This window comes from Virgibacillus dokdonensis (genome assembly GCF_900166595.1).
In the GTDB taxonomy this organism is placed as follows: domain Bacteria; phylum Bacillota; class Bacilli; order Bacillales; family Amphibacillaceae; genus Virgibacillus; species Virgibacillus dokdonensis.
In genome coordinates, this window is the sequence record NZ_LT745762.1 from 173,014 (window position 1) to 288,356 (window position 115,343).

The 115,343-nt window shown below is 37.1% G+C and carries 94 protein-coding genes, 2 tRNA genes, 5 pseudogenes, 2 riboswitches and 1 other annotated feature (2 of these 104 only partly in view); of the genes and pseudogenes, 40 read left to right on the forward strand and 61 right to left on the reverse strand.

Translation table 11 applies throughout. The annotated features are described in order from the left end of the window. Window positions 1-340 carry the end of a GMP reductase gene (gene guaC / locus B2C77_RS01210; RefSeq protein WP_077701992.1) on the forward strand. Its footprint begins 647 nt before the window's first position, so the window shows 340 of its 987 coding nt (coding positions 648-987); the start codon falls outside the window, past its left edge; its stop codon occupies window positions 338-340. 329 nt (window positions 341-669) lie between these two features. Further along, window positions 670-1,254, forward strand: a complete 585-nt coding sequence (locus tag B2C77_RS01215) for a DedA family protein (RefSeq protein WP_077701993.1) — start codon at window positions 670-672, stop codon at window positions 1,252-1,254. 2 nt (window positions 1,255-1,256) lie between these two features. Here B2C77_RS01215 and B2C77_RS01220 read toward each other — a convergent pair whose 3' ends face one another. After that, window positions 1,257-2,042: a phosphatidylserine decarboxylase gene (locus B2C77_RS01220; RefSeq protein ID WP_164085395.1), complete on the reverse strand. Its 786-nt coding sequence runs from the start codon at window positions 2,040-2,042 to the stop codon at window positions 1,257-1,259. Between the two features lie 467 nt (window positions 2,043-2,509). On the opposite strand from B2C77_RS01220, the gene pssA reads away from it, so the two are divergent. Both pssA and metA read left to right on the forward strand, forming a co-directional pair. After that, entirely contained in the window at window positions 2,510-3,196 is a 687-nt protein-coding gene (pssA, locus tag B2C77_RS01225) for a CDP-diacylglycerol--serine O-phosphatidyltransferase (RefSeq protein ID WP_073010391.1), read from the forward strand. Between the two features lie 321 nt (window positions 3,197-3,517). Further along, window positions 3,518-4,426: a homoserine O-acetyltransferase MetA gene (gene metA, locus B2C77_RS01230; protein WP_077701995.1), complete on the forward strand. Its 909-nt coding sequence runs from the start codon at window positions 3,518-3,520 to the stop codon at window positions 4,424-4,426. A gap of 172 nt (window positions 4,427-4,598) precedes the next feature. On the opposite strand, the gene B2C77_RS01235 is transcribed toward metA, so the two are convergent. The 4 genes from B2C77_RS01235 to dacB form a co-directional block, all read right to left on the reverse strand. Then, window positions 4,599-4,907 carry a hypothetical protein gene (locus B2C77_RS01235; protein WP_077702143.1) on the reverse strand — a complete coding sequence of 103 codons (309 nt, stop codon included), beginning with the start codon at window positions 4,905-4,907 and terminating at the stop codon, window positions 4,599-4,601. Between the two features lie 1,528 nt (window positions 4,908-6,435). Further along, window positions 6,436-7,215: an AAA family ATPase gene (locus B2C77_RS01240; RefSeq protein ID WP_077701998.1), complete on the reverse strand. Its 780-nt coding sequence runs from the start codon at window positions 7,213-7,215 to the stop codon at window positions 6,436-6,438. Between the two features lie 71 nt (window positions 7,216-7,286). Further along, the gene (locus tag B2C77_RS22445; protein ID WP_367946631.1) at window positions 7,287-7,610 is read right to left on the reverse strand and encodes an alanine-zipper protein; all 324 of its coding nucleotides are present in this window, start codon (window positions 7,608-7,610) and stop codon (window positions 7,287-7,289) included. Window positions 7,611-7,622: 12 nt separating this feature from the next. After that, complete coding sequence (gene dacB / locus B2C77_RS01245; RefSeq protein WP_077702000.1) at window positions 7,623-9,152, reverse strand: D-alanyl-D-alanine carboxypeptidase/D-alanyl-D-alanine endopeptidase; 1,530 nt, start codon at window positions 9,150-9,152, stop codon at window positions 7,623-7,625. Window positions 9,153-9,596: 444 nt separating this feature from the next. On the opposite strand from dacB, the gene B2C77_RS01250 reads away from it, so the two are divergent. Beyond that, window positions 9,597-9,956, forward strand: a complete 360-nt coding sequence (locus tag B2C77_RS01250) for a Lin0512 family protein (protein WP_077702001.1) — start codon at window positions 9,597-9,599, stop codon at window positions 9,954-9,956. Window positions 9,957-10,227: 271 nt separating this feature from the next. On the opposite strand, the gene B2C77_RS01255 is transcribed toward B2C77_RS01250, so the two are convergent. Beyond that, on the reverse strand, window positions 10,228-15,966 hold the full coding sequence (locus B2C77_RS01255) for a SpaA isopeptide-forming pilin-related protein (RefSeq protein WP_176087254.1): 5,739 nt from the start codon (window positions 15,964-15,966) through the stop codon (window positions 10,228-10,230). Between the two features lie 1,414 nt (window positions 15,967-17,380). Here B2C77_RS01255 and B2C77_RS01265 point away from each other — a divergent pair. Further along, entirely contained in the window at window positions 17,381-18,352 is a 972-nt protein-coding gene (locus tag B2C77_RS01265; protein ID WP_077702006.1) for an IS30 family transposase, read from the forward strand. Between the two features lie 287 nt (window positions 18,353-18,639). Here B2C77_RS01265 and B2C77_RS01270 read toward each other — a convergent pair whose 3' ends face one another. Continuing rightward, the gene (locus tag B2C77_RS01270) at window positions 18,640-19,506 is read right to left on the reverse strand and encodes an SDR family oxidoreductase (protein ID WP_077702007.1); all 867 of its coding nucleotides are present in this window, start codon (window positions 19,504-19,506) and stop codon (window positions 18,640-18,642) included. Window positions 19,507-20,045: 539 nt separating this feature from the next. Here B2C77_RS01270 and B2C77_RS01275 point away from each other — a divergent pair. Continuing rightward, window positions 20,046-20,615, forward strand: a complete 570-nt coding sequence (locus B2C77_RS01275) for a histidine phosphatase family protein (RefSeq protein WP_077702010.1) — start codon at window positions 20,046-20,048, stop codon at window positions 20,613-20,615. A 216-nt stretch (window positions 20,616-20,831) separates the two neighbouring features. Next, window positions 20,832-21,107 (forward strand): annotated as a pseudogene (locus B2C77_RS22450) (VOC family protein); the annotation flags it as partial. A 228-nt stretch (window positions 21,108-21,335) separates the two neighbouring features. Here the strand turns inward: B2C77_RS22450 and cysC are convergent. The 13 genes from cysC to B2C77_RS01345 all read right to left on the reverse strand — a co-directional run bounded on the left by cysC (window position 21,336) and on the right by B2C77_RS01345 (window position 34,384). Then, window positions 21,336-21,941: an adenylyl-sulfate kinase gene (cysC, locus tag B2C77_RS01285; protein ID WP_077702015.1), complete on the reverse strand. Its 606-nt coding sequence runs from the start codon at window positions 21,939-21,941 to the stop codon at window positions 21,336-21,338. A gap of 10 nt (window positions 21,942-21,951) precedes the next feature. Then, entirely contained in the window at window positions 21,952-23,730 is a 1,779-nt protein-coding gene (locus B2C77_RS01290; protein WP_077702016.1) for an SLC13 family permease, read from the reverse strand. An 18-nt stretch (window positions 23,731-23,748) separates the two neighbouring features. Then, window positions 23,749-24,921, reverse strand: a complete 1,173-nt coding sequence (sat, locus tag B2C77_RS01295; protein WP_077702018.1) for a sulfate adenylyltransferase — start codon at window positions 24,919-24,921, stop codon at window positions 23,749-23,751. A gap of 162 nt (window positions 24,922-25,083) precedes the next feature. Beyond that, window positions 25,084-25,896, reverse strand: a complete 813-nt coding sequence (locus tag B2C77_RS01300; RefSeq protein ID WP_077702021.1) for a uroporphyrinogen-III synthase — start codon at window positions 25,894-25,896, stop codon at window positions 25,084-25,086. Further along, window positions 25,880-26,521 carry an NAD(P)-binding protein gene (locus B2C77_RS01305; RefSeq protein WP_077702024.1) on the reverse strand — a complete coding sequence of 214 codons (642 nt, stop codon included), beginning with the start codon at window positions 26,519-26,521 and terminating at the stop codon, window positions 25,880-25,882. Before B2C77_RS01305 ends, B2C77_RS01300 begins: the two co-directional genes overlap by 17 nt. A 30-nt stretch (window positions 26,522-26,551) precedes the next feature. Further along, the gene (locus tag B2C77_RS01310; RefSeq protein ID WP_077702026.1) at window positions 26,552-27,283 is read right to left on the reverse strand and encodes a sirohydrochlorin chelatase; all 732 of its coding nucleotides are present in this window, start codon (window positions 27,281-27,283) and stop codon (window positions 26,552-26,554) included. Between the two features lie 17 nt (window positions 27,284-27,300). Next, complete coding sequence (gene cobA / locus B2C77_RS01315) at window positions 27,301-28,080, reverse strand: uroporphyrinogen-III C-methyltransferase (protein ID WP_077702144.1); 780 nt, start codon at window positions 28,078-28,080, stop codon at window positions 27,301-27,303. Between the two features lie 39 nt (window positions 28,081-28,119). Then, window positions 28,120-29,835, reverse strand: coding sequence for an assimilatory sulfite reductase (NADPH) hemoprotein subunit (gene cysI / locus B2C77_RS01320; RefSeq protein WP_077702028.1), 1,716 nt, complete (start codon window positions 29,833-29,835; stop codon window positions 28,120-28,122). Between the two features lie 70 nt (window positions 29,836-29,905). After that, complete coding sequence (locus B2C77_RS01325; protein WP_077702145.1) at window positions 29,906-31,741, reverse strand: assimilatory sulfite reductase (NADPH) flavoprotein subunit; 1,836 nt, start codon at window positions 31,739-31,741, stop codon at window positions 29,906-29,908. Window positions 31,742-31,838: 97 nt separating this feature from the next. Beyond that, window positions 31,839-32,579 (reverse strand): phosphoadenylyl-sulfate reductase, encoded by a 741-nt coding sequence (locus tag B2C77_RS01330; RefSeq protein WP_077702031.1) that lies wholly within the window; start codon window positions 32,577-32,579, stop codon window positions 31,839-31,841. A 389-nt stretch (window positions 32,580-32,968) separates the two neighbouring features. Continuing rightward, complete coding sequence (locus tag B2C77_RS01335) at window positions 32,969-33,283, reverse strand: DMT family transporter (protein WP_073010466.1); 315 nt, start codon at window positions 33,281-33,283, stop codon at window positions 32,969-32,971. Further along, window positions 33,283-33,630, reverse strand: coding sequence for a DMT family transporter (locus B2C77_RS01340; RefSeq protein WP_077702033.1), 348 nt, complete (start codon window positions 33,628-33,630; stop codon window positions 33,283-33,285). The genes B2C77_RS01335 and B2C77_RS01340 overlap by 1 nt, the downstream gene beginning before the upstream one ends. A 181-nt stretch (window positions 33,631-33,811) precedes the next feature. Then, window positions 33,812-34,384, reverse strand: coding sequence for a TetR family transcriptional regulator (locus tag B2C77_RS01345; protein ID WP_077702035.1), 573 nt, complete (start codon window positions 34,382-34,384; stop codon window positions 33,812-33,814). Window positions 34,385-34,564: 180 nt separating this feature from the next. On the opposite strand from B2C77_RS01345, the gene B2C77_RS01350 reads away from it, so the two are divergent. Together B2C77_RS01350 and B2C77_RS01355 are read left to right on the forward strand one after the other, a co-directional pair. Further along, window positions 34,565-35,128: a helix-turn-helix domain-containing protein gene (locus tag B2C77_RS01350; RefSeq protein WP_077701823.1), complete on the forward strand. Its 564-nt coding sequence runs from the start codon at window positions 34,565-34,567 to the stop codon at window positions 35,126-35,128. Next, window positions 35,089-35,955 (forward strand): annotated as a pseudogene (locus B2C77_RS01355) (IS3 family transposase); the annotation flags it as partial. The gene B2C77_RS01350 and the pseudogene B2C77_RS01355, both read left to right, overlap by 40 nt. A gap of 31 nt (window positions 35,956-35,986) precedes the next feature. Here B2C77_RS01355 and B2C77_RS01360 read toward each other — a convergent pair. The 3 genes from B2C77_RS01360 to B2C77_RS01370 all read right to left on the reverse strand — a co-directional run bounded on the left by B2C77_RS01360 (window position 35,987) and on the right by B2C77_RS01370 (window position 40,188). Continuing rightward, complete coding sequence (locus B2C77_RS01360) at window positions 35,987-37,414, reverse strand: MBL fold metallo-hydrolase (RefSeq protein ID WP_077702036.1); 1,428 nt, start codon at window positions 37,412-37,414, stop codon at window positions 35,987-35,989. Window positions 37,415-37,513: 99 nt separating this feature from the next. Then, window positions 37,514-38,176 carry a peroxiredoxin gene (locus B2C77_RS01365; protein ID WP_077702039.1) on the reverse strand — a complete coding sequence of 221 codons (663 nt, stop codon included), beginning with the start codon at window positions 38,174-38,176 and terminating at the stop codon, window positions 37,514-37,516. A gap of 296 nt (window positions 38,177-38,472) precedes the next feature. Beyond that, window positions 38,473-40,188: an ABC transporter ATP-binding protein gene (locus B2C77_RS01370; protein WP_077702041.1), complete on the reverse strand. Its 1,716-nt coding sequence runs from the start codon at window positions 40,186-40,188 to the stop codon at window positions 38,473-38,475. 224 nt (window positions 40,189-40,412) lie between these two features. On the opposite strand from B2C77_RS01370, the gene B2C77_RS01375 reads away from it, so the two are divergent. Then, window positions 40,413-40,787 carry a DoxX family protein gene (locus B2C77_RS01375; protein ID WP_077702042.1) on the forward strand — a complete coding sequence of 125 codons (375 nt, stop codon included), beginning with the start codon at window positions 40,413-40,415 and terminating at the stop codon, window positions 40,785-40,787. 582 nt (window positions 40,788-41,369) lie between these two features. On the opposite strand, the gene B2C77_RS01380 is transcribed toward B2C77_RS01375, so the two are convergent. The 11 genes from B2C77_RS01380 to B2C77_RS01430 form a co-directional block, all read right to left on the reverse strand. Beyond that, on the reverse strand, window positions 41,370-42,587 hold the full coding sequence (locus B2C77_RS01380) for a S1C family serine protease (RefSeq protein ID WP_077702043.1): 1,218 nt from the start codon (window positions 42,585-42,587) through the stop codon (window positions 41,370-41,372). A 171-nt stretch (window positions 42,588-42,758) separates the two neighbouring features. Beyond that, window positions 42,759-43,541: an MBL fold metallo-hydrolase gene (locus B2C77_RS01385; RefSeq protein WP_077702045.1), complete on the reverse strand. Its 783-nt coding sequence runs from the start codon at window positions 43,539-43,541 to the stop codon at window positions 42,759-42,761. Continuing rightward, window positions 43,538-44,482 carry a two-component system regulatory protein YycI gene (locus tag B2C77_RS01390; RefSeq protein WP_077702046.1) on the reverse strand — a complete coding sequence of 315 codons (945 nt, stop codon included), beginning with the start codon at window positions 44,480-44,482 and terminating at the stop codon, window positions 43,538-43,540. The genes B2C77_RS01385 and B2C77_RS01390 overlap by 4 nt, the downstream gene beginning before the upstream one ends. Before the next feature lie 3 nt (window positions 44,483-44,485). Continuing rightward, window positions 44,486-45,802: a YycH family regulatory protein gene (locus tag B2C77_RS01395; RefSeq protein WP_077702048.1), complete on the reverse strand. Its 1,317-nt coding sequence runs from the start codon at window positions 45,800-45,802 to the stop codon at window positions 44,486-44,488. Then, a complete protein-coding gene (walK, locus tag B2C77_RS01400) occupies window positions 45,802-47,634 on the reverse strand; it encodes a cell wall metabolism sensor histidine kinase WalK (protein WP_077702051.1) in 1,833 nt (610 codons plus the stop codon). Before walK ends, B2C77_RS01395 begins: the two co-directional genes overlap by 1 nt. 9 nt (window positions 47,635-47,643) lie before the next feature. Continuing rightward, window positions 47,644-48,348: a response regulator YycF gene (yycF, locus tag B2C77_RS01405; protein WP_077702053.1), complete on the reverse strand. Its 705-nt coding sequence runs from the start codon at window positions 48,346-48,348 to the stop codon at window positions 47,644-47,646. Between the two features lie 610 nt (window positions 48,349-48,958). Continuing rightward, the gene (locus B2C77_RS01410) at window positions 48,959-50,245 is read right to left on the reverse strand and encodes an adenylosuccinate synthase (protein WP_077702056.1); all 1,287 of its coding nucleotides are present in this window, start codon (window positions 50,243-50,245) and stop codon (window positions 48,959-48,961) included. A gap of 535 nt (window positions 50,246-50,780) precedes the next feature. After that, on the reverse strand, window positions 50,781-52,139 hold the full coding sequence (gene dnaB, locus B2C77_RS01415) for a replicative DNA helicase (RefSeq protein WP_077702058.1): 1,359 nt from the start codon (window positions 52,137-52,139) through the stop codon (window positions 50,781-50,783). A 339-nt stretch (window positions 52,140-52,478) separates the two neighbouring features. Further along, the gene (rplI, locus tag B2C77_RS01420; protein WP_077702061.1) at window positions 52,479-52,925 is read right to left on the reverse strand and encodes a 50S ribosomal protein L9; all 447 of its coding nucleotides are present in this window, start codon (window positions 52,923-52,925) and stop codon (window positions 52,479-52,481) included. Beyond that, window positions 52,922-54,892 (reverse strand): DHH family phosphoesterase, encoded by a 1,971-nt coding sequence (locus tag B2C77_RS01425; RefSeq protein WP_077702064.1) that lies wholly within the window; start codon window positions 54,890-54,892, stop codon window positions 52,922-52,924. The genes rplI and B2C77_RS01425 overlap by 4 nt, the downstream gene beginning before the upstream one ends. A 373-nt stretch (window positions 54,893-55,265) precedes the next feature. Then, entirely contained in the window at window positions 55,266-56,207 is a 942-nt protein-coding gene (locus B2C77_RS01430; RefSeq protein WP_176087255.1) for a YybS family protein, read from the reverse strand. 841 nt (window positions 56,208-57,048) lie between these two features. Between B2C77_RS01430 and B2C77_RS01440 the strand changes: the two genes are divergently transcribed. Both B2C77_RS01440 and modA read left to right on the forward strand, forming a co-directional pair. Further along, complete coding sequence (locus B2C77_RS01440) at window positions 57,049-57,438, forward strand: DUF1189 family protein (protein WP_254843917.1); 390 nt, start codon at window positions 57,049-57,051, stop codon at window positions 57,436-57,438. Between the two features lie 75 nt (window positions 57,439-57,513). Beyond that, on the forward strand, window positions 57,514-58,302 hold the full coding sequence (gene modA / locus B2C77_RS01445) for a molybdate ABC transporter substrate-binding protein (protein ID WP_176087256.1): 789 nt from the start codon (window positions 57,514-57,516) through the stop codon (window positions 58,300-58,302). Window positions 58,303-58,413: 111 nt separating this feature from the next. Here modA and rpsR read toward each other — a convergent pair whose 3' ends face one another. From rpsR to B2C77_RS01470, 5 genes are all read right to left on the reverse strand, one after another. Beyond that, window positions 58,414-58,644, reverse strand: a complete 231-nt coding sequence (gene rpsR / locus B2C77_RS01450; protein ID WP_050350602.1) for a 30S ribosomal protein S18 — start codon at window positions 58,642-58,644, stop codon at window positions 58,414-58,416. Between the two features lie 19 nt (window positions 58,645-58,663). After that, on the reverse strand, window positions 58,664-59,164 hold the full coding sequence (gene ssb, locus B2C77_RS01455; protein WP_077702069.1) for a single-stranded DNA-binding protein: 501 nt from the start codon (window positions 59,162-59,164) through the stop codon (window positions 58,664-58,666). A gap of 15 nt (window positions 59,165-59,179) precedes the next feature. After that, window positions 59,180-59,470: a 30S ribosomal protein S6 gene (gene rpsF, locus B2C77_RS01460; protein WP_073010523.1), complete on the reverse strand. Its 291-nt coding sequence runs from the start codon at window positions 59,468-59,470 to the stop codon at window positions 59,180-59,182. 161 nt (window positions 59,471-59,631) lie between these two features. Next, the gene (gene ychF / locus B2C77_RS01465; protein WP_077702070.1) at window positions 59,632-60,732 is read right to left on the reverse strand and encodes a redox-regulated ATPase YchF; all 1,101 of its coding nucleotides are present in this window, start codon (window positions 60,730-60,732) and stop codon (window positions 59,632-59,634) included. A gap of 244 nt (window positions 60,733-60,976) precedes the next feature. Next, complete coding sequence (locus B2C77_RS01470) at window positions 60,977-61,174, reverse strand: DUF951 domain-containing protein (protein WP_077702071.1); 198 nt, start codon at window positions 61,172-61,174, stop codon at window positions 60,977-60,979. A 260-nt stretch (window positions 61,175-61,434) separates the two neighbouring features. Here B2C77_RS01470 and B2C77_RS01475 point away from each other — a divergent pair, with 260 nt between their 5' ends. Next, window positions 61,435-62,550, forward strand: coding sequence for an IS4 family transposase (locus tag B2C77_RS01475; RefSeq protein WP_077702072.1), 1,116 nt, complete (start codon window positions 61,435-61,437; stop codon window positions 62,548-62,550). Window positions 62,551-62,899: 349 nt separating this feature from the next. On the opposite strand, the pseudogene B2C77_RS21925 reads toward B2C77_RS01475, so the two are convergent. The 3 genes and pseudogenes from B2C77_RS21925 to B2C77_RS01490 form a co-directional block, all read right to left on the reverse strand. Continuing rightward, window positions 62,900-63,175 (reverse strand): annotated as a pseudogene (locus tag B2C77_RS21925) (methyltransferase domain-containing protein); the annotation flags it as partial. Between the two features lie 191 nt (window positions 63,176-63,366). Continuing rightward, window positions 63,367-64,395, reverse strand: coding sequence for a mechanosensitive ion channel family protein (locus B2C77_RS01485; protein WP_077702073.1), 1,029 nt, complete (start codon window positions 64,393-64,395; stop codon window positions 63,367-63,369). A gap of 27 nt (window positions 64,396-64,422) precedes the next feature. Then, window positions 64,423-65,448, reverse strand: coding sequence for a YkvI family membrane protein (locus tag B2C77_RS01490; RefSeq protein WP_077702074.1), 1,026 nt, complete (start codon window positions 65,446-65,448; stop codon window positions 64,423-64,425). 88 nt (window positions 65,449-65,536) lie between these two features. Here B2C77_RS01490 and yyaC point away from each other — a divergent pair, with 88 nt between their 5' ends. Beyond that, complete coding sequence (yyaC, locus tag B2C77_RS01495; protein ID WP_077702075.1) at window positions 65,537-66,139, forward strand: spore protease YyaC; 603 nt, start codon at window positions 65,537-65,539, stop codon at window positions 66,137-66,139. A 281-nt stretch (window positions 66,140-66,420) separates the two neighbouring features. Here yyaC and B2C77_RS01500 read toward each other — a convergent pair whose 3' ends face one another. The 11 genes from B2C77_RS01500 to rpmH all read right to left on the reverse strand — a co-directional run bounded on the left by B2C77_RS01500 (window position 66,421) and on the right by rpmH (window position 77,742). Then, window positions 66,421-67,128 (reverse strand): DUF554 domain-containing protein, encoded by a 708-nt coding sequence (locus B2C77_RS01500; protein WP_077702076.1) that lies wholly within the window; start codon window positions 67,126-67,128, stop codon window positions 66,421-66,423. A gap of 353 nt (window positions 67,129-67,481) precedes the next feature. Further along, window positions 67,482-68,321, reverse strand: coding sequence for a ParB/RepB/Spo0J family partition protein (locus B2C77_RS01505; RefSeq protein ID WP_077702077.1), 840 nt, complete (start codon window positions 68,319-68,321; stop codon window positions 67,482-67,484). Beyond that, the gene (locus B2C77_RS01510; RefSeq protein WP_077702078.1) at window positions 68,302-69,075 is read right to left on the reverse strand and encodes a ParA family protein; all 774 of its coding nucleotides are present in this window, start codon (window positions 69,073-69,075) and stop codon (window positions 68,302-68,304) included. The genes B2C77_RS01505 and B2C77_RS01510 overlap by 20 nt, the downstream gene beginning before the upstream one ends. 346 nt (window positions 69,076-69,421) lie before the next feature. Then, window positions 69,422-70,306, reverse strand: coding sequence for a nucleoid occlusion protein (gene noc / locus B2C77_RS01515; protein ID WP_077702079.1), 885 nt, complete (start codon window positions 70,304-70,306; stop codon window positions 69,422-69,424). Window positions 70,307-70,878: 572 nt separating this feature from the next. Then, entirely contained in the window at window positions 70,879-71,595 is a 717-nt protein-coding gene (gene rsmG, locus B2C77_RS01520; RefSeq protein WP_077702080.1) for a 16S rRNA (guanine(527)-N(7))-methyltransferase RsmG, read from the reverse strand. A gap of 65 nt (window positions 71,596-71,660) precedes the next feature. Next, on the reverse strand, window positions 71,661-73,547 hold the full coding sequence (mnmG, locus tag B2C77_RS01525; protein WP_077702081.1) for a tRNA uridine-5-carboxymethylaminomethyl(34) synthesis enzyme MnmG: 1,887 nt from the start codon (window positions 73,545-73,547) through the stop codon (window positions 71,661-71,663). 30 nt (window positions 73,548-73,577) lie between these two features. Then, window positions 73,578-74,954, reverse strand: a complete 1,377-nt coding sequence (gene mnmE / locus B2C77_RS01530; RefSeq protein WP_077702082.1) for a tRNA uridine-5-carboxymethylaminomethyl(34) synthesis GTPase MnmE — start codon at window positions 74,952-74,954, stop codon at window positions 73,578-73,580. 253 nt (window positions 74,955-75,207) lie between these two features. Continuing rightward, on the reverse strand, window positions 75,208-75,822 hold the full coding sequence (gene jag, locus B2C77_RS01535; RefSeq protein ID WP_077702083.1) for an RNA-binding cell elongation regulator Jag/EloR: 615 nt from the start codon (window positions 75,820-75,822) through the stop codon (window positions 75,208-75,210). Then, entirely contained in the window at window positions 75,819-76,586 is a 768-nt protein-coding gene (gene spoIIIJ, locus B2C77_RS01540) for a YidC family membrane integrase SpoIIIJ (protein ID WP_077702084.1), read from the reverse strand. Before spoIIIJ ends, jag begins: the two co-directional genes overlap by 4 nt. Window positions 76,587-76,776: 190 nt before the next feature. Beyond that, window positions 76,777-77,121 (reverse strand): ribonuclease P protein component, encoded by a 345-nt coding sequence (gene rnpA, locus B2C77_RS01545; RefSeq protein ID WP_077702085.1) that lies wholly within the window; start codon window positions 77,119-77,121, stop codon window positions 76,777-76,779. Between the two features lie 486 nt (window positions 77,122-77,607). Then, a complete protein-coding gene (gene rpmH, locus B2C77_RS01550) occupies window positions 77,608-77,742 on the reverse strand; it encodes a 50S ribosomal protein L34 (protein ID WP_050350585.1) in 135 nt (44 codons plus the stop codon). A 1,006-nt stretch (window positions 77,743-78,748) separates the two neighbouring features. Between rpmH and dnaA the strand changes: the two genes are divergently transcribed. From dnaA to B2C77_RS01590, 8 genes are all read left to right on the forward strand, one after another. Next, complete coding sequence (gene dnaA, locus B2C77_RS01555) at window positions 78,749-80,089, forward strand: chromosomal replication initiator protein DnaA (RefSeq protein ID WP_077702086.1); 1,341 nt, start codon at window positions 78,749-78,751, stop codon at window positions 80,087-80,089. A gap of 357 nt (window positions 80,090-80,446) precedes the next feature. Continuing rightward, a complete protein-coding gene (gene dnaN / locus B2C77_RS01560; RefSeq protein WP_077702087.1) occupies window positions 80,447-81,583 on the forward strand; it encodes a DNA polymerase III subunit beta in 1,137 nt (378 codons plus the stop codon). A 505-nt stretch (window positions 81,584-82,088) separates the two neighbouring features. Further along, window positions 82,089-82,292 (forward strand): S4 domain-containing protein YaaA, encoded by a 204-nt coding sequence (yaaA, locus tag B2C77_RS01565; RefSeq protein ID WP_438272953.1) that lies wholly within the window; start codon window positions 82,089-82,091, stop codon window positions 82,290-82,292. A 146-nt stretch (window positions 82,293-82,438) separates the two neighbouring features. Beyond that, on the forward strand, window positions 82,439-83,551 hold the full coding sequence (gene recF / locus B2C77_RS01570; RefSeq protein WP_077702089.1) for a DNA replication/repair protein RecF: 1,113 nt from the start codon (window positions 82,439-82,441) through the stop codon (window positions 83,549-83,551). A 16-nt stretch (window positions 83,552-83,567) separates the two neighbouring features. Then, window positions 83,568-83,867 (forward strand): extracellular matrix regulator RemB, encoded by a 300-nt coding sequence (gene remB / locus B2C77_RS01575; protein ID WP_077702090.1) that lies wholly within the window; start codon window positions 83,568-83,570, stop codon window positions 83,865-83,867. 16 nt (window positions 83,868-83,883) lie between these two features. Further along, on the forward strand, window positions 83,884-85,809 hold the full coding sequence (gene gyrB / locus B2C77_RS01580; protein WP_077702091.1) for a DNA topoisomerase (ATP-hydrolyzing) subunit B: 1,926 nt from the start codon (window positions 83,884-83,886) through the stop codon (window positions 85,807-85,809). Window positions 85,810-85,930: 121 nt separating this feature from the next. Then, window positions 85,931-88,420 carry a DNA gyrase subunit A gene (gene gyrA, locus B2C77_RS01585; RefSeq protein ID WP_077702092.1) on the forward strand — a complete coding sequence of 830 codons (2,490 nt, stop codon included), beginning with the start codon at window positions 85,931-85,933 and terminating at the stop codon, window positions 88,418-88,420. A gap of 143 nt (window positions 88,421-88,563) precedes the next feature. After that, on the forward strand, window positions 88,564-89,631 hold the full coding sequence (locus B2C77_RS01590) for an HD-GYP domain-containing protein (RefSeq protein ID WP_237342810.1): 1,068 nt from the start codon (window positions 88,564-88,566) through the stop codon (window positions 89,629-89,631). 510 nt (window positions 89,632-90,141) lie between these two features. Here B2C77_RS01590 and B2C77_RS01595 read toward each other — a convergent pair. After that, window positions 90,142-91,089, reverse strand: a complete 948-nt coding sequence (locus tag B2C77_RS01595) for a YaaC family protein (protein WP_077702094.1) — start codon at window positions 91,087-91,089, stop codon at window positions 90,142-90,144. Between the two features lie 223 nt (window positions 91,090-91,312). Here B2C77_RS01595 and guaB point away from each other — a divergent pair, with 223 nt between their 5' ends. The 11 genes from guaB (at window position 91,313) to B2C77_RS01650 (ending at window position 103,065) form a co-directional block, all read left to right on the forward strand. Then, window positions 91,313-92,782, forward strand: a complete 1,470-nt coding sequence (gene guaB / locus B2C77_RS01600) for an IMP dehydrogenase (protein WP_077702095.1) — start codon at window positions 91,313-91,315, stop codon at window positions 92,780-92,782. A gap of 268 nt (window positions 92,783-93,050) precedes the next feature. Continuing rightward, a complete protein-coding gene (locus tag B2C77_RS01605; protein WP_077702096.1) occupies window positions 93,051-94,382 on the forward strand; it encodes a serine hydrolase in 1,332 nt (443 codons plus the stop codon). A gap of 74 nt (window positions 94,383-94,456) precedes the next feature. Further along, the gene (pdxS, locus tag B2C77_RS01610) at window positions 94,457-95,341 is read left to right on the forward strand and encodes a pyridoxal 5'-phosphate synthase lyase subunit PdxS (protein WP_077702097.1); all 885 of its coding nucleotides are present in this window, start codon (window positions 94,457-94,459) and stop codon (window positions 95,339-95,341) included. Between the two features lie 17 nt (window positions 95,342-95,358). Next, the gene (gene pdxT, locus B2C77_RS01615) at window positions 95,359-95,937 is read left to right on the forward strand and encodes a pyridoxal 5'-phosphate synthase glutaminase subunit PdxT (protein WP_077702098.1); all 579 of its coding nucleotides are present in this window, start codon (window positions 95,359-95,361) and stop codon (window positions 95,935-95,937) included. A 68-nt stretch (window positions 95,938-96,005) separates the two neighbouring features. Then, window positions 96,006-96,229: a binding site (T-box leader), on the forward strand. Window positions 96,230-96,431: 202 nt separating this feature from the next. Then, window positions 96,432-97,706, forward strand: a complete 1,275-nt coding sequence (gene serS, locus B2C77_RS01620; RefSeq protein WP_077702099.1) for a serine--tRNA ligase — start codon at window positions 96,432-96,434, stop codon at window positions 97,704-97,706. Window positions 97,707-97,977: 271 nt separating this feature from the next. Beyond that, a riboswitch (SAM riboswitch) is annotated at window positions 97,978-98,084 on the forward strand. Window positions 98,085-98,219: 135 nt separating this feature from the next. Beyond that, window positions 98,220-98,323, forward strand: a riboswitch (SAM riboswitch). Window positions 98,324-98,518: 195 nt separating this feature from the next. Next, a complete protein-coding gene (locus tag B2C77_RS01625) occupies window positions 98,519-99,550 on the forward strand; it encodes a methionine ABC transporter ATP-binding protein (protein WP_077702146.1) in 1,032 nt (343 codons plus the stop codon). Continuing rightward, window positions 99,540-100,190: a methionine ABC transporter permease gene (locus tag B2C77_RS01630; RefSeq protein ID WP_077702100.1), complete on the forward strand. Its 651-nt coding sequence runs from the start codon at window positions 99,540-99,542 to the stop codon at window positions 100,188-100,190. Before B2C77_RS01625 ends, B2C77_RS01630 begins: the two co-directional genes overlap by 11 nt. A 109-nt stretch (window positions 100,191-100,299) precedes the next feature. Next, the gene (locus B2C77_RS01635; RefSeq protein ID WP_077702101.1) at window positions 100,300-101,118 is read left to right on the forward strand and encodes a MetQ/NlpA family ABC transporter substrate-binding protein; all 819 of its coding nucleotides are present in this window, start codon (window positions 100,300-100,302) and stop codon (window positions 101,116-101,118) included. Window positions 101,119-101,139: 21 nt separating this feature from the next. After that, on the forward strand, window positions 101,140-102,345 hold the full coding sequence (locus B2C77_RS01640; RefSeq protein ID WP_077702102.1) for a M20 family metallopeptidase: 1,206 nt from the start codon (window positions 101,140-101,142) through the stop codon (window positions 102,343-102,345). Between the two features lie 101 nt (window positions 102,346-102,446). After that, entirely contained in the window at window positions 102,447-102,836 is a 390-nt protein-coding gene (locus tag B2C77_RS01645) for an RDD family protein (protein WP_077702103.1), read from the forward strand. Between the two features lie 136 nt (window positions 102,837-102,972). Further along, window positions 102,973-103,065: transfer RNA gene (locus B2C77_RS01650), tRNA-Ser, on the forward strand. A gap of 270 nt (window positions 103,066-103,335) precedes the next feature. On the opposite strand, the pseudogene B2C77_RS01655 reads toward B2C77_RS01650, so the two are convergent. Further along, window positions 103,336-104,106, reverse strand: a pseudogene (locus B2C77_RS01655) (IS4 family transposase); the annotation flags it as partial. Between the two features lie 5 nt (window positions 104,107-104,111). On the opposite strand from B2C77_RS01655, the pseudogene B2C77_RS01660 reads away from it, so the two are divergent. Next, window positions 104,112-104,354, forward strand: a pseudogene (locus tag B2C77_RS01660) (transposase); the annotation flags it as partial. A gap of 92 nt (window positions 104,355-104,446) precedes the next feature. Continuing rightward, window positions 104,447-105,256 (forward strand): pyrroline-5-carboxylate reductase, encoded by an 810-nt coding sequence (gene proC, locus B2C77_RS01665; RefSeq protein ID WP_077702104.1) that lies wholly within the window; start codon window positions 104,447-104,449, stop codon window positions 105,254-105,256. Window positions 105,257-105,572: 316 nt separating this feature from the next. Here proC and B2C77_RS01670 read toward each other — a convergent pair whose 3' ends face one another. Together B2C77_RS01670 and B2C77_RS01675 are read right to left on the reverse strand one after the other, a co-directional pair. After that, window positions 105,573-106,253, reverse strand: a complete 681-nt coding sequence (locus B2C77_RS01670) for a deoxynucleoside kinase (protein WP_077702105.1) — start codon at window positions 106,251-106,253, stop codon at window positions 105,573-105,575. 33 nt (window positions 106,254-106,286) lie between these two features. Beyond that, entirely contained in the window at window positions 106,287-106,925 is a 639-nt protein-coding gene (locus B2C77_RS01675) for a deoxynucleoside kinase (RefSeq protein ID WP_077702106.1), read from the reverse strand. Between the two features lie 190 nt (window positions 106,926-107,115). Here B2C77_RS01675 and B2C77_RS01680 point away from each other — a divergent pair. Both B2C77_RS01680 and B2C77_RS01685 read left to right on the forward strand, forming a co-directional pair. Beyond that, window positions 107,116-107,188 (forward strand) — tRNA-Arg (locus B2C77_RS01680). A gap of 421 nt (window positions 107,189-107,609) precedes the next feature. After that, window positions 107,610-107,804, forward strand: coding sequence for a hypothetical protein (locus tag B2C77_RS01685; protein ID WP_077702107.1), 195 nt, complete (start codon window positions 107,610-107,612; stop codon window positions 107,802-107,804). Window positions 107,805-108,017: 213 nt separating this feature from the next. On the opposite strand, the gene B2C77_RS01690 is transcribed toward B2C77_RS01685, so the two are convergent. Both B2C77_RS01690 and B2C77_RS01695 read right to left on the reverse strand, forming a co-directional pair. After that, window positions 108,018-108,785 (reverse strand): MurR/RpiR family transcriptional regulator, encoded by a 768-nt coding sequence (locus tag B2C77_RS01690; RefSeq protein ID WP_077702108.1) that lies wholly within the window; start codon window positions 108,783-108,785, stop codon window positions 108,018-108,020. A gap of 263 nt (window positions 108,786-109,048) precedes the next feature. Further along, complete coding sequence (locus B2C77_RS01695; protein ID WP_176087257.1) at window positions 109,049-109,693, reverse strand: pentapeptide repeat-containing protein; 645 nt, start codon at window positions 109,691-109,693, stop codon at window positions 109,049-109,051. Window positions 109,694-110,772: 1,079 nt separating this feature from the next. On the opposite strand from B2C77_RS01695, the gene B2C77_RS01700 reads away from it, so the two are divergent. Beyond that, complete coding sequence (locus B2C77_RS01700; protein WP_077702110.1) at window positions 110,773-112,380, forward strand: alpha-glucoside-specific PTS transporter subunit IIBC; 1,608 nt, start codon at window positions 110,773-110,775, stop codon at window positions 112,378-112,380. A gap of 23 nt (window positions 112,381-112,403) precedes the next feature. Beyond that, window positions 112,404-113,729: a 6-phospho-alpha-glucosidase gene (locus B2C77_RS01705; RefSeq protein WP_077702111.1), complete on the forward strand. Its 1,326-nt coding sequence runs from the start codon at window positions 112,404-112,406 to the stop codon at window positions 113,727-113,729. A 156-nt stretch (window positions 113,730-113,885) separates the two neighbouring features. On the opposite strand, the gene B2C77_RS01710 is transcribed toward B2C77_RS01705, so the two are convergent. Further along, window positions 113,886-114,815, reverse strand: coding sequence for an MBL fold metallo-hydrolase (locus B2C77_RS01710; protein WP_077702112.1), 930 nt, complete (start codon window positions 114,813-114,815; stop codon window positions 113,886-113,888). A 35-nt stretch (window positions 114,816-114,850) separates the two neighbouring features. Continuing rightward, window positions 114,851-115,343, reverse strand: the 3' portion of a protein-coding gene (locus B2C77_RS01715; protein ID WP_077702113.1) for a TetR/AcrR family transcriptional regulator. 92 nt of this gene lie beyond the right edge of the window; only the last 493 of its 585 coding nucleotides appear in the window; its start codon lies beyond the right edge, outside the window; the stop codon is at window positions 114,851-114,853.

Consider the following 115,343-nt stretch of genomic DNA (forward strand, 5'->3'; position numbering starts at 1 on the left):
TGCTAAATCGATCCGCTTTGGTGCAACGATGGTGATGATTGGATCGCTTTTTGCTGGTCATGAAGAGTCTCCAGGGGAAACCATTGAAAAAGATGGCAAGATTTTAAAAGAATATTTTGGTTCTGCTTCCGAGTTCCAAAAAGGCGAGAAGAAAAACGTCGAAGGAAAGAAAATGCTTGTAGAACATAAAGGTTCCTTAAAAGATACACTGCAAGAGATGGAGCAAGACTTACAATCCTCCATTTCCTATGCAGGTGGCAAAAAGCTAGAAGCCATCCGTACCGTCGATTATGTAGTTGTGAAAAACTCCATCTTTAATGGTGATAAGATTATTTACTAAATGAAACTTTACCTTACAAAAACGAAGGCTACCCCCATCAAGAATGGTATGAAGCCTTCGTTTTTATATTTCTAAATTGCAAAATTATATATTCCCTCTATATTTCTCCTATAGCGTAAGAACAAATTATTCGTTGCGGTTTTCTTCCAAAATACTTTCTTTTAATTCAAAAAGCAATACAATTCTCTGGAACCCTTCATACAGCATACAGCTTTGTTAACATAATTTTCTACAACGAAGTTCTATAGCACTTCCCCATTAATAATGGTATACTATTCTTACATTTAAAGGGATTGATACTACTTGGTATCTTGAAGGAATGGAACAACATGACAGATTTAGAAAGCTTTATAGTTCATTATGGATACATCGGAATGTTTATTGTTCTTATATTAGGGATTGTAGGGATGCCTTTCCCAGATGAAGTATTACTTACATATGTTGGCTATCATGTATCTTTAGGAAATATGTCTCTCAATCTAGCTATATTCATTGCCATCTTGGGTTCAATAAGCGGGATCTCAATAAGCTATTTATTGGGGCAGTGGTTAGGTGTCCCATTTATAAAACGTTTTGGTCCTAAATTACGCATAAAAGAAAAACAGATAGACTGGGTTCGGAACAATTTTAATAAGTATGGAGCCACATTTCTCATTTTTGGTTATTTCATCCCCGGGATTAGACATGTCACTGCTTATGTAGCAGGATTTAGCAAATATCATTATTTTCGTTTTGCTGTTTTCGCTTATATAGGCGCTATTTTTTGGGCATCCACATTTATTATTTTGGGGAATATTTTAGGTGATCAATGGGAATATATTACAACCTTTTTCTCGCAAGCATCAAAAATAATGTGGTTAATCATTCTTACTGGCGTCCTATTTATCATTCTAAGAAAAATCAAACGAAATTAAAATCAAGCATTGGAAAAAACACCGACGCTCTTTCCAAACGAAATATCATTGTTTCCTGCTATATCTGGTGAAAATTGAAAAGTTGCTCTTTCGATAAATAATACAACTGTAGAACCAAATGAAAAATAAGCCAGCTCTTCACCACGACCTAATTTATCCGAACGAGCAGTAAGATGGACACTATTGACATTTAAGGCGCCTACTTTAACAACAGCAATATTTCCTAATTCACTTTGGATTTCTGTTATTCTACGATAATTAGTTGATAGAGGGCTATTCCCATATTTTAAACCAATAGAATTAACAGGATAAGATTTTTCGCCAAGCACCCAGCTTTCTTTGATTATCCCATCTACAGGACTATGTATTCTATGATAATGACGCGGTGATAAGTACAAAATAATATATTTTCCATTTCGATATACATCCGCCTTTTCTTTACTACCTAGCATCTCTTCTAACCTAATTTGTTTGTTTTTTATTGAGTATTTTTCAACATCCTGAACAAATCCAAAATCGCTTATCACGCCATCTACTGGGCTAACCAAACAATTAGGCTGTGATTCTATAGATCTGCAACCGAATTTTAATTTTCTAGTAAAGAGTTGGTGTAAGCTTTGATATTCTGACAACGATTTTTCCATTTCTTCTTGGTTAATACGGTATATTTTAGCAAAGATTGGGACAAGCATGCGACTCCAAGTAGAACTTGTAAAACGAACGAGCAATTGAGATACATAATTATTTCCGGTTAATTCAACAAATAATTTCAACCAAGCTTTTAACAAATTATCACTCCTATATATGAACTTACAGAATGAAACTATAATCGAGGGTTTGCTTTCGCTCACTCTATAAACAAATTATTATATCGTTGCTTCCCTGCTATTAATTTTATAATTATTCTTGTATAAAATAAAGATTTATACGTTTCCAACAATTGCTGTTTACCATTTAGTCTATTTTAGCAGTAAAATAAGTAAGAATGGTGAAATGATTAATAATATGTAAAGTGCTGTTTTAATTTAGCAAGACTTGTTCAGCTTGCATCTCAAATTCTTGAAATAATTCATACAGCACCTTATATCGGAGTAAACCTAAAAATTTTATCTCGATAGCAGAAAAGATTTAACAGCTCTTGATAAAGTTCATTAATTCACATAATGTGATATTACTACATTCACATTTTATAAAGTCATCTAAACTTATATGTAGATAAATGTAACATTACAAGTAATAAAATCAGGAGGAAATAATGAATTTTAAAAAACAAATACCTAACCTTTTTACATTGGGAAACTTATACTGTGGCTACTTATCCATCGGTTATACGGCATCTAATCATTATAAAAACGCAGCTATTTTTATTCTTATCGGAATGTTACTTGATAGTATAGATGGAAGAATAGCCAGATTATTACATGTTGAAAGCCCTTTGGGAAAGGAGTTAGATTCTTTAGCTGACATCATTACTTTTGGTGTCGCACCAAGCTTTTTAATGTACTATACAATGTTGTTTGATCTTGGGTGGATTGGTCTAGCAATATCAGGACTATTTCCTTTGTTTGGGGCTTATCGATTAGCTAGATATAATATTACAGCAAAAGAAGAATCATTATATCATTTTACTGGAATACCCATTACTATAGCGGGGGGAATTCTTGCTACCCTCATTTTATTTAGAGAAGACATTCCGAGTACATTTACTATGGTTATTTTTATTTTGCTTTGTTTTTTAATGGTTAGTACCATACAAATACCGAGCCTAAAAAAAGTACGCTTGCCAAGAAACGAAACCATTGTCACTATCCTTATAGGAATGATGTTATTTATGAATCATGCTAGATCTTGGAGAGTATTTACTTCTCTTCTTTATATAGTTATCCCGCTATACCTTATTTATATGACGTATCGTTTTATCAAAATAAAAGCAAGTAGATAAATAGCTTGTTGGTAAAACATAGAGCGGAACATCTATCAGTGAGAATCCTTGCTCCACGGAATAGAGTAGCCCTTGAAAATTACCCAAAAAATTCAAAGTCAATTTTCATCGCTCTGACAGTACGGAGGAACGACCTAAAACCTCCTAAATTTGTAATCAGGGCTGTGCCTAGTACGTTTTCCAGCTCGTCGTTACGCCAAGGTTTACAGAATTTTAGATACGAGATATATTTTAGACCATCTTCTTTTTCAAAACAGAACGATAGAACTTTCTGTCAATTACCTATATAATAGGGAAAATACGAAAAAGGAGGGTTCCTAGTTGCCGATTACAATTCCTAAGCAACTGCCAGCACACGCTACTTTGGAAAAAGAAAATATTTTCATTATGGATACGGTACGAGCAACGACCCAAGATATTCGACCATTAAACATTGTGATCGTTAATTTAATGCCGGAAAAAGAGCGCACGGAAACACAGCTTCTCCGGCTATTAGGTAATTCTCCCTTGCAAGTGCTAGTGACATTTCTGCATACAGCAACACACGATTCAAAAACCGTCAGTAAATCACATCTGAACCAGTTTTATCAAACGTTTCATTCCATCAAGCATAAACGGTTTGACGGAATGATTATTACCGGTGCACCTGTGGAAATGCTCGCTTTTGAAGAGGTGAATTATTGGGAAGAGCTGAAAATGATTATGGAATGGTCGAAAACCCATGTAACTTCTGTATTACATATTTGCTGGGCAGCTCAAGCAGCACTATATTACCACTATGGAATAGGAAAATATGCGCTCCCAGCCAAATGCACAGGAGTGTTTTCTCATACGATTTCACATTCTACCGTCGAGCTTATTCGTGGGTTCGATGATGAATTTCTAGCGCCACATTCCCGTTATACGGGAACATCACTAGCAGACGTTCAAGCTGATAGTCGTTTAATGGTGCTCGCTGCAACAACGGACGACGATCCGTTTATTATGATTTCCAAAGACGAGAAGCACATTATGCTTACAGGGCATTTTGAATATGATTTTGATACCTTAGCAGAAGAGTACGATCGAGATAGAAAAAAGGGGCTTAACCCAGCAATACCGAAAAATTATTTCCCTGATAATAACCCTAAAAAGACGCCACTCCATCGTTGGCGCTCCCATGCACACCTGCTATTCTCTAACTGGTTAAATTATTATGTCTATCAGGAAACACCATACGAATGGAAATAGTTGATTTGCTAAGCATCCATTTTAGCTTCTGTTAGGTGAAATTGAAATGTCATTAAATCTGAATCTCTGTTAGCATTTAGCTTTATTACTTATGAAATAAATGCGCAAGCCCCTTAGCATCTGTGGGACTTGCGTTTTTATTATAAATGGGAGGGGATTACATTTGCAGAAGCTAATAGCCATAATAAGGAGGATAAGCTCCATAGCCTTGATAATATGGAGGGGCGAAAGCATTTACTAACGATCCAGCTAATAAACCACCAGCTAATCCTCCGACAAAGGGAGCTACTCCAAAACCAAATCCAGGAAAAAATCCAGGACCGCCAAATCCGAAGCCTGGTCCAAAGAATGACCTAGGCCCAAAAAATGGTCTCGGACCGAAAAATGGTCTAGGTCCAAAGAACGGTCTTCCAAAACCAATTGGACGACGCATCCAGTCTTGTTCTTCGTAATATGCAGGATCATTCCATTCATAACTCATTTCTACTTCCCTCATTTCCATTTTTTTCTCTACGATAAGATATGAAAAAGATTGGGTGTTTGTGCGAGAAACTATTGTGTTTGAACAATCATAAAGCGAGGTTGATTTTAAAGATTGAGGGACTTAGCTTGCAAAATCGGCTTTATCTGATATCTTTAACCACTTGTTTTCATCTATATGATGACAACATAAACCTTCACAAGCACTTCATATGTTAAAGATACAGTTCATTAAATGAATAATAAGGTTTAAACCTCTCGTGGAGGTTCTTTGCAATAGAGCATACTTGTGATTTGATGGCATACACCAAATGCAACGGTTTCTCTTTATTTACTAAGCTATTCTTCGTAATGTTGAGTTTATTTCAGCGAAACGCGTTACCCTGGTTCGTTTCCACATTAAGGTTTTTTGAATAGTGTGATATAATTAAATTTAGGTAGTTGTATATGCAGGGTGGTATGTGGCACTCGCCTTCCGAAGTTATTTCTTTGGGAAAGGGGGTGATCACATGATTATTACTACAGACCATTTGCTCGTAATTTGTGCATTCGGTACTTTAATTGTAGCGATAATCAACTCCAACACAAAAAAGTAATCCACCCTGCTCAGCCAAGTAGGAAGTAGATTACTTTTTTACTTTATTGCGCCACCGCTGTCTTGCGGTATAGCTACCTTCTAGACGTTAGTGTTAGTAACACTAGCACTAGCGTCTTTTATTATTATATGTTTTATATATTCATTATATACAACATGCATTTTGTATGCAATCAAAAACGTTTTGAAGCTTTTTACACGTTATAATTCTAATTATGGTTCTTAGTGTTTTTTGGTTCGCTTATCCTCGTTTCATTCCTATTCATGAAACTTTCTATACGTTTTAACGCTTCATGTACTCTTTAAGTAGCAAACTCAGTAAGTTTAGTTATTTTACTATTAAATAGTATATTTAGCCTCTCCCTCTGCTCTTATGCTATATTATTATGTAGTAAATAAACGTCTGTTTGCAGTTATTCAGTTCGATGAGGGAAATGCCGCCCATTGTTGGTACTGCAAAGTAATAAAAACGCTCACAAACAAAGAAATTAGTTCTAATATACAGCACACAACAATCATTGAAGTGGTGTCTTATTAATACTTCAAATTCGAAATAAGGTAGAAAAAAACGAGGGGATATCATGCTTAGAAGGAAGAAATGCATTTGCTGGAATTGCAATAAAAGTACACCATACAAAAGATTATGGTATCGTGGACTTGCAACTAGAACAGTAACATGTCCATACTGCCACGCAGAAAACGACTTAAGTCTCAAGCAACTTTCACTTCAATTTGTCATATTTTTCATTGGAATGATTTTTTTCTCGTTGGTGGGTTATTTTTCGATTTTAAGAGTTTTTATTTCGCTATCGGAATTTTGTTATATGCGATAACCATGGCGCTTGAATTATATATTACCTATGAGCATCAAGCGAAAAGCTAAGGATGGCGATTAATTTATCGCCACCTTAGCAATCGCTTTTTAGCCTTTACATTATTCAAACAAGTGGTGGAGCATGCGCTGCTTATTTTCAAAAAACTGTGCCATCACCTTGTAATGACTCGTTTGCTCCAATTCTGTTTCCTGCATACCATCTTCCGTTAGCTCCAAAATACTCGCACTCGGATAAGCCATCAATATCGGTGAATGCGTAGAAATAACAAATTGCGAACCATCCTCCACAAGATCATGAATCCGTCTTAACATTGATAGTTGCCGTAACGGCGACAACGCCGATTCAGGCTCATCTAAAATATATAACCCATTCCCTTGAAAACGGTGCATAAACGTCGCAAAGAAAGCCTCCCCATGAGACTGCTCGTGCAAAGATGTTCCACCAAAGGAATCAATAATCCTCGGTCCTCCTGATGCAAATTCATCTAATTCTTCTATGTTAGTAGCTACATTATAAAAGGACTCCGCCCGAAAGAAAAAGTAATCTTGCGGCTGATACGCTCCGCGCGCAATCTTAATATATTGATCCAATGACGAATGAGAATCATAGCTGGAAAAATTAAAATTTTTCGACCCGCCTTCAGGGTTAAACCCTAACGCAATCGCAATTGCTTCCAATAAAGTAGATTTTCCCAATCCATTTTCACCAATCATATATGTCACATTCGGATGAAAATAAATCCCAGGAAAATCCTTTATCACTGGCAAATGAAATGGAAATGCATCAGCATTTGCAGGTAACCGATCTTTTTTTAAATGAACGGTTTTTAAAAATGCTGTATCTGACGTTAGTTTTGGCACACCTATCACCTCAATCATAACCGTTGCTTTTTATTTTAGCATGAAGCTATGGTTTGGGATAGATGTATTAACAAGCAGAGCAAGTAGCTTTATCGCGAGGGAGCGTTTTCCGAGCAAAAGCGAGCGACTTCCCACGGGGGGCGAGCGTTTTTCGCGCGGGGGCGAGCGTTTTCCGCACGAGGGTGAGCGTTTTCTGCGCGGGAACGAGCGTTTTTCGCACGAGGGTGAGCGTTTTCCGCGCGGGGGTGAGCGTTTTTCGCACGAGGGTGAGCGTTTTCCGCGCGGGGGTGAGCGTTTTTCGCACGAGGGTGAGCGTTTTTCGCACGAAGGCGAGCGTTTTTCGCACGAAGGCGAGCGTTTTCCGCGCGGGGGTGAGCGTTTTCCGCGCGGGGGTGAGGGCGGGCAATTTTTATATTTTATACCTCTTACTCCAGCTCATGAGCTGCTAAAGTGGAGGCGATTTGATCTTCAATTGCCGTTATTTCCTCGCTTGATCCAATATAGTTATTAATCATAATTGAAAAAATGAGTGGTTGTTGATCCTTTGTAGTGACGTATCCAGATAGTGTTGACATTCCTTTAAGAGAGCCTGTTTTTGCGATGACATTTCCTTTTGCGGGTGCTTCCTGCATTCGATGCCGTAATGTTCCACCGACTAGTCTATCTTCCACGCCAGCTACTGGTAAGGAATTTTTAAACAGTGGAAACCATTCCTGCTCTTGTACATGGTACAATACTTGCAAAAGTTCGCTAGCAGGAATCATATTTTTGTGTGACATACCAGATCCATCGCGTAGTAGCATCGTGTCGGTGCTTGCACCAAACTGCTCCATTACTTGTTCCATTACTGCAAGCCCTTTTTTCCAGCTTCCTTCTCCATGAACAACTTTTCCCATTTCTTTGGTTAACACTTCGCCATGCCCATTATTGCTTAGTTTCATAAAAGGGATGAGCAAATCTTTAAGGGGCATTGACTCTTTCTCTGTTAATATAGTGCTGTTAACTGGAGCTGCTTTCATGAATGCCTCAGTTTTACCAATAAAGTCAATACCTTCCTCGTGTAGTGTTTTCTGGAATACGTCTAGCGTATACATTGTCGGCTCCCAAACGGCAACCCATGACCTCACTTGTGTAGCTTTTTTTGGCATAGTTCCCTCTACAATGATTCTGTTCGTCCCGTGTTCTCTCTCTATAGCAATATCTTTCGGCTTATCTGCATCTACAATCTGTGTGCGATTTACAATTTTAATGTAATCTGTTTTAGGCGTTACTTCGATGATTGCTTTTCCACTTTCGGTGGCCTGTGGTAAAACATGGACAATTACAGTGCCTGCATCATAATCTTGATTCGGAGAAAGCGTTAAAGCAGACACTTGCGCACCTGTATAAAATGACTCGTCAGACCAATTTAAATCTTGGGAAAGCCGTTCATCATCATACCAAGTATCATCTGCAATAATATTTCCTTTCACTTTACGAATTCCTTGTTCCTTCATATCTACCGCCATCTGCTTCATATCACTTTTTAATAACGTCGGGTCACCTTTTCCTTGTAAAAATAAGTCACCGTGCAACACTTTTCCTTTCACTTTCCCGTTCGTTCGCACTTGTGTGGTGAATTGGTAATTTTCTCCCAATATTTCTAATGCGGCAACCGATGTTAAGAGTTTCATGTTTGATGCAGGGTGCAAACGTCTGTCGCTGTTTTCGGAAAATAGAATATCTCCTGTATTAGCATGCATGACGCTTACAGATGTTGTTGTACCATCTAACCGTTTATTTGTTAATATTTTGGAGAGTTTCTCCTCCAAGGAATTTGCTTGCACTTCTGCATTCTCTGTTGCGTTAGACACCTTTGTAAATACAAATTCATCTTGAATAGCAATTGGAATAATAGCTAGTACGATAATAGCTAGGATAAGTAGCGTGCTTTTTTTACAAATTTTCCATCCCATAAAAGACCATCTCCTTTTTAGAAAAATATCAAAGTCTTTATGTCGATAAAACGCCGTCGTTTTGCTTTAATTTTATTCTTGTGCAAAAAATCTAGGTTGCAATTCACAGCTAATCCAATTCATTTGGTATTTACAACTAGCCAATTACATATTACTAGTAAGGAATTGAGGTAAAAGCTTGGACATACAGCATATGTCATTTAAGCCTTTTTAATACATTTTAATCAAACCAAATCGAGACATCGATGTGTCATGCTTAGTCGGCTTTGTAAAATCTACTTAAAGCTATGCCTTAAAAAGTGCTATTATGTTGTGTACCATCATATGAAGATATGCATCAAAGACAATTAGTATGAGGGTAATGTTTAAAAGGCATTTTCACTGGGAACGTTGAAAAGAATATTACATGATGCGGAAATAATTTAATCAAAAAGGAGTTTTATCATGAATCAAATTCTATTTATTCAAACTGGCATGGGGATTGATGTGCATGGGCAAAATATTACAAAAGCTGCTGTAAGAGCCGTAGAAAATGCTATCTGGTTCAATTCTATGCCTGGCATTGAATACAGCCTTCCTGAACAAAAGCTTGAAAATATGAAAGTAAATGTAAGATTAGCTGTTCCATTAGATCGTAACTTGCTTGATACAGAAAAAGTAAAAGCTGTCGTTCCTTATGGATCCGTTACGGTGGATGTAACCGATGGCGGTATGGCCACCTCAAGTGGGGTTATTTTGAAAGATAAAAATGACGAAAATGACTTAATGTATATGGTAAATGCTGCTGTTGAAGTAGGGTATTAAAAAGAATATGCGATACAATTTGCTGATTCACCTTCTACAATGAGATGCACTTTAGCATATCCAATCCGGCTAACACTAAGTTTTTACCACCATAAATAACATTTTATTCTAGCTTGTATTTATACGGCAAATCTAAAGATTGGTACAAAAAATCCGAACTTAATATAAAATTCTACAGGAAGAATTTGAATAAGTTCGGATTTTCTAATTCAGTAGATACATAGAATGACGTTCATTCTTATTCTAATACATCATCGGGAGTATCTATTATTTATGCCTTTCGACGTCTTGAAATGATTAGGAACCCACCAACGATAAATAGCGAAACCCCTAAAATCATCATGTAACGTAGCCATTCTTCTCCAGTTTGAGGAAGTTTTCCTCCTATTTTCTCTCCTGCTTTACTCGGATCATCCTTACTACTTTCAGTATTTTTCTGTGGTGGCTCATTGTCATTATTTCCTGAATCCGTTACAGGCTCTTCTGGATTGATTGTATTTTCTACTTTCAATTGTAAAGAATTTTCCTGGCTAAATGCAATTGTAAACGGAATTGGCGTCGCATCTAGCTTGTAATGCTCTGGCGCTTGCGTTTCTATAAATTGATACTTGCCTGGTTTTAAGTTCTCTACAACGATTTTACCTGCTTTATCCGTTGTGAGATCTTCTTGTAACGTTTCTCCTGCTTCATTTTGTAGTTCGAACACTGCTCCTGCCAATGTTTTATCCTCGTCATCTGCATCTACTTTGACAAGTTCAACAGATCCTCGGATAAGCTCATTTGTTGCTTTTACCGCAGCTACTTTGACATCAGCTTCCGTTTTACTTTTTTCAATTGTAAACGGAATTGGCGTCGCATCTAGCTCGTAATGCTCTGGCGCTTTGGTTTCCACAAACTGATAGTTGCCTGGTTTTAAGTTCTCTACAACGATCTTTCCTTCTTTATCCGTTGTTAAGTCTTTTTTAACCGTTTCCCCTCCTTCATTCTGCAACTCAAATACCGCTCCTGCCAAGGCTTTTTCCTCGTCATCTTCATCTACTTTTACAAGTTCAACAGATCCTCGGATAAGCTCATTTGTTGCTTTTACCGCAGCTACCTTGACATCGGCTTTCGTTTTACTCTTTTCAATTGTAAACGGAATTGGTGTCGTATCTAGCTTGTAGTACTCTGGCGCTTTGGTTTCCACAAACTGATAGTTACCTGGTTTCAAGTTCTCTACAACGATTTTACCTGCTTTATCCGTTGTGAGATCTTCTTGTAACGTCTTGCCTGCTTCATTTTGTAGTTCGAACACCGCTCCTGCTAACGGTGCATGATTGTTATCTTGATCTGCCTTTGTTAACTCAGCCTTACCAGTAATTAGCTTATTCTTTGCGGTAATGCGCAGTTGCTCTTTTTGGCTCTTTTCAATCTCAAATGCAATTGGATCAGCATCTAACTCGTAATAAGCTGGAGCTTTTGTTTCTACAAATTGATACGTACCTGGACGCAAATTTTCTACAACGATTTTTCCATTTTCATCCGTTGTTATGTCTTTTTTAACCGTATCTCCTGCTTCATTTTGTAGCTCGAATACCGCTCCTGCCAAGGTTTTATCCTCATCATCTTCATCTACTTTGACAAGTTCAACAGATCCTGGGATAAGCTCATTTGTTGCTTTTACCGCAGCTACTTTGACATCGGCTTCCATTTTACTTTTTTCAATGGTAAACGGAATTGGTGTCGTATCTAGCTTGTAGTGCTCTGGCGCTTTTGTTTCTACAAACTGATACTTACCTGGCTTCAAGTTTTCTACAACAAGCTTTCCTTCTTTATTCGTTGTGAGATCTTCTTGTAACGTCTTGCCTGCTTCATTTTGTAGTTCAAATACAGCGCCATCGAGTTTCATTGCTTTGTCATCCTTATCAACCTTTGTCAGCTCCACCTTACCACGAATAAGCTCATTATTCGCCGTTACGGTTACTGTACTCGAATCGCCAGCTTTTATAGTAAACGATACTGGTTCTTCGTTAAGCTGATAATATGTTGGCGCTTTGGTTTCCACAAATTGGTACGTGCCTGGTTGTAAATTCGTAACAAAAATTCTCCCGTCTTCGTCTGTTCGTAACAACGGCTCGACAACAGAACCATCTTCGCGCTCTAATTTAAACGCAGCACCTTCTAAACGATTTCCATTTTCTTTTGCAAGCTTCGTTAATTCCACAGAAGCAAGTTTTTTATTCTTTGCTGTTAAGGTCCGAATTTCCGTTTGTTTTTCACCAATAGTAAAGGGAATTGGTTCCGTATTTAGCTCATACCCATTCGGTGCTTTCGTTTCGACAAATTGATATTCACCAGGTTCTAAATCACCTTTGTAAATTATTCCCGCTGGATTTGTTGTTAGACGATCAATGACTTTATAAGCGTCACCTACTTTTTGCTGTAGAGCAAACGTCGCTCCTGATAAACTCGCTCCTGTTTCTTCATCAATTTTATTTAACTGTACATTGCGAATGATTTTAGCGTTCGTTACCGTGAGCTGATTTCCTACTTCTACTTCACTACCCTCTACATAGGATTCATCAATCACGATTCCACGTTGCTTCTGCTCAATGAGATAACCATCTGGGGCGCCTTCTTCAATCAATGTGTACGTTCCATAAAGCAATCGATCAAAAACAACTTTACCATCTTCATCGGTTGTTTTCGTACCAACCGTAATGCCACTTTCTTGATCTTTCAGCGTAAACGTCGCTCCAGGGAGTGAGTCGCCAGTATCACGATTGGTTTTATGAACAGTTAGTCTGCCGATTTCTCCAGTACCTTCGCCCATACCATTCGTTCGCTCCACTTTTACTGTATCTTGAGACTCATTGATAACCTCATCAATGTTTTCTCCATTAAAAGATATATTGTTACTTACCGTCTTTCCTGGTTTCTCCAAAATCATGGATTGATATTCTAATATATACGGCTCATTAATTTCTTCTGTAAACTTTAGTGTAAACGTTTCAGGATTTTGCTCTAAATCCAAGGTGTAATCCTTGTTAAGCTCTAATAACTCTCCCTTGGTAACTTTACCTGCTTCATCTACAGATGTTGCGTATAGATGGAAAGAATCTTCCAGTAACGCTTGATTATTACTTGGTTTGTCATCAATGGTAGCATTGCTTACTTGAGACTGGCCAAAGTTTATATTAACCTTCCAATCGATCATTTTTCCGTTCTGATTTCCTGATTTTTCTGTATACTTTCCGCCATACGGAATGGATACAGAAGCATCTAGTTCCGTTTCTTGTTGATTTCCATTGTAAAGGTTCGCTGTATTATGGTAGTTTTTTGCAACTAAATCTAAATCATTTAGACTTGTTTTGTACTCTATCAAATACGGTTGGTTGATCTCTTTTACAAAATTAATCTGAAATCCTGGCTCACCTTGTTCATTTTCCATAAATTCTATGGAGTAATCCTCACCTGGTACGGCTTCTTTTTTCTTTGTTCCATTTTTCCCACCAGTAAGCTCCATTAAATGTACGGTTATGGAGTCTTGCAATAGTTGCTGATTACCTTGAATAAAATCTTTAACAACCGCATTATCTAGCGTTTTTAAATTATAATTGACACCTATGTTCCAAGTGATTTCCTTTGTTACTGCATTATAGGAACCATTTTTAAAGCCGTTCTGCTTTGTGTACTCATCCGGTGTAAATTTATTCTTAGCACTTTTATCTTTAGGTTCTCCATTCGCATCATCCCAAGACAGATTAGCTTGGTTAATAAAGTCCTCACTCTTATTTGCAAGTTGGTCATAATCAAATGTTGTCGTATAGTTGATCCAATGTGGTTCCGTTATTGTATTCTTAAATTGAATTACAAATTGATCCGCTTCATTTTTAGAAATAATATAATCTGTTCCTTCTTCTAATGCCCCGCCTTCTTTTTGAATCCTGAAAAAGTTACCAGATTCTTCATCCTTTAATAAAGTTAGACCTTTATTGGTAAAAACATCTTCTAGAACAACGTTGCTCATCTTTTGACTATCATGATTAAAGGAAATTTGCCACTCCACCGTTTTATCCTTATAATTTGGATTACTATGGTTTTTGAATAAGATCATCTGACCAATTTGTTGCTTACCTTCATCCGTATGCTCTCCACTATTTACCGTATTAATTATTTCCTCGCCATCAAACACGCGCTCAGAAGCTTTCGTTTTGTAAACAATTTTATAGGCAGAAGAAATATCTTCGTTAAACTGTAAATGGAAACCATTTTTTCCATCTTGTTGCCTCGGGGTTACTGTATAGTTAGTAACAAATTTCCCTTTACCTACTTCTTTTCCATTCTCGTTCAGCGTGATTTCTCTCACTTCAAACGAGTCTTCCACCAACTCTTGGCTGCCATTAAAAAAGTCTTTTAACAGTGCAGCTTTTTGAGCAATGTTTTTCTGATTATAGTTATAGCGAATTTCCCAAGTGATTTCTTGGTTATCACGATCATAATCTACAGCTTTTTTTTCTAAAGCTTTACCTCTGCCAACCTTTACAGTTGCATCGGCACGTACATCATCAAAACTTTCCCCTGTTAACGTGGCTTTGTTTTTGAAGGTATCATCATCTTCATTTGTAATTTCTGTTACATATACGAGACGATAAGCGGAACGAATATCATCCTTAAATGCAATCGCAAAGTCTTTCCCACCAGCTGTTTTTCCTATGGTATAAGAGTTAGGATCAACTTCTTCGCCTTGAGTCACTTCGCCATTAAGCTTTGTCTCTAAATGATATAGTTTGATCGATCCTTCTTTAAGCGCTTGCCCTTCTTCAATCGGATCGATTAACTTCGCATTACGAATCGTCTCTAGCGTTTTGTTGAAATCAACCGTCCATTCAATTTCTTCCGCATTATAGGAACGATTCGGGATCCCTTTTTTCTCCACAGCTGAACCGCCTGGGTTAAAATCGATTGGAATGGTCATGGATTCTTTGCCTTCAATTGGTGTAATCACTAATTCTTTGTCTTTGTTAATAACGGTTTCTTCGCTTAACTCTGTCCAAATCTCAAAGTTTCCACTAATTTTGGAATATTCTTCAATGAACTTGGTAAACTCTATCGTCGCTGTTCCATCTTTTGTGACAGATAGATAGCCAATTGTTTTTCCATCGAATTTCATTTCTGCATGATCAACCTTACTATAAACGTCTAACTCTGATGGTACTTGAAAACTGTACGTATCGCCCTCTTTATATCCATGTCGATTCGGTAATTCCCACCAATATTTTATAGCAATGATCGAACCTAGACCTGGTTTTTCTATGGGCTCACCTGTTTCAGCAGTTTCATAGGTTACCTCATAGCGAGTTAATATATCCTCTTCAATCGCCTTTAACGGAGCAACTTTTTCTGAAGCTTGTTCTGCTGTCTTCTGCTGTTCTTCCTCAACAGGCTCCTCTACTTCTGCTTCCGAATTTGCCTTTTCATCACTGTTTTCTTTTTCCTTGGCATCTGTAGCATTTTCCGCTGTTTGTTCTTCGTCAGAACCTGTTTCATCTTGATTCACTGCTGAATCGCCTGCCTGCTGTTGTTCATCAGCTTCTGTATCTTCTGCCGTCTTCGCTATTTTAACAGCAAACGTTCCGCTCGCTTCAGGGAGTTGATGAATTTCCTTATTAAAACGAATGGTTAACGTATTATCTTTATCTACAACATAACTACCCACTTCCGTTTCTGCTACCAATAGCTTCTCTTCCTGCTTTTCATCAATTTTTATAGCAGTAGGGAGTTGATCGGTATAATCCTTATTTGGTTCGGCAGCTATACCTTGAACGGACCAATCTACTTTTAAATGTGTTGCTTGTTGTATATCTTCTAATGGAACAATTTTCCCTGATGTATCCATTAATTCCATATTATTAATTAATCCATCATTGCTTATGCCTTGCGCGTTAATTTGCATGGGAAAGGCTAGGCTACTGGAAATTGTTTGTAATAAAAGAAATACAATAAAAAGCACACTTAACTGTTTCTTCAAAATGCTACCCCTTTCCATATCTTCGTTCGTCGTTTTCCACAAGTGTTAAAACGAGCGATCATTCCTTTAACATCGTACTTTCACTAAACTTACTCCCACACCTATATACCCATATAGGTATGAAAATCCTTGTCATACTTAAATAGAACCTACTCTTTACATTAAATAGGTTCAGACGAGACCACTTTTTTACGGCGTCTATATTTCATCGATGATTGCTTTCTTGTTTGTTGAAAGAACCTTTGTAAAACTGATACACAAATATAGAACGCGAGATCTGTTTTTTGTTCTCAATCCCTCCTTATTTTTCTTCCTTGTTCTCTGCATTTACTGAAGTAATACTAGTTCATGAGGTTTTGTATCTTTTCATTTGCTTCCGTATTACCAAATTAGACACAAATCTTCATTTCACCCGTACCCCCATATGATTTATGCCTTTTACATGTCACACATATAGTCTGTGTCACACAAGTTATTCTCTCTATGTCTATAACTTTTCCGCTAAATTATACTAAATCAAACTATACAAAAACTATACAAAATAAGCCGTTAACAACAAGTGAAAGACTAATATAAAAAATTATAGCGCTTTCGTTTAAATACACTTGAAGTATAGAATGAATTCAGCTTCGTTCTTAATAAAGAAACATATGGGCAATTCTCTTAGTGGATGTATCTCATTTGAATTATGTATAAAAACATTCTGTAAGCGATCCTTAATAGGTGGTAAAAATTCATACAAGCCATATCCGTTTCTTATGGAGAAAGATTCATTCTTTTCGAAGAACGAACAAAGAGGGTATTTTGCAGAATATGGTAGAATGATAATACTACACGCTTCATTTACAACGAGGGATTTGGAGAAAAGCTACATGTTTGATTCGTTAGAAAAACTTGGCTTGTCGCCAAGTCCTTATGGCGTAGTTTTTCTTATACTATAAACCTTTAAACTTTTATACTTTCCTATAGTGGAACAAAGGCTCGAGGGCCCGTTTAGCAACGTAGACTGGAACGAATCAACTGAGATAAAGGAATCACGGTGAGGAACAAACCGATGATGACTTATCTTAGGGCAATGGAGTGAAGTCGCCTAGTTGTTGGGCGCTGGAGCCGGACGGGGCTATTTCGTTGAATCCGCATGCCAAAGCAACAAATTTTATACTAAAATAAGCACATATTTTAACAGAAAGCAGATAAAAAACGGTGCCAGCTATTCAAGAATGAACGTAACAAGCGTGCTTGTTAGAAAAACTTGACTGATATCATATCCAAAGATGTTTTTTCTTAAACTAAAATCCCCAAATTTGATATTTTTTTATCTTCCTAGATTGTAAAATTAAGCGAGACACCAAAAAAGACATGTCATGATATACTCAACGAATAACCAACCAAAGTTAAGGAGAGTGTATCTGACATGTCCTACACCCATCTTACCAAAACAGAACTGGTATTCATAGAGGAATATCATGAATTCGGCCTTTCTGGTCGAAAAATTGCCAATAAATTAAAGCGTGGCCATGAAGCTGTTTATCGTGTTATTAGACAACTGAAAGAAGGACTTACTGCGATAGACGTTTATCTACAATATCAAGCGAATAAAGCGACATGTGGTCGTAAAAAGATTCAATTAACACCTAACGAAAAAGCCTATATTCATGAAAAAGTCCGCGATGGCTGGACGCCTGATGTAATAATCGGACGAAACGAAAAGACTATCTCCTGCAGCATGCGCACGCTTTATCGAAAGTTTTCATCAGGCGAATTTAACCAAAATGATTTACCTATGCAAGGCAAACGCAAACCAAATGGTCACCAGGAAAGAAGAGGAAAACAAAAATTTCGCCGCACCATCCTTGATCGTGATCACGATCACCCAAATTACAAGAAAGAATTTGGTCATCTAGAAGGAGATACCATTGTGGGACGTCATCACAAGAGCGCTGTTATCACGCTTGTTGAGCGTTTAACAAAATGCATCATCGCAATTAAACCAGCTGGTAGACAGGCAACCAATATTGAAACATCGCTCAATCAATGGTTTGAGCGATTACCAAAACACTTATTTAAGTCCATTATCTTTGACTGCGGGAAAGAGTTTTCCAATTGGAAATCCATCAGCAATGAACAAGATGTTGATATTTATTTTGCAGATCCTGGAACGCCATCCCAAAGGGGGCTAAATGAGCATTCCAACGGTCTTCTGAGAAAGAATGGGCTACCAAAAGAAATGGACTTTAATCCTGTGTCACAAGAGTATATTTCTGAGGTTGCACTCCGACGGAATAACATACCAAGGAAATCATTGAAATACAAAACACCAATGGAGTGTTTCATAGATTATGTCGGTCAGGATTTTGATAAAAGCATGTTGTCTCGCTTAATTTGACAAATCAAACTTGTAAAAAAGATAGGTAACCTTCTAGCGTGGTTTATCAGGTCTTTATACAAAAGCCGAACAATCAAATAATAATTGCTCGGCTTTTATCGCTATCTTAACATCGTTCACTTTCCGCTAATACAACATCTACTTCTTCGGAAAACAAAAGTCGTTTTCTTATGGCATCTGCAACTCGTGCTCATCCTGCAATCTTGACTTCACTAAACGTATACCAATGAGCTATTTATTATTCGTTTTTAATGGACTGTTTTTGTTTTGTCCATATACTAGCCTCATTAAGAGGACGTCCACGTTCCGCCATTAATATGAATAGCTTGTCCTGTCATATAGGAAGCCTCATCTGAAGCTAACATCACATATGGCCATGCATGTTCTGACGGCTGACCAGGTCGATTCATTAGGGTATCTTGACCAAAATTTTCTACACCATCTTCATCAAAAGAGGATGGTATAAGTGGTGTCCAAACTGGACCAGGGGCAACGGAATTAGCACGAATTCCTTTTTTAGCTAAGCTTTGTGCAATACTACGTGTGAATGCAGTAATTGCTCCCTTCGTTGCCGAATAATCCATTAAAATTGGATTTCCTCTATAGGCATTTATGGACGACGTATTAATAATGGAGTCTCCAACATGCATATGGCGAACTGCTGCTTTCGTTAAATAAAATTGAGAGAAGAAGTTAACTCGAAATACATCCTCCATTTGTTCATCGGATATATCTAATATGTCCTCGTGTATAAATTGAATCGCAGCATTGTTAACTAAAATATTAATTTTCCCAAACGCTTCTACCGTCTTTTCCACAAGATTCTGGCAATGGGTAGCACTCTTAATATCACCAGGAAGTAGCATACATTTACCTCCTTCAGCTTCAACGAGTTCTTTTGTTTTTTCTGCATCTTCGTGTTCATCCAAATAAGAGATAGCTACATGAGCACCTTCTTTTGCATATAGAATGGCAACTGCACGCCCAATGCCACTATCTCCTCCAGTTATTAACGCGACTTTGCCTGCTAATTTCTCGGAACCTTTATACTCTAGCGGCTGATGCGGTAATGGATGCATCTCTGATTCCAACCCTGGCTGCCGACTTTGACGTTGGCGTGGTGTGCTACCTTTTTGCATGTTTTCTGGTTTCATATTCTGTCTACCTCCTTCAAATCTTTTTACCATCACGGATAGTGTTCCATTCCACGTGAAATCATCACCCAAACATCATTTGTACCATTTTTAGCATGTAGCAAAGGAAATATACGAAATTATTCAACCTTAGAAGCAAATACTCCATGAAGGGATGTTTCTTTTTGTATGATAGCCTTTAGAAACCATTGGCTTATTGCGAAATCTTTTTTACAGCAAAACTTGTACTTTTGCTTTGTATGTGTAAAATATTTCTCGCGGAAGGTATTAGAGCTAATTTCTAGTCAATAAAGAGAAAGGAGCTCCATTATAGAATAACCAGTTAGTGTAGTGTTTTTCCCAGCGGTCACTAGTTACAGTTTGCTTATGCATTTATAAACAATTGTTAAAAAAGTGTACATAAATAGAGTGATGGAAATATTTGGATTGTAACTATGTAGAGAAAAACTTGACACATACCAATCACATATGCCTTTGTTCGTATCAAGCTTTATTTGCTATAATAAGCGTGAGTGCTATAGATAAGGGAGAGAAGAACCATTACAACGATTTGTTTTATTCGTCACGGACAAACGAATTGGAATAAACAAGGCAAGCTGCAAGGGAAAACAGATATTCCACTAAATGACACTGGGCGAGAGCAAGCACAGGCATGTGGGGAATATTTACATGCTCATGATTATGATATTCTAATCTGTAGTCCTTTACTTCGCGCAAAAGAGACTGCTGACATTATAAATCAGCACTTACATTTGCCAATAATAAAGATGGATGATTTTAAGGAACGCTCTTTCGGTGATGCAGAAGGACTAACGATGGAAGAAAGAAAACATAGATATCCAAGTGGGCATTTCGCTAACCAGGAAGAACGGGTAGATTTTAATCAACGCGTAATGGCTGGAGTTGAGAAGGTAAACGAACAATATCCGCAGCAGCGTGTGTTATTAGTTGCTCATGGCGCTGTTATCAACGCTATTTTAGCTGAAGTTTCTAATGGGGAAATTGGCTCAGGGAAAACATCGCTGATGAATGGTTGTATGAGCAATATCCATTTGAAAGAACAAACTTGGCATATAAAAGATTATAACCAAGTTGATCATTTGCAATAGTGCTATTTTTACTGAGCATGAGACAGGCTGGGGCCTATCGCAATCTATTTGGCGACAAGCCATTGCTTTTCCTTATACGATAAACGGTAAAAATCAAATACTTTCCTATCGTGTGAAAAAAAGTATTTCGTCAGGGGCTTTTTAATGCTATTTCAACGAATCGACACGGTTTTTGTGCTCGTTCCTCATTTAGAAACAGCTTAAAATTGGTATACCAAAGTACTGGAGCTACCAGTTCTATTCGAAGACGTTACAAACAATCGTATCGTTCTAAAGGTAGGAGAGACACCGCTTACTTTATGGAAAGCAGATACAACCTATGAAAGCAATCGTCCACCGCATTTTAACTTTTTCTCAGAAGATATAGAAACAGCGCACAGCCATTTGCGAAATAAGGGCGTTACGGTAGAAGCAATCGAAACATATGATAGTATGAGCTCTTTTGTTTTCTACGATCCTTTCGGCAACAAACTGGAAGTCTGTTCGTTTTAGTAACAAAAAACTATTCTTGGGAGTATGATAAATTCACTGTAAGACCAAAGTACAATTACCCTCCAAGTATCGAACTCCGCTGAAATGACATGTTTTACGAATAGGAAGCCCTATTACGAAGCGTTGGAGCCAGACCTAGAATCACTCTCCAACGCTTTTTCAGTGAGTTTTCGTGTATACGTAGTACTAGCCTCTTCTAATTAAACGGTCATTATTTTCACAATAGACTTATACTGTTAAATATTCCTTTTCCAACAAGTAGTGAATAACCCGTTGCGCTGCTTCTTCCACAGATAATTTCTCTGTATCAATGGTTAACTCAGGAGAAATCGGCGCCTCGTAAGGTGCATCAATACCAGTAAAGCCTGCAATTTCACCAGCTCGTGCTTTTTTATACAACCCCTTTGGATCGCGTTCTTCACATACTTCTAAACGGCATTTCACGTATATTTCAATAAATTCATTACTTGGTAACAGCGCTCTTACCAAATTTCGATCATCTCGATACGGAGAAATAAAAGCAGTTAATGCAAGCACCCCTGCATCAATAAACAGTTTTGATACTTCGCCAATTCTTCGTATATTTTCTGATCGTTCCTCTGCGGTAAACCCAAGATTCTTATTTAACCCATGGCGAATATTATCGCCATCTAACCGATACGTGTGAATACCTAGTTGATAAAGTTTTCTTTCTAACTCTACGGTGATCGTTGATTTTCCAGATCCAGATAACCCTGTAAACCAAAGTACAGCACTTTTATGCTTGTTTCGCTTTTGTCTCATTTCCTTTGTTACTAGAGAACCATGCCAAGAAATATGCTTTGATTTACTCATTTTCTCCCTCCTAAAACCACCAAAAGTATACAATAATTACCGTAATGAACATAACGAGGATACTTAATGGTGTCCCTATTTTCACATAGTCTTTAAATGTGTAACCACCAGGACCATATACAATGAGATTTGTTTGATAACCAATTGGGGTAATAAAACTAGCAGATGCGGCAATCGTCACCGTTACTGCAAAACCCATTGGATCTAAACCCAGTGTTTCCGCCATCTCAAAGGCAATTGGAATCATCAAAATAGCCGCCGCGCTGTTCGTAATGATTTCTGTAAATACATTCGTTACGATATAAATAAGTAACAGTAAGGTAAATAAACCCAGCGGCTTTCCTACAGTTACTATCCCATCAGCAATCCAAGGGGCAAGACCAGACTTCATCGTCGCTATCCCAATACCAAAGGAACAGGCAATAAGCACCAAGACATCAAAATGAATATATTTTTTTATTTCTTCCATCGTAACTACCTTCATTGCTAGCATAACAGCAACGACGATGGTCATTGCTTTAAACATACTTAGCACGCCGATGGTGATGAGTATAATCATGATTAAAAATATAAGGATGGTTAGCCAGCCTTTAAAGGAAGGCCGATGAACCATATGCATGCAATGAAATGGCATAATGACATAAAAATCTTCCGACTGCTGATACTTGTCAATGAAATCAGCTCCTGCTAGCAATAATAAATGATCCCCTGGCTTTAACAAGATATCGCCTATCTTGGATTGGAGCTGTTCATTATTTCGATGAACTGCGATAACTCCAGCATCATATAAAGATCGAAACTTCGCTTGCTTAATGGATTGATAAAGTAAAGAAGATTGGTGCGACACTACAGCTTCTACAATGGTTGAGTGAGCCTTTTTTAATTCATCAACATCCATAGGCTTTCCCATGCTTAATGTTAGCCCTTTCGTTACTTGCACCCCGGTTAATGCCGTAATCAAACCGGTGAAAATAAGACGATCTCCTGCTTGAATTCTGGTTGTCGAGCGAACCGGGAATACGCGTTCTTTATCACGGACAATCCCTAATAAATAAATCCCCTTTAACTCTTTTAATCGTGCCTCTTTTACCGTCTGATTTATCCCTGGAAATGAATTCTCTACGATTAATTCTGCCATATACTCCTTAGAACCTTTTCTTACCTGCTGTTGAAACCCTTTCTGATTAGGCAAGAAATATCTCCCTATGACAATCAAATAAGTAAGCCCGACAACGGTAATGGGAATACCAATAACTGCTAACTGAAAGAGGGAAAATCCATCATACCCGTAATCTATTAGCATGCCATGCACAACGAGATTCGTCGACGTTCCCATCAATGTAATTGTTCCGCCTAAAATAGTTGCATAGGAAAGGGGAATTAAGAATTTAGATGGTGCAATTTGATGCTCCTCACACCAATTTTTAAGCATAGGTGTGAAGGTAACAACAATCGGTGTGTTATTAAAAAAGGCAGAAAGGGCAGATGTCGGTATAAGCACACGAATCATAGCACCTATAAAACGATTACTTTTATTGAGCCAACCTTTCATGATAACCTCAATCATACCGCTTTTCTGCATCGCACCCGCTATTACAAATAAAAGAGCAATGGTAAGCATTCCTTCATTTGAAAAACCAGCCAATGCATCCTCTGGCTTCAAAATACCTGTTACTAACAAGATGGTTAACGCAGTAAACACAATAATGACTGGACGAGCAATATCCATAATAAGCGTACCAATCATGCCACATACTACAACAGCAACAACGATCATTTCATACGACATACGTAATCTTTCCTTTATTTAACGTTGTCTTAAGCCTTCTATTAAAACTTTTGCTACTTCTGGTCGCGAGAACTCCTTTGGCAAATGCTCACCATTACGTAGCTTTTCACGTACTTTCGTTCCACTTAAATGCACGTGGTAAGTTTTATCATGCGGACATGTTTTTTTTGTTGCCATATTTTCGCATGTCGTGCAGTAAAAGGCATGTTCAAAAGCAAATATTTGTATTCCCAGCTCTGCTTCGTATTGACGAATCAACTCCTGTGCTTCATAAGTGCCATAAAAATCGCCAACACCTGCATGGTCTCGCCCAACGATAAAATGTGTGCAACCATAATTTTTTCGGACAATCGCATGTAATATTGCTTCCCTTGGACCAGCATAACGCATCGCTGCGGGATAGATAACTAGTCTTGTTCGATCTGGGGGAAAATATTTATCTAAAATCACCTCATAGCTTTTCATTCGAATCGCAGGTGAAATATCATCCGATTTTGTTTCTCCTACTAAGGGATTAAGTAGTAGACCGTCAACCGATTCTAATGCGCATTTTTGAATATATTCATGGGCACGATGGACTGGATTTCTCGTTTGGAAGCCAACAATCGTTTTCCAGCCTAAATCTTTAAATAATTGCCTTGTTTCCACAGGATCGAGCTGATAATTAGCAAATGGATTATTTGATTTCTTTTGTAGGAGCCGAATAGGTCCAGCTACATATACTTCCCCTTTTTCATAAACTTTTCTCACGCCTGGATGTTCAGGATCGGTGGTGCCATACACTAATTTTGCTTCCTTTTCCTTTTCGTAGTGAAACTTTTCAGTAAGATCTAAGACACCATAAACCTCATTGTCCTCCCCTACAAGAGCAATTTGCTCACCTATCTCTAATGTTTCTGCTTGCGTTTGTTCTACATCTAGCGTGATAGGGATGCTCCAAATCGTTCCATCCTCCAGACGCATTTCTTCTACCACCCTCGTATAATCAGACTTGCCCATGAAACCAATCAGAGGACTAAATCCTCCATTTGCTATCAATTCCAAATCAGATACATGCCAACGATTTAATGTGATTGTTTTTAAGTTCCCTATGATTTGTAAAAACATATCCCGTTCTTCACAATTCACTTGCCTTTGAATTAATTTTCCCCCATGTGGAATGTTACTCACATCTTCCGTTGTTGATCGCAATGAAACTCCCTCCTATTCCTATTTATCAGATTAAGATCTGTAAAACGAGCTGGATCATTGATGACAACAAACAACCAGTACCTAAAAGCCCAATCACTCAGATACTTCGCTCAACCCCTTGTTTAATGGGAAAGACAGAAAACCCTATGAAAAAAACTCTATTTACGAAACAACGTGCTGTTCGTAATAACGGTTCATTTCTATGACCATTCGACCCATTTTTGGTTTTGTTGGATAAAAAACGTTTTGAATATGATAATTTTTTAATTCCTGTGCGGTTACCTTCCCAACTGCTGCAGCTAAGACAAGCTTATGAAATGCAGCTACCACCTGCTTTTGTTCTTCATTAGAGAGAGATTGGAACAGATTCTGAACCTGTTTTTTACTCGTAAAAATGACTGCATCAAGTGATTGATCTATAATCGCAGCTTTTAAAGCAGTTAAGATCTCTGCTTCTGGTTGCCGATAATAATAAGGTTTTGCCAAATAAACGCTGTAGCCTAAATGCTCTAATGCGGCTTGTAACCACGCATCGTCTTGATTATACGCTTGGATATATACACGTTTCCCCTGCTCGTCAGCATGAGCAAGTGTCGATATTAAGTCTTCCATGGTACCATCTTGTGATATAAACGTAGGGGAAATCGCATGCTTTTTTAACCAATGAAGTGTTTTACTACCGCGAACGGCTAGTGTTGTGCGCCCTAGCTTCTGAATAAAATCGGCATCGCAATTTTGACTTTGGGCAACCCTTTCTAAGCTTTCTACGCCTATCCCAGTTGTCAAAATAATAAGATCAAACGGCTCTGATAATAAACAGGAAATATTTTCCACGCATATAGCCTCATCCAATACTTGCTCGCCTTGGATAGAAAAAATCGCAGGGATAGCGTTATTTTTTTGTACTAATGTAGCTATCTGTTCTGCTCTTCGTGTAGCAGCTATACCTATTTTTTTATTACATAACCCTTTCACTAGCATCCACTCCCTCTACGATCTGCTTCAGCGACTGGAGTGCTTGAAGCTGTTTATCTTTACAAAGAAATTCATCAGAAACAAGCGCTTGTAATTGTTTTTTCTGTTGTTGCTTCTCCAATGTGGATTGTTTCAGTAGCTGTCTACTTTGGTATAAAAATTCTACATAGTCTTCATAGTCTTTGTTATAGATAGATTCAAGCTCTTGCTTCATTTTTGCTGCTAGCATTGGACTCGCTTCATTCGTTGAAATGCTAATAGATAATCTTCCTTGCCTGAAATGAGCAGGGAAATGAACAGGGCTTCCTACTGCATCCGAAGCATTATTTACGAGACAACCCGTCGGTGCCGACTCACATACGAATTGGTTCACAGATGGATCATTTGTAGCTGCAATAACGAGCATAGCCTGTGGAATATCCGTAGCCTCGAATGTCTTTTGTCGCCATATAAGAAGGTCTGCTTCCCAATCCGCTCGAATTGCTTGATTAATCGTAGGACTAATAACTGTAATTGGAGCATTACTTTCCTTGATTGTATTTATTCGTCTTGCCGCTATGGTGCCTCCACCAACAATGACGACTTGCTTCTCTTTTAAATCAATCATTAAAGGAATACGCGCCATTTGTATCACATCCTTTTTGTGCTGTTCGTTTTACGATATTGCCTCTATAACACGATCCTTCAATGCTTCTTGCATCACAGGATGCTGGCCTAGCTGCTGACAAACAACGATTTCATTGTCATTAAGCTCCATATCTGCAACCTTTTGATGAATATGTCGCATTAGAAATCCGGTGAACCAGATATATGGGATAATGACGATTTGCGAATTTTTCTCTGTAACAACGGCTTGCAGTTTTTTATCAAAAGACGGTTCACATGCCGCTAAATAACAGGCTTCGATGTGGTTTAGTTTTGTTATTCTTTTCAGCTTTCGTACAATCGTTTCTATATCTATGACCGTTTGTGGATTGCTACTACCTCTGCCTACTAGCAGTACCTTCATATCTGGTCTCTGTTCTGCAATTGCTTGCTCCATGCGCTCAGCTAATAGGTGAATGATTCGATCCTGTACACCGAGAGGCTGACCATAAGAAAATGCAATAGCTGGATATAATCCCCTTTGTTGTGCAATCGCCTGTGGAATATCCTGATAATAATGACCTGCCTGTAATAATAGGACAGGTATAATAGCGATGCTGGTCGCCCCTTGAGCTACCAAATTAGCTATTCCTTGCTTCATATTAGGAGAAGCCAATTCGAGAAAACAGACTTCTTGTAAAGGGACATTTATTTGTTCTTTTATTACTTCTAGAAATGCCACTGCCTCTTCCTTAGCATCAGCATAACGACTTCCATGACTTACATAAAGTACGCCTTGCATAAGATATCCCCCTTTTTTCACGAACTGATTACAGCACCGAGCGGCTCGCTTTCTTCACTTGCCATTTCTTCAAACCACTGTATGTGCTCACGCAACCGAACAACTTCGCCAATAATAAGCATCGCAGGGTTTTTGATCTGTTCTGCTTTCAATGCAATTGTTTCTAACGTACCCGTGACCGTTTGTTGTACTTGTGTTGTTCCATAGTAGATAGCGGCAATTGGTGTCATCGCATCTCTACCATAACGAATTAAATACTTACAAATGTCGGAGAGGTTTTTAACCCCCATATAGATACATAAAGTATCTGTGCCCTTCGCAAGATGTTCCCAATATGCTTCACTATCCTCTTCCGCCCTAGTTACACCCGATACAAAAGCCACAGAGGAACTAATTTGACGGTGGGTTAAAGGGATTCCCGCATAAGCTGGCGCAGCTGATCCAGACGTGATTCCTGGTACAATTTCAAACGGAATTTGATATTTTCTTAACGCTAAAACTTCCTCTCCTCCTCTGCCAAATATAAAAGGATCTCCCCCTTTTAATCTCGTAACTACCTTTCCTTGACTTGCATAATGACAAAGTAATTGGTTAATTTGTTCCTGTTTTAATGCATGATGATCTGGACGCTTCCCACAATAAATACGTGTTGTCTGTTCTGGTGCGTAAGCTAATAATTGTTCATTTACCAAACGATCATATAAAATAACATCTGATTGACTGATGATTTTGACACCCTTGATCGTAATTAAATCAGGATCCCCTGGCCCTGCCCCTACCAAATATACCTTTCCGATAACTCCCTCCACCTCTTTCACCATCACCTACAACCCCCATTATTTATGAAAATCCAATCCAGAATATACGGCTTCTACATAATTTGTTCGAATAACAAAGTCTCCAAAATGCTCCCCGTCTAACCTTTCCTTTGCATACTGCGTTATAATTGGTTTTAGTGTGTCTAAAATCTCTTTTTCTCCTATATTTTCCCTGTAGAGCTTGCTTAATCGTTCCCCAGTAAAACTTCCGCCCAGATATAGATTGTACTTGCCAGGTCCCTTACCTATAAACGCTATCTCAGCTAAAACTGGTCGTGAACAACCATTTGGGCATCCTGACATACGGATCACAATTTCTTCTTGATGGAGACCTGCTTCTTGAAGAATTGCTTCTATTTTGTCAATGAAGGAAGGTAGATATCTTTCTGACTCTGCCATTGCCAAAGCACATGTCGGTAAAGCTACACAAGCCATCGAATTACGCCGCAAACCACTAAGTTGACCGCCATTTATTAGTTTATACGTTTGAATAAGTTGCTCCATCTGATCCTTCTTCTGTTTCGTAACATTGGCAATAATTAGATTTTGATTAGGGGTCAAACGCAAGTCTCCCGTATGAATCTTAGCAATTTCTCTTAGCCCTGTTCGGAGTTGATAATCCCTTGTATCTTTGACACGCCCATTTTCAATGAATAATGTAAAATGCAACATATCATTTGCTTCCTTCCACCCATAGCTATCGCCATTACTTTTAAACTGATAATCTTTTGGCTCTTCCAATTCCCAACCTAAGCGTTCGTATAGTGTCTGTTGTAGCCAATCTATTCCCCTTGCATCAATGGTGTATTTAAATCTAGCATTCTTTCGGTCAGAGCGATTTCCGTAGTCCCGCTGAATTGTAACAATTTGTTCTGCTACAGCAATCACTTGATCAGGAGAACAGAAGCCTATCACCCGCCCTAATTGGGGATACGTATTGGTATTTCCATGTGTCATTCCCATACCACCACCAACGGAAACATTAAAACCTATTAGCTTATTGGCTTCTTGAATAGCAATAAAACCAAGATCTTGCGAGAATACATCAATATCATTTGATGGGGGGATTGCAATCCCAATTTTGAATTTCCTCGGTAAATAAGTTGATCCATAAATGGGTTCTATTTCCATTTCGTCTCGTGAGTCAACCACTTTTTCTTTATCTAGCCAAATCTCATGATATGCTCCCGTTCTTGGTGAGAGATGGTCACTGATTGCTTGCGCCCATTTCTGCACTTCCTGATGGATTGCTGATGGATACGAATTGGTACTGCACATCACATTTCGATTGACATCGCCACAAGCGGCTAATGTATCCATAAGTGTATGATTAATCTCTTTTATTGTGTTTTTTAAATCCCATTTCAAAATGCCATGCAGTTGAAATGCTTGCCTTGTCGTTAAACGAATGGACCCGTTTGCATATTTATCAGCAAGTTCATCCATCACCAGCCATTGTTCCGGTGTAGCAATCCCTCCCGGCACACGTACCCGAATCATAAATTGATAGGCAGGCTCTAATTTTTGGCGTCTTCGTTCATCTCGTAAATCACGGTCATCTTGCTGGTAACTGCCGTGAAACTTTAATAATTTATTATCATCATCCGAAATTGCCCCCGTGATTGGATCTACAAGTCCTTCCATTATCGTTCCCCGTAGAAAATTACTGCGCTTCTTTATTCGCTCCATATCATCTAAAGATCTCTCATGCAGATCATCTTTTTCTTTTGACATTGCGTTGAACTCCCTCCATTCACTCATACCTTTTTTAACCAACACATCACTCTGAATCGCAACGAATCAATTAATACACATCTCGCTGATAACGTTTTTCTAGACGCATTTGCTGCAAATAGGATTCGGCTTTTTCTTCGCTCATGTCACCCTCTTGCTTTAATATAGTCACCAGCGTTTGATGCACATCCTTCGCCATATGCTTCTCATCGCCACATACATAAACAGCCGCACCAGCTTTTAACCAATTATAAAATTCGTTGCTTTTTTCAAGCATCTTGTGTTGGACATATACTTTTTGGTCGGTATCTCTTGAGAATGCGACATCCATCCTCGAAAGCACGCCTGCTTTTAGCCACTTTTGCCAATCTACTTGATAGAGGAAATCACATAAAAAATGCTGTTCGCCAAAGAAAAGCCATGTTCTTTGCTTCTCTTTCGTTTCCTCCAGCTCTTCCAAATAAGAACGAAAGGGCGCCACTCCCGTACCAGGCCCAATCATAATGACTGGCGTTTGCGGATCATTAGGAAATTGAAAATTAGGATTTTTTTGTATATATATGGGCAACTTATCGCCTATTTCCACTCTTGTGGAAACTTGCCCCGAACAAACTCCAAACCGCTCACGTCCATGGGTAACATAATGGACCTTTCCAATCGTTAAATGAACTTCATCTGGATTTGCTTTGTAACTACTGGCGATAGAATAAAGTCGGGCTGGAAGCTTCCGCAATATGCTCACAAACTCCTCTGGCTCCAGCTTCTCAGGTGGAAAATCAGTCACTAAATCTAGAACATCTCTTCCCTTTATATAAGCGGTTAATGTTTCTTTATTGCCTGCTTTTATAAAATCGCTTAATGCGCTGTTTGCAAACAGTCTCTCTGCCTTTTCTAACATTGGTATTGTTAAAACGGTTATTTCAAAATGAGATAGCAATGCTTCACGTAATGATCTTATTTCTCCTTGCTTATTCACAGCTAGGCTTTGGTCCGCGTCCCATGTGAGCTCCGTTAAGAGTTGCTCTACTAATTTCGGGTCATTTTTTGGATAAATTCCTATACTATCTCCTGGCTTGAAGGTGAAATCTGAGCCTTTAAGAGATAGTTCTAGATGGTGCGTTTGTTTTTGAGAGCCACGTCCACTTAACGTTATATTCTCTACAACCTCTGCCATAAATGGATTTGTTCTTGAAAAAACAGCTTGCTCGGAAACGACCATTCCGTCCTTTTTCTGATCTAAAAGCGCGTGATGGTCAACAACATCCGATGAATGCTTTAAAACATCTAGAACACCATCCATCCACAAGTTTGCTTGTTCATCAAAGTCTAAATCACAATCTACTCGCTCATATAATCTCTCTCCACCTAATTCCTCTAGACGTTTATCCAAATCCTTTCCAGTCTGACAGAAGAATTCATACGACGTATCACCAAGTGACAGCACAGAAAAACGCAATTGTTCCAATTTAGGTGCCTTTCTACTATGAAGAAATTCATAAAAAGATATCGCATTATTTGGCGGATCACCTTCCCCATGGGTTGCCGTTATAATTAATAAATCCTCCATCTTTTTTAATTTACTTGTTTTGAAGTCATCAAGAGCTAACAAGGTCACCATAAAATTAGCTACATCTAGTTTTTCAGCCATCATTTCACTTAATAAGCGAGCTGTTCCTGTTTCTGAACCGTATAGTACCGTTACTTTTCTTGTGGATGTACTAGCAGGCATTGGCTTACTATCTACTTGCGGGGGTGAACTACTAGTATGCTGTACTTCTTTAGACATCACTCCTGAAAGGTAGCCGCTTAGCCAAACCTTTTGGTTATCCGTTAAAGTTGGTAATAAACGACTTAATTGCTCAACTTGTTTTTGATTAAATGGACTATTTATCACATTCAACGACAACATGCTCACCTCCTTAATTTCTATATGCACATTAAATGCTTAGTATACCAATTAAAATACTAGGAATTAGGTGAAATAAAAAAGACGCTTTATCAAATCATCTCAAATTCCTGTCGTCATTATTTGTATGCAGACCACATTCTGTTTTCGTTTGCCCCGTCCATCTTCCTGCACGCAAATCATCGGATTCTGTTACTTGTGATGTACAAGGGATACACCCAATACTCGGAAAATTATTATCATGCAGTTCATTATACGGCAATTCTCGTTGTAAAATGTAATTCCAGACATCACCCCAAGTCCAATGTATCAATGGGCATACTTTAATACTTTTAAATCTTTCATCTTTATTCACAAAGTCTGTTTTACTCCGACTTAATGACTGCTCTCTGCGAAGTCCAGAAATCCAAGCAGGCACATTGTCAAGCACCTCTTCAAGCGGTTTGATCTTACGAATAAAACAACATTGATCTGGCTTCCGCTTCCATAACGCTGAGCCATACTTTGCGGCCTGTTCGTCAACGGTCAAATCAGGTTGCTTTAGATGAATTCGCAAATCAGGGTATCTGTTCTTTACTTCATCAATAAGATCGTACGTTTCTTGAAAATGTAACCCTGTATCTAGAAAGACAATCTTCGCATTTGACTTCACCTTAGATAGTAAATCGATGAGTACCATACTTTCTGCACCAAAGCTGCATGCATATACAATGGAATCTCCATACAGATCATACGCCCAACGTAAAATCGTGAAAGCACCCTTTGTATCATCAGTAGGGCTGAAATCTTGAAAAGGGTCGACAGTAAAATTTTGATACGAAAGTATTTGTCGTGTCAAAAACTATCCCTCCTACATGTATTCTTAACGATACTGAAGGTTAAATCACCTTCATGTTGCACTGAAATGAAAAAGAATTACGCTCTTTTTTCAAATGGTAAGAAGAGCAATGTTCCATTTTATCTTATGCCCCTCTTACCTATCAGATGACTAGTTAGACAAAGCATTCTAAAAATCTGTTTCCAAGATAATATAGAATTACCAAGTCTCGCTGAAAATAATCTTTGCATATATTGCTTGATATATTATATCTTTTTCCAAGAAAAGTCAACGCCTTTTTTAAAACATAAGAAAAATTTGATATTATTTTATATTCTAGAATAAATTAAGTGTGACTATAATTTGGAAGGATCGTAGAAAAAGCGTATACCGCATTGTGATGTTTCACTTTACGATATTGCTTTTAACCCAACGACGCCAATGATGATTAAGCCTAAGCTAAACACACGTAGCTTGTTTGTTGATTCCCCAAAGAAAATCATATTCATCAATACAGCTCCAGCTGTCCCAACTCCCATAAATACGGAATAAGCAACACTGACAAGCAAATGAGAAAAAGAGGCATAGAGAAAAGCAAACGATGCGCCTAATCCTCCAAGATACAACAGCCCATTCGCGACGGTCTTATTTTGACTATATAACCGCAAGCCTAAAACGCCGATGATTTCAAACACAGAAGCACATGCTACTAGAAGCCAACCCATTATGAACGCACCTCCTGCTTCGTTGTTTGCTCTGGTGCATCAAATAATTTCAAACCAATGACACCTAAAACTAACAAGAACATAAAGAAAATTTTCCCCATATTTAAGCTTCCTCCAAATATATAAACATCCATTAACGCCGTTCCTACTGTTCCAGCTGCCGCAAAGATAGCGTATACCGTTCCAGTTGGAATCCCTTCACACGCTTTGGATAAGAAATGTAAGTCTAGTAAAATAGCACCCATAATTAATACCCAATGCCACCACGTAGATGCCGTGTTAAAGCCATAAATCCAAATTAATTCAAATACACTTGTCAATACAACATAGATCCATGATTTATTCATTTCAATACTCCTTCTCCCTCGTGACTGACTATCAGTCATTATAGTGCAAGAAAAACTTGGCTAACACCAAGCTGTATATTCAAAACTGGGAATACCACCAATTTCATATGGCGATAGGCCTCGTTTTGCTTATACGTCATTCTAAAGTACAGAAAGTTCTTTCTATACCTATTTTGCCAAACTATTGACATAATGCATGTTTAGCAAAATCCAATACTTCTTTCTTTTTCTGATTTGCTTTTTCTTCATCATGTTTATCAAACAAGTAAGATTGTTCAGCTGCTGCTTCAATTAATCCAATTAATAATTTTGCTGTTGCCTCTACATTGATTGATTCACGCAACATAGCGGTAGCTTTAGGTTGATTTAAAAACTCCTGCATCCAAGCATAATAAGGTTCATAAATTTTCTCCCACTCACTTAAATATTGACTGGAAGCCAACCCAGCAAACATAAGCGCATAAATTTCTCGATAATCGTTTGTTATTTTAAAGGCAACATGAACGACCTGTTCCAATTGTGTAATAAATGCTTGCTCAACGTTTACCTCTTCCTTCATCGCCTCTACAATCTTTTGCACCATCACTTCAGCGATGGAAGGCATGACTGCTAATTTGGATGGGAAATATAAATAAAAGGTTCCTTGAGCCACACCTGCACCTTTCACAATATCGGATACCTTTGTTTTTTCAATGCCCTTCTCTTGAAAAACATGAATGGCAGACTGAACAATCTTCTGTTTTTTATTATCCATCCCCTCACCTCCATACACCTATTTAATGACTGATTATCAGTCATTTTACAGCCCATTTATGCTTTTGTCAACTTCAACTTTTGGCCGTTCTTCATGTCATATATATAATGCAAAAAAGAGGGGGCTTGGTGCCGCACCCCAAAAGTTAGAGTGAAAATCTGACTTTTGGGGTGTTTTTATATGGCTAAATATAGTTATGAATTTAAATTGATGATTGTAAAAGAATATCTTGAAAATTCCTTGGGCTATGGATTGCTAGCGAAAAAACATGGTATTCCAAGCCAATCACCAATTGAGAGGTGGGTTCGTGCTTATAAAGAATTTGGTGAGGACGGGCTACGCAGGAAGCATTCTAAACAAGTTTATCCTGTTCAATTTAAGTTAGATGTATTAAACTTTATGAAAAGGACAGGCGCTTCTTATCAAGATACCGCGATTGTTTTTAAGATGAACAATCCCACATTAATTGCGAACTGGTACAGAATTTTCTGGAATGAAGGTATAGAGGGCCTGCAAGATAAATCGAAAGGACGGCCTCCTATGTCTAAAAATCATAAAGCTAAACCAGCGAAACAAGAAAAAGAGTTATCTCGTGAAGAACTGTTAGAACGCGAAAATGAACTTCTGCGCTTAGAGAATGCCTATTTAAAAAAGTTAAAAGCTTTTCAGGAGAATCCGAACGCCTTCCTCGAAAAGCACAAGCAGCGTTGGCGTTCGAACTCAAAGAAGAAGGATTCAAATTAAAAGATGTGTTAGAAATTGTGGGTATTCCAGAGGCGACTTATCATTACCATATGAAGCAATTACAGAAAGAAGATCCAGATAAAGAGTGGAAAGAAATCATCCTTGAGCTTTTTCAAAAGCACGAGGGTAAATACGGATATCGTCGTATTTATTTAGAGTTAAAAAGCCAAGGTTATGTAATAAATCATAAAAAAGTCCAGCGAATTATGAATGAAATGGGTTTAAGGTGCGTGAAATTCACACGTAAATCTCGCTATAAATCGTATAAAGGTAAGGTTGGAAAAGTGGCTAAAAATCGCTTGAACCGTAGATTTAATACATCCATTCGCCTTCAAAAACTAGTGACAGACGTGACTGAGTTTAAATGTACCGAAGATCAAAAACTGTATTTAAGTCCAATAATGGATTTATATAATGGTGAAATTATATCCTATGGTATTTCTAACAGTCCAACATTAGATTTCGTTATAGCACCGTTAAATCAAGCACTAAAAATTATTAAAAATGAAGCTGAATATCGAACAACGATTCATTCTGATCAAGGTTGGCACTATCAACATAACAAGTGGATGAAAACATTAAAGAAAAACAAAATCTTTCAAAGTATGTCTAGAAAAGCAACATGTGCGGATAATGCGGCAATGGAAAATTTTTTTGGCGTTCTAAAGCAAGAAATGTATTATGGGGAAAAAATAGTGTCTTATGAAGAGCTAAAGCGAAAAATTGAGGATTACATTGATTACTACAATAATGAACGTATAAAGTTAAAATTGGCTGGTTTAAGTCCAGTACAATACCGAACTCAAACCAGCCAAACAGCTGCATAATAAAAACTCTAACTTTGTGGGGTCACCACCCTTAACCCTCTTTTATTTTATCTTTCGTTGTCTCCAGATTTTGTTGCTCCCAGTCTATAAATCCGCCTTCCACGTTAATAACGTCAAATCCTTGATTTATTAACATGCTTGACGCAATCGCTGAACGCTTTCCTGAGCGACAATGGACAGCAACAGGCTTCTTTGGATTTAATTCATCCGCACGTTCTGCTAATTTTGGAAGCGGAATATGCTTGGCGTTTGGAATATGTGCTTCATCCCATTCATCTATATACCTGACATCCAACACTTGAACATCATCACGCTCTCTTTTCTTGTCAACTACAGATGGGGATTGCGTATCATAGGTTAGCTTCTCAGATGCACTATCTATGACAGACGTAGCAAAAAATCCTTTTAAGTTATCCATCCCCATACCAAGCATTATTTTACGTAAAGGGGCAAATTGATGTGGCTCTGCAATAAGGTATATCGTTTTTTCATAATCTGCTAAACGACCGAGCCATTCGGTAAACATATCAGGATAAGGAAGATTAATTGTTCCTGGGATACTTCCAGTAGCAAATGTTTGGATACTCCGTGTATCAATTACCATCGTCTGGTTATCTTGTGCTAATTCGGCTATTTCGTCACCAGTAAGCTGCATTTCTACCGGTGATGGTACTTGCTGAAGTGGTGTCATACCTGTTTTGTTTACTTCCTTCATCTTTGCAAAGTAAGCAGGTGGTTCTGGCTGTCCATCCAATAACAAGTTGATAAAAGCTGTTTCTTCGGTTGGTTGAAAAGCTGGATTAAACAATCGTTCATAGCCCACTGTGCTTGTCGGTACTGCCCCAAGAGCCTTGCCACAAGCACTTCCTGATCCGTGGCCAGGCCATATTTGTACATAGTCCGCATACTTTTTAAACTGCTGAATAGAGCTAAACATCTGTCTTGCTCCCTCTTCGGCAGATCCTACTACGCCTACTGCCTTCTCTAACAGGTCAGGACGGCCAACATCGCCTACAAATACAAAATCACCTGTAAATATACCCATTGGCCGATCAGCAACAGCACCATCGATTAATTCATAAGCCATATGCTCCGGTGTATGTCCAGGGGTGTGGACTGCTCGCAGCTGTACTTTCCCTAATTGGACGGTATCTTGATCACGTAAACCTTTTACAGGCAAGTCGCTACTCCATTCATAGCCCCCATTATCTACACCTTCTATGGAATGGTAAATTTTTGCCCCCGTTCTACGTGCAAGTTCTGTAACTCCCGATACAAAATCAGCATGAATATGTGTTTCCACTGCTGCAACAATTTGAAAACCTTGCTCTCTAGCTGTTTTTAAATACCCCTCTATATTTCTAGCCGGATCAATAACAGCTGCTTCACCAGTAGCTTGGCAAGCTACCATATAAGAGGCTTGAGCTAAAGAAGTTTCATAAAAATAGTTTAGATACATACATAAACCCCTTTCTAATTAAATATATTGCGAATATTCAAATATACAATCCTGAAAAGTGTCCCCAGCTATGCAGCTAGGGAGCTATCCACTGCCTTATTAATTAATTTCTTTCTTACAATAGTACCAATCTACGCAATCATACTCCTGATTATTCATGCGCTCATTGGCTTCTTCTTTTGTTTGCGGTGGTTTAACAATTCCTTTATCACCAGGTTGCCAATTTGCAGGAGTTGAAACTCCATGCTCATCCGTTGTCCGCAATGCTTTCACAAGTCGGACAATTTCTTCCATGTTTCGCCCTGTTGATAATGGATAATAAATTAAGGCACGAATCGTTTGATTATCATCAATGACAAATACCGCTCGTGACGTTTCTGTGCCATCGGATTCGGGCATAATCATCCCATATTTCCTAGCAACTTTCTGATTCAAATCAGCAATAATCGGAAATTCAATGGTTGTATTAAAGTTTTCTTCAATATTTCTCGCCCAAGCAATGTGCGAACTCACACTATCAATACTTAAGCCAATTAATTCTGTATTCATCTCACGTAGTTGGTCATAGACTTCTTGAAAAGCTACAAACTCAGAGGTACATACGGGTGTGAAATCAGCTGGATGCGAAAACAATACAACCCATTTTCCCTTATAATCTATTAAAGAAATGTCACCATGGGTCGTTTTTGCAGTAAAGTCAGGTGCTTTTTCACCAATTCTTGGCAAATTGTATGCCTGTGTCGCTTGGTCCATTTGCTCCATCGTAAATCCCTCTCTACTTTTATTCTTACATAATGCCTATACCTCTAGCCTACTAGAATTAAACTGTATATAGCATAAAAATAGAAATTGTCATCAATTATTAACAATTGAAACAAGCAAACATATGTTGAAAAGCAATTATAACATTCACATGTATCCTTTTTAGAAACCTTTACTTCTCGTCATTTTTTTACGACCAAAGCCATATTTTGCTTACACAATAACCCTTTCATTTTACAGTCTATAGTGTAAAGAAGAACAGAGATTAGCAATGCTCTTTTCCAGAAAGAAATCTATTAACGCATTTGTACCCGATGTAAATGCGCAAAAATACCATCACGCTCCAACAATTGCTCATGACTCCCCTCTTCTTCTATCCCTTCCTTCGTAACAACCATAATTCGGTCTGCATTTTTTATCGTAGCTAATCGGTGCGCAATTACGAGTGTTGTACGATCTTTGGCCAGCTCTGTTAACGCCTTTTGAATAATCATCTCTGTTTCCGTGTCTAGTGCAGACGTAGCTTCATCTAAAATTAAAATAGGTGGGTTTTTTAAAAACATCCTTGCGATTGCAATGCGCTGTTTTTGCCCGCCTGATAGCTTCAATCCCCTTTCACCAACTTGCGTTTCAAACCCTTGTGGCAACTCTTGAATAAACTCTTCCATATGGGCACGACGTGCAGCTAATTCAATTTCCTCATTTGACGCATCAAGCTTTCCATAAGCAATATTTTCTCGTAGTGTCCCTGTGAATAAAAAGACGTCCTGCTGTACAATTCCAATCTGCTGACGCAAACTCTCCTTCGTCATATCACGTATATCCATACCGTCAATCATAATTTTTCCCGCATTCACATCATAAAACCTTGGAATTAAAGAACAGATCGTTGTTTTCCCTGCTCCAGACGGACCAACGAAAGCCACTGTCTCGCCTGCTTGAATGTGAAAACTCAAATCATTTAAAACCGGTTTTTGCGTTTTTTCATATGTAAAAGTAACATGATGAAAGGAAATATTCCCATGTAAATAAGCTACAGATTGTGCATCGTATTTATTTTGCACATCTGGATCCATATCCAACAGCTCTATAAAACGTTTAAAGCCTGCCATCCCTTTTGGATACAATTCCAATAATGCGGTAATTTTTTGAATAGGCGTAAAGAGTACATTGACGAATAAAACAAAGCTAACGAGTTCACCAATCAACAATTCATTCTGAAAGGTTAGCCAAGCGCCAACGACTAACACCAAAAGTGTAATGAGACGCATGAGCATGTATATATTAGAATGTACAATTGCCATAACTTGATATGCTTTTACCTTTGCTTTGCGGAAGCTATGATTATCTTTCGTAAATCGCTCCATTTCATGTGCTTCATTCGTAAATGATTGAACAACACGAGCACCTGAAACTGCGTCCTCTACGCGTGCGTTGACACCTGCAATATCTTCGTACATCTTTGTCCATGCTTTATTCATTTGGATATTGCTAAATGCAATGAGAAAAATCAATATTGGTACTGCAAATAAAATAATGAAAGCAAGTTTTACATTAATGGTAAACATGATGATAAACGCACCGATAAAGGTCATGAACGAAATAAAGAAATCTTCCGGACCGTGATGTGCCAGTTCTCCAATATCAAATAGATCGTTTGTGATGCGACTCATAATATGGCCGGTTTTCGTATTATCAAAAAAGCGAAATGATTGCCGTTGAACATGATGAAACAATTCCTGACGCATATCCGTTTCTATATTAATTCCTAGCTTATGCCCATAGTAAGTAACTACATATTGCAATACAGTACTCAGCAAGTAGACGAGTAGAAGTAGCACACTAACTACGATAATGACATCCCAATCATTACCTGGTAGTAAGTCATCAATGAAATACTGCACAGCAACAGGAAATGCTAACTCTAATAACGCTACAATAACTGCAGAGGTGAAATCTACTGCAAATAAACGTTTATGTGGCTTGTAATAGGAGAAAAATCGTCGTAACATATCCTTTTTGCCCATCCCTTTCTTTATATTAGAAAAACTGTGCTTATTGGTCTTTATGGCGTAAGCTATCGTTTTTCTTATACTATAATTTTGTGCTTTCCTAATAAGTATAAAGGAATTATACGTTGAAGCATAATGCTTGGCAAGTTTGTCCTTCTTCTTGCATATAATGAATTGATCTACATGTAAGCGTCTCTACCTTTAATAAGAAGGGGGGAATATCGATGGAAAAGCAGTTAAGCCAACCGCTATTTACGTGGATATGCTATTGCCTAGCGTTTGTTTTTTTAACATCGGGGATGATGAAACTCGTAGTTAGCGATTTTAAAGTACGTTTTGCCGAATTAGGGCTTCCTTTTCCGGAGTTAGCCTTGTTTATCGTTGCCATTGTAGAAGTTGCTTGCGGAATGTTGATCGCTAGAAGGTTCTATCTCCACTTAGCCGTACCACCACTAATTTTAATTATGCTTGTCGCTTTATATTTAACCAAACTACCCACTTTACTCCATCAAGGGGTACTCCCCTTTCTATTCGAAGCAAGATTAGATATTGTTATGTTCGTTTTATTACTGGTTATTTGGAATAAGAAAAAATTGTAATGCTATTTCTCCTCAACTGTTGATAACTAGTGTATAATTGGGGCATACGCTGTTGAAAAGCTGTGTTCATCCACAAAATTATCCACATATGCACAAATGTTCGCAGCTATTTTGTTTTGTTGTTTTTTTCACATACTATATATTGATTTTCTTCTTAAAAGTTATTCACAAATTGTGCATAATAACGACATGCCTGTGGATAAGTTTAACTATTCCTTGGTCTTGATCGTTGAATGATGAAGGAACTTGAAAAACTTCTCTGGACCTGAGAAGAAATAAAATCTAACTAGTAAAATTGCTATTATAACTATTTTTAAATAAGCTGCTGAACATCGTCATCCCTGTTCATCTGCCTTTTTACGGATAACTATATTAGAAAAGCTTAGTTATACGATATACCGTAAATTGTTCTTCGATATAAAAATGCTAAGACTCTCCCCTTTATACTTTCTTATCGTGTAAAAAAAGAGCACCTAATGCTAGGCGCTCTTTTTTCAATTATTCACCATGTGGATAACTGTTTTGCACTCATAAAACACCAAAAGCAAGGTTATCCACAATGTGGGCAAACCTTGCTTTTGGTTAATTTTGCTCTCCTAGTTGAATCGTTGTCTCGCGTTTTTTGCCATCACGATAATAAGTGACAGCTATTTCGTCTCCTACTTCTTTTTCTTGATAAAGAATCTTTCGAAGATCAATCATATTCATTACTTTCTTGCCATCTAGTTCTGTAATTACATCTAACCGTTTTAGCCCAGCTCGATCAGCAGGTGATAGCGGTTCTACACTCCATACATATACGCCGCCTTTAATATTATCTGGAAGACTTAAAGTACTATCCCATTCTGTTTGTGGTACTTCCTCTAAGGAGTAAATTTCTACGCCTAAATAAGGTCTTGTAACCTTTCCTTCTGTTTCCAGTTCTTCTATAATTGGCAGTGCAGAATCAATTGGTATGGCAAAGCCTAACCCTTCTACTGCTGTTTGGTTAATTTTCATCGAGTTTATTCCGATGAGTTGCCCACGAATATTAATAAGCGCACCACCACTATTACCTGGGTTAATGGCTGCATCGGTTTGAATTACTTCTGCTTGCCAGTCCGCTCGTCCATCCTGGTTAAAATCTTGTGGAATGGTTCTTTCGGTGCCACTAATGACTCCTTGGGTAACCGACCCTGAAAACATAAGCCCAAGTGGATTGCCAATTGCAATAGCAGGTTCACCCGTTTTCACATTTGCCGAAGAGCCAATTTCGATAACTTGTTCTACTTGGTCTCCATCCATTTTTAAAACGGCTAAATCAGAAAAGAGATCTGTTCCCACTAAATCTGCTTTTACATGTGTATCATCAGATAATACAACCTCAACTGTATCCGCACCTTCTACAACATGATGATTCGTGACTACAAATGCACTTCCATCTGTCTTTTTATAAATGACACCAGAACCTTCACCAGCTTGACTATTTTCCTCCTGTTGTTGCCAAAAATCCATTTGACTTTGAATATTAATCACCCCAACAACTGCTGGTGCTACCTGGTTGATGACTTCCGTAATTTGTGATGACACATCTACATTCACCATTTCTTTTGGACCGCTACTCTTATTCCTAGAATCATTTGCACTACTCTGCTCATTCTGTTGTTGCTCTACATTATTTAAAATACCTGTATCTACAAGTGCAGGAAGTGCGACTGTTACAAGCAAAACACCAAGGATTGCACCAAGCAGCAATGGCACAAGCCAGCCGCTCTTTTTCTTTCGTCGTTTCGGTGGATAGTGCTGATCATAATATCCCATATACCTACCCCTTTTTGGGAAAGAGGTTTACTCCTTCCTGAATGATAAATAATTGCTCTTATTATTCCCCGAAAAAGTATGAAAATAACCACATTTACTAGCTACCACTTAAAAATCTCCCTTATCATCAATTCTTTATCGCCATAGCTAGCCCGCCAAATTTATACTTCGTTATACTGCAAAAAGAGGTGTAGACTTATCATGGTACGTATCTAGCAAATCTATCGCTATCCCTCTCTCTTGTAGAACTTGATCTACAGACATTCTAGCTAAATCACGCATATTATTATCTAAACTTAGATGTGCTAAGTAAATGCGTTTCGTATTATTATCAATAATATCTGCTAGAGCCAGACCACAATCTTCATTGGAAATATGGCCAGAATCGCCCAGTATTCTCCGTTTAACATTCCAAGGATACTTCCCCATTCGAAGCATGCCTACATCATGGTTTGCTTCAAATATATACGCATCTGCACCCTCCACTGTTTTCTTAATGCGGTCGGAAACATACCCTAAATCCGTTACTAATGCTACCTTCTTATCTTCATGATGAAATGTATAAAACATAGGTTCTGCTGCATCATGGGATACACCAAAAGAAGCAACATCCATATCACCAAACGTTTTTACTTCATCCTGATGAAAATAAAATTTTTGATCCACCGATATGTTACCAATCGATTTTTCCATCGCTTTCCAAGTCTTTTCATTCGCATAGATAGGTAACTGGTACTTACGAGCAATAATGCCTAATCCTTTTATATGATCGCTATGCTCATGCGTTACTAATATTCCCGATAGCTTTCGGGGATCCGCATCTATTTCTGCAAATAAACGATCCATCTGCTTTCCACTTAACCCAGCATCAACGAGTAATTTCTCTTGTTCCGTTTCAATGTAAAAAGCATTTCCAGTACTGCCTGAAGCTAGTACGCTAAAACGTAAAGTCATTCAAAGTCACTCCGATTATTCTCTATACTATCTTCCGCAATAATTTGATTTACCATAATTAAAAATTCCTTCTTCCACTCTATTTCATTACTCATTTGTTGCATTACACTTTCATAATTCTGCAACGTATCCGAAAGGAACTTTGTATTATCGCCCATGCTTACATATGGTTCTACCGCACCTACAAAGTAATTCCGTTCTTCATTTACCGTTATTTTATATGTTGGTGCAAAAACCTGTGACGCTCCTGTCTCAGAAGCAATTCGAGTATAATACCCATACTCTACGTCTGTAATAGTGTCTTTCGAATATAATTCATTTTGGTCAAATAAAGTACCGATCGCACTCATTGGCTCATACAGCGTACTTGGCTCTCCTTGCTCTTGCGCATCTCCTAACATCGTTTGCGTATAATAAATCATTTCATTATCTTCATTTAGAAAAACAAGTATCAAACCGTAGCGATTATAATAAATGGTTCGATCCTTATTTTTCTGAAATAATAACAATACATTAGCATCTTTATCCCAACCATAATACTTGTACCCATCTGAAGAAGCAATATACTTCTTTAGCAATTGACTAACACTGGCATTATTTGGTTGCTTTGGCATTGGGATCGGCTCATCAAATCTAGAGACAAGTAAAGACCCATTAATCAATTCCGTTTCTTGATTTTTCAATGCTTTTATTTTGTTGTAATCTGTTTCTGTATATTTTTTTGGTGCAATATTCATATACGTATCTTTCTTCACATCTATATGATAATCACGAATCTTAATATTTTCTTGCTTCAACTCTTCTTCCAAGGTTGGTTCATTTGGATTTGTGCGATCATAAGAATCGATGCTACTTTGTTTATCCATAAACTCTACAAACAAATAAATATTAAGAATTAAAAAGCATAATATAAATAAGGTTTTAATTTGACTCCACTGCATATCTTAAACCCCTCCCTGTTGTGAAGCAGGAGTTTCTAAGTCTGGAAACAGTTTTTTCCATATTCCATTTTTTTGCATAAACCAAACTGGATTTAAAATAACCGAGTTATCCGTTTGGTATTGGAAATCATACATTAATTGAATATCTTCTATTTGATCAACCTCGTCGGTTAATTCATTGTTTACATAACGGATTACATCTGCTCCAGAAGGGACATCGATATCTTCTGTCCGCACTTCATTGCTAAGCTTTAATAACGAACGGTTATAACGATAAATATCAAGCCCTTGGTACTGAATTTCCATTAAGGACAAGCCGTATTCGTTATAAACTGGATAACCATTGTAACTCATTCTGTAAATTACTTGATTTGATGAGGTATCTAAATTATATAATTGATAATTCCCAAACCAACCGTCGTGTGAATCTATCGTTGAAATACTCCGACCGATTAATTCTACTGGATCATTTGGACCTGAATCATTATCCGTAGCATAAGGATAATAGTACTCTAATTTTGTCTCATGATGCTGTATTCGCATCTCACGCTCACTATCAGCAAAAAAGAACTCTCCAATGCCTCTTTCCCCTTCATCAGATCGATTTACTCTAGTCGTGTTCGGAAATAAAGCTCTCACAAATCGGTCTGACGGTATCTTATTTACAATAAGCGAACGCTTTTTAAAATCTTTTGTTTTACTAGGGATGAAAATGTCTCTTTCCCCTTCGTTAAATAATAAAAACTCGGTTAAGTCTTCTCGAGAAGCAAATAATTTCTTAAACTGATTATAATTGGTGGAATTATTTACCGAAGCAGTCGCTTGTCTTCTACCATCAACGGAAGGAAACAGCACGGTAATCGTTGATGTATCTTCTTTCAGGCGTAAATACATATGATCAAAGGACCAATCTGCGTCCACTTTATCCGTATTTGTAAACTGAAATAGACTCGTAACAATCTGAATTGGCAACGCATCTGGGAATCTGATTTCTATATCAAAGTCATCTGCGTCCCAATTCGCATCTTTAATACTAAAGTTTGTATACACCCATGTTTGCATGTCTTCAAATAACTGTTGCTGCTCTTGTGGATCTTTATATCCTAAATGCTGCTGCCCTGCATGAAAAATAATGGAACTAGGTAGAATGACATTACTCTCGGCTTCCATTTTGGTTCCACCAACACTGGTGTCACTTACATTTTCCTTATCATCGAGTTCTTCAAATTCAGATTGATAATTCCATAATCCAAACGTTAATAATAAACTAAGTCCAATTAACAATACTAATAAAATAGATTTAAACGTCTCTAGTTTCATTATGCACCTCTCCGCTTCTGATTCATAAGCGGAAGCGTAAAGTAAACGGTTGTTCCTTTACCTTCTTTGCTTGTCGCCCAAATTTGACCATGATGAGCCTCTACAAGTTCCTTAGCAATGGCTAAGCCAAGCCCTGTACCACCAAGCTTTCTTGTTCTTGCTTTATCTGCACGATAAAAGCGTTCAAAGATTTTTTCTAATTTATCATATGCAATACCCATACCTTCATCTTGGATACTGATTAACAATTGATGACGTTTATACTCCGTTTTTAACTTAATCGTGCCACCTTCAGGGGAGTATTTAATAGCATTTGTAATAATGTTATCAAGCACCTGTGTCATCTTATCCTTATCCATCCAAACATAATAGCTACCGTTAGGTAACTCCCGCTGCAAATGAATGCCCTTTGGTGTTTGCATCTCAAAACGATCAATAATTTGATGATAATAACTTACAAATTCAACACGTTCTTTATGAAGAGGATATTCTTTTGCATCCATTTTCGATAGTTGCAGTAAATCATTGACCATACGAATCATCCGCTCCGTCTCATTATGCACGACACCAAGAAACTTAGGGGCAATTTCTTTATCTTCCCATGCGCCATCATTTAAAGCTTCTACATAGCTTCTCATCGTAGTAAGCGGTGTTCTAAGTTCATGCGAAACGTTGGATACAAACTCTCGTCGTTCTGCTTCTACTTTTTCCTGCTCTGTTACATCGCTAATCACCGTAATAAACCCAGTAATTTCTCCTTCTTCATCAAGAACCGTAGAAAAATTAGACCGAATAATAAAATCCTCTTCATTTTCCCCAAAGTCAATAATCATCGAGCCACTATTGTGCAATTCGGTAATATCCACCATTTTATCTTCCAGATGTAATATATCGAGTAAAAATGACCCCATCACATCATCTGGATTATGGCCGATTAATCTTCCAGCAGGCTCATTCATTAAAGTTATTGCTCCCGAACTATCTGTAGCGATAACACCATCCGACATATTTGATAAAACGGAGCTTAGCTTTCTTCGTTCTTCTTCAATCGTTGCATAGGAATGTTTTAGCTGATTATTTAAATCGTTAAATGTTTCAGCCAAATGACCAATTTCATCCCAACCGTATACATTTACTTTTTGGGTGAAATCACCCCTGGCCATTTTTTGAGCTTGGCGACGCATTTCAATAATCGGTTTCGTAATCGTTCGTGCAACTAAAATACCGATAAAAGCAGATACAGTAATAGCTAAGATAGACCCTTGAAAGAATATTTCATTAATACTCATTAATTGATCGTAAACGGGCTCTAAAGACGCTTCTAAATAAATAACACCTAAGACAATATCTCTATTTTTTTCATCTACAATTGGATGAGCTAGTACATAAAAACGGTCATTATCTCTTACATTATTACTATGTTCAGTTGAATTCGTCGTTAGTGTACGCTGAATGATCCCTCTCGTCGTTTTTTTATTAATTTCATCACGCGAATTGTAATCATTTGTTGCCATTACTCGGCTTTGATTATCAACAACTTGTAGACTTGAAATATCTTGCGTATCCACTTCGGAAACAATACTTTGAACTTCTTCTTTTAATGAGGGTTGATCTGGGTTTTCCTCATCGCGTTCTCGGTTAAATGCCTGCTCCAAGTTGTAACTTAACAGCTCTACTCTTGAAGCAATGGAATCTTCAAAGGTAGTTACTAAATTATTTTCTAATTCGGTAGTAAAAAAGGAGCCGATAACTTGAATAGCTACCAGCAATAAAAGAATATATATAATGATAAACTTTAATTGAATAGAACGAAAAAAACCCACTTTTTTCATGTAATAAACCTACTCCTGATCAGGATTTCGTAAATAATAGCCTACTCCTCTACGTGTCACGATCCACATAGGGTTACTAGGAGTCTCTTCAATTTTTTCTCGCAACCTACGCACTGTCACATCTACCGTACGAACATCACCAAAATAATCATAACCCCATACGGTTTCTAATAAATGTTCTCGTGTCATTACTTGTCCCATGTGTCGAGCGAGGTAGTGCAATAATTCAAATTCACGATGTGTTAATTCAATTTGCTCGCCATCCCGTGAGACAACATAAGCATCAGGGTGAATGACGAGCGAACCAATTTGAATGTCTCTAGAGGCTTTTGTTGTATCCTCAGGTACAACTTGTTGCCTACGTAAGTTTGCCTTTACACGAGCAATTAATTCCCGATTGCTGAACGGCTTCGTCACGTAATCATCTGCTCCCAATTCCAATCCGAGTACTTTGTCAATTTCCGAATCTTTTGCCGTCAACATAATAATTGGCATTGTTTGTGTTTTTCGTATTTCCCGACAGACTTCATTCCCATCTTTATTCGGTAACATAATATCCAATAGAACTAAATCCGGGGTTTCTTCTGTTGCTAACTTAATCGCTTCGTCGCCATCATACGCTACAACGACTTCATAGCCTTCTTTTTCTAAATTAAATTTCAATATATCTGCAATTGGCTGTTCATCATCGACAACTAATATTTTTTGACTCATTTTCGCCACATCCTTCTACTCTAATATTTATTTTATCGTACTTTTGTGTGCAGTGAAACTTTCAAACTTCATTGGCTATTTATCAACAGCTTGTGTTTTTTTATTCGAAGTGATAAACGTTTAAATAATCTATACTTTACTATAGTTAAAACTATATTTTTGGTCTTGTTTCCTAAGAAAATCAGATAAAAACCGGTTAGTAAAAATAACAATCCTATTACTACATCAAGTCCCGTCAAGTCGATTTATATATGTGTAAAATCATGTCTTCCACCATGCTTACAGTGGAAGGCATTATCTTATTTGTGGATCAAATGCCTTTTCTATAACTAAATGAAATGGAACTATTCGTATTTCGTGGAGAATCATTGCTGCAGTGATAGGAGGTATGATTGATTCCTATTTTAATGTGATGTGCTGTCTAACACTTCAATTCTATACTAGAAAAAGGACTGATTCAAGAGACTTCCTCTTTTATCAGTCCTTTTTCTTCTTTACCATGTATTGTGACATGGGACGATTAAATCTTAAACCGCACAGTTTCTATGAAAAAGTTTAGCCGCTGTAGTAACGAGATATCAGATCCTCTAAAAGCAATTCTACATGTTGCTTAGCTGTAAACACTTCGAACTACATTTGTTTGCGAGCGATCTGGTCCTACAGAGAATATAGAAAGTGGAATACCTGTTAGTTGAGACACACGCTCTAAGTAGTGCCTTGCATTTGTAGGCAAATCGCCCAAACTTGTTACCCCTGTAATATCTTCCGTCCATCCAGGCATTTCCTCATATACGGGTTCACACGCAGCAAGTTCTGCCAGTGTTGCAGGGAACTCATGTATGATTTCCCCTTGGTATCGATATGCCACACAAATTTTCAACGTTTCGATGCCTGTTAATACGTCAATCGAATTCAAAGATAAATCGGTAATCCCACTCACTCGACGAGCATGACGAACAACAACACTATCAAACCAGCCGACACGGCGAGGACGACCTGTTGTGGTGCCATATTCCCGACCTACTTCTCGAATTTGCTCACCTATCTCACCATGTAATTCTGTAGGAAAAGGTCCATCACCAACACGAGTTGTATATGCTTTAGAAACACCGACGACATGGTCAATTTTGGTTGGCCCAACTCCTGATCCAATAGTTACACCGCCAGCAGTCGGATTGGAAGAGGTCACAAATGGATAGGTACCTTGGTCGATATCGAGCATAACGCCTTGCGCCCCTTCAAATAACACACGACGACCTTGATCCAATGCATCATTCAATACGACAGAAGTATCGCACACATATGGAGCCAATTGCTGACCATAATCATAATAGACATCAACAATGTCTTCCAGGTTCATCGGCTCTACTCCATAAAGTTTTTCAAACAAACGATTTTTTTCTAGTAAATTTTGTTCTAGCTTTTTACGAAATATATCTTTATTCATCAAATCGGCAATACGAATACCGCAACGGGCAGCTTTGTCCATATAAGCTGGCCCAATTCCCTTTTTGGTTGTGCCAATCTTGTTATCGCCTTTTTCTTCTTCTTGTAAAATATCCAGCTTTAAATGATAGGGAAGAATGACATGTGCACGATTGCTAATACGCAGATTATCAGTCGAAACATGACGCTCATGTAAATAAGCTATTTCCTCCACGAAAGCTTTTGGATCAATTACCATTCCGTTTCCTAATACACACGTTTTCTCATTGAAAAATATGCCTGATGGAATTAAATGTAATTTATACGTAACGTTGTCAAATTTTATTGTGTGTCCCGCATTGTTACCACCTTGATAACGTGCAACAACTTCAGCATTTTGCGATAAGAAATCGGTAATTTTTCCTTTTCCTTCATCGCCCCACTGCGTTCCAACTACGACTACTGAGGACATAATGCACCTCCACTTGAGTTATAAGCTCTATTCATTTGCTTTTTCATAATTACTTGCTTATTTTATCAATTATTTTTTACTTAGTCAACGCTAAATGCGAACGTTGATTTTGTTTTTTTGTTATTTGTTCGCTTAAACTACGATGTTACTATTACATATGGCTATTTAAAAATTGCTCCGTAAGGTAACATTTTATACCTTGTTCGTTGCAGAAATACTTTCCTATAGTAGAACAAAAGCTCGGGGTACCCGTTTAGCAACGTAGCGAGTGGAACAAATCAACGAAAGCTTTAGGAATTATGCCACTAAAACAGGAGGTATGCCGACGTCGGGTGGCAAGCCCGTTTTTAGTCGACCTTCCTCTTGGCTATGAATCGATGATGACTTAGCTTAGGGCAATTCGTAAAGTCGCCTAGTTGCAGGACGATGAAGTCAGACGTGGCTAAATAACTTAGTAAGTTTATCCACAGCTGAAAAATTTTTTAATTTCCTAGACCACAAAAAAACAGCCTTCATACGCTAAAGGCTGCTCGCATTATGCTGGAGGAATATCGCTATCGGAATAACGATGATCCAAGTCAACGAATTTATTATATTCTTTTACAAACGCTAAATCGACCGTCCCTACAGGACCATTACGTTGCTTCGAAATGATAATTTCAATAATGTTTTGTTTTTCCGATTCCGAATCATAATAATCATCTCGATATAAAAACCCTACAATATCCGCATCTTGTTCAATACTCCCCGATTCTCGCAAATCAGACATCATAGGGCGTTTGTCCTGTCTCGACTCTACGCCACGAGATAGCTGAGAAAGGGAAATTAATGGTACATTCAATTCTCTTGCTAATCCTTTTAAAGAACGGGATATTTCCGATACCTCTTGTTGCCTATTCTCTTTGGAATTGGCACTTCCTTGGATAAGTTGCAAATAATCGATTAGAATCATTCCTAAACCATGTTCTTGCTTTAATCTTCGACATTTGGATCTTATGTCTGCAACCCGTATGCCTGGCGTATCATCAATATAAATGCCTGCATTGGATAAACTACCCATTGCCATCGTTAATTTACTCCAGTCCTCAGCTTGTAATTGTCCATTACGTAAACGCTGAGCATCTATATTTCCTTCTGCACAGAGCATACGCTGTACTAACTGGTCTGCTCCCATTTCTAAACTAAAAATAGCTACATTCTCATCCGTATTTACAGCCACATTTTGCGCTACGTTTAATGCAAAAGCTGTTTTACCTACGGAAGGTCGTGCCGCAATAATAATTAAATCATTCCGTTGAAAGCCAGAAGTGATTCGATCTAAATCACGGAAACCAGTAGGAATTCCTGTTACATCTCCATTTTGATGATGCAGTTGCTCAATATTATCGTAGACGTCGATTAACACATCTTTAATATTTTTAAACGCTCCAGAGTTCTTTTTCCCAGATACATCAAGAATGGTTTTCTCAGCTTCGTTTAAAACATCCTCTACTTCATCTTGCCTCTCAAAACTTGATGTTACTATATCTGTGGCTGATCGAATTAATCTTCGTAATAACGCTTTTTCTTCAACAATCCGACAATAATATCCTATATTGGCAGATGTAGGTACACTATCTGCTACTTGTGATAAATATTGCACGCCACCTACTTCATTTAACTGGTTCGCATTGTGTAAATAAGCAGTTACGGTTACGACATCAATTGGTTCCCCGCGATCGGATAAAGCCATCATACTGGAAAAAATACGTTGATGTGCTGCTTTATAAAAATCTTCTGGAACTAATATCTCAGAAGCCGTAATAAATGCTTCTGGATCGATAAATATTGCTCCAATAATCGACTGTTCAGCTTCCATATTATGCGGCGGGGTGCGATCTATTTGGGTATTCATGTGTAGTCCCCCTTTAAAACAGATACTATAGATGAAGAAATTGGAACTATGGGATGAAAAAAATTTATACTTTCCTATTGTGCAAGAAATATTGCTACTTCTAAGTCCCATAATTTGCTCCGGAAAAATACTTCACTTTTTCAGCAAACGACAACCCTCTTTTTTAGAAAAAATGGCGCCTTACAGACATGAAGGTAAGGCAAATTTTACTAACTGAACAGAGAAGTTGCAACATGCTTTCAAGCATGAAAGATTCTACGTATTTTCCGGAGCTCATTATAGCCGCTATTCACCTTTAAAGTTGCTACTAACTTATAAAAATATTGCTAAAACGCTCATTTACTTTTCACTCACACGCACTTTAATGGAACCATCTACTTCAGGATGCAATTTTACTGGTACATTTGTATACCCTAAAGATCTAATCGGTGCATCTAACTCTATTTTTCGCTTATCAATTTTATAGCCATAATTCTTTTCTAACGCTTCAGAGATTTGTTTGCTCGTAATGGAGCCAAATAAACGTCCACTGTCCCCTGATTTAGCCGTTAATTCTACAGTTATGTCTGCAAGTTTATCTTTCAATTGAATAGCTGCTTCTTTTTCTTTTTGTTCTAATTGTTTTTGTTTTTTCTTCTTTGCTTCTAAAGCTTTTAAATTACCTGGTGTTGCTTCTTGAGCTAAGTTATTTTTTAATAGATAGTTACGTGCATAACCATCGGATACATTTTTTACTTCACCTTGTTTGCCTTTACCTTTTACGTCTTTAAGAAATATTACTTTCATTCTGATTCGCTCCCCTCATAGTATTCATCTAAAATATCTTTTAACAACTGTTCGACTTCATCAATTGTCGTATCTTCAATCTGTGTGGCGGCATTTGTTAAATGTCCACCACCATTCATTTTTTCCATAATCACTTGCACATTAATAGCCCCCAACGATCGAGCACTAATGCCAACCCTTCCGTCCTTGCGTTCCGAGATAACAAAAGAAGCAGCTATCCCACTCATCGTTAATAAAATATCGGCCGTTTGAGCAATTAATACAGGACCGTGAATTTGTCCTTCCTTCGCTTTTGCGATAGCAATTTGATTACGGTATATTTGCGCTCGTTCGATTAATTTACTTCGCTCCACATATACTTCAATGTCCTCTTTTAACAGTTCCTGAACAAGTACTGTATCGGCACCTTTGGATCGTAAGTAAGAAGCAGCATCAAATGTTCTTGACCCTGTTCGTAACGTGAAACTTTTCGTATCGACAATAATCCCTGCTAATAACGCAGTTGCCTCCAACATACGTAATTTTAATTTTTTCGGTTGATACTCTAACAGTTCCGTTACCAATTCTGCCGTAGAAGATGCATATGGTTCCATGTATACTAAAGTTGGGTTGTCAATAAAATCTTCCCCACGACGATGATGATCAATGACTACTTTGTAATCGGACTTTTGTAAGAGTACTTCACTTGCAACCATTGCTGGTCGATGTGTATCTACGACGACGACTAGGCTACGGTTGTTGATAAGTGAATTTGCTTCATCAGGATCCACAAAGTATTGCCAAAGTACCTCATCTTCCTTAATTTTATCAACTAAACGATAAACACCTGTATCGATATCATTTGGGTCAAACACGATATATCCTTCTACGTCATTAGCAAGCGCAATATTTAAGATACCGATAGCAGCACCGATCGAATCCATGTCTGGTGATTTATGCCCCATAATGATCACATTATCACTAGCTCGAATTAACTCTTTTAACGCATGGGAGATTACCCTTGCTCTTACGCGCGTTCGCTTTTCCATTGGGTTTGTTTTCCCACCGTAAAAGCGAACTTTTCCCGTCTCGTCCTTAATCGCTACTTGATCGCCACCTCGACCTAATGCAAGGTCTAGGCTCGATTGGGCTAATTCCCCAAGTGTAGGCAAGTCAACATTCCCCATGCCGATACCAATACTTAATGTAACCGGGGTATTGCGCTCTCCGCTTAATGCACGTACTTCATCTAAGATTTCAAATTTCGATTTTTCTAGATTTGTTAGGATTTCTTTTGTTCCAACGGCTAAAAAACGTTCCTGAGAAGTTCGTTTTAAATACAGACCGTGATGTTTGGACCATTTATTTAATACCGATGTCACTTGTGAATTTAATCGACTTTTATTTGTATCGTCCATGTTCTGCGTAATTTCTTCATAGTTGTCTAGAAAAATAAAACCAAGGACCGTCTGCTCATTTCGATACTGTATTTGTAATTCCGATTGTTCTGTACGATCAAATAAATAAAGGAGTCGTTCTTCTTTCTTTACAACCGTTTCGAACACATAATCTTGCAACTCAAACCAGATCTTCTCTTTATTTTCTTTAATCATCGGAATTAAATCCTCTGATAATTTATGAAGCGAATCGCCAACCAAACTTCCATCATCAAAACGATTCATATATGGATTTGCCCATTCTATTTTAAAATCATCATTATATAAGATAATTCCAAACGGCATTTCTAATAACGCTTCTTCCCCGACCTTTTTTACACGGTACGACAATGTCGTTATATATTTTTCAGCTTCATCTTGCAGAGCTTGCTCCGAACGCATACTGTAATAGAATGAAACGACTAACAATACTGTCATAATCATTCCCAGCATCCATTGAAAATACCAAATAAATCCTAATAAAATGATGGAAATTGTGTAAATAAACCATACATGGTTTCTCAGTGTCGGCTTTTTTTGCTTATCGGGCATCACATTCAGCTCCTACTATGCAACACTTATTTTATTCCTTTATCGGTAACCTTCTCTGTCACCAATGGATGAACAAAGACTCGGGCCCCTTTTAGCAACGTAGCGAATGGAACGAATCAACAAAAGATTTAGGAATCATGCCACTAAAACAGGGTATGCCGACATCGGGCGGGCAAGCCCGTTTTTAGTCGCCCTTCCTCCTAATGATGATGAACCGATGATGACTTAGCTTAGGACAATTCGTGAAGTAAGTCGCCTAGTTGCTTGGCGCTAGAGCCGGACGTGGCTTATTTGGTTATGTTGTTATACACAAGCCACGAATTTAATACTTTCTTAATTTTTAAAACAGGATAATATCCATTCTTCTAACGTCTTATTTCTTACCCATTCGCTCTCTTAAGTTCATTCCGATATCGAGGATTCCTAAAAATCGAATAATAAACATAAACACCGGCATGAGCAGTACTAAAATGATACTAATAATCGGAAATGCCTTAGACATTTTTTTTTCATGTGCAAAGAAAAATAAAAAGGAAAATCCTTGAATCATTAAAATAAGTTGTGCAATTATTAATAAATTTTGTATAGCCATTGACACTGTTCCACTACCAGCGTCCGCTACCATAAAAGCTGCGAGCAGAACAAAAAGATAAATAAACAGGACGCTTGAAGGAAAACGTAATGAACGGAATGGCGGAAAACGTAATTGACGTTTTTCAATCCGATTCATCAGCTTATAAGCGAGCCATTGACTAATCAGTGCTTGAATAACTGCTATGAATAGAAAATAGAATGGAAGTAGGTTCATTAACCCTTCCGTTACTTGCTCCATTGTTTCCTTAACGACGCCAGCTTGCTCTTGGCTACCAAACTGTTCCATAATACTTGTTGATTTTGCTAACGATTCGTCCATTAGGGATTGGAACTCTGCAACCATATTCACTTGCAAAACAAGCTGTACAAACAAAAATATAAGTAACATTCCAACGATATATCCAAATGTTCCCCTTGCTAACGTTTCATATGCAGTTATTTTTTTATAAATTGCTTCACCAATCATTATACCACCAATAATTGTAGGTACAGCAAGCGGTAATGCAAGAACTGTTCCTAGCAGTATAGATAAAATAATTGCTGCAACAGCCATTACTAAAGCCGGTTTCCAGCTATGTCTTGCTGTATACATTACAAAAGGAATTGGCAATACAAAGATAGCAATTGGTGTTATTACTGGAATAAATAAACCAGCTAACAATATGATAATGAATAGACCGGTAAACAATGCACCGTCTACTTGTTTTTTAGATTGATTCATTTTGCACCTCATCTACCTTAAGTTGTTACTATTCCATTCTAATATGATAACATGTTTTTCACTCCAATAGTTGTCGAAAAGCATAGAAATATTATTTCCCGGGTAATATTATTTAGAAAGACCATTTTGAGATTATAATAATTTCAGTAAAAACGCAATCCGATTAGAAAAATTTGGCTTGTCGCCAAGTCTTATGGTGATTGGCATAGTTTTTCTTATACTATAAACCTTTAAACTTTTATACTTTCCTATAGTGGAACAAAGGCTTAGGGCGCCCGTTTAGCAATGTAGCGAGTGGAACGAATCAACGAAAGTTTTAGGAAGCCTGCCACTAAAACAGGGAAATGCCGACGCACTAAGGCAAGCCCGTTTTTAGTCGGCATGCCTATTTAGCACGAAACGATGGTGACTTAGCTTAGGGCAATGGAGTGAAGTCGCCTAGTTGCTAAAGCAACAAATTTTATACTTTCTTATCTTATTAGAAAAACTTGACTTATCGCCAAATTTTGATAGCAGAAACTGTCGTTTTCTTTTTGTCGAAGAAGTGGTATCGATATTTGCCAATCATCCATTAAATTCGGTTCAACAATTGTTTTCAATTCGTTTACAAGGAATTTATTCTTTATTTCTACTATAATAGAAGTAATTATAAAACTGAACTTCATACTAAGTTTTAAGGAAATAATGCAGTTTTCTTATACTATTACTTTCTTAGAGTGAAATAAAGACAAGGGTGACAATAATGATATTCTTCCATGCGTTTATACATAGTATCAAACTCCCCAAAAAGAACGCAATATTCCAGCTTAATCGTATTGGGATGGATATTGCAGTTATTTATATGTTAATTCTTATCTTACTTGTATCTATTCCTTCATTTCTGCAATATACATTATCAACAGGGGATGGGGTAGCGGCACAGCTAAATGCTTTCTTCAAAATCATTTACTTTTTTATTTTTCATTATTTACCTTTATCTATCATAATATTTATTCTTTTATCTATTATAGCGGGTATTGGAACACTTATAGCAAAATTTATGGATCGAAAATTAAAGTTTTCTATACTATGGAAAATGACTGTTTTTACCACAAGCGTCCCTTTTTTGTTATACACAATTGTAGGAATCTTTTTTCCTCTGCAAGATAATTTCTTATTCCTATTTTGTGCTTATTCATTACTATTTCTCGTTTTGATTATTTCCGTATATCCAAAACGGAGGAAAAAATAGAAAAACCTATTTAAAGCTTCATTCATTTGAATATTAGAACAGTGATAGAATATTATGAGCACTAGGAGGACTTACATGAAGCATATTTTTATCCTTTGCATCAGCATCGTTTTTCTAACAGGGTGCGCTCTGTTTGAGGAAGAACAACTTTTCGAGCAACCTGCTGAACAAAATAAAATACTTGTAGCTGCAGATTCCAGTTTGAAAGATGTACTTCCTAAACTAATTACGCAATTTGAAAAAGAACATCCGACGATAGCAGTAGAAGTAAATTTTGCAAGTTCTGGCCAATTAGCTGGTAATATTCAACAAGGTGCTCCCATTGACCTACTCTTATCTGCAAATAAAGAGTGGACGGATACGTTAAAAAAAGAAGGATTAATTCTAAATGGTTCGCAAAAAAAGTTTGCTCACAATCAACTCGTATTAATATCACATACGGATAAAGAGTTATCAATAGAAGATTTAGGTGATGTAAAACAGGCTCCTTTTAAAGAACTCGTTCTAGGTGATCCCGTGAATGTAACAGCTGGTGATTATGCACAAAAAGCTTTTCAATCAAATGAAGTAAATATATGGGACACCATTAAAAATAAAACTGTCTATGTTAAAGATATAGCAGATATTATGGAAAAGGTGAGAGAGAATACGCAAACACTTGGCGTTGTATATGCTTCCAACACGGTTCAAAACGAGGACGTAAACGTGATCTATGAAATTGACGAGCACCTCCATCCATCCATCGTTTATGAAACGGGAATTACTTCCTATAGTACAAATCATCATGATGCGAAGGTGTTAACCGATTTTATAAATTCTAAAAAGGCAACAGAAACTTTTGCAGCATATGGGTTTGGAGAATAGTTCAAACTCCTACGCGAACTTTACTACCATTTTTTTATGAAGGTTTAAAAACATTCCTATAATGCAAAAAAACCATCTTCTGCAAGGTAGCAAAAGATGGCTTCTATATGATTACTCAGCAACATATGGCAATAAAGCCATTGTACGAGCACGTTTGATTGCTTTCGTTAGTTTACGTTGATATTTTGCAGAAGTTCCAGTTACACGACGAGGAAGAATTTTTCCACGTTCAGAAATAAAACGTCTTAGCAAGTCAACATCTTTATAGTCAATGTGTGTAATTCCGTTCGCTGTAAAATAACACACTTTACGACGTTTTGCACGACCGCGACGAGCTGCCATCAATATGACCTCCTTTTAATTAAAATGGTAAATCATCATCTGATATTTCAATAGGTTCTCCATTATTTTGAAATGGATTTTCCTTGTTATTTTGACTTTGACTTTGACTTTGTTCATATGGGTTGGATTGCGGTTCGAATTGACCTTGGTTTCTGTTTGGTTGAAATCCTGATGCACCTTGTCCCCCGCCCTGAGAAGAACCTTTTGTTTCCAAAAATTGAACACTTTCTGCCACTATTTCAGTAACAAATACTGTTTTTCCATCTTGGCCTTCAAATCGGCGTGTTTGCACTCGTCCATCCACACCAACCATGCTACCTTTATTCATATAATTCGCCAGGTTTTCCGCTGCTCTACGCCAAACGACACAGTTAATAAAATCTGCTTCACGGTTCCCCTGTTGATTGGAAAATGGACGGTTTACCGCAAGTGTGAAATTGGCAACTGCTACGCCACTTGGGGTGTAACGTAAATCAGGATCCTTCGTTAACCTGCCGACAAGTACGACACGATTTAACATCCGAACCACTCCTTATTATTGATCATCTTCTCGAACGACAATATGACGAATAATATCATCAGAAAACTTTGCTAGACGGTCAAACTCATTAATAGCTTGATCATCACTGCTGAAGTTAATGATTACATAATACCCATCACGATAGTCATTGATTTCATAAGCAAGGCGTTTTTTGCCTTTTTCATCAACTTTTTCAATCTCCGCACCATTATCAGTAAGAATACCATTGAAACGCTCTATTAAAGCTGTCTGCGCTTCTTCTTCCATGTCTGGGCGGATGATGTACATGATTTCGTATTTTCTCATCCGTAGCACCTCCTTTTGGACTTAGCGGCTCCCAATATTCGACGGTATATAATGTCGTCATGAGAGCAAGGAGTAATTCATAAAATTTAATTACTCACGATAGTGTATTATACCAAATCATCTTACAAATGACAAGTTTTTCGAGAGATCCTGTTTTACGTTTACACATTAAATCGGAAGTGGATAACATCGCCATCTTGAACGATGTAATCTTTCCCTTCTAACCGTACCTTTCCATTTTCCCGCGCTTTTGTCATAGATCCAGCTGCTACTAAATCATCGTAGGACACCGTTTCAGCACGGATAAAACCACGTTCAAAATCAGTATGAATGATTCCAGCAGCTTGCGGTGCTTTCATCCCTTTACGGAACGTCCAAGCACGAACTTCTTGTTCTCCCGCTGTAAAATATGTCGCCAATCCTAATAAATGATAAGAGGCTTTAATCAGCTTGTCCAGACCCGATTCTGTAATACCTAAATCGTCCAAGAACATGGCTTTTTCTTCTTCATCTAATTCGGAAATCTCTTCTTCTATTTTTGCACAAACGACAATCACTTCTGCATTTTCTTTTTCTGCATATGCTTTTACTTTTTGAACATGCTCATTGGCATCTGTATCTTCTACTTCTTCTTCACTTACATTAGCTACATAAAGCGTTGGCTTACTTGTAAGCAAATGTAGCCCTTTAACAATTTTCCATTGTTCTTCATTAAACTCCATTGCTCTAACTGGTTGTTCTTCTTCTAATCCTGTCTTCAATTTACTTAATACTTCAAATTCTGCAACAGCAGATTTTTCCTTTTGCCTAGCTAATTTCTCCACACGTTGGAATCGTTTGTTCACCGTTTCCAAATCTGCAAGAATTAATTCCAAATTAATAATATCCATATCTTCAACTGGATCGACTTTTCCAGATACATGCGTAATATTCTCATCATCAAAGCAACGGACGACTTGGCAAATAGCATCTACTTGACGAATATGAGATAAAAACTGGTTACCTAATCCCTCCCCTTTACTTGCGCCTTTTACAATACCTGCAATATCTGTAAACTCAAATGTTGTCGGTACTGTCTTTTTTGGTTTTACTAATTCTGTTAATTTATTTAAGCGTTTGTCTGGTACTTCTACAATTCCTACGTTTGGATCTATAGTCGCAAACGGATAGTTTGCTGCTTCTGCTCCAGCTTGGGTAATTGCATTAAATAACGTGGACTTACCGACGTTTGGAAGACCGACAATTCCTGCTGTTAAAGACATGCCTATTTCACTCCTTAAGGATTCCATTCATATGAACACGTTTGTCCTTTTCATTATAGATACAAGCCAATCAAATGACAAGCTAACAAAAAGTAAAAGTAGACAGAAATAGCTGCCTACTTTTACACTTTACCCTATTAATTTTCATTTTCTCTTTATCTTTAATCATAATTATACCATTTTAATACGGTCATCGCTATTTCTTTACACATGAAAAAATTTCTTTTTCCCTTTATGTTCGTACTTATTCTTCTGCTTTTTCCAGTATTTTTTTCATTTTTTTCTCAAATTGTTTACGTGGGATCATGACACTATGATCACAGCCCAAACATTTAATACGGATATCCATTCCCATCCGTATAATTCGCCAACGGTTTTCGCCGCACGGATGTGGCTTTTTCATTTGTACGACATCATGTAGTGCAAATTGTTTTCCTTCCATAGCCATGTTCTCCTTCATTATTTATCTTTGTAAAATGAACTATCTCAACCTTAACATGTTAGAAAGACTTGGCTTGTCCCCAAGTCTTATGGAAAAGCCTTTTTTTCTTATAGTTTAAATCACTAGCATTGCATTAATTAAACCTGATGATTCAAAATACTGAAAATGTTTAATAATTACGTGTTCATGATACAAAAAAATCCTTTACAATGGAAGTACAGGTGGTTCCTGTCCAAATCCAAAAGTAAAGGATAATCCGTATGGACAAGAATACACTAAAATCATCATTTGGTAAATGGGTTTCACCTATAAATACGAAAAAACTATTTGAACAAGTAGAAGAAAATAAACAAGATTACTACACAAAAAAGCTAACAACTGCAGGGTATATAAAGCTCATGTTACTTGCCCAACTGCAAGGATTCGAGAGCTTGGAAGAAATGAGCGATGCCCTAATAGATGATGGACTTCAGAAAGCACTGGGGTTTGAATCGATTAGTACATCTCAGCTATCAAGGAAGAATAATGAAATGAATCCAATGATCCTTTCCCATTTATTCTTGGACCTTGTTTACAAAATAAAAGGTATCCAATCTAAAAACGGGAAATACATGCCATTGAAAATCATTGATTCTAGCACGCTTCCATTAAACTTAACGAATCATAAGTGGGCAAAGTTCCGTAAAACAAAAGCAGGAGTTAAGCTACATTTACGACTTATATTTATGAATAAAGATACCGTCTATCCTGAAAAAGCAGTGATTACAACAGCCAAAGAACATGACAGAAATCAACTGGAAGTTCTCGTAGACGACAAAGAAGCCATGTATGTGTTTGACCGTGGATACGTTGATTATGAACGATTTGATCGAATGACAGATGAAGGCTATTTTTTCGTATCAAGACTGAAGAAAAACGCCATCACTCGTGAAGTAGAATCATTTTCTATACCTAAAGATGCTACGGTTTTATCCGACAAGATGGTTTACATCGGTTCGACGCAAAATCGTACAGAGAATGTATTCCGCCTACTTGAAGTAGTGGATACAAAGGGAAACATTCTACGATTAATTACTAACCGTTTCGATCTAAATTCCGAAGAGATTAGTGAAATTTACCGTCAACGGTGGGCCATAGAGCTATTTTTCAAATGGCTCAAACAGCATGTAGAGATCAAACACTTTTATGGCATGAGCGAAACTGCCATTCAAAATCAAATTTTCCTTGCACTTATTGCTTACTGTTTACATGTACTTATCCAGTTAGAGATGAGGAGTAAGAAGTCCTTACTCCGAATTAGCCGCTGGTTAAATAAAGCGCTGTGGAAACCTGCGTACATCTGGATTCGCAGATTTGACGATAGATCTATTCCGTAAATACATACAGTGTCGCTGTTGCTAATAGTTTAATTGTATAATTTTTCCAAATGGACAGACCACCTTTGTTTAGCCTTTGTCTTTTTGGCAAAAAATCCTGCAAAGATGCTTACTGAATTTTCAAACCATATTTATGCAATGCTAGTGAGTTTAAATTAAAAAATTACATACTTGCCTATAGTGTAAAAGTAAGTTAAATTCTACTTCTTTATAACGGCAAGCAGATGATATTCTGCATTGGCCTCACGATATTCCGTATAGACATTGAATAGTGTATTGCATTCATGTTGAGCCTCCGTAATTATTTTCTTTAGAATCTTTTCACGTGTAGCTCCTTTTAACATACAGTTCACAAACACTTCGCCTTTTTAAGTTCGAATAGTATTTTATTTACAAAAGCGGTCTCTTTTCTTATAACATTTTTATAAAAGTGTAGCATGGAATCTAACAATACAAAATCTGTATCCTCGGGAATCGGAAAGTCAAATACGTTATCGACTATTCCTTTAACGTCTATATTTCTTTTTTCAGCCTCTTTATTAACTTGGTTTATTCCAACTGTTGAATGATCCACTCCAACTACTTTATATCCTAGTTCTCCAAGCAGTAATGAATCTCTTCCTTGCCCACAACCTAAATCAAGTACAGTTCCTTTCGATTGATAATTTGTGAAAAAACGAACGAGAGCTGGATATGGATTTCCAAAATAATATTTTCCTTGTAATAATCATCGTATACTACTTTTTTCATTGCATCATCCCCAACATTAGAAAATCTGTGCCTCCCCATAGTTTTTTCTATTAATGATTATTCTGCTTATTCATCGCCTTCTCTTTGTGGGGACTGTTCACCATGCGATTCAAGATCCGGATATCCTGTTCGATTACTCGAGCTATCATGAAACTGTTTCCTTTGGCTATAATCCAATAATTCTTGCTTCTGATCACGAGAATACATCACGATTCTTGGAGAAGGTATTTCAATTCCTGAGCGATAAAGGTAATGTTGCATATCACGGCGAATATTTCTTTCTGCAGCCCATTGAAAACCAGGTAATGTTTCTGCAATGACACGAATTACAAAATGGGATGCTTCTAAATTTTGTACACCAATAATTTCTGGGGTACCTACAACAAAATCATATTTATCTGGTAGTGTAACGGCAACTTCATTTATTAAGCGCTCTGCGTCGTCGACACTACTTTCATAAGGTACATTAATATCCACGATTGCCAACCCATTATGAACGGAATAATTGATGACTTGGGTGACATTACCATTTGGTAAAATATGCATTTCACCTGTCCAGCTTAATACTTTCGTTGTTCTTAAACCGATTTCTTCCACCGTTCCTTCAATACCTGCGACACCAACATAATCGCCTACGGAAAATTGGTCTTCAAAAATAATGAAAAATCCTGAGATAATGTCTCTGACTAAATTTTGCGCACCAAAACCAATTGCTAAACCAGCGACACCTGCACCAGCGATTAATGCTCCTATTTCCAGACCAAACACACCATCTAAAATCATAAGGAGTGCGATAAAATAAACGACATATGCAATCACATTTTTAATTAATTTTTTTAACGTGTTTTCCCGACGCTCTGTAATTCGAAGGGGGCCTTTATCCCGCTTCTTAAATAACCGGTCCACTACTTTCCGAGAAATACGAATGACCATCAGAGATAATACGAGAATAAGTATAATTTGCAACATACCTTTTCCAACTGAAAACCATAAATCGGCACCTGTTAAATAATCCCATGCATCATTCATCAGTTTATGAAAATTATCTACTTCTTTCTCTACATTTTCTTCTACTGTGCTTTGTGCTAAATTCATCCTAAGCCTCCCTTGCCTTCTCAAAATCTATATTTTTGTTTTTTCCAGTTTATCCCAAAAAGGAAGAAATAATAATCGCGTTAATACGTATAAATTTAATATACCGTAAATGGGGTATAAGTATTGAATTAAGGTTGAAAAACCGAGAGCTGTTAATGGAATCATTGTAACCAAGGTCAAGCAAACAATCAACCATAATGGTTGCTTGACATAGTCTTGTACACGGCTCACAATGCCAAGTATTCCTGAAGCAGCTGTGGTAAAAATAGCAAACCATAATAATATACTCATAAAAACGAGCATTTGTAATGGATAGTTCTTCATAATAGCAAATAATGGAATCTCATATACTAGTACTTCATCAGCAATTTGAATTAAACTATTATTGTAAATAAACGAAATAACTCCAAGTGTAAGCCCACTGCCAATAGAAGCAATCCATATTTCTTGTTTTGATTGTACTTTATGTCCGATTGCTCCCAAGACAGCAATTAGCGGAAGTATATTTAATGCCGTAAAAGGAAATGCGGCCATCCAATTTCGTTGTTCATGCCAATGTGAAAAAAGATCCAATTTTTGATCAATCGTAAACCATAATAGTACAAACACAAGCCCTGTTAATAATATTGGTAGTATAAATTGGTTGATAGATAGGAGGCCATTCACTCCTTTTAAAAATAGTAGTATAAGCGCAACAATTATTATACTTATTCCCCACCAGTAAGGGTAATTAAACGCTTGCGATGTTGCACCACTACCAGCAATCATAATAACAGTAGTTGTAAACAAATAAATAAAAATCATCACGTCATACACTTTTGTTAATTTCACACCTACAATGTCTCGTAAAACTGGTAAGTAGTGGGTAGACTTTCGTGTGTAGCTCACATTCATAATGCCTATACAACAAATAGTAAAAAAACAGGCAAATAAAATAATAGCTAGTCCACTTTCATGACCAAAAAATTGCCATAATTCTCTTCCTGAAGCATACCCTGCCCCAATCGTTGTACCAATAATTAAAAACATCCATTGCATCCCTGCTCGTATCATCTCATTTCCTCCATTTATTTTAATCATCTACGTATAGATTCAGGAAAATATCCGTATACTATACCAATATGTCTTTGGAGGATAAGCTATGATTTTTAAAAACAAATTATTGGATAATCACGATCAATTTCGTATGCACTATACAGATCCGGAATTCCATTTGAATATGCTAGATCGTTTTTTAGCGCTTCTCCCTCAGTCCCCACGGGAATATGTTGTTGTATCCATTGGGACAGACCGTTCTACAGGAGATGCTTTAGGACCGCTTGTTGGGAGTTTGTTTTCTGAGAAGAAACCGAGGCATATCTCTATCTATGGCACGTTGGATAATCCCGTTCATGCTGTCAATTTAGCAGATTATCTACATCAGATTGAGACATCATACCGACATCCTTTTATTATAGCCATTGATGCTTGTTTAGGAAAGCAACATTCTGTAGGAAAAATCATTGCAGGAAGAGGACCTATTAAACCTGGTGCAGCATTAAATAAACCGCTTCCTGCTATAGGAGATGCTCATCTTACTGGTGTTGTTAATGTGAGTGGATTTATGGAATACGCTGTTTTACAAAATACGAGACTGCAGATTGTTATGGCAATGGCCAAATTAATTGCCGACCTTTTAGATGAAGTAGATCAACGTTTAACATATAGAAAAAGAATGCCAGCTGTGGTTTCAACGACCATATAAGAATCATTCTCTTTGTGAAGCCCATGACAAGCGAGCTAATGCAAAAGTCAGAAATTCATTAATTGGACAATTTTTTCTTCCTCCAATTGATGCTCCCCTCTCGTCTCCTATACATATGGACTATAGATGGAACAAAAGGGATAGGTTATGCACACTATTCCTTTTGTTCTCTATAGGAAATCATAAGATTTTTTGGTTTATAGTATTAGAAAAACAAGGTTTTTTCAGCTATAGGAGAGTATAAGCCAAATTTTTCTAACTATGTTACCCTACATGTATAGTTACAAAAATAGTAGATACACAGAGTAAACGAAGCCTACCATTATAACAGCTGGTAATAGATTTCCTATTCTTATAGATGTAATATTTAATAGATTTAGTCCAATTGCTATAATTAATAAGCCGCCTACCCCTGTTACTTCAGTGATGAAACCATCCAAATATGCTTTAGGCACGATACCTTCTATTTGTGTAGCTAATAGAGCAATAGAACCTTGATATAATAGTACAGGAATAACTGATAATATAACACCAAATCCTAACGTTGTCGTCAATACTAAGGAGACAAAGCCATCTAGTATGCCTTTTGTTATTAAAACTTCATGATCTCCCCGCAAACCACTATCTAATGCTCCAATAATGGCCATTGCACCAATTACAAATATTAAAGAGGCTGTAACAAAACCTTGCGAAACTCGTGTATCATCTTCTTTAGAACCTAATTGATTGCCAACCCATTTTCCTAATTGATTTAAACGGTCTTCTAAGCGAAGCCATTCTCCTATAACAGCTCCCATTAGTAAGCTTAGTAAAACCACAATAATTTGTTCCGTAACAAAAGCCATTTGCAAACCAATTAATAAGACAGCTAAACCGATTCCTTGCATGATAGTCTCTTTATACCGCTCTGGAATTTTAGTGAATACTAAACCTAGTAAGCTGCCAATAATAATTAAAACTCCATTTATAATGGTACCATATAATGCTATTTTGTCCGCCTCCCCTATTTAAATATGTCACTGTTTCACGTGAAACAATTGTATGTAACTTACATTTATATGAAAACACGATTGTAGGAAAATTTAATCATAGCTCATGCATATTGATTACGAAAAAACTGTCTTCTCTTATCTAGTGCCTTTCAGCAAAGCAAATAAATTTTAGAAAAACAACGGCTATCACCAAAGTCTTTAGACAATAGCCGTTGTTTTTCTTATACTATAAACCCTGAAATTTCATACTTTCTTACAGTGTAAAACGAAAGACTGACAATATTGTCAGTCTCCCAAGTTCTTATTTCTACTGTTATCCAAGTCACAAATCAACTTCTAAAAACATGGAATCATTCATTTTCAAGCGTATCAATAATACGCTGTAAATCGTTATCGTTATAAAATTCTATCTCAATTTTACCTTTACGTTTGCCACGTTGAATGGTTACAGCAGTTCCAAACCTTTCTCTAAGAAAAGTTTCTCTTTCTTGAATAAATACATCTTTCTTTGGTTTTTCTTTTTGTTTTACAGGCTTTTCGTTCAATTGAACGATCAATTTTTCTACCTGCCTTACATTCAATTTTTCTTTTCGTATTTTTTGTACTAAGGCTTTAACTTTTGTTTTATCCTTCAGACCCAGTATAGCACGCCCATGTCCCATGGAAAGCTCTCCATTATTTATGTAGGCAATAACGGACTCTGGCAAAGAAAGCAATCGTACCATATTAGCGATGTGTGATCTACTTTTTCCTAAGCGTTTAGATAATTCTTCCTGTGTGATGTTTAATTCGTTCATTAAGTTAGCATACGCATGGGCCTCTTCGATAGGAGTTAAATCCTCTCGCTGCAAGTTCTCCAATAATGCCAGTTCCATCATTTTATCATCGGTTAATTCTTTAATAATGACTGGTATCTTATCTAATCCTGCCTCTTTAGCTGCACGATATCTTCTTTCTCCTACGACAATTTCATAGCCTTTAATGCTCGCTCGAACAATCAAAGGCTGAATAATACCGTACTCAAGAATAGATTCTTTTAACTCATCAATAGCGTCTGCGTGAAAAGTTTTTCGAGGCTGATATGGATTTGGACGGCACTCAGAAATAGCAATTTCCTCAATAACATCATCTTGTTTTTCCTCAACCTCTGGAAAGAAAGCATTAATTCCTTTACCTAACCCTTTCGCCATTGGCCATCACTTCCTTCGCTAACTCAAGATATACTTCTGCACCTTTTGACTTTGCATCATAAGTAATAATTGGCAAACCATGACTTGGCGCTTCTCCTAATCTTACATTACGTGGAATTATCGTTTGATAGACTTTGTCTTGAAAATATTTTTTCACTTCTTCAATAACTTGTAAGCCTAAATTGGTTCTAGCATCAAGCATAGTTAATAACACTCCTTCAATCATAAGTGTTTTATTAAGATGCTTTTGTACTAGTCTAATGGTGTTTAGCAACTGACTTAGTCCTTCCAAAGCATAATACTCACATTGTACTGGAATAATGACGGAGTCAGAAGCAGTTAGTGCATTTAAAGTCAATAACCCAAGTGATGGAGGGCAATCAATGATAATGTAATCATAGTCTAGCTTCAGATTCTCTAATGATTTTTTAAGCCGTATTTCTCTAGATATTGTTGGCACCAACTCTATCTCTGCCCCAGCTAATTGGATAGTAGCAGGTATAATATCTAAATTTTCAATCGTTGTAGAAATACATACTTCTTCCGCAGGTAACTCTTCTACAAGGACATTATAAATACAATGTTTTACATCTGCTTTATTTACACCTGTTCCACTTGTAGCGTTACCTTGCGGGTCTACATCTACAAGAAGAACCTTATTTCCTAAATGTGCTAAACAAGCACTTAAATTAACAGATGATGTTGTTTTTCCTACGCCACCTTTCTGGTTAGCGATGGACATTATTTTTCCCATGTTGACACCTACCTAAAACGATATACTATCTATTTTATCATTTTTTCTTCTAAATAGTTGACTAATTTCAATTTTGTTAGCGATTCGTAATTTTAGTAGACATAATTCTTAAGAAATACATGGATTGGCGTAAAAACACCGTCATTTTTCTTATAAGATAAACGTAAATAGTGAAAACACCCACCAGATGGGTATCCTGTAGAAAAACTGGCTTACCACCTTTTTTATGGCGGAGCCAGTTTTCTTATATTATAAATCAAAGGATCTTATCTTTTCCTATAGTACAATAAGTATAATCCTTTTCTTAAACGATATGGTGATTATTAAACTTAAATATATAAATGAATTATTTCTTCTTTGGAATTTTAATCGTGATTTGGTAATAATCTTCTAAATCTTGTTCATCAGACTCAACTTCAACACCTGTATCAGAAACCATGTTAAGGGATTGACGTATCGTATTCATTGCAATACGAATATCCTTATTAAAACCTTTTCGTTTAACTGTATTCCTTTTTGCCGTTTTTTCTTTTCGCTCATTCATTTTTGCTATTTTTTCTTCTGTTTGCTTTACATTTAAATGTTTTTCAATGATTTCTTGTAATAATTTAATTTGTTCCTCTTCATCACTTAATTTAATGAGGGCTCGAGCATGCCTCTCTGTGATATATTTTCCTAGCAATGCTTCCTGAACTGCTTGAGGCAATTTAAGTAATCGTAACTTATTTGCAATGGTTGATTGGTTTTTTCCTAATCGTTGAGCAAGTGCTTCTTGGGTTAAATCATGAATCTCTAATAATTGCGCATACGCTGTTGCCTCTTCGATAACCGTTAGTTCTTCACGTTGTAAATTTTCTATAAGCGCAACGGAAGCAGTCTCTGTATCCGTCATTTCTTTGACAATAGCAGAAATATGTTCCCATCCTAAGGACTCCACTGCTCGCCATCTTCTTTCCCCAGCAATAATTTCATAGTGTTGTTCTGTCTGGTCATTTTCAACCAATTGCCTAACGATAATTGGTTGGATCATACCATGTGTTTGTATCGTTTGAGCAAGTTCTTTTATCTTTTCTTCACTAAAAATTGACCTAGGCTGATAACGATTAGGTTTTATATTTTTAACAGGGATCTGTATCACTTCATTGGAGTGAATATCTATACCTGAATCGGAATCATTTTCCTGTTCAGGTTTATCACCGATTCCAAAAAAACGGTTAAAGGGCTTCACCATAATCCCACACCACCTCTAATATACTATTATAATATGATCTATGTATAAAATATAAAATGTTTCACGTGGAACATTTTATATGGAATAACTATAAATATTATAGCACAGGAAAAGCGCTTATAAAGGGAAACTTGTTTCTCTCTATCTTAAATAGAAGATAGATAAAGAGTAAGCGAAAAAGATATATACCTTACTAAATGAATAAATTGAATATTCAATCTATATAAACTCTCTCGATAATTTACGATACAGAGATATAACCTAAAATAGAACTCCTGTTACAGTTACTTATCTAACTATAAAAGTAGCAGTATAAGAAAAAACGCAGCAGCAAACTGCTAGCGCTATACAAAATTATTACTTAATCACAAACACATACATTGCCTTTATTTTACCATATATATAATAGGAAAAATACTCATTAATCAGTCGGGGTTTTTCATCCCCTTCATGGCTAGAGCAAATTAGATGCTGTTATCCCCCACTTCGACGCTTTCTTTCAATTAATACAGTAGGATCCTTACAGCACCTTCTATCCGGGATAGATCCTAACATTAGACATGTGTTTCACACTATTCAATTGGCTCTTTATTTGGAAGTCCAGCTTTTCGTGGATATTTTTTAGGTGTTTTTCTTGCTTTATATATTTCAATAATGGAGCGTTCACTTTCTTCCTCAGGCAAAGTAAACGTGTACATTTGTTTTAATTCCCCACCTAAAACCTCAATCGCAGGCTTAGCTAATTCTATCTCCTCCCCTGCTTTTGCACCTTTCATAGCCAAAAAAGTCCCTTGTTTTTTTGTTAGTGGCAAACAAAGTTCACTTAATACAGACATACGTGCAACCGCTCTTGCAGTTACTACATCAAAAGTTTCACGAAAAGCTGCATTTTTGCCCATGTTTTCGGCTCTGTCATGATAAAAGGCAACTTTTTCTAACGACAAAGCAGTGGATAATTCATTTAAAAAACCAATTCGTTTTTTTAATGAATCAACAATAGTAACTTCTAGATGTGGAAAGCAAATTTTTAACGGGATACTAGGGAAACCCGCTCCTGCACCAACATCACAAATCGATTGCACATGATTAAAATTAAAGTAAAACGCTGCACTTATTGAATCATAAAAATGCTTTAAATAAACATCGGCCTCCTCCGTTAAACCAGTTAAGTTAATTTTTTCGTTCCACTCCATTAATGTTGTGTAATAAATGGAAAATTGTTCCTTTTGATATGCGGTTAACTTTATTCCCTTTTCCTCTAATACTTGAAAAATTTGTTCTCGTTTCATGGTTCTACTCCTTATTTAGATAAAAGCAGACTTAGCTACTTATAAGCTAAATCTGCTTACTATCATTAATTAGCCAGACGTACTATATTTCCTTGCTCCATATAAACAACTAAAATAGATATATCAGCTGGGTTTACTCCAGAAATACGCGATGCTTGCCCGACAGAGAGTGGACGGACTTTTTTCAGCTTCTCTTTCGCTTCTGTAGCTATACCACTAATTGCATCATAATCAATATCTTCTGGTATTTTCTTTTCTTCCATTTTCAGCATGCGTGCTACTTGATCATTCGCCTTTTTAATATATCCCTCATATTTAATTTGAATACCGACTTGTTCCGTAACATCATGTGGAAGTGACGGATCCGCATGAATAATTGGTGCTAATAAGTCATACGACAGCTCTGGTCGCTTTAAAAGATCATATGCTTTTACAGCTTCCTTCATCTTTGATGCCCCAGCTGTTTCTAAAAATGCATTTACTTCCTCTGTAGGCTTAATGATTAATTTTTGCAATCGTTTCTTTTCTTCTTCTACGAGGCGATATTTTTCCTTAAATGCTGCATAACGCTCTTCCGTAATTAAGCCTAGCTCATAGCCTAGCTCTGTCATACGAAAGTCAGCATTGTCATGTCTTAATAGTAAGCGATACTCTGCACGGGATGTTAATAGTCGATACGGTTCATTTGTCCCTTTTGTCACTAAATCATCTATAAGCACACCAATATAAGCTTGTGATCGATCTAAAATGACTGGATCTCTCCCCAATACTTTTGCAGCGGCATTAATACCAGCCATAATCCCTTGAGCTGCTGCCTCTTCATAACCAGAAGTACCATTAATTTGCCCCGCCGTAAATAAACCGGGGATTTTCTTTGTTTCCAATGTCGGCCATAGCTGTGTTGGCACAATTGCATCATATTCAATCGCATAGCCAGCTCGCATAATTTCTGCATTCTCTAACCCTTCTACACTTCTTACCATGCCATGCTGTACCGATTCAGGTAAAGAAGTCGATAACCCTTGTACATACACTTCTTCTGTATCTCTTCCTTCTGGCTCTAAGAAAATTTGATGGCGAGGCTTGTCGTTAAAACGGACAATTTTATCCTCAATAGACGGACAATATCTCGGACCTGTTCCACGTTTCATTCCAGAATACATAGCAGAAAGAGAGAGGTTCTCATTGATAATTTCATGCGTAAATTCATTCGTATACGTTAACCAGCATGGAATTTGATCTGTAATATATTCTGTTGTTTCATATGAAAAACTGCGGGGTGTCTCATCTCCCGGTTGGATTTCTGTTTTTGAATAATCAATCGTATGGCTATTTACACGTGGAGGTGTACCTGTTTTAAACCGCGTAATTTCAAAACCTAGTTCTTCTAGGTTTTCGGACAATTTAATCGTTGGTCGTTGATTATTTGGGCCACTTTCATATTCCAAATCTCCCATAAGCACTTTCCCTCGCATAAACGTTCCTGTCGTAATAATGACGGTTTCTGCACGATAGAAGGCATTGGTTTCTGTAACAACTCCCTTACAGACACCATCTTCAACTACTAAACGATCTACCATTCCTTGGCGCAATGTAAGATTTTTCTCATTTTCTACAATATTTTTCATTTCCTTAATATACATAGGTTTATCCGCTTGCGCCCGAAGCGCTTGAACGGCAGGCCCTTTTCCTGTATTCAACAAACGCATTTGAATATGCGTTTTATCAATCACTTTACCCATGACACCACCTAGTGCGTCAATTTCCCTTACAACGATCCCTTTTGCTGGTCCTCCAATAGAAGGATTACATGGCATAAATGCGATCATATCTAAATTAAGTGTGAGCATTAATGTTTTTGCTCCCATTTTAGCAGCCGCAAGCCCAGCCTCTACACCTGCATGACCTGCACCGACCACGACTACATCATAATGTCCTGCATCATAAGTCATTGGTCTCATCCTTTCTAAATTAAAGTAACTTTATTTTCCGAGACAAAATTGTGAGAAAAGCTGATCAATAAGGCTGTCACTTGCAGTATCCCCGATGATTTCACCTAGTAATTCCCACGTTCTTGTTACATCTATTTGTACGACATCTAACGGTAGTCCAAGTTCTAAGCCTTCCATCGCATCTTCTAAAGCTTGTTTGGCTTGTTTCAACAGTTGAATATGACGGACGTTCGAAACATATGTGAGGTCGCCCGTATCTATATCACCAGCGAAAAAAGTTTTTGCAATGGCTTCTTCTAAATCATTTACCCCTTCTTCTTGTACCAAGGAAGTAATAACAATTGGTTTTCCGCCAGCCAATTCATAGACACGGTCTAAATCTAACTTTTGCTCTAAATCCGTTTTATTAATAATAACGATATAATCTAAGCCTTCTATTGCTTTAAATAACTTTTCATCTTCTTCTGATAACACGTCATTATAGTTTAGTACAAATAAAATTAAATCTGATTCTTTTAGTACTTGACGAGATCGTTCTACGCCAATTTTTTCAACAATGTCTTCTGTTTCACGAATCCCAGCGGTATCTACTAACCGTAAAGGAACCCCTCTTACACTAACATATTCTTCAATAATATCGCGAGTGGTTCCTGGAACTTCTGTAACAATTGCTTTATTCTCTTGAACAAGTGTATTCATTAGTGACGACTTGCCAACATTTGGTCGTCCTATAATCGCTGTTGCTAAACCTTCTCGTAAAATCTTGCCTTGTTTCGCCACTTGTAGAAGCTCAACAACTTCTTTATACACCTCTTTTGATTTCGTGCGCATCATATCATGGGACATTTCTTCGACGTCATCATATTCTGGATAATCAATGTTAACCTCTACATGTGCCACTGTTTCCAACAAATCTTGGCGTAAACGACGAATAAGCGCAGATAAGCGGCCATCCATCTGCTTTAATGCAACGGACATGGCTTTATCTGTTTTCGCTCGAATAAGATCCATCACTGCTTCTGCTTGCGATAAATCAATTCTCCCATGTAAAAAAGCACGTTTCGTGAATTCACCAGGCTCAGCTAGTCTAGCTCCTTGGCTTAAAATAATTTCCAATACACGGTTAACCGCAACCATTCCCCCGTGACAATTAATTTCTACAACATCTTCACGGGTAAACGTTTTTGGTGCTCGCATAACTGAAACCATAACTTCCTCGGCAACCTCTTTTGTCTCAGGATCGATTATTTTCCCGTACTGTATTGTATGTGAAGCCACATCACCTAAATTTTTTCCTTTAAAAACATTAGCTGTGATGGAAATAGCCTCAGGGCCGCTTAAACGAACAATTGCAATTGCCCCTTCACCTATTGGTGTTGATATAGCTGTAATTGTTTCTGTTTCCATTGCTAATCACCTCCAACCTATACATGAATATCTATATGAAGTGCGTTTTTTTATCGTCACTAACTTAATAGAATATCACAAAACACAGTTATCCACAACCTATTTTTTCTTCTTCGTTTCTTAAAGTTATGCACATGTGGATATCTGACTAAAACTCATCTCCCTTTTTCACAAGTTGCATAAGCATTGGATATACGTGTAAAATAAAAAATCCTATCTAGCTGAAGAACTAGATAGGATCTATAGCGTTGCTTTAGGGTTGAATAACAATATGTCGATGTGGTTCATTACCGTCAGAATAAGTAGTAATAGCCTTATTTTCCTGTAGTACGTTATGAATAATTTTTCTCTCAAAAGCAGGCATAGGCTCTAAAGCTACCTTTTTATTTAAGCGAACTGCTTTATCCGCCATTCTATTCGCCAACGCTTCTAATGTTTCTTTGCGACGTTCACGGTATCCTTCTGCATCCAATGTGACTGTGTAAAATTCAGAAGCATTTTTATTCATCGCCAAATGCAACAAATATTGTAGCGCATTTAACGTCTGACCTCTTTTTCCAATCAATAAAGCAATATCATCGCCTGTTACTTCATACGTAACATGATGGTCTACTACAGTCGTCTGCACCGTTGCAGAAACATTCATTTGTTCGAATATTTGCTGCAAATATTTTTCCGTTTTTTCAATTGGATTTTCAACGATTTTGACTTTAACGTAAGCACGTTTCGTACCAAATACGCCGAACAATCCCTTTTTACCTTCATCAATGACATCAACTTCAACTTGGTCCCTGGTTGTTTTTAACTGCTCTAAAGCTGCCTGGACCGCTTCTTCAACTGTTTGTCCACTAGCAGTTATTTCTCTCACTTTTTGTCTCCTCCATTATTTGCAGCCATCATTGGCTTACGAATAAATAACGTTTGAGCAACCATAAAGATATTCCCTACTACCCAGTATAACGCTAAAGCAGACGGGAAGAAAATAGCAAAGACACCGATCATGATAGGCATAACATAAAGCATAACCATCATTTGCGGATTTTGTGCAGCAGGACTTCCTGCCATCATCAACTTTTGCTGTAGGAATGTCGCCCCACCAGCAATTAATGGTAAAATAAAGAATGGATCTGGTTCCCCTAATTGGAACCATAAAAAGCTATGTGTTTTAATCGTTTCTGTTCGCATAATCGCATGATACATCCCAATTAAAATTGGCATTTGAACGAAAATCGGTAAGCAACCGGCAAGTGGATTTACACCATGCTTTTGGAATAAAGCCATGGTCTCCTGTTGCAACTTTTGCTGGGTATTCGCATCTTTTGAACTATATTTTTGTTGCAGCTCTTTCATCTTTGGCTGAATATCTTGCATCGCCTTCGAGCTTTTTAATTGTTTCACATTTAATGGCAACAGTAATAAACGAACAATAATTGTTACGAGAACGATTGCCAGTCCATAATTCTCATTAAATAATTCTGCAAAATAAGTGATAAGCCATGAAATTGGATATACGAAGTACTGGTTCCAAATTCCTTCACTTTCACTCGTAATCGGCTCGTTTACTTCTGTACAACCAGATAAAATTGCCAGTAAACCAATAAGCACTACTAGCAACCAAAACTTTTTACGCAACACATTTCCTCCTAACTCTATATTAAAAAACTAGACTTATCGCCAATTCTTATAGCGAAAGCTGTCATTTTTCTTATACGATAAACCAAAAATTTTTATACTTTCCTATACTATAGTACTAGTAAAAGACAAGTTTTTCTGTCACCTATCGTTATTTTAACTTAAATAAAGGGAAGATTCTATATTAAATTTATTGATTTTTTAACAATTGTTCTTTATATAACAAATGGGTTAAACTTTTTTTGATTTCCGAAAAGGTCATTTGCTTTGCTGGCTGTCTCGCAATGATAACAATATCATATGGATAAGCAATTTCGTCCTTTAGCTCAAAGAAAGCCTGTCGCAAATATCGCTTAATACGATTTCTTGTTACTGCATTCCCAATTTTTTTACCAACTGATAGCCCCATTCGGAAATGCAACTGTCCCTCTCTCTTCACATAATAAATAACGAGCTGACGGTTTGCAAAGGATTTCCCTGCTTTAAAGGCATATTGAAAATCACTATTTTTCTTAATTCGATATTCTTTCTTCAAATTGATCACCTTTACTACATTAAAAACTACATACACGGATGGAAGATTCATTCATTTTATGTAAAGAAAATCTTCGCCAATGTTACAATTTTGTTTAGAAGAACTTAGCTGCTCACCAGCCCATGGCAGAAAACGCTATCGTTATTTCTGAAAGAAATAAGAAAGTATAAAATTTGTTTGTTGCTTTTGGATACCAATTTAACGGAATAGCCACGTCCGGCTCCAGTGCCCAGCAACGAGGCGACTTCACTCCATTGCCTAAGCTAAGTCACTATCGGTTCGTGCTAAATAGGAAGCCCACTAAAAACGGGCTTACCTTAGTGCGTCAGCATACCCCTGTTGTAGGGCATGGTTCCTAAAACTTTAGTTGATTCGTTCCACTCGCTACGTTGCTAACCGTGCGCCCCGCGCCTTTGTTCTACGATAAACGGTAAAATTTTTATACTTTCCTACTAGTGAAAAAAAGACCACTGATGGTTCAGTGGTCTATGCTGACAAGACTTTTCTACCCTTACGACGACGACGAGCAATTACTTTACGACCATTTTTCGTGCTCATCCGTGTACGGAAGCCGTGTACTTTTTTACGTTTACGATTATTAGGTTGAAACGTTCTTTTCATTTATCTTGCACCTCCCTAAGGGATGAATTATACCATTTCTTAATCCTTCATCAGACAGTCTTTGTAATTATACGTAAAAATAAGGGTATCTGTCAACTTGTTCTTATTAGAAAAACTTGTCCTTCTTACAAAATCTTTATAGATAAAGCCCATCGATTCACTTTCATTTAATAAACTCCCTTACATATCCACGTATGTGCCAAGTTATTTTCGACATAGTTATAACCTCTACATCTCCGGCAATCTATTTATGTACACTTTACTGGGTTCTATAAACAAACAAGTTAAATATAGATAGTAACCGCTACGAAAAAACACTACGCTAGATTCCATGATAAAGGCCTCTTTCAAATGTATTTGCCCCACTAAGCGTCCATTTTATAATAGAGTGCCTTCTCTTTTTTTGCTAAAAACTAGTCTTCAAGTCCTCCCCAGAAATATTTCATATATCCACAGCCTCTGTTGACAGATAAATATCCCCTTTTCTCTATCCACAACAATTATCGACAAATCATTCACAAAATATAGTGGTGTGGATAAATTTTGTCTACAAGCTATGGACTTTGTGGATAAGCGTCGAAAAGCCATTGCACTTCTTACTTTTTTCTGATATTATATTTGTGTTTAACCTGTGAAAATAAAAAAAAGCAACTACACTTATACACAGTTTGTGGATAAGGTGTGGATACTTATAAACATACTTGTTTTTAAGGTTATCAACAACAATGTGGATATCGTTTATAAATCTATCTTTCCCTTTTACTCATCAATTATATTTATCCACAGACAAGAAATTACGATATGGAGATTACCATATGCCTTTCCATCTAGAAAATTGTTCATGGAACATGGACTATAGGATTGAGAGAGGCTTTTTCTGTCATGTATATGCTACTAACATAGAAAGATGACAATATTTCATTCTCTGTCATCAACTTGATTGGTTAACCGTTATATACGGATTAATGAATGATCTATCTACTATTAGAAAGGAGTGAACTCCTGATTGGAAAATATACAAGAAATATGGACTGCAGCGCTTGAAAAGATAGAAGAAAAAATTAGTAAGCCAAGCTTCGATACGTGGTTAAAAAATACCAAAGCAGAAACTTTAGACAAAAATACGCTCATCGTCTCTGCCCCCAATGAATTTGCTAGAGATTGGTTAGAAAATCAATATACGAGGCTTATTTCGGAAATCTTAACAGAAATAACCGGAGCTGAAATAGAAACTAAGTTTATTATTCCTAGTACGACTAAAGATGCAGAAGCTGTTCCTACATCAAATCAAGGGAAAGGAAACGAGCTTAATGATCACTCGAAATCTTTGTTAAACGCAAAATACACATTTGATACGTTTGTCATCGGAGCTGGTAATCGTTTTGCACACGCTGCTTCTTTAGCTGTAGCTGAAGCGCCAGCAAAAGCATATAACCCCCTATTCATCTACGGTGGAGTTGGCTTAGGGAAAACCCATTTGATGCATGCAATCGGTCATTACGTTCAAGATCATAATCCGGAAGCTAAAGTCGTTTATTTGTCTTCAGAAAAATTTACCAATGAATTTATTAACGCCATTATGGATAATAAGACCGTCAATTTTCGCAATAAGTATCGCAATGTAGATATTTTATTAATTGATGATATACAATTTATTGCCGGAAAGGAATCAACACAGGAAGAGTTTTTCCATACATTTAATGCACTGCATGATGACAACAAACAAATTATTATCTCTAGTGACAGACCTCCAAAAGAAATTCCTACACTGGAGGATCGACTTCGATCAAGGTTTGAATGGGGATTGATTACGGATATTACTCCACCTGATTTGGAGACTCGAATTGCTATTCTAACTAAAAAAGCTAAAGCAGAAGGTCTTGATATTCCTAATGAAGTAATGCTCTATATTGCAAACCAAATTGATACAAATATCCGTGAATTAGAAGGGGCACTCATTCGTATCGTTGCCTACTCATCACTGGTTAATCAAGACATCGATGCTTCCCTTGCAGCAGATGCTTTAAAGGATATTATTCCTAGTAATAAACCAAAAGTAGTTACCATTGCTAGTATTCAAGAAATAGTTGGTGAGAGATACAATGTTCGGTTGGAAGATTTTTTAGCTAAAAAACGTACAAAATCCATTGCTTTTCCTCGTCAAATAGCTATGTATTTATCAAGAGAAATGACCGATTCTTCTCTGCCTAAGATTGGAGAGGAATTTGGAGGAAGAGACCATACAACCGTCATTCATGCGCATGAAAAAATATCCAAATTGATCGATAAAGATACACAGCTAGCTAAAGAATTGGAAGAGCTTAAAGAACAAATAAAATCAATGTAAAGCAGCTACTAAATGTCCATTATAGATGCAAATCTATTTCTTTAACATGTGTTTATGCTTATAATAAAAAAACTTTAGGGTAAGCGATCTTCTTAAACCCCCTTTTCAACACTAAAATGGATGGCTACTTTATTTTGGCTTGTTAACAATGTGTATAAGCAGTACTTACTTATGTACAAGTTATCCACATGTGAATAACTTGTACAAGTTGAATGTTTGCTAGTTTTCCACATACTAACAGGCCTTATTATTATTACTATTATTTTTTATTAATAAATATATATATGTATGCAGGAAATAAACGTACAAAAATGTAAACATAAATATATAGGAAACTTCCATTAGGAGGAAAAATATATGAAATTTGTTATACAGCGAGATCAACTAATGACGGCCGTACAAAACGTCATGAAGGCTATTTCATCTCGTCCAGTTGTCGCTATTTTAACGGGAATAAAGTTGGAAGCAAGAAAAGATGGAATAACATTGACAGGAAGTGACTCTGATATATCCATCGAATCTTATATTCCAGCTGAAGAAGAGGGAATTATTCATGTAGATCATATCGAAGAAGGTAGTATTGTACTTCAATCCAAATATTTTCCTGATATTGTTCGCAAACTTCCAGAACAAATTGTGGAAATAGAAGTTGATGAAAGTTTAAAAGTAACGATTCGCTCAGGTAAAGCAGAATTTAATCTAAATGGACAAGATGCAGCAGAATATCCACAACTACCTAAATTACAAACAGATGACAGTTTTGAACTCCCAATTGACCTTTTAAAAAGCTTAATTAAACAAACTGTTTTTGCGGTATCAACCATGGAAACAAGACCTATTTTAACTGGAGTGAATATGAGATTAGCTGATCAAACACTCACTTTCTCAGCGACAGATAGTCATCGCTTAGCTTCACGAACCGTTCCCGTAACAGAAACGACGAATGAATTTTCAAATGTGGTTGTGCCAGGAAAAAGCTTGAATGAATTAAATAAAATCATGGATGATAGCGAAGAAAAAATTCAAATCAGTGTAACGAATAACCAGATTTTATTCCGTACGAAGCATTTGCAATTTTTGTCTAGACTACTTGATGGCAATTACCCTGAAACATCACGTTTAATTCCTGATGCGAGTAAAACGATCTTATATGTAAGTACTAAAGATTTATTACATACAATCGATCGTGCATCTTTATTAGCTAAAGAAGAGCGAAATAATGTTGTTCGTTTAACAACAAAAAATAATAATATGGTAGAAATCGCCAGTAATCATCCAGAAATAGGGAATGTCACTGAAGAAGTTTCCATTTCCTCTATGGAAGGTGAAGATTTAAAAATATCGTTTAGTTCAAAATATATGATTGATGCGTTAAAAGTAATTGATTATGAAGAAGTAAAAATTGCTTTTACAGGTGCTATGCGCCCATTTATTATCCAACCAGTTGAAGATGATTCGATTCTGCAATTGATTTTACCCGTACGCACATATTAAACAGATGAAATAAGAAGCCGAACAATTATAAACAGATTGTTCGGCTCCTTTGCATTAGAAGAGAGAACAAAGGCGTAAGCGCCCGGTTAGCAACGTAGCAACTGGAACGAATTAACTGAGATAAAGGAATTACGGTGAGGCGACGAACCGATGATGAATTATCGCCAAGTCTTATGGCGAAAAAACGCTGTCGTTTTTTATACTATAAAGTTTTAAACTTTTATATTTTCCTATAGTTAAAAAAGCTTTACATGTTATTTTACACCTGAACAAAGCTAAAAACAGCTTTTACAAACAGATTTAAAGCCTTACAGAGACTTTATTTTAGAAAAGAAGTAGGATACCTTTCCTTAAAGGCAAATCTTTAGTAAAATAGGAATATGAGAGATTGAGCGTCATTCTTTTATATCGTTATATATTGAAAAGACTGCTAACATGCAATGGAAGGTTACAAAAAGTATTAATAAGAAAAGAAAATGAGTGATAAACAATGTGTGAAAAAATAATGATTCAAACGGAATATATCCAATTGGGGCAGTTTATAAAATTAATCAATATCTTAGACTCTGGCGGTATGGTGAAAGCATATTTACAAGATGTTGGTGTACTTGTAAATGGCGAGCGTGAACATCGTCGTGGAAGAAAGTTATATGCTGGTGATAAGGTAGAAATAGATGAAGTTGGATGTTTCCAAGTGGACCGAGAATAGATATTTACAAACCAACTGCTGTAGTTCATAGATAGTCGCCACAAACAAAAATGTTTTAGCTTCCACAAAAATGAATCTGCATAATTTTACAAGCTAAGAAGCTGTGAAAACCTAGCGAACTATTTCCTGAATAAAGAGGATGAAACATGCATATACAACAACTCCAATTAAAAAATTATCGCAATTATGAATGCCTAGATATGACTTTTGATCATGCAATTAATGTGATTATAGGTGAAAATGCACAAGGGAAGACAAACTTAATGGAGGCTATTTACCTATTAGCGTTTACGAAGTCCCACCGCACCCCCAGGGAAAAGGAACTAGTTAAATGGGAAGAAGAGTATGCTAAAATAGAAGGTAGAGTAACCAAACGAAATCAGTCTTTTCCGCTTGAAATTGTCATTTCCGCAAAGGGGAAAAAGGCAAAATTAAATCGCATGGAGCAAAAGAAATTAAGTGACTACATTGGAGCCTTTAATGTCGTAATGTTTGCTCCAGAGGATTTAACACTTGTCAAAGGTGCACCACAAGTTCGCAGACGGTTTATGGACATGGAACTAGGTCAAATCCAACCGCGCTATATTTATCATCTAGGCCAGTTTCAAAAGATTCTTAAACAGCGGAATCACGTATTAAAGCAATTACAACGACAATCTACCCAAGATCGAACGATGTTGTACGTTTTAACCGATCAGCTTATTGAACATGCCGCAACTTTATTAGAAAGGCGGTTTGTTTTTTTGACTTTGCTAAGAAAATGGGCTAGTCCAATTCATTATGGTATAAGCCGTCAGTTAGAAACGTTGCATATTGCTTACGATCCGACAATAGACGTATCAGAAGAAGCGAATAAGGGAAAAATAGCAGATATATATAATCGTAAATTTAGCGAAATTGAAGATAAAGAGATAGATCGAGGAACAACGTTAATTGGTCCCCATCGAGATGATTTATTATTTTATGTAAATGATAAAAATGTACAAATTTACGGTTCACAAGGTCAACAACGTACGACAGCTTTAGCGGTTAAATTGGCGGAAATTGAATTAATTTATAACGAAGTCGGGGAATATCCGATCTTACTGCTAGATGACGTCTTAAGCGAATTAGATGATTACCGACAGTCCCATTTATTAGAAACTATTCAAGGAAAGGTGCAAACCTTTGTCTCCACAACAAGTGTAGATGGTATTCAGCATGAAACATTAAACCAAGCAGCCATTTTTCGGGTGAAGGATGGAAAAGTAGAATCTTAAATACGGGGGAATCGTCATGTTTATCCATATTGGAAATGACCATGTGATACGTTCCAATGATGTTATTGCGATCATTGATTACCATCTAATTTCATCATCAACGATAATGGAAGAATATATGGTAGCAGCTGCTACAGAAAAAAAATTAGAAGGTACACAGGAAGAAGCAAAATCCGTCATGATAACAAAAGATTGCATTTATTATAGCTCCTTATCTGTATCTACACTGAAAAAAAGAGCAAGTATGATTTCAACGATTAGTAAGCTTGATGATTTTTCAGATGATATAAAAGAACTGGAATCGGAAGAAGTATAGAAATGGAAGTGAGAACATGTCAATGGATGATAAAGTCATGAAGGAACAGGCGTATGATGCAGACCAGATTCAAGTTTTGGAAGGTTTAGAAGCTGTACGAAAACGACCTGGAATGTACATTGGATCAACAAGTGAAAAGGGATTACATCATCTCGTATGGGAAATTGTAGACAACAGTATTGATGAAGCTTTAGCCGGTTATTGTGATCACATTGAAGTATTTATTGAAAAAGATAATAGCATTACGGTTAAAGATAATGGGCGTGGAATACCTGTTGATATTCAGAAAAAAACAGGTAGACCAGCGTTAGAAGTCATTATGACTGTACTACACGCCGGCGGTAAATTTGGCGGTGGCGGTTATAAGGTTTCTGGAGGACTTCATGGTGTTGGTGCTTCCGTCGTAAACGCCCTTTCCTCAAGTTTAGAAGTTTATGTTCACCGAGACAATAACATTCATTTCTTACGGTTTGAAAAAGGTGTCCCTCAAGGGGAAATAAAGGTTATTGGCGAAACAGATATTACTGGTACCATTGTTCATTTTACGCCAGATCCCACTATTTTCGATGAAACGACAGAATATAATTTTGATACATTAGTACAGCGTCTTCGTGAATTGGCATTTCTAAATAAAGGTTTGACAATAACCATTGAAGATAAACGTACGGATAAGGAGCCTGTTAGCTACTGTTATGAAGGTGGTATTTGTTCTTATGTAGAGTTTATTAATCAAACAAAAGAAGTCTTGCATGAGCCTTTCTACGCAGAAGGAGAAGACCAAGGAATTGCTGTAGAAATAGCACTTCAGTATAATGATGGGTTCGCAAGTAATTTATATTCCTTTGCGAATAATATTCATACGTACGAAGGTGGTACACATGAAGCTGGTTTTAAGACAGGGCTAACCCGCGTCATTAATGACTATGCCAGAAAGAATAATCTATTTAAAGAAAACGATCCGAATTTATCTGGGGAAGATGTCCGTGAAGGTTTGACAGCAATTGTTTCTGTTAAACATCCAAATCCACAATTTGAGGGACAAACGAAAACGAAATTAGGAAATAGTGAAGTTCGAACAGTGACAGATTCTGTTTTTAGTGAACTATTTTCTAAGTTTTTATTTGAAAACCCTACTGTAGCTAAAATTATTGTAGAAAAAGGATTAATGGCTTCTAGAGCACGTGACGCAGCTAAAAAAGCACGAGAATTAACACGTAGAAAAGGCGCTTTAGAAGTATCTAATTTACCTGGGAAATTAGCAGACTGTGCTTCTAAGGATGCGTCCATTAGTGAATTGTACATTGTGGAGGGAGACTCAGCTGGAGGTTCCGCAAAGCAAGGTCGAGATCGGCATTTTCAAGCTATTTTACCTTTAAGAGGAAAGATTTTAAACGTGGAGAAAGCACGTTTAGATAAAATCTTGTCGAACAATGAAGTACGTTCCATTATTACAGCATTAGGAACAGGCATTGGCGAAGATTTCGATATTTCCAAAGCCCGTTATCATAAAATAGTTCTAATGACAGACGCGGATGTAGATGGAGCCCATATTCGTACGCTATTACTTACTTTCTTTTATCGATATATGCGACCGTTAATCGAGCATGGATATATATATATTGCTCAGCCGCCGCTTTATAAAATTCAGCAAGGAAAAGCTGTTCACTATGCATACAATGATAAAGAAATGGAGCAAATCTTAGCAGAATTGCCAAAAGCGCCTAAGCCTGGATTACAGAGATATAAAGGTCTGGGAGAAATGAATGCAACGCAGCTTTGGGAGACGACGATGAGTCCTGATACGCGTACATTACTACAGGTAGAATTATCTGATGCAATCGATGCGGATCAAATTTTTGATGTACTCATGGGTGATAAAGTAGAACCAAGACGTAACTTTATCCAAGAAAATGCACAATATGTAAAAAATCTTGATATATAAAATGTAATGGAAAACTGGAGATAAGATAAGTTTTTCTAACACAATTACCAAATGAATCGGATAAAGACATAATACATTTAATACTGCTTGGTTATATGAGTAAAATGGAGGTAGTCGGATAATGGCGGATCAACAACGTCCAAAAGTACAGGAAATTAATCTCGGAAAAGAGATGCGTACATCATTCCTAGATTATGCTATGAGTGTAATTGTTTCTCGTGCATTGCCTGATGTTCGTGACGGTTTAAAACCTGTACATCGTAGAATATTATATGCAATGAATGATTTAGGTATGCATGCAGATAAAGCGTATAAAAAGTCAGCACGTATTGTAGGAGAAGTAATTGGTAAGTACCACCCACATGGTGACTCAGCTGTTTACGAAGCCATGGTGCGTATGGCACAAGATTTTAGTTATCGAAATATGCTTGTTGATGGGCATGGGAACTTTGGTTCGGTTGATGGCGATTCAGCAGCGGCCATGCGTTACACCGAAGCAAGAATGTCGAAAATTTCTATGGAATTACTAAGAGATATTAATAAAGATACCATTGATTATGCCGATAACTATGATGGATCGGAAAGAGAACCTGTCGTTTTTCCAGCACGTTTTCCGAATTTGTTAGTGAATGGTGCATCTGGTATTGCGGTAGGTATGGCGACAAACATTCCACCACATAATTTAGGAGAAACGATCGATGCGGTACTCGCATTGAGTAAGCATCCAGATATTACGATTGATGAGTTAATGGGAGAGTATATACATGGGCCTGATTTCCCAACTGCTGGGCAAATTCTTGGTCGTAGCGGGATTCGAAAAGCATATGAAACAGGAAAAGGTTCCATTACTGTTCGCGCAAAAGTAACAATTGAAGAGACAGCGAACGGGAAGCCGAGAATTATCGCCACTGAATTACCTTATCAAGTAAATAAAGCAAAATTGATTGAAAAAATTGCGGAGCTTGTTCGAGACAAGCGCATTGATGGTATAACGGATTTGCGTGATGAATCTGATCGTGACGGTTTAAGAGTCGTTATAGAGCTTAGACGTGATGCCAATGCGAATATTGTTTTAAATAATTTGTACAAGCATACCGCATTGCAAACAACATTTGGCATTAATATGTTAGCACTTGTTGATGGACGTCCAAAAGTGTTAACGATTAAACAATGTTTGGAGCATTATTTAGAGCATCAAAAAGTAATTATAAAACGGCGAACAGCATTTGAATTACGCAAAGCAGAAGCAAGGGCACATATTTTAGAAGGATTGCGCATTGCACTTGACCATTTAGATGAAGTGATTACACTAATTCGTAACTCCAAAACGACAGATATTGCCCGTAACGGTTTAATGGAACGTTTTGATTTATCAGAAAAGCAAGCACAAGCCATTCTAGATATGCGTCTGCAACGCTTAACAGGCTTAGAACGCGAAAAAATTGAAGATGAATATAAAGAATTAAAACAGCTCATTGAAGAATTGAAAGCCATTCTTGCTGATGAAGAAAAGGTTTTAGAAATCATTCGTGAGGAGCTTGCTGAAATCAAAGAACGTTTTAATGATGATCGGCGTACAGAAATTGTAATTGGTGGTAGTGATTTCTTTGAGGATGAAGATTTAATCCCTGAAGAAAATATTGTGATTACGTTAACTCACCAAGGTTATATTAAACGCCTTCCTTCTTCCACTTATCGCACGCAAAATCGCGGTGGCCGTGGTATACAAGGTATGGGAACGAACGAGGATGATTTTGTTGAGCATCTTGTCTCTACTTCGACACATGATACGATTTTATTCTTTACGAATAAAGGAAAAGTATACAGAGCGAAAGGGTATGAGATCCCTGAATTTAGTCGAACTGCAAAAGGGATACCAATTATTAATTTGTTGCAAGTAGAAAAAGGCGAGTGGGTCAATGCAGTAATAACTGTTAATGACTATATGGAAAATCAATTTTTATTCTTTACGACGAAGCATGGTATTTCTAAGCGCACTTCGCTAGCGCAATTTGCTAATATACGAAAAGGTGGTTTAATCGCAGTAGGTCTTAGAGAAGACGATGAACTTATATCTGTACGTCTGACAGATGGAATGAAAGATATCATGATCGCGACTAAAAATGGATATCTCATTCGTTTTCCTGAAGACCAAGTTCGTCCAATGGGAAGAAGTGCAGCAGGTGTAAAAGGTATTTCTTTACGAGAAGATGATGAAGTTGTATCGATGGAGATCTTACAAGAAGATGCGAATATTCTCCACGTGACGAATAAAGGTTTTGGAAAACAAACGCCAGAGTCGGAATACCGCACGACGAACCGTGGTGGGAAAGGTATATTCACTTGTAATCTAACAGAAAAAACTGGTCACGTTGTTGCAGTTAAGGCGGTTTCTGGAGAAGAAGATTTGATGTTGATTACCGTAGCTGGTGTGCTTATTCGTATTCCAGTTGAAAGTATTTCGGTCACAGGAAGAAACACAATGGGGGTTCGTTTAATTCGTTTGCATGAAGATGAAGAAGTAGCAACAGTTGCTCGAATCGAACCAGATGAAGAGGAAAATACAGATCAAGAGCAAGAACAAGACGAAGCGGAATCGAGCCACGAATAAATTTCAATGAAACGGATCTACTAGTAGACATGAATGGATAGATGGTAACGGAGGGAGTCCTCCCTCCAGCCACTAACCATGGTGTGGCAGTTTTTAATCATCGTTTTGAAATCGATTACATAAAGGCGAAGGGGGGAATTTACTTGTGGGTTGAAACCAATGCACTTTCACCAGGTTGTGTGTTGCTTCGCGATGTGAAAGGCAAATCACATCGTGCTATCATTCCTAAGCATACAGTGCTTACAGAGGAACATATTACTGTTTTACATAAGTTTCTCATTGAAAAAGTCGATGTTTCCGAAAAACAGGCTGAAGGCCACATACAGAAAGAAGTGCAAACCGAAACGGTAAAAGTGGCTACACATCCTACCACATCTTTTTCTAAGCAATATCAACGTACTGTCCAACAATACAAAAAACTATTTGCTAAATGGCAGAACAGTGCGCGCATTGATATTACAGAAGTTCGTGCTTTAATCATACCATTATTAGATAACATGGAAGAGATAAATAAGTATGTATTTAAATTGCATCATTATGCTAAAAAAGAAGATTACATCTACCATCATCATATAGCCGTGGCGATATTAGCAGCGTATATTGGTTATAAATCTGAATTTCCTAAAGGAGAATGGTTGCAATTAGGGTTAGGAGGATTGTTGAGTGATTGTGGAATGGCAAGGATAAATCCTATCATTATTGAAAAAGAGACTATGCTAACGGAAGCCGAAATGAATGAAATTAAAAACCATCCAACATATTCCTATCAATTCATTAAAAACGTGCCTATTCTAAAGTCAGACATAAAACAAGCCATTTCACAGCATCATGAACGACTTGATGGTAGCGGGTACCCTTCTGGGTTAAAAGAAAGGAAAATCAATCGGTATGCTCGAATCATAGCTATTTGTGACACCTACCATGCAATGACGTGCGAACGTTACTATAAACAAAAGCAGTCTCCGTTTAAAGTTATAGAAGTATTGCAGACCGAAAAGTTTACAAAGTTAGATCCAGAAATTATTCAGTTATTTATACAAATGATGACACAGTTTTCGATTGGTACGAAGGTGAAGCTATCCAATCAAAAAACAGCTGAAATTGTATTTACGGATGAAAAGAAACCAACTCGTCCTATGGTACGGTTAGAAGATAATCAAATTATTGCTTTAGAAAATTATCCTGACTTATTTATTGAAGTATTATTGTAATGGCTTCCTTGGATTGGAGGACAAAAAGCAGTATAGATCTAATAGGGAGAACAAAGGCGCAAGCACCCGTTTAGCAACGTAGCGACTGGAACGAATCAACTAAAGTTTTAGGAATCATGCTCCTGCAACAGGAGTATGCCGGCGCCCTCCGGCAAGCCCGTCTTTAGTCGGACTCCCTATTTAGAACGAACCGATGATGACTTATCGTAGGGCGATTTCGTGAAGTCGCCTAGTTGCTGGGTGCTGGAGCCGGACATGGCTATTTCGTTGAGTCCGTATGCCAAAGCAACAAATTTTATACTTTCTTATCTTTTTAGAAAAACTCGTCTTTTCGCCAATTCTATGGCGGAAGAACACCGCCATTTTACTTATACTATAAACCATAAAAACGCTATACTTTCCTATAGTAGAAAGATAAGGAGACTTCTTTCTACACGTTTTTCAAAGAAGTCTCCCAGATTTTAATTAATCCACTTTAAGGGGTTTTATCCGTAATTACACATTTTGTTTCTAAATTTTACGTTGCTTGTATAATTCATTCATAAGTAAAGCTGGTGTTTTCCAAGCTGCCAATTCTAAAAAATGTGATATATAAGGGAAATCAACATCAGCTTTATGGACAAAAAGGTCGCCCCACCATTCCGTTTCATAGCGACCGAGCATACTTAAATTGTAAAGTACTAAGTAATGAACCATTACCTCATGGATGGGGAAAAAATCTTCCCGATAGATCGGGAAATATAATTCCCTTGAATGTTGTTGCATAAAAAATGGTCCACAAGGCTCTAAAATAGGTTCCTCTACCTCCATTCGAATCTTTTGCTTATCCGTATCTGTATATTTAATAGGAGGTACGTATGCTTGAATTCGCTTTATAAAAGCCGCTTCAGTTAAGTGATAGCTATCTAACAAATGAACTGGAAATTCTAACAGTGGTGATGATATTCTTCCTACAGCTGCCAAATGCGGATTCTGATCTAACTGGAAAACAGGTTGCATTTCGGGAATGAGCGCGAGTAATTTTTGCATACTCCGTTTTTCAAACGGGGTTTCTAGCGCAAATAAATGCTCTGAAAAGTATGGAAAGAGTCCATTATGCTGTACCTTTACTTCATCGTTTAGAAAATGATAATTTTTCTTCTTCTTTTTTCTTGCAGTTACACCATGTGCTAATAAATTTGTTGATTCTGGATAATGAGGACGCTTTGTTAACAAACAAGCTTTAATAAGGTGAACCATGCCGTAAAAATAAAGGATCGGCTGCATAAATGGTTCTGTCTTTCTCCCTTGTTCAAAGAAACGCTTTCCATGATCCATATAATAGAGAAAAGCGTTGCAATTATGATAACTATTCACTTCTGCATCGACTACATTATTTTTTACATAGCAATGGTGTAAGTAGGATTGAGCCGTCTGCTGCGATTGTAAATAAGTTAAAAAAATATCTTCACGAAGCATATACACACCTTCTAACTATGCAAAAATTTTGAATCCATTTACTTTTTATTTCCTTTAAAATCGGGTTGAAAAAGCTAATCCATTGGCGTATTGTATATAAAAATAGATCTTATTTTAGTTTATCTCAGTACGGATTAACCATACATGTAAGTTTGCATATAGCCACAAAATGGTTACAACAGGAATTGCTTTCCATTGCTAAATTAAAAAAGGAGGATAATGAATGCGTGAAGATAAGTTTGTAAAAGAAGGTTTAACTTTTGATGATGTTTTGCTAGTGCCAGCGAAGTCCGAGGTGTTACCGAAGGATGTAGATGTAAGTACAACGTTAACGGATAAAATTACATTAAATACACCATTGATGAGTGCAGGGATGGACACGGTAACAGAAGCAAGTTTAGCAATTGCGATGGCTCGTCAAGGTGGTATTGGAATTATTCATAAAAATATGTCCATCGAAGAACAGGCAGAGCAGGTAGATCGTGTAAAACGTTCAGAAAGTGGCGTAATTACCAATCCATTCTTTTTGACACCAGAGCATCAAGTATATGATGCAGAACATCTTATGGGGAAATTTCGCATTTCTGGCGTACCTATTGTAAATAATGTTGAGGAACAAAAGCTAGTCGGTATTTTAACAAATCGTGATTTGCGCTTTATTCAAGACTATTCCATAGCTATTTCTGATGTGATGACGAAGGAACAGCTCGTAACTGCACCTGTTGGTACAACACTAGAAGAAGCAGAGAAAATATTGCAGCAATATAAAATTGAAAAGCTTCCACTAGTAGATGATAAACAAACTTTAAAAGGGCTTATTACAATTAAAGATATTGAAAAAGTGATCGAATTTCCTAAAGCAGCCAAAGATACTCAAGGAAGGTTACTCGTAGGAGCAGCTGTGGGTGTTACTGGTGATGCGATGAAACGAATTGAAAAGCTTGTAGAAGCCGGTGTAGATGTTATTGTCATTGATACTGCTCATGGCCATTCGAATGGCGTCATTGACCAAGTAAAAGCAGTACGAAAAATTTATCCTGATTTAGATATTGTAGCTGGAAACGTTGCGACGGCGGAAGCAACAAAAGCATTAATAGAAGCAGGTGCTTCCATTGTTAAGGTTGGAATTGGTCCTGGATCGATTTGTACGACTAGAGTAGTTGCAGGGGTTGGCGTTCCACAAATTACAGCTGTATATGATTGTGCAAAAGCTGCTGCACCATATGGCGTACCTGTTATTGCAGATGGTGGTATTAAATTCTCTGGGGATATTGTCAAAGCACTAGCAGCAGGCGCGCATGCTGTTATGCTCGGAAGTATGTTTGCAGGTGTTACGGAAAGCCCAGGAGAAACAGAAATCTACCAAGGTAGACAGTATAAAGTGTATCGAGGCATGGGTTCAGTTGGGGCGATGAAAGCAGGCTCTAAGGATCGTTACTTCCAGGAGGAATCTGAGACGAAGAAGCTTGTGCCAGAAGGAATTGAAGGCCGTGTAGCATATAAGGGTCCTTTAGCAGATACGATTCATCAATTAGTAGGAGGGCTACGTGCTGGCATGGGATATTGCGGTACCGCATCCATTGAAGCATTGCGCCAGGACGGAAAATTTATTCGAATTACGAATGCTGGCTTAAGGGAAAGCCATCCACATGATGTACAAATTACGAAAGAGGCTCCAAATTATATCGTTTAAGATGTAATAGATTAGAAAAATTTGGATATTTCTAAGTCTCGCTTATACTCAATCATTCCTTATAGTACAAAAAGTAGATGTGGGATACATCCCCATCTATTTTTTTATCTTTTTATATGGTAAAATAACTAAGTGCACGAAAAAGGTGTACGTTATTTTTCTATGTATGTTTAAAAAAGAGAAAACTACTGATAAAATTAATGGCTAGCAAACGTTTTGGACATACATAGGAAGGAAAAGGTTAAACTACAGTTGGGGGTACAAGAAAGTGAAACATGTTATGAGAAAAAGTTTCTTTATTTTTCTGGCAGCCGTTATAATGGCATTTTCTATCGCAATACAGCCATTATCTGCGCAAGCTTCAGAAGTAGATCTTGAAGCAGAATCTGCTATCTTGGTAGATGCAAATACAGGGAAAATTTTATTTGCTAAAAATGCGGATAAATTGTTTCCTCCAGCTAGTATGACCAAAATGATGACAGAGTACTTAGTATGGGAAGCTGTTGAAAAAGGTCAAATCAGCTGGGATACAACAACACAGATTAGCGACTACCCATACAGCATTTCCGCAGATTCAACTTTCTCCGGAATCGGATTAAAGCAAGCGAAGGATTATAAGGTAAAAGATCTTTATCATGCAATGGCGATTAATTCGGATAATGCAGCTACCATTGCCCTTGCAGAACTTATTGCCGGTTCAGAAGGAGAATTCGTCAAATTAATGAATAAAAAGGGAGAAGAGATGGGTCTGCCAGATTTTGAATTTGTCAATTCAACTGGAATTGAAAATGAATCATTAGGGGACAACCATCCAAAAGGGACAGATCCCAATGGAGTGAACTATCTCTCTGCGAAGTCTGCAGCTTTATTAGCTTACCATCTTATTCATGATTTTCCAAAGGCTTTAGAAATATCAAGCAAGCCGACCGTGAAATTTGATGGCAAGGAGCTTCGTAATTTAAATTGGATGCTCCAGCATGATAAAACTAATTTTGAAGAATTTTATTATGAAGGTGTTGACGGTTTAAAAACTGGTTTCACCGATTTAGCCGGCTATACCTTTACTGGAACTGCAAAAAAGGGAGATCGCCGTTTAATTTCTGTTGTCATGAAAACGAAAAGCGAAGCAAAGCGTTTTGAGCAAACTGCTAAATTACTAGATTACGGCTTTCAAAAATTTGAGAATACAGAAATTTTCCCTGCCGGGTATCAATTGGAAGATAAATCTAGCATTCCGGTTAATAAAGGAAAGAAAGATGATGTAAGCATATCACTTGCTGAATCTGTATCTTTGCCAATCAAACCAGATGAAAAAGATTTGTATAAAATAACGTATACACTGGATCAAGAAAAGTTAAATAAAGACGGCGAGCTAACAGCACCTATTAAAAAAGGTGAAAAAATAGGGACAGCTCAAATTATGTATAAAGCTGATAATGATTATGGGTATATTACCAAGGATAGTAATAGTACAGTAGATGTTGTAACTGACACTAGTGTGGAGAAATCGAATTGGTTTATGTTAACAATAGGAGCAATAGGTGATTTCTTTGTTGATTTATTTAATACAGTGGTAGACTGGATTAAAGGTTTGTTTTAAGCATAGTCAGCATTGTGTATAGTAATACTTTTATGAAGAATACGAAATAAGAATGAGATTAGGGGGCGGTTGCTTTGTCAAATATAGGTACAGAACGTGTAAAACGAGGTATGGCAGAAATGCAAAAAGGCGGCGTCATTATGGATGTTGTCAATGCAGAACAAGCTAAAATCGCTGAAGAAGCAGGTGCAGTAGCTGTTATGGCACTTGAACGTGTTCCTTCGGATATTCGAGCTGCTGGTGGCGTAGCTCGGATGGCAGATCCGACAATTACAGAAGAAGTACTTGGAGCTGTATCCATTCCAGTGATGGCCAAAGCTCGAATTGGACATATTACAGAAGCACGTGTTTTAGAAGCGATGGGTGTAGACTATATTGATGAAAGTGAAGTCTTAACTCCTGCCGATGATATTTATCATATTAATAAATCTGATTATACGGTACCGTTTGTTTGTGGTTGCCGTAATCTTGGGGAAGCAGCTCGTCGTATAGGCGAAGGCGCTTCGATGCTACGGACAAAAGGAGAGCCTGGTACAGGAAATATCGTTGAAGCTGTGCGTCATATGCGCCAAGTACAATCGGAAATTCGCATGGTGTCTGCTATGTCCCGTGATGAAGTTATGACATATGCGAAAGAGATTGGTGCGCCATTTGAATTATTATTGCAGATTCGTGAAGAGGGTCGCTTGCCTGTAGTTAATTTTGCAGCAGGTGGTATTGCTACGCCAAGCGATGCAGCACTAATGATGGAATTAGGAGCTGATGGTGTATTTGTTGGTTCTGGTATATTTAAATCAGCAAATCCGGCTAAATTCGCCAAAGCTATCGTGGAAGCAACGACACATTATCAAGACTATAAACTAATTGCAGAACTTTCCAAAGATCTTGGCGATGCGATGAAAGGGCTAGATATGGCTACAATTGAAGCTCATGACCGAATGCAAGATCGTAGCGAGTAAGAAAGAAGGCATGTTTTATGACAACAATTGGAGTCCTCGCACTACAGGGGGCGGTACGCGAACATATCCGTGCCATTCATGCATGTGGGGCTAATGCTGTAGAAATAAAAAGAAAAGAACAGCTAGAAGAAATCGATGGGTTAATTTTGCCTGGTGGTGAAAGTACAACTATCAGACGGTTAATGGATAGTTATGGAATTTTTACAGCGATTCAAAATTTCGCAGACAAAGGTAAACCTATTTTCGGTACTTGTGCTGGCTTAATTATCATGGCAAAATCGATTGTAGGACAAGCAGAAGGGCATCTAGGTCTGATTGATATGACTGTCGCTAGAAATGCATTTGGACGTCAAGTGGCCAGTTTTGAGGCAGAATTGGATGTAGCTGGTATTGCAGAAGGTTTTCGTGCAGTGTTTATCCGCGCTCCATACGTAGTGGAAGTCGGAAAGAATGTTGAAATTCTAGCTACGTATGACGAGCATATTGTTGCTGTTCGTCAAGGCCCATTTATTGCTACAGCCTTTCATCCTGAATTAACGGATGACCATAGGTTAATTTCTTACTTTATTCATTTGACAGCTACCAATAAATCATAAATTGTTATGTTGGTTGTAGTTGATTATATATGAAAAATCGGTTATCATAGAAGATAATAAACAAGACAATAACAGTTTTGACAGGAAATAGTAGTAGTTTGTTTTTCAGTAGAGAGTCGATGGGTGGTGCAAATCGATGTAAAACAACTATGAATCCATCCTTGAGCTGGTTTATCGAACGATAGAGTAAATAAACCCGGATATGTGCCGTTATCACGTTTAAGCTGGAAGAGTGTGCTTTGTTGCGTTCTTCAATCAGGGTGGCAACGCGGGTAAAACTCCCGTCCCTATTCATAGGGACGGGAGTTTTTTGTATTTAAAGTTTTAGGTGAAAAATGGCTCGTATTGTTAAAACGTGTTTTACACTTATAGAAAGAAAGGGTCTATAGTATAAAACAATTTAGCGCTCTTCTGCCATAAGAAATTGGCGACAAGCTAATTTCTTCTTAAATAAGGGATCCATTTTAATTTAAATCATATAAGGAGGAACTCAAATGTTAGATTTGAAATTTTTACGTCACCATTTCCAAGAAGTAAAACAAAAATTAGCGCATCGTGGTGAGGACTTATCAGAACTGGATCATTTTGGCGAGTTAGATGAAAAGCGTCGTCAACTAATTTCCGAGACAGAGCAGTTAAAAGCGAAGCGAAATGAAGTATCGAAACAAATCTCTGTACTAAAGCGAGAAAAGCAAGATGCTGAGCCTGCGATTAAAGAAATGAGAGAAGTAGGCGACCAAATTGCTGAGTTGGATAGCGAATTAAAGCAAATTAATGAACATTTAGAGCAAATCATGTTGTCTATTCCTAATATTCCTCATGAAAGTGTACCAATTGGTGAAGATGAAGATGATAATGTCGAGGTGCGGTGTTGGGGAGAGAAGACGCCATTTTCCTATGAACCAAAGCCTCACTGGGATGTAGCAACAGACTTAGACATCGTTGACTTTGAACGAGCTGGCAAAGTGACTGGGAGCAGGTTTGTCTTTTATAAAGGACTTGGTGCAAGATTAGAGCGTGCATTATGGAACCTGATGTTAGATTTCCATGTGGATGAACATGGCTATGAAGAAATGTTGCCACCACAAATTGTGAATCGAACTAGTATGACTGGGACAGGGCAATTACCAAAATTTGCAGAAGACGCCTTTAAACTAGAAGAATGGGATTATTATTTAGCTCCGACTGCAGAAGTGCCAGTAACAAATTATTATCGTGATGATATTTTAAAGATAGATGATTTACCGAAAAAATTTGCTGCATTTAGTAGCTGCTTTCGTTCTGAAGCAGGATCTGCTGGAAGAGACACAAGAGGTCTGATTCGTCAGCATCAATTTAATAAAGTCGAGCTTGTCCATTTTGTTAAACCTGAAGATTCCTATGAAACATTGGAAGTGTTAACAAATCATGCAGAGAAAATATTACAGTTATTAGAGCTTCCTTATCGTGTGATGAGTATGTGTACAGGAGATTTAGGCTTTACAGCAGCTAAGAAGTACGATATCGAAGTATGGATCCCTAGTCAGCATACGTATCGGGAAATTTCTTCTTGCTCTAATTTTGAAGACTTCCAGGCAAGACGTGCCAATATCCGTTTTCGTAGAGAAGCAAAAGCAAAACCAGAATTTGTGCATACATTAAACGGCTCTGGATTGGCTATTGGTCGAACTGTTGCAGCTATTTTGGAAAATTACCAGCAAGAGGATGGAACGGTTGTTATTCCAAAAGCATTGCGTCCATATATGGGAGGAAAAAAGGTCATTCAATAAGCCAATTCAAACATTTACTGTGAGTCAAATGGTAAATAGAAGAGCAAAGTCGCATTTTGGGCTTATTGACGAAGGCTGGAACAACGGTTCATGCATCTTTTTTTTAAAAGGAACATAGTCTGAAAGATAACAGGAAACATCCGCGGATAAAATTTTTATCGCAATAAAGGCTTGGCGATAGCCCATTTTTTCTAAAAATCTGTTTGACAAGTAAAGGAAACCGTAGTATGATATAACACAATATCTTGATCAAAAATAAATATAATATTTCTTCTTATTCAGAGAGGTGGAGGGAATTGGCCCTTAGAAGCCTCGGCAGCGGACTCGTAAGTAGTACTGTGCTAAATCCAACAAGCAAGCATGCTTGAAAAATAAGAAGCGGAAACCAATAGATTGGAAATCCCTTCTTATTTGTATAAGGAGGGATTTCTTTTTACGCAATAGGAAAGGGTGGAATTTTCAGAGTTTATAACTTAAGCAAAACGGTGGTGTTACCGCCAAAAAATAACATACTTCTTATCTAGAGAGGTGGAGGGACTGGCCCATAGAAGCCTCGGCAGCGGACTCATATGAGTACTGTGCCAAATCCAGCAAACAAGTAGTTTGAAAGATAAGAAGAGGATATGTATAAAAAATACCTCTTCTTATGGAAGGGGTATTTTTTATACTATAGGAAAGCATAAAAGTTTAAAGGTTTATAGTATAAGAACATCTTTGTTATTTTTGGAAAAGCTAGATCCATGGAATTGTTTCACATGGAACAATTGCCATACAAAGCGATTTTAAGTGAAAAAGAATGGGGGATTGGTTCAATGATTATATTTGATCAGGTAACGAAAGTGTATGAAGGAAAAGGTGAATCTGTTAAAGCATTGCACAACGTGGATTTACAGGTAAAAAAAGGAGAAATATATGGTGTGATTGGATTTAGTGGTGCAGGAAAAAGCTCGCTCATACGCTGTGTGAATGCTTTAGAACGTCCGTCATCTGGAAGAGTAATCATAGATGGAAAGGATCTCTTACAATTAACTGCAAAAGAAGTACGTGAAGCAAAACGGAATATCGGTATGATTTTTCAACATTTTAATCTTTTACATTCAAAAACAGTGTTTACGAATGTAGCGATGCCTCTACTAGTGGCAAAACGTCCTAAAGAGGAAGTGAGAAAAAGAGTATTAGAGTTACTCGCTTTTGTTGGTTTAGAAGATAAAGCAAACAGTTACCCCGATCAGCTATCTGGAGGGCAAAAACAACGCGTAGGGATAGCTCGTGCTTTAGTTACGAATCCGAAAGTGCTTTTATGTGATGAGGCAACATCTGCACTTGACCCAGAAACAACAAAATCTATTTTGCAACTGTTAAAACAGGTAAATCAGGCATATGGAGTGACGATTTTAATGATTACGCATGAGATGGGTGCCATCAAAGCGATTTGTGATCGGGTTGGTGTTTTAGATCAAGGAAAAATAGTGGAGTCGGGCAGTGTATTTCAAGTATTTTCAAAACCAAAAACAGCGATTGCTGCTAAGTTTGTACGTTCTGTGATGAATGACCATATACCGGAGTCGATTTATGCGTTACTTCGTGAACAGCGAGAAGACCGGCATATATATCGCATTGTGTTTGTCGGTAATAGTGCAGGCGAGCCTTTATTATCACAAGTTGCTAAAACGTATACCGTAGATGTCAATATACTGTATGGCAGCATTACAGAAATACAAGGGATTCCTTTTGGCAATTTAATCGTTCAATTTTCAGGTACAGAGAAGGAGATGAAACGAGCTTTGCTACATATTCATCAACAAAAGGTTACTGTAAAGGAAGTGTTAGCAGATGTTAGTTGATCAAGAACAACTCTTACAAGCTTTATGGGAAACGGTCGTCATGGTCGGCGTATCATTAATTTTCTCTTTTCTTATCGGACTTGTATTAGGTGTTTTATTAGTCGTATCGAGAAAGGGGCATCTTTGGGAAAATAAAATTATTTTCACTATATTAAACACAGGAATAAATATATTTCGTTCTATTCCATTTATTATTTTGATGGTAGCCGTTATTCCATTCACAAGGCTGATTGTTGGAACTTCGATTGGAACAGCTGCTGCAATTGTACCAATGATATTATTTGCTGGCCCTTATATTGCTAGATTAATAGAAAACTCGTTACTGGAAGTTGACCCAGGGGTTATAGAAGCAGCACAAGCAATGGGGGCAACGCCATGGCAGATTATGACTCGTTTTCTTTTACCAGAAGCACGAAGTTCGTTATTACTAGGCATAACGATTGCAACAATTGGTTTAGTAGGAGCTTCTGCAATGGCTGGAGCAGTTGGTGGAGGAGGCCTGGGTGATTTAGCTATTACATATGGCTACCAACGTTTTGACACGGTCGTGATGTTCCTTACTGTAGGGATCCTTATCATCATGGTACAAGGATTACAGTCCCTCGGAAACTACCTAGCCAGACGAGTGCGACGAAGATAATAAGGTTTACTGGGAACGTGGTAGGATATGCTTAGAGGAATACGTAGTAAGAATGAAAACAGGTGGATGAGTAAAAAACGCCTGAAAATATATACGAGGAGAGTTTTTTATGAAAAGATTAGCAGCTTTATTTTTCCTATTGATTCCATTAATTATTATTAGCGCTTGTTCTAGCAGTGAAGCTAGTTCCACGGTGAAAGTTGGTATTAGCGGTTCTGATACGACGATTTGGGATTATGTAGCGGAAAAAGCTAAGGATGAAGGGATAAACGTAGAAATTGTTCGTTTCTCCGATTATGTGCAACCTAATTTGGCTTTAGCAGAAGGAGAGATTGATGCAAATGCATTCCAAACGGTTTCTTATTTTGATGCGTTTATAAAAGAACATGATTTAGATTTAACACCAATTGCCACGACGGTCATTGCTCCAATGGGGTTATATTCGGAAAAACATGGTACCACAGAGGACATACCTAAAGGAGGGACGATTGCTTTAGCAAAAGAAGCTACCAATATGGGAAGAGGTTTATTATTATTACAGGACGCAGGTTTGATTAAATTAGCGGAAGACTTCGATGGCAATGGTGCTTTAGATAAAATCATTGACAACCCAAGAAATCTGCAATTTGAATTACTTGTTGCTGGGCAAACGCCAAGAGTCCTTCCTGATGTGGATGCTTCAATTATAAACAATGGAATAGCCGTAGACGCAGGATTAAGTCCATTAAAAGATGCTATATATCATGAGGATGAAACAGCTACAGCCTATATTAACATTATTGCTGTTCAGGAAAAGAATAAAGATGACCAAGTATTGACGAAGCTGGCAGAGATTTACCAAACCGAAGATGTAGCTAAATTTATTGAAAAAGAACGTGACGGAAATTCTATTCCAACTTTTGTGCCATTAAGTGAAATTGGCTACTAAATTTAAAATGAGGTGATAATAATGACGTTTACTACAGAAACGACAACGATTTGGAAACAGGAAATAGCAAAAAATATAGCGGCTAATAAGGAAAGATATATTCAGATTAGTCATGATATCCATGCTCATCCTGAAATTGGAAATCAAGAAACATATGCTGCTAAAACATTAACAGATATTTTAGTGGAAAATGGCTTTGATGTTCAATTGGATGTGGCAGGGCATGCTACTGCGTTTATCGCTAGAAAGAAAAGTGCTTTGGACGGAAGGAGAATTGCGTTTTTAGCGGAATATGATGCTTTACCAGAGATCGGTCATGCATGTGGTCATAATATCATTGGTACGTTAAGTGTTGGTGCTGCCATTGGTTTAAGTCAAGTAATCGATGAAGTAGGTGGTGAAGTAGTAGTCTTTGGAACGCCTGCTGAAGAAGGTGGACCGAATGGCAGTGCAAAAGGCAGCTTTGTTAAAGCTAAAATTACAGAAAGCATTGATGCAGCCCTTATGCTTCATCCTGGTGCAGATACACGGCTGACAGGTCCTACATTGGCAGTAGATCCGCTCGACTTTGAATTTTTTGGTAAAACTGCTCATGCTTCTGCGCATCCAGATCAAGGAATTAATGCGTTAGATGGGGTTATTCAATTGTTTAATGGCATCAATGCTTTACGTCAACATGTTTCAAACGATGTACGGATACATGGCATTATTACAGATGGCGGTGACGCTCCTAACGTTGTACCTGATTATGCGAAAGCTCGATTTTTCATTCGTGCAAGAACAAGGGAAGGTTTGAATCAAGTTACGGAGCGAGTAAAAGCAATTGCAGAGGGTGCTGCTTTAACAACAGGAGCCAAAGTAAAAGTATCTCCATTTCAAAATGAAGTGGATAATTTTATTATCAATGAGAGTCTAGATGATATTTTTAAAACGGAAATAGAGCAATTAGGAGAGACAGTACTTGAACGTTATTCGCAAGCTTTAGGTTCGACAGATGCAGGGAATATAAGCCAAGTAGTTCCAACAATTCATCCGCATATTAAAATTGGCTCGAGTAGTTTAATTGGTCATACTGTTTCGTTTCGAGAAGCTGCCAAGTCAAAGCAAGCAGATGAAGCATTAATTGTTGGAGCAAAAGCAGTGGCATTTACAGCGCTAAAATTGTTAACGGATGAGACAGCTCTTGACAGGGTAAGGAAGGAATTTCTTTATAAAACGGAGAAATAATTTTGATTGATGTTGCGGTAATTAGTGGGTGGTTCTTTTATCCCCCACTTTCTTAGTATGTAAGATATTACCTAAAAGTTTCTAGAAGAAATGGGGATGAAATGAAGTCGTTAACCAAACAAAGGATGAAGGCTCTTTTTATTGATGTAGCAATTTCTACCGCTGTAACTGTTGGGGTTGAATACGTTTTACGGAAAAAAGTAAAGAATGAGTTTATTCATACTGTAGTAACCCCAACCGTTGTCATGTGGTCGCTCGAGTACATACAACTAAAGCAATGTAGACAAACGGTGGGTTATAAATTGATGGGGCTAGAATTACGAAGCAAAACAGGTTTTGAGTTGACACCGATACAACTTTTTAAACGAATGGCTTATCGTGACACGTTAAGTAACTTACAATACATTGTTAACCGACATTCCTTTGAAGGAGAAGCTGGAGCTGTACTTCCGCATGACAGGTATGCAGGTATGGTTGTAAAAGAGGTATAGCAAGGTCTTGGCACAGCTTTATGCATAATTCTGTGCCAACCTTTGAGAAATATATATCTATGTTAGTAAATAAAAAAATAGTAATTAGGAATTGACAAGTATGTTAAGAACATGGTATATTATATCTTGTCGCCACGGAGGTATACCCAAGTCTGGCTGAAGGGATCGGTCTTGAAAACCGACAGGGGTGTAACAGCCCGCGGGGGTTCGAATCCCTCTACCTCCTCCATTTTTAAAATTAGCGCATAAAATCTTGGAGATAAAAAAATCGTTACATTGTAGCGATTTTTTTGATGTAAGTACGTTTTTAATTGTTTGAACTTGACAATGATTTGTTTTATGCATATAGTACCACTAGCATTGCATAAATATGGTTTGAAAATTCAGTAAACATCTTTGCAGGATTTTTTGCCAAAAAGACAAAGGCTAAACAAAGGTGGTCTGTCCATTTGGAAAAATTATACAATTAAACTATTAGCAACAGCGACACTGTATGTATTTACGGAATAGATCTATCGTCAAATCTGCGAATCCAGATGTACGCAGGTTTCCACAGCGCTTTATTTAACCAGCGGCTAATTCGGAGTAAGGACTTCTTACTCCTCATCTCTAACTGGATAAGTACATGTAAACAGTAAGCAATGAGCGCAAGGAAGATTTGATTTTGAATGGCAGTTTCGCTCATGCCATAAAAGTGTTTGATCTCTACATGCTGTTTGAGCCATTTGAAAAATAGCTCTATGGCCCACCGTTGACGGTAAATTTCACTAATCTCTTCGGAATTTAGATCGAAACGGTTAGTAATTAATCGTAGAATGTTTCCCTTTGTATCCACTACTTCAAGTAGGCGGAATACATTCTCTGTACGATTTTGCGTCGAACCGATGTAAACCATCTTGTCGGATAAAACCGTAGAATCTTTAGGTATAGAAAATGATTCTACTTCACGAGTGATGGCGTTTTTCTTCAGTCTTGATACGAAAAAATAGCCTTCATCTGTCATTCGATCAAATCGTTCATAATCAACGTATCCACGGTCAAACACATACATGGCTTCTTTGTCGTCTACGAGAACTTCCAGTTGATTTCTGTCATGTTCTTTGGCTGTTGTAATCACTGCTTTTTCAGGATAGACGGTATCTTTATTCATAAATATAAGTCGTAAATGTAGCTTAACTCCTGCTTTTGTTTTACGGAACTTTGCCCACTTATGATTCGTTAAGTTTAATGGAAGCGTGCTAGAATCAATGATTTTCAATGGCATGTATTTCCCGTTTTTNGGATCCTGGAACGCCATCCCAAAGGGGGCTAAATGAGCATTCCAACGGTCTTCTGAGAAAGAATGGGCTACCAAAAGAAATGGACTTTAATCCTGTGTCACAAGAGTATATTTCTGAGGTTGCACTCCGTCGGAATAACATACCAAGGAAATCATTGAAATACAAAACACCAATGGAGTGTTTCATAGATTATGTCGGTCAGGATTTTGATAAAAGCATGTTGTCTCGCTTAATTTGACAAATCAAATTTTTAAAAGGTTTATGGTATAGAGACTTAGCGAGAAGCTAAGTTTTTCTATAAATGATTTTAACAAGGAGGTTGTTACTACGATGGATAAAAACCTTGCATTTATTGGTGCTGGTTCTATGGCCGAAGCAATTATTTCTGGCTTAATTGAATCAACCATTATCGATAAACAGCACATTATGATAACAAATCGAACGAATCACCAACGAATAGCTGATTTAAAGCAAAAGTATCACATAGACAGTATGCGTGATAAACAACAACTAATAGAATGGTCAGATGTCATTGTATTGGCTACAAAGCCGTGTGATATGAAAGAAGCACTTGCTTCCATTCAACCATATATAGAAGAGAGGCATTTGATTGTTTCAGTTACAGCAGGAATATCAACGGAAAAGATAGAGCAGTGGATTGGCATATCTACCCCTGTTGTTAGAGCGATGCCTAATACTTCTGCTTCCATCGGTTTTTCAGCTACTGCTTTATGTACTGGAACGCACGCTTTAGAAAAGCATATGAGCATAGCGAAGAAATTATTCGATACGATTGGAACAACCATTCAAGTGGAAGAAAAAGAAATGCATCTGGTGACAGGGATTTCTGGAAGTGGACCCGCGTATATTTATTATCTTGTCGAAGCAATGGAGCAAACAGCTATTGAATCCGGCATGAATCCAGAGACAGCTAAACAGTTAATTCATCAGACAGTGCTAGGTGCTGGAAACATGTTGCGTGAAACAAATGAAACGGCAGCAGAATTACGCAAGAAAATAACAAGTCCAGCAGGTACAACAGAAGCAGGGATCCAAACTTTAGCACAACAAGATTTTCAACAAGTAATAAGCAAATGTATTTATGCAGCAAGAGATCGTTCTATTGAATTAGGAGAATGAACAAGAAATATTAGCTTTTAGTTGGGATAGAAAAGTATTTTGTCATATAAGGTGCTGTAAGTACTCCCACTTCAAGAACAAGTCTAAGTGGGAGATAACAGTACCTAAATCTCCAGTTGGTTCACTTAACGATCAGTGAGGGATGAAAAAACCCCCTCTACTGATTGAAAATTCACTTTATAAAAAACGTACCTGTAGACGCTTTACATAGAAGATGGTGGCTCTCGATACAAGCTGTAACGTTTTTTATAGTATTTTCATCAAAATAGTGCAAACAATCCGTGGGGAAACTCCCCCCACGGATAGAAAAATTATTTTATACACGGTCACGAGATTTCCAACGACGAGATTGCTGGATAAAATGGCCGACACGCTCTAGAATAGGTTCAATTGAGTTTTCTTTTTTCATCAAGTCATAATCAGCTATATCGATTCGCAGGATAGGGCAAGCGTTGAAGTTATTAATCCATTCTTGATAACGATAATACAATTCTTTCCAATAGGAAATATCCGTGTTCTTTTCCATTTCCCGTCCACGTTCATGAATTCTTTCAATAATCGCTTCGAATGAACCTTCTAAATAAATAAGTAGGTCAGGATGTGGGAAATACGGGGTCATGACCATTGCTTCAAATAAGTTCGTGTAAGTTTCATAATCAGTTTTGGACATTGTTCCATTATCGTAATGCATTTTTGCAAAAATGCCTGTATCTTCATAGATAGAGCGGTCTTGAATAAAGCCACCCCCATATTCAAAGATTTTTTTCTGTTCTTTAAACCGTTCTGCTAAAAAATAAATTTGTAGATGAAAACTCCATCTTTCAAAATCACCATAAAACTTTTCTAAATATGGATTTGTATCTACTTTTTCGTACGATGTTTTAAAGTTTAATGCTTTTGCTAGAGCGTTTGTCATCGTTGACTTTCCGACCCCGACCGTACCTGCGATCGTAATAATGCTATCATGAGGGATGTGATATTTTTCTCTTGCGTTCATTGGTGTAATTCTCCTTCTATTTCCATTTCTTCTTTATTTGCAGTTCAGTTGCTTCAAATTCATGGACACTTGTTCCATAATCTGATCTAAATGTTGTTGATAACAAATAAAATCTACCTTGTCTCCATCAATACGAATAACTGGAATATTTGGGTGCAGTTTTTCAAATTGATTCATAAAGTCTTCATAATCCGCTGCAAGCTGTTCCAAGTAAGGTGCTTGTATGTTTTGTTCCATTTCCCTGCCACGTTTTCGGATGCGTTCTAAAATGGTATCTAAACTTGCATGCAAATAAATCATCATATTCGGTACAGGCATATCTGCTGTTAAAATATGATAAATTTTCTCGTATTTATCGAATTTATCTTCGGGTAAAGTACGCTTGGCAAAAATCATGTTTTTTGATATATGATAATCAGCAACGACAGATTTTCCGTTGCGTAAGTATTGTTTGTCAATGTCTTCTAGTTGCTTAAATCGATTGCATAAAAAGAACATTTCTGTTTGAAAACTCCACTCCTCAATATTTTCGTAAAATTTTCCTAGAAATGGATTTTCTTCAACGATTTCTTTTAGCAACTGAAATTGAAAATGGGCGGACAATTTTTCAGCAAGGGAGGTTTTCCCTATACCAATTGGTCCTTCAATAGCGATAAATGGTACGTGTGCCATTGTTTTATCCTCCAATCTAGTAAGAAAACAGATGTACACTATTTTATCATACTCATTATGTAGAAACCATGTACACTCTGTGAAGGGACGTAGTACTTTTCAAGTGTGGAGGAATTTTGTATAATAGATAGTGCTGGATCAAAAAATGAGATTTGGCACTATGAAGTTTAATTGTTTTTATTTTTTACTTGCCCCCGTAGCTCAGGGGATAGAGCATCGGTTTCCTAAACCGTGTGTCGCAGGTTCGAATCCTGCCGGGGGCGTAGGTTTTAGCATTCTTAATTGCAAAAACGATCAAGGCTTTGTTCACATCAGTAAACCCATTAAAAGATCCTTCTTTTGCCTTCCACATTTATTCTATAGATATTCAACAGTTCCTTTATACTTTGTAGTAAGAGAATAGCTTTATCCTATTAAAAGCTTAAAAATATATTTATATCTTGTGTAAAGTGTTGTATATGATGTTTTAAGGTTATCATATACAAAAAAGGTTACTTGGTCATTTTTGATGCTAAATAAAATATGTGAAATTCAATGAAACTCATCACATTACTGTTTTTGGAAAGTTGTTATAAAAACACCCTTTTTGGTTAGTGCTATTAATATTATTACTATTAGGTAAGGTTAATTAGTAGTTAACTATTTGTTTACTAATTAAAGTATGATTTGAAAGGATTTAATACAATGAAAAAAATTACGAAGACCCAAGTAGTTACCATTCTTTTGATTATCGGTTGGATGATATGGGAATATTATGTATGGCAGTGGTCGAAAACAGAAGTTGGAGCTGTTATTAGAGTGGATTTAATCTATATCGTTCCAATTATATTGATTATGGTAATTATATCCATTCTTCAATTGTTAAAAGCAAGAAAGTAGGTTGATTTTTTTGGAAACAATACAGGGAGACCACTCGAGATAGTAGAAGGGTTCTTCTCTAAAGTGTAACTTACAAAGTTGATTGTCCAAGAAATAAGTAAAGTAAAAGATATCGCATCTAAATCCCCGTCTTGTACTATAAAAAAATATCCTCGAGTTAATTATTGAATATATAAAAAAGCCAAATCCAAAGGTGAAAAACCTTTAGATGGGCTATATATCGTTTATTTCTTCTTGTTTTCCCTTGTACTCGATATATTTACGGTACATCGTTTCAATAGCAATATAGAACGGGACAAATGAAGTGATTTCTGTTCCCTCCTTGGTTGCTCCAGGTGTTGTTGTGGCATATATGTTGTTAGGGGACATTTGTGCGAGTTTATTATTTTTTAAATTAGTGATTGTAATGACATCAATCCCTTTGGCATTTAGCTGTTTAATATTTGGAATTAGCGTTGGTGTATCACCAGATAAAGAAATAATTAGGACCACATCCGTATCTTGCATCCCCCTATACATCGCTTCGAATTCCACTTGGTCGTGAATAAGGATAATAAATGTCTCAATAATAGAAAACATACGTTGACAGTCTTTGGCACACATTAATTGAGCGGTTCCTGTACCATGTATATAGATTCTCCCTGCTTGGTATAATAACTTGCTAATAGAATCAAAATCAACGGATTCCAAGTTCTTTAGCGTGTGCGCTACATCTGAATGGAATGACTCCATAAGGTCATCTGTGGGATGTTTTGTTTCTCCTTCCCACTTTAAAAAAACTCTAAATTCGCTATAGCCACTAAAGCCAAGTTTCTTCGTTAGTCGATGAATGGAAGAACGAGAGGCAAAACAAGCATTTGCTAATTCGACAATACTTAAATCATAGCACGACTCCCGATGGCTCAGTATGTATTGGAGAACCTGCAGATCATTTCTGTTTAATTTTTCGTAATTTTTATTAATTAATGTTTCTAGTTTCATCGTACACTCCTACCTAAGCTTTGATTATATCCAGTATAACATTCTTTTGCTAAGAGGATAATTCCTTGTTCGTTTTAACGGATTTGTAAACTTGTATAGTTTAGGATCAAGGCTATGTGCAACGATAAACGAACGTAAAGTGGAATAGCATGTGAAACTTCAAACTCCCATTCTCAAAATGTTAGTGACATAGAACTCCTGTTTACTATTTTTGCTCACTTACTCTTGCGAACAAACAAATTCGTGTTGGGACCCGCTTCCCCCTATTCTTTTACTTTTAAACCTAACATTGCGGCAAATGCTACTGCCTGTTCTGAAGAAATAATACAACCTTCCAGTTCGTCTAAAGAGACAATTAGTCTTTCAAAAGTAGAATTACTCAGGTCTACATTCTTTAGTGGTGTTTGCGAAAAATTGACTTCGTTTATATCACAGTGCTGGAATTGAACTTTATTAAATTTACATGCATAAAAGTCCGCACCTTTTAAAGAGCAATGATCAAAAATGATCTGTTTCGGACTACTATAATTAAAAGAGCTTAAATGGATGATACTATTTTCAAAACGCACATTTCTTAACGTGGCGTCGGCTAAGTTCACCCCGACCATCTTTGTGTCTTTGAATTCTACACGATGAATAATCGCCCCTAAAAAATCTACGTTGGACAGATCACAGTTATCAAAAATAACGTCTGTTAATTCTACGTTTTTGAATGAGGATCCATTTAATTTGACCTGTTTAAAAACGACTTGCGAAAAATCTGTACGATCATAGTTTTTCATTTCAGCAGAGCAAGTAGAAACTGTGCAATGACGTAGAGAAGGGTCCCCGTTTTCAAATATATCTTGAAGAGAGGTGGTAGGTAAATCGAAATAAATATTTGGTTTTTCAATCTTTACTTTTGACATCATAGTAGCTCCTTAAAATAATTTTACGTTATAAGTAAGGCTTTATAGTATAAACCAAGTTATACTATTCCGTTAAACCCGAAACGTTTGTTCTTATTATAGGATAAGAATCACTTGATTGGCAACCAAGAACATGACTTCTTTCATATATCTTGCTATTAATCGATTTGTAGAGTCCATTTACTTAAAAAACTGTCAATGTATTTCGGCAATTTCTCCTTCTAAGCGAATAAACTGTTCCTCTGAAGAAGATACTCAGTCACGCACATACTCCAGTTATAATTCATCCAGCTTAGCTTGTAATTGATTTTCATTAATTACAATATATGTAAAATAGTTGAAGTTCACAATTATACAGTAGTTGCTACACCTTATATCAATAAACAAACTTTGGCGATAGCCAAGTTTTTCTAAGATAATCACGGCTAAAGGAAAAAACATTTTCTATGTTATTTAGTTGGGAAAATTCCCAACTTATGAAAACGCGTTCATAAATGGTAACGCTTTCCCTAAACCCTCTAAACCTATTGAATGAATGCGTGCGCCCTTCTATACTTAAATTAACAAATGAAAGCGACATCAACAAAATGGAAAATTCATTTGTTAGCTTTTTCATCGTCTAGGAAATTATAAAATTTAGCAGCTGTGGATAAACTTACTAAGTTATTTAGCCACGTCCGGCTCCAGCGCCCAGCAACTAGGCGACTTCACGAAATCGCCCTACGATAAGTCATCATCGGTTCGTTCCTCACCGTGATTCCTTTATCTCAGTTGATTCGTTCCAGTCGCTACGTTGCTGAACGGACGCTTGCGCCTTTGTTCCTTATTATTTCATTTTTCGTATGATGTAAGATTAACTATTGAAGTATTCCTTGAAAAGGTATAAAAGTGTCGAGGAGGTATTCAAGTATAAAAGGTTAATGAAGGAGTTTTTTACTTTATAGGAAAATATCGAGTTTTTAAAGTTTATCGTACAAAAAAATCGACAGCGTTTTACTCTTAAACTCGGCGATAAGCTACGTTTTAAAAAGAATAGGTTATCATTCGTTATTTTACTAAAAAATAGGTGGTGTATATGTATGAACGCAATCCGTAGATTTGGAAGTGCCATGATTGTACCAGTGCTATTATTTCCATTTTTTGGTATAGTGGTAGGCTTGGCAACATTGTTCAAGAATGAGGCTGTCATGGGAGAGTTGGCTAACCCAGATGGACTATGGTACCAAATTTGGACATTAATCGAAAATGGTGGTTGGACCGTATTTAATCAAATGGAGCTTGTATTTGTTATTGGGCTTCCAATATCTCTGGCAAAGAAAGCGCCAGGTCGTGCTGTTCTTTCGTCTGTCATGGGTTACTTAATGTTTAACTACTTTATTAACGGCATTTTAACGATTTGGGGGCCAGCATTCGGTGTCGACTTTGCTAGTGAAGTTGGTGGTACAAGCGGATTAAAAGAAATTGTTGGTATCAAAACATTAGATACGAACATTATCGGTGCTATCTTTATTTCTGCGCTCGTTATCTGGTTACACAATCGTTATTATGAAAAGAAATTGCCTGAATCCATTGGGATTTTTCAAGGTGGACCATTCGTAGTAATGATCTCTTTCTTCTTAATGATTCCACTTGCTTTTCTTACAAGCTGGATTTGGCCAATGGTGCAAAATGGTATTGCATCTTTACAAGACTTTTTAGTTTCATCCAGTTATATCGGTGTATGGCTGTTCCACTTCTTGGAGCGAATTTTAATTCCGACGGGGTTACATCATTTTATATATACACCATTTGAATATGGACCAGCAGTGGTTGACGGTGGTATGAAGTCGTATTGGATCTCTCATTTAACAGAGTATTCACAGTTTACTGGTGCATTAAATGATATCTTCCCAGGCGGCGGCTTCTTGTTACAAGGAAACATCAAAATGTTTGGTTCCATCGGTATTGCACTTGCCCTTTATCATACAGCAAAACCAGAAAAACGTAAAAAAGTAGGTGCATTATTATTTGCAGCAGCGTTAACCGCTGTATTTGCAGGTATTACCGAGCCGCTTGAGTTTACATTCTTATTTATTGCTCCATACTTATTTGCACTTCATGCAGTTCTAGGGGCAACTATGGTTACAATAATGCATGGATTTGGTCTAGTTGGTAATATGGGTGGCGGGTTAATTGAAATAGCCGCAACAAACTGGGTACCGCTTATGGGGAACCATTGGGGCGTGTACATGGTTCAATTTATCATTGGAATCATCTTCATTGTCATTTATTACTATACCTTTAAGTTTTTAATTTTGAAGTTTGATATTCCAATGCCAGGTCGAGAAAAGGATGACAATAGTGAAACAAAGCTGTACACCAAACAAGACTATAAAGCAAGTAAATCAGGATCTGAAAACGACGTAGCTCATGCAGAACAAAAATACAACAATGAATATGAACGAAAAGCAGCTATCTATCTCCAAGGTCTTGGTGGTGCAGAAAATATAGAAGATGTTACAAATTGTGCAACGCGTTTACGTGTCACAGTATATGATCCAAATAAAGTCGAGGATGACATGTATTTTAAAGAATATGGGGAAGCCCACGGTGTGGTAAGAAATAACAAGAGTATTCAAGTAATTGTTGGATTATCCGTGCCACAAGTCCGTGATTCCATAGATACATTTTTAAATCAAAAGCAGTAAAACACATCAAGGAGGAAAAAATCATGAAACAATTTTCAATTACAATTGCTGGTGGAGGTAGTACATTTACTCCTGGGATTATATTAATGCTCTTAGAAAACTTGGATCGTTTTCCAATTAAAGAAATAAAGCTGTATGATAATGATGAAGAACGTCAAGGAACTGTAGCAGGAGGTTGTAGGATCTTATTAAAAGAAAGAGCTCCACAAATTAAGTTTGTTGAAACAATTGACCCGGAAGAAGCATTTAGTAACATTGATTTTGTCATGGCTCATATCCGTGTTGGTAAATATGCAATGCGTGAAAAAGATGAAAAAATACCACTGAAATATGGTGTTGTCGGTCAAGAAACATGTGGACCAGGTGGAATTGCATATGGTATGCGTTCCATTGGACCAGTTATTGAACTTGTTGATTATATGGAAAAATATTCACCAGATGCATGGTTCTTAAATTATTCAAACCCTGCAGCTATTGTAGCAGAAGCAACGCGTCTTTTACGTCCAAATTCTAAAATATTAAATATATGTGATATGCCAATTGGTATTGAAGAATTAATGGCTGCATCCATTGGACTATCTTCTCGTAAAGAAATGGAAGTGAAATACTTTGGATTAAACCATTTTGGCTGGTGGTTTGATATTCGTGATAAAGAAGGAAACGACCTCATGCCTAAAATTCGCGAGCATGTTTCTAAACATGGTTATGTAACAGTGGATGAGAGTAAACAGCATTCAGATGCTAGTTGGAACAGTACATTTGCTAAAGCAAAAGATGTGCAAGCCCTTGATCCGACAACCGTTCCAAACACGTATTTAAAATATTATTTTTATCCAGATTATGTCGTAGAACAGTCGAATCCAGACTATACACGAGCGAATGAAGTTATGGATGGACGTGAAAAGTTTGTATTCAGTGAATGTCAAAAAATAATTGATAACCAAACAGCAGAAGGAACAGAACTAGAAATTGATGAACATGCTTCTTATATCGTAGATTTAGCTCGTGCAATTGCTTATAATTCAAAAGAACGCATGCTCCTTATTGTTGAAAACAACGGAGCAATAAGTAATTTTGAACCGACAGCGATGGTAGAAGTCCCATGTATCGTTGGTAGCCAAGGTCCTGAGCCACTTGTTATGGGAGAGATTCCTCGTTTTCAAAAAGGGTTAATGGAACAGCAAGTCGCAGTTGAAAAGCTTGTCGTCGAAGCTTGGGCAGAGAAATCATATCAAAAACTATGGCAAGCATTGACTTTATCCAAAATCGTTCCAAGTGCAAAAGTTGCGAAAGATTTACTAGATGATTTATATGAGGCGAATAAAGTATACTGGCCAGAACTATCCTAATGAAATAAGCCATAAACCAAACTGTCTAAAAAGGTGAGTAAAACCTTTTTGGACAGTTTTTTTATACTATAGGAAAGCATTTAATTTTAGAATTTGTATATAGGGAGGAAACAAGACTTTGCGATAAGCGAAGTCTTAATAAAGTCGTCTCTCTTTTTAGTAAAGGATATCTACTTTATCGTTAATTTTTTGTTTTTTAGGTAATACCCTGCTTCTTTCATTCCTTTCTAAAAACATTTTGAGATCTATTAAGTTATGTTGTTGAATAGATGGATGATTTACATCTAATGTATGACCACCAAACAATAAGGTATCAGCGTTTGTTTTGCTAATTAATTTTTTGGTTGAAGAAAGATATTTCTTTATATCTACACCAGGGATTAATGTAGCAGCCAAGATTGGGCCATGGTAAATAAGATCACCTACAAATAATTGATTTAATTCTTTGTCATATAAAGAGATAGAATCATTGCTATGTCCCGGTGTAAAAATAATTTCTAGCTGTCTATTTCCAAGATCAATGAAAGTACCTTCTTTTAAAATTTCTTTAAATTTTATCTTAGGAGGAGCAAATCCTTCTAATTGTCCCACAAATGAATATTTACGAGGTATTAAAGTATCTTCTTTTACTATTTGTTTTTCTATTTGGTTCTCTGTTAATTTAATGTCACTAAATTTTTCATGGTTTCCCACATGATCATAGTGAAAATGCGAATTCATTACAGTTATAGGTAGCGATGTTAAGCTTTCTACTACAGGTTTAATATTCCGAATCCCTGGCCCAGTATCTAATAGTAACGCTTGCTTGTCTCCTAATATTAAATAGTTAACATTGCTTTGATAATACCTAGGCTCACCAATGGCAATCGTTTTTCCATCTATATAATTGATTGTATAATAATCGTTAAACCATTTTACATGATCATCTAATTTTATTTCTTCTTTTTTAATTAATCCAAAAGGTTTTACACCGCAAAGAAGAGAAAACATTAACTGAGGGAATTTATGCCTATTCATGACTAAAAATCCACCAAAAAGTAGTGAAGGAATAAATATTCTTTTTTTGTTTTTTCTATTTTTCATCATTGAATTACTCCTTTTGTTGTAGATTTTAATAGAGGTTATTTTTGAATTCCTTTCCAAAACACCTCCCAAATATTATTCATTCTAATATAAAAATCTTGTTTGGAAAAATTTTCTAAATAGAAGAAGCTACCGTCAAGCAAAGAAAAGAATGTATCTATTATTTTATTTGTTTCAATAAATTGTCGATCTGGGGTTTCCTCAAGAAATGAACATAATATAACTTCAATATTGTTGGTTAGTGTTTGCATTTTTTTTTGAGTTATAGGATTGATGCTTTCAGGTGGTGAAAGGCTATACTTTTTCATAAAGAGTCCTATATGCTTATTCTCATAAAAAAAAATGTTAGTCCCAACTAAAAGTTCATAGAGTTGTTCTTTTGTAGATGATTTCTGAATAGTAGATATACGGTCGGTTAGATGTTCAATATAATCTGTGATTACTTTTTCAAATATGCTTTCAAACAGTACTTTTTTGTTAGCAAAATGAGCATAAATTGCAGGCGCTTTTATGGATACTTCTGAAGCAATG

Excerpts from the sequence above, each read along its gene's own strand:
- B2C77_RS01215 (WP_077701993.1), top strand. The coding sequence starts at position 670 with ATGACAGATTTAGAAAGCTTTATAGTTCATTATGGATACATCGGAATG.
- pssA (WP_073010391.1), top strand. The coding sequence starts at position 2,510 with ATGAATTTTAAAAAACAAATACCTAACCTTTTTACATTGGGAAACTTA.
- B2C77_RS01235 (WP_077702143.1), bottom strand. The coding sequence starts at position 4,907 with ATGAGTTATGAATGGAATGATCCTGCATATTACGAAGAACAAGACTGG.
- B2C77_RS01240 (WP_077701998.1), bottom strand. The coding sequence starts at position 7,215 with ATGATTGAGGTGATAGGTGTGCCAAAACTAACGTCAGATACAGCATTT.
- dacB (WP_077702000.1), bottom strand. The coding sequence starts at position 9,152 with ATGGGATGGAAAATTTGTAAAAAAAGCACGCTACTTATCCTAGCTATT.
- B2C77_RS01250 (WP_077702001.1), top strand. The coding sequence starts at position 9,597 with ATGAATCAAATTCTATTTATTCAAACTGGCATGGGGATTGATGTGCAT.
- B2C77_RS01265 (WP_077702006.1), top strand. The coding sequence starts at position 17,381 with ATGTCCTACACCCATCTTACCAAAACAGAACTGGTATTCATAGAGGAA.
- B2C77_RS01270 (WP_077702007.1), bottom strand. The coding sequence starts at position 19,506 with ATGAAACCAGAAAACATGCAAAAAGGTAGCACACCACGCCAACGTCAA.
- cysC (WP_077702015.1), bottom strand. The coding sequence starts at position 21,941 with ATGAGTAAATCAAAGCATATTTCTTGGCATGGTTCTCTAGTAACAAAG.
- B2C77_RS01290 (WP_077702016.1), bottom strand. The coding sequence starts at position 23,730 with ATGTCGTATGAAATGATCGTTGTTGCTGTTGTAGTATGTGGCATGATT.
- B2C77_RS01305 (WP_077702024.1), bottom strand. The coding sequence starts at position 26,521 with ATGGCGCGTATTCCTTTAATGATTGATTTAAAAGAGAAGCAAGTCGTC.
- B2C77_RS01310 (WP_077702026.1), bottom strand. The coding sequence starts at position 27,283 with ATGCAAGGCGTACTTTATGTAAGTCATGGAAGTCGTTATGCTGATGCT.
- cysI (WP_077702028.1), bottom strand. The coding sequence starts at position 29,835 with ATGTCAAAAGAAAAAGATGATCTGCATGAGAGATCTTTAGATGATATG.
- B2C77_RS01335 (WP_073010466.1), bottom strand. The coding sequence starts at position 33,283 with ATGGGTTGGCTTCTAGTAGCATGTGCTTCTGTGTTTGAAATCATCGGC.
- B2C77_RS01340 (WP_077702033.1), bottom strand. The coding sequence starts at position 33,630 with ATGAATAAATCATGGATCTATGTTGTATTGACAAGTGTATTTGAATTA.
- B2C77_RS01345 (WP_077702035.1), bottom strand. The coding sequence starts at position 34,384 with ATGGATAATAAAAAACAGAAGATTGTTCAGTCTGCCATTCATGTTTTT.
- B2C77_RS01350 (WP_077701823.1), top strand. The coding sequence starts at position 34,565 with ATGGCTAAATATAGTTATGAATTTAAATTGATGATTGTAAAAGAATAT.
- B2C77_RS01360 (WP_077702036.1), bottom strand. The coding sequence starts at position 37,414 with ATGTATCTAAACTATTTTTATGAAACTTCTTTAGCTCAAGCCTCTTAT.
- B2C77_RS01365 (WP_077702039.1), bottom strand. The coding sequence starts at position 38,176 with ATGGAGCAAATGGACCAAGCGACACAGGCATACAATTTGCCAAGAATT.
- B2C77_RS01370 (WP_077702041.1), bottom strand. The coding sequence starts at position 40,188 with ATGTTACGACGATTTTTCTCCTATTACAAGCCACATAAACGTTTATTT.
- B2C77_RS01375 (WP_077702042.1), top strand. The coding sequence starts at position 40,413 with ATGGAAAAGCAGTTAAGCCAACCGCTATTTACGTGGATATGCTATTGC.
- B2C77_RS01380 (WP_077702043.1), bottom strand. The coding sequence starts at position 42,587 with ATGGGATATTATGATCAGCACTATCCACCGAAACGACGAAAGAAAAAG.
- B2C77_RS01385 (WP_077702045.1), bottom strand. The coding sequence starts at position 43,541 with ATGACTTTACGTTTTAGCGTACTAGCTTCAGGCAGTACTGGAAATGCT.
- B2C77_RS01390 (WP_077702046.1), bottom strand. The coding sequence starts at position 44,482 with ATGCAGTGGAGTCAAATTAAAACCTTATTTATATTATGCTTTTTAATT.
- B2C77_RS01395 (WP_077702048.1), bottom strand. The coding sequence starts at position 45,802 with ATGAAACTAGAGACGTTTAAATCTATTTTATTAGTATTGTTAATTGGA.
- walK (WP_077702051.1), bottom strand. The coding sequence starts at position 47,634 with ATGAAAAAAGTGGGTTTTTTTCGTTCTATTCAATTAAAGTTTATCATT.
- yycF (WP_077702053.1), bottom strand. The coding sequence starts at position 48,348 with ATGAGTCAAAAAATATTAGTTGTCGATGATGAACAGCCAATTGCAGAT.
- B2C77_RS01410 (WP_077702056.1), bottom strand. The coding sequence starts at position 50,245 with ATGTCCTCAGTAGTCGTAGTTGGAACGCAGTGGGGCGATGAAGGAAAA.
- dnaB (WP_077702058.1), bottom strand. The coding sequence starts at position 52,139 with ATGAATACCCAAATAGATCGCACCCCGCCGCATAATATGGAAGCTGAA.
- rplI (WP_077702061.1), bottom strand. The coding sequence starts at position 52,925 with ATGAAAGTAATATTTCTTAAAGACGTAAAAGGTAAAGGCAAACAAGGT.
- B2C77_RS01425 (WP_077702064.1), bottom strand. The coding sequence starts at position 54,892 with ATGCCCGATAAGCAAAAAAAGCCGACACTGAGAAACCATGTATGGTTT.
- B2C77_RS01430 (WP_176087255.1), bottom strand. The coding sequence starts at position 56,207 with ATGAATCAATCTAAAAAACAAGTAGACGGTGCATTGTTTACCGGTCTA.
- B2C77_RS01440 (WP_254843917.1), top strand. The coding sequence starts at position 57,049 with ATGTTAATTCTTATCTTACTTGTATCTATTCCTTCATTTCTGCAATAT.
- modA (WP_176087256.1), top strand. The coding sequence starts at position 57,514 with ATGAAGCATATTTTTATCCTTTGCATCAGCATCGTTTTTCTAACAGGG.
- rpsR (WP_050350602.1), bottom strand. The coding sequence starts at position 58,644 with ATGGCAGCTCGTCGCGGTCGTGCAAAACGTCGTAAAGTGTGTTATTTT.
- ssb (WP_077702069.1), bottom strand. The coding sequence starts at position 59,164 with ATGTTAAATCGTGTCGTACTTGTCGGCAGGTTAACGAAGGATCCTGAT.
- rpsF (WP_073010523.1), bottom strand. The coding sequence starts at position 59,470 with ATGAGAAAATACGAAATCATGTACATCATCCGCCCAGACATGGAAGAA.
- ychF (WP_077702070.1), bottom strand. The coding sequence starts at position 60,732 with ATGTCTTTAACAGCAGGAATTGTCGGTCTTCCAAACGTCGGTAAGTCC.
- B2C77_RS01470 (WP_077702071.1), bottom strand. The coding sequence starts at position 61,174 with ATGGAAGGAAAACAATTTGCACTACATGATGTCGTACAAATGAAAAAG.
- B2C77_RS01475 (WP_077702072.1), top strand. The coding sequence starts at position 61,435 with ATGGACAAGAATACACTAAAATCATCATTTGGTAAATGGGTTTCACCT.
- B2C77_RS01485 (WP_077702073.1), bottom strand. The coding sequence starts at position 64,395 with ATGAATTTAGCACAAAGCACAGTAGAAGAAAATGTAGAGAAAGAAGTA.
- B2C77_RS01490 (WP_077702074.1), bottom strand. The coding sequence starts at position 65,448 with ATGATACGAGCAGGGATGCAATGGATGTTTTTAATTATTGGTACAACG.
- yyaC (WP_077702075.1), top strand. The coding sequence starts at position 65,537 with ATGATTTTTAAAAACAAATTATTGGATAATCACGATCAATTTCGTATG.
- B2C77_RS01505 (WP_077702077.1), bottom strand. The coding sequence starts at position 68,321 with ATGGCGAAAGGGTTAGGTAAAGGAATTAATGCTTTCTTTCCAGAGGTT.
- B2C77_RS01510 (WP_077702078.1), bottom strand. The coding sequence starts at position 69,075 with ATGGGAAAAATAATGTCCATCGCTAACCAGAAAGGTGGCGTAGGAAAA.
- noc (WP_077702079.1), bottom strand. The coding sequence starts at position 70,306 with ATGGTGAAGCCCTTTAACCGTTTTTTTGGAATCGGTGATAAACCTGAA.
- rsmG (WP_077702080.1), bottom strand. The coding sequence starts at position 71,595 with ATGAAACGAGAACAAATTTTTCAAGTATTAGAGGAAAAGGGAATAAAG.
- mnmG (WP_077702081.1), bottom strand. The coding sequence starts at position 73,547 with ATGACTTATGATGCAGGACATTATGATGTAGTCGTGGTCGGTGCAGGT.
- mnmE (WP_077702082.1), bottom strand. The coding sequence starts at position 74,954 with ATGGAAACAGAAACAATTACAGCTATATCAACACCAATAGGTGAAGGG.
- rpmH (WP_050350585.1), bottom strand. The coding sequence starts at position 77,742 with ATGAAAAGAACGTTTCAACCTAATAATCGTAAACGTAAAAAAGTACAC.
- dnaN (WP_077702087.1), top strand. The coding sequence starts at position 80,447 with ATGAAATTTGTTATACAGCGAGATCAACTAATGACGGCCGTACAAAAC.
- yaaA (WP_438272953.1), top strand. The coding sequence starts at position 82,089 with ATGATTCAAACGGAATATATCCAATTGGGGCAGTTTATAAAATTAATC.
- recF (WP_077702089.1), top strand. The coding sequence starts at position 82,439 with ATGCATATACAACAACTCCAATTAAAAAATTATCGCAATTATGAATGC.
- remB (WP_077702090.1), top strand. The coding sequence starts at position 83,568 with ATGTTTATCCATATTGGAAATGACCATGTGATACGTTCCAATGATGTT.
- gyrB (WP_077702091.1), top strand. The coding sequence starts at position 83,884 with ATGTCAATGGATGATAAAGTCATGAAGGAACAGGCGTATGATGCAGAC.
- gyrA (WP_077702092.1), top strand. The coding sequence starts at position 85,931 with ATGGCGGATCAACAACGTCCAAAAGTACAGGAAATTAATCTCGGAAAA.
- B2C77_RS01595 (WP_077702094.1), bottom strand. The coding sequence starts at position 91,089 with ATGCTTCGTGAAGATATTTTTTTAACTTATTTACAATCGCAGCAGACG.
- guaB (WP_077702095.1), top strand. The coding sequence starts at position 91,313 with ATGCGTGAAGATAAGTTTGTAAAAGAAGGTTTAACTTTTGATGATGTT.
- pdxT (WP_077702098.1), top strand. The coding sequence starts at position 95,359 with ATGACAACAATTGGAGTCCTCGCACTACAGGGGGCGGTACGCGAACAT.
- serS (WP_077702099.1), top strand. The coding sequence starts at position 96,432 with ATGTTAGATTTGAAATTTTTACGTCACCATTTCCAAGAAGTAAAACAA.
- B2C77_RS01625 (WP_077702146.1), top strand. The coding sequence starts at position 98,519 with ATGATTATATTTGATCAGGTAACGAAAGTGTATGAAGGAAAAGGTGAA.
- B2C77_RS01630 (WP_077702100.1), top strand. The coding sequence starts at position 99,540 with ATGTTAGTTGATCAAGAACAACTCTTACAAGCTTTATGGGAAACGGTC.
- B2C77_RS01635 (WP_077702101.1), top strand. The coding sequence starts at position 100,300 with ATGAAAAGATTAGCAGCTTTATTTTTCCTATTGATTCCATTAATTATT.
- B2C77_RS01640 (WP_077702102.1), top strand. The coding sequence starts at position 101,140 with ATGACGTTTACTACAGAAACGACAACGATTTGGAAACAGGAAATAGCA.
- B2C77_RS01645 (WP_077702103.1), top strand. The coding sequence starts at position 102,447 with ATGAAGTCGTTAACCAAACAAAGGATGAAGGCTCTTTTTATTGATGTA.
- proC (WP_077702104.1), top strand. The coding sequence starts at position 104,447 with ATGGATAAAAACCTTGCATTTATTGGTGCTGGTTCTATGGCCGAAGCA.
- B2C77_RS01670 (WP_077702105.1), bottom strand. The coding sequence starts at position 106,253 with ATGAACGCAAGAGAAAAATATCACATCCCTCATGATAGCATTATTACG.
- B2C77_RS01675 (WP_077702106.1), bottom strand. The coding sequence starts at position 106,925 with ATGGCACACGTACCATTTATCGCTATTGAAGGACCAATTGGTATAGGG.
- B2C77_RS01685 (WP_077702107.1), top strand. The coding sequence starts at position 107,610 with ATGAAAAAAATTACGAAGACCCAAGTAGTTACCATTCTTTTGATTATC.
- B2C77_RS01690 (WP_077702108.1), bottom strand. The coding sequence starts at position 108,785 with ATGAAACTAGAAACATTAATTAATAAAAATTACGAAAAATTAAACAGA.
- B2C77_RS01695 (WP_176087257.1), bottom strand. The coding sequence starts at position 109,693 with ATGTCAAAAGTAAAGATTGAAAAACCAAATATTTATTTCGATTTACCT.
- B2C77_RS01700 (WP_077702110.1), top strand. The coding sequence starts at position 110,773 with ATGAACGCAATCCGTAGATTTGGAAGTGCCATGATTGTACCAGTGCTA.
- B2C77_RS01705 (WP_077702111.1), top strand. The coding sequence starts at position 112,404 with ATGAAACAATTTTCAATTACAATTGCTGGTGGAGGTAGTACATTTACT.
- B2C77_RS01710 (WP_077702112.1), bottom strand. The coding sequence starts at position 114,815 with ATGATGAAAAATAGAAAAAACAAAAAAAGAATATTTATTCCTTCACTA.